Below are 113911 nucleotides of genomic sequence, written 5' to 3' on the forward strand. Positions count from 1 at the left end.
ACGATGCGCGCGGCACGTACATCCAGTTCGTCGATCAGGACGACTGGCTCTACGACGGCGCCCTCGAGGCGCTCTGCGACTACGCCGACGAGCATGCATCCGATGTCGTGGTCGGCAGGGAGGTCGGCATCGGCCGGCGGCTTCCGAGTCGCATCTTCCGCCGCGACATCCCCCGTGCGCGCCTCGGCGAGGATCCGCTGCTCGAGATGCTGACGCCGCACAAGATGTTCCGCACCTCGTTCCTGCGCGAGAAGCGCATCCGATTCCCCGACGGCAAGGTGCGCCTCGAAGACCATCTGTTCGTGATGAGGGCGTACTTCGAGGCGTCGACGATCTCGATCCTCGCCAGCCGCCCCTGCTACGCGTGGGTCAAGCACGCGGGCAGTGCCAGTTCGTCGCGGATCGAACCCGAGACGTACTTCCCGCATCTCGAGGCCGTGCTCGACCTGGTCGAGCGGTACACCGAACCGGGGCGACTGCGCGACCGGCTGCTGCGGCACTGGTTCCGCGGCAAGATCCTCAAGAGGGTGTCGGGCAAGAAGTACGCCGGGTACCCCGAGGAGTATCGCCAGCGACTGCTCGACGTCGTCATCCCGCTCGCGCGACGGCGCTTCGGACCCGGCGTCGACGGGGGCCTGGCCTTTCCGAACCGCATCCGGGCCGCACTGCTGCGAGCCGATCGACGCGCCGACCTGCTGACGTTCGCGCGGTTCGAGGCCGAGCTCACCTGCCGGGCGGTGGTGACGTCGGCACGGTGGTCGCGGGGCGGCGGACTGTATCTCACCGTCGATGTCTCGATCACCCGCGACGGGCAGGACGCACTCGAGTTCGAGCCGGGCACGGGCGTCATGACGTCACTGCCGATCGCGATGGACGGCATTCCGACCGGTCTTCTCGAAGCCAAGCGGGAGATGTCCAACGATCACGTCGAGTTGGTGTGGCGCGACAAGGCCGCGGCGATCGAGCGTCGCGTGGCGAACCTCCACCCACGCAGCCTCGACTCCCTCCGCATCGCGATCGACCCGCTGAAGGTGTTCCGGCCCGACGACGAGTCGCGCGGGGCGAAGCTCTTCGTGACCGTGCGACGGGCGGGGTGGACCTTCGACGTCCCTCTCCGAGCGGATGCTGCGACGCTCGCCGCCGCGGGACGCTCACCCCTGCTCGCCGGGCGCACGTGCACGCCGGTCGCGGGACGCGGCGGCGCCGTCGAGCTGCGCAGGCAGTACCCCGGCGGCCGGCTCAAGGACCTGGCCGGCCGCGCTGTGCGTCGGGTGCGGAGCGGCTCGCGCACGAAGTGACGAGGGTCAGCGCGGCAGCGTGAGCACCTCGGCCCCGGTCTCGGTGATGGCGATGGTGTGCTCGGTGTGGGCTGTGCGGCATCCGGTCGCACTGCGCAGCGTCCAGCCGTCGTCGTCGGTGACCAGCCGGTCGGTGTCGGCCATCACCCACGGTTCCAGTGCGAGCAGCAGGCCGGGGCGCAGTCTGTAGCCGCGGCCGGGGCGTCCGTCGTTCGCGACGTGCGGATCCTGGTGCATCGTCGAACCGATGCCATGGCCGCCGAACTCGAGATTGATCGGGTAGCCCGCGTCGCCGAGCACCGTGCCGATCGCGTGGGAGAGGTCGCCGATGCGCGCGCCGGGTCGGGCTGCGGCGATCGCGGCGGCCAGCGCACGCTCGGTCGCGTCGATCATGTCGAGGTCGGCGGATGCCGCACCGTCGCCGACCACGAAGCTGATGGCGGCATCCGCTGAGATCCCCCGGAGCGTGACGGCGAGGTCGAGAGTGAGAAGGTCGCCGTCGAGGAGGGCGTAGTCGTGCGGCATCCCGTGCAGCACCGCGTCGTTCACGGCAGTGCAGACGTAGTGGCCGAAGGGCCCCCGGCCGAAGGAGGGGGCGTAATCGACGTAGCAGGACTGCGCACCGGCATCCTCGATCATCTGCTTCGTCCAGCGGTCGAGGTCGAGCAGGTTCACCCCGACCGCGGCTCGCTCCTTGAGGGACTGGAGGATGCCGCCGACGAGGGCGCCCGCGTCTCGTGCACGAGCCAGTTCGTCGCGGTTCAGGATCTCGATCATGGGGTTCTCCACAGCTCGCCGTCAGTCATTCCAATAACTATCCCGGTAATACTATCCCGGGATTACAATGGGCTCATGATGGTTCGGATGCCCCTGACTCCCGCCGAGGTCGAGCGGGGCGAGCGCCTCGGCGCGCTGCTGCGGCGAGCGCGCGGTGAGCGATCGATGCTGAGCGTCGCCCTCGAGGCGGGAGTCTCGCCCGAGACCCTGCGCAAGATCGAGTCGGGTCGCGTGGCGACCCCCGCTTTCTCGACCATCGCCGCGATCGCCGGCGTGCTGCACCTCTCGCTGGATTCGGTGTGGTCCGAGATCGAGCCGGCGGTGCATGCGGTCGGTCGCACGCGGGTCGCGTCCTGAGATGGCGCATGCGCTGATCACGGGCAGCTCGCGCGGCATCGGCCGCGCAGTGGCGCAGGCCTTCGCCCGACGGGGCGACCGGGTCGTCGTGCACTACGGCCGCGATCGCGCGGCCGCGGAAGAGACCCTCGCCTCGCTCGAAGGCTCGAACCATGCGATCGTGGGCGGCGACCTCGGGGATCCGGCGAAGGCGCAGCGCGTGGTCGAGGAGGGCATCACAGCCCTGGGTTCACTCGACATCCTGGTGAACAATGCAGCCGTGGCCCCGAGCGCGGCGAACGAGCATCACGTCGACTCGACGACGTATGCCGAGTGGCAGCGCGCCTGGTCTGCCATGGCCTCGGTGAACCTGCTCGGCGCCTCGAACGTCACGATGCTCGTCGCTCAGCACATGATCGAGCGGGGCAGCGGCGGATCGATCGTCAACATCGGGTCACGCGGCGCGTTCCGCGGAGAGGCCGACCACCCCGCGTACGCCGCGACCAAGGCAGGACTGCAGGCGTTCGGGCAGTCGATGGCGCTGGCGCTCGCGCCCCACGGCATCTCGGTCACCTCCGTCGCTCCAGGCATGGTGGCGACAGACCGGCAGACGGCGAAGCTCGAGGGAGAGCAGGGCGACAGCATCCGCGGCCAGAGTCCGTTCGGCCGGGTGGGCACGCCCGAAGAGGTGGCGGATGCCGTCGCCTATCTCACCTCGCCCACCGCGGTGTGGGCATCGGGCACGGTGCTCGACCTGAACGGCGCGTCGCACTTCCGCTGAGGCGGTGGGCTCTCGCCTGGGCTGTTGCGGGTCACGAACGCAGCACGGAATCCAGCAGGCCGGGGAACAGCTCGTCGAGCTCTGCGCGGCGCAGCGTCAGCATCCGTCGCCGGCCGTTGGGCTCGTTGCGGATCACGCCCGCTTCGCGCAGCACCTTCATGAAATGCGACTTGGTGGACTTCGGCAGGTTCGGGTCGGTCGCGTGGCATTCCGCCATGTCGAGCGGGCCGTCGGCGAGCTGTCGCGCGATCGCCAGACGCTCGGGGTCGCTGAGGGCGAAGAGCACGTCGGTGAGCTGTATCTCGGATCGCTCGGGGTGCGGGAGTTCGCCTGGCATGGTTCGAGAATAGTTGAACAATCGCGGGATCGCGAGTACGCTCCGATAGTTCGATGAATCTCGAACCGATACCGCGGGAGCACTCATGACCACCACGTCACCGATCGACACGACCGCGACGGCACCTCGGATCCGTCGCCCGCGTTTCGGCTTCGCGCTGGCCGTCGTGACGCAGATCGCGATGATGATGGGCGCGAGTGCGCCGTCGCCGTTCTACCCCGTGCTCGCCGCAGAGATCGGATTCGACGCGATCGTCATCAGCGCCGTCTTCGCCGTCTACGCGGTCGCCCTGCTGCTCGCCCTGCTCACCGCAGGCTCGCTCTCCGACCATGTCGGGCGGCGACCGGTCGCGATCGGCGGTCTCCTGGTGCTCGCCGCGAGCATGGTGCTGTTCTGGCATGCCGATACGGTCGCCACGCTCATGCTCGCCCGCATCCTGCAGGGTGCGGCGAGTGGCGTGCTCATCGCCGCCCTCTCGGCCGCCGCACTCGACCTCGCCCCCGGCGGCCGTTCGAGGGCCGCCGCACTGTGGAACGCGCTCAGCCCCGGAATCGGCCTCGCCCTCGGCGCGCTCGTCTCGGGCATCGCACTGGACGTGACCGGACAGCCGCTGCTCGACGTGTTCGCACCCCTGACCGCCGTGTACATCGTGCTCGCGGGGCTCTTCTTCCTGGCACCCGAGACCGCTCCGCTGCGGCCGGGAGCACTCGCGTCGCTGAGCTTCCGGCTGTCGGTGCCGGCCGGCATCCGCTCGGACTTCTGGCGCGGAGCCCCCGCGATCATCGCCGGCTGGGCGACGGGTGGGCTCTTCCTCTCGCTCGGCGCGAACATCGTGCGCACCCAGCTCGGCGGTGAGGCGCACGTCTGGCAGGGACTCGCGGTCGCGATGCTGGCCGGCGTCGGCGCGGTCACCGCATTCCTCTTCCGCAACCGGCGCCCGCGCACCTCGGTGATCTTCGGCACGGCGGCCCTCGCCGTCGGCACCGCGCTGTCGCTCTGGGCGCTCGCGACCGGGTCGCTTCCGTTCTACCTCGCCGCGACCGCCGTGACCGGCATGGGATTCGGCACCGCCTTCTCGGGAGTCGTCGCCTCACTCGCACCCCGCATCCCCCCGACCGACCGCGCCGACACGTTCGCCGTGATCTACCTGCTCGCCTACCTCGCCTTCGGCGTGCCCGCAGTCATCGCAGGGATGCTGGTCGGAGTCTTCGGACTCGGCGCAGTGTGCGTCGGGTACGGCGTCGCGGTCATCGCGCTCGCGCTCATCGCACTGGTGCTGCGGGTGCGTCGGGCGGAGTAGCTGCTCTCTGTTGGGTGGAGGTCTCTCGCGCCGAAGGGGGTCTCTCGCTGCGGAGGAGATCTCTCGCGCCGAAGGAGGTCTCTCGCGCCGAAGGACAGATGCCGCCGACACCTCCTTCGGTAGACGCGATCTCCTTCCGAGCGCGCGCTGCCGCCAGCATCCCACCGACTGCGAAGGAGATCTCTCGCCTCGAAGGAGGGATGCCGCCGACACCTCCTTCGTTGTGCGCGTTCTCCTTCCGAGCGCGCTGCCCCGGCATCCCACCGACTGCGAAGGAGATCTCTCACTCCGAAGGAGATCTCTCGCCTCGAAGGAGGGATGTGGCCGATATCTCCTTCGTTATGCGCGATCTCCTTCCGAGCGCGCCCGGCCCCGGCATCCGGAGGAGATCTGCGCACCGGCGGAGATCTGCGTACCGGAGGAGCTCTGCGTACCGGAGGAGATCTGCGTACCGGAGGAGATCTGCGCACCGGAGGACGAACTCGCGCAGTTGATCCTCCCTTCCGTAGATCTCCTCCGCATCGAACGCGCCCCCGCACATCCACCTTGCCGAATCGAACGATTAACGATAGATTTCTACTGTTGTTCGATGAGAGGTGGAGTCATGGCGAAGTCGACGATCATCGTGCTGCGGGTCGTGATCGCGCTGGCGCTGGTCGGGTCCGTGGCCGTGCAGGCGCTCATCGTGCCGCTGCTGTGGCTCGACCTCGCCGACGAAGAGCTGTGGGGGCGGATCGCCTTCGTGTCGATCGTCGTCCTCGGGGTCGGCACTCTGCAGGTCTTCGGCATCTGCGTGTGGTTGCTGCTCACGAAGGTGCGTCGCGGATCGATCTTCTCGACCTCGTCGTTCCGCTACATCGACGTGATCATCGGTGCGATCCTCGTGGCCGCGGCTCTCCTGTGGATCCTCGCAGCGATACTCGCTCCGGGCTCGGCAGCTCCGGGTCTCGTCGCGCTCATCGGCGGAGCCGGCGTGGTGCTCGCCGGCGTCGCCCTGCTGGTCGTGGTGATGAAGGCGCTGCTGCGGCAGGCGATCGACCGCGATGTCGAGGCGCAGGCGCTGCGGTCCGAGCTCGACAACGAGGTCATCTGATGCCCGTCGTCGTCGACATCGACGTGATGATGGCGCGACGCAAGATGGGTGTCGGCGAGCTGGCCGAGCGCATCGGGATCACGCCGACGAACCTGGCCGTGCTGAAGAACGGGCGGGCGAAAGCCGTGCGGTTCTCGACCCTCGACGCACTGTGCGAAGTGCTGGAATGCCAGCCCGGCGACATCCTGCGCTGGGAGGCGTGAGGGGGACCTCTTTCGCCGCGGCGCCCACACACCCACACACCCACGCACCCACGCACCCACGCACCCACACACCCACGCACCCACGCACCGGAGGAGTTCTGCGCTTCGGAAGGCCTGATCCCGGGATTCCCTCCTTCGGAAGCGCATTTCTCCTTCGCAATGCGTGATGCGCGCGCTTCGAGACCTCGACACGGCAGCCATCGCACTCCTACGGTGCGGAGGAGAACAGCGCACCGGAGGATGACCTCGTCGATACGGCCCTCCGCATCGCAGATCTCCTCCGCATCGACGAGGTCAGCAAGAGAGGGACAGCACTGGATGCCGGGCGTCGAGCCGCCCGGAGGCCGACGCCTACCGCCGCGCGAGCAGGTCGCGCAGTCGCGCGGCCTCGCCCTCGGGCATCCCGTAGCCGTGCTCGGGCGCCGGGTATTGCCCGCCGCGCACCTCGTCGGCATAGGCCGCGACCCCCGCGATGGACACAGCGCGCACATCGGCGTAGCGCTTGACGAACTTGGCGGCCCCGCCGGTGTAGATGCCGAGCAGGTCGTGGAAGACGAGCACCTGGCCGTCGGCATCCGCTCCGGCTCCGATGCCGATCAGCGGAATGCGCAGCAGGGGCGCGAGAGCGGCGGTGACCTCGGACGGCACTGCTTCGATCACGAGCAGCGAGACTCCGGCATCCTGCAGTGCGAGGGCGTCATCGATCACGGCGAGCGCCGCCTCGGCGGTGCGTCCCTGGGCGCGGTATCCGCCGAGCGAGGTCGCAGTCTGCGGCGTGAGTCCGACATGGCCGACGACGGGGATGCCGGCATTCACGAGCGCTCGAGCACGGTCGACCGTGGTGCCGCCGCGCTCGATCTTGACCAGGTCGACGCCGGCCTCCTTGATGAAGCGCTGCGCGGTCGCGAGGGCGAGCTCATCCGACGCCTCGTACGAACCGAAGGGCAGGTCGCCGACGAGCAGTGGATTCGTGAGTCCGCGCCGCACGGCTTTCGTCAGCATCAGCATCTCGTCGATCGTGACGGGCACGGTGCTGTCGTAGCCGAGCACGGTCATCGCGGCCGAATCGCCGACGAGCACCAGGTCGACGCCGGCCTCCTCGACGATCTGCGCACTCGGGAAGTCGTACGCGGTGACCATGACGATCGGCTCGCCGGCATGCTTCTTGGCGTCGAGATCGCGCAGGGTCAGTCGCTTCGTCGGGGCGGCGTGGGCGCTCATGGCGTGAACCCTCTCAGCAGGTGGTTGTCGATCAATCGGGCGGCGCCGACACGGGCGGCGACGAGCAGCAGGGCGTCGCGGTCGATGCGGGTGACGGGCTGAAGCGTCTCGGCATCCCGGAGTTCCAGGTACTCGACGTCGATTCCCGCCTCGACGAGAACAGCCTGGGCAGCGGACAGGATGGCGCCGCCATCCCCGTCGCCCGAACGGTGCGCCGCATCCGCCGCGTCGAGCGCACGGTTCAGCGCGGTCGCCCGGGCGCGAGCATCCGCGTCGAGGTACACGTTGCGCGAGCTCATGGCGAGTCCGTCGGGTTCGCGGACGATGGGGCACGCCTCGATGCGCACATCGAGGTTCAGGTCACGCACGACCCGCCGGACGACGAGCACCTGCTGCGCGTCCTTCTGCCCGAAGTACGCGACGTCGGGCTGCACGATGCCGAACAGCTTCGTGACGACGGTCGCGACGCCGTCGAAGTGGTGGGGGCCGCGGCTCGCGCCGTCGAGCACCTCGGTGATGCCCGCCACGTGAATGTTCGTGGCGAAGCCGTCGGGGTAGATCTCGGCCGGCTCGGGGGCGAAGAGGATGTCGACGCCCTCCGCTTCAGCGAGCGCGGCGTCACGCGCTTCGTCGCGCGGGTAGGTGCTGAGGTCTTCGTTCGCGGCGAACTGGGTCGGATTGACGAAGAGCGAGACGACGACGAGGTCGTTCTGCGCCCTCGCCGCGCGCATGAGCGAGAGGTGCCCCTCGTGGAAGGCGCCCATGGTCGGGACGAGCCCGACAGTCCCGCCGTCACCGCGGGCGTCTCGAACCGCGGTGCGCACCTCGGCGATCGTACGGAGGATTCTCATGACCGGGGCTTTCTGTCGGCGACCGCTCGGGTGGCGGTGGCGAGTGCGTCGAAGAGGTCGGCGACGTCGGCGGATGCTGCGCGCTGCCGCGCGACGGTCCCCTCGTCGCCGCGAGCGATCGGACCGGTGAGGGCGGACGCCGCGCCGGATGCCACCCAGTTGTCGACCGTCTGCTGCACGAGCGGTGCGAGGTGGGCGCGATCCAGCCCGGAGGGAGCCGCGAGGCGCTCGGCGGCGTCGAGCACCGTGAGCACGAAGTTCGAGGCGAAGGATGCGGCCGCGTGATACTCCGCACGGTGGGCGTCGTCGACGCGGAAGGGTGTCGCGCCGAGCGCTGCGGCGAGCTGCTCGGCCACCGCGAGCGCCTCGGGTGTGCGGCCGTCGACCGCGACGCCGATTCCGCGGAAGACCTCGGGCGTCTCGGTGCCGGTGAAGGTCTGGAGCGGGTGGATGCTGAAGTCGACGTCGGCGAGCGGCGTCGCACCTGAGACGTGCGCGACGAGTCGAGCATGCGGTCGCGCGGCGAAGGCCACCGCCGCGATCGCCGAATCGGGAACGCAGAGCAGCGCGATATCGGCATCCGGCATCCGGTCGTCGCGACGAAGCGGGCCGCGGACGCCGAAGCCCGCTGCACGCAGGGCCCGGGCGAGAACGCCGCCGAGACGGCCGGCGCCGACGATGGCGATGGTCGTGTCAGGGGCGAGAGCAGGGGTGCTGTGCATGTCGATTCCCCGGCCGAGAAGGGCGGCGCGGATGGGATGAGTATCCGCCCGAGACCGGGTACGCGCAAAATCTCGGAGCATACTGACAATCCGAACGCGCCCATCCCTTGTCACTCTGCTGCGCAGAACACGCAGAACCCTGCTCGCAATGCCCTCTCGATCTCGCCACCCTCCCGCGACACCACCGATCGGGAGGGGATCCTCGATGCGGAGGGCCGATTCCCGGCATCCGCCCTCCGTACTGCAGAAATCCTCCGCATCGAGACCGAGGTCTTACGCTGGAACGTCTGCCCCATCCCCGGGCACCTTCTCTGGAGCATCCCCATGTCTGCACTCGCGGTCGACGATCGCGCCCGCTATCGGGCGAATCCCACTGTCCTCCAGGCGCTGAAGAGTCCGCGGATGCTGACGCGCGAGGTGCTCGCGGGCCTGGTCGTGGGTCTCGCGCTGATCCCCGAGGCGATCGCGTTCTCGGTGATCGCGGGCGTCGACCCGAAGGTGGGGCTGTTCTCGTCGTTCATCATGGCGGTGTCGATCGCGTTCCTCGGCGGGCGCCCCGCGATGGTGACCGCGGCGACCGGAGCCGTCGCGCTCGTGATCGCACCGGTCGCTCCGACCTACGGGATGGACTACTTCATCGCGACCGTGATCCTCGCGGGCATCTTCCAGGTGCTCCTCGGGGTGCTGGGCGTCGCGAAGCTGATGCGATTCATCCCACGCAGCGTCATGGTCGGGTTCGTGAACGCGCTCGCGATCTTCGTGTTCAGCTCGCAGTTCCCGCAGCTGATCGATGTGCCGTGGCTGGTGTATCCGCTGGTCGCACTGGGGATCGTCGTGATGATCGTGATGCCGAGGATCACCAGGGTCGTGCCCGCGCCACTCGTGTCGGTGGTCATCGTGACCGGTGTCGTGCTGGCGTTCGCGATCACCGTGCCGACGGTCGGCGATCAGGGCGAGCTACCGAAGAGCCTTCCCGAGCTGTTCATCCCGAACGTGCCGCTCACCTGGGAGACGTTCACGATCATCGCTCCGTTCGCCCTCGGGGTCGCGCTGGTCGGGCTCATGGAGTCACTGCTCACCGCCAAGCTCGTCGATGAGATCACCGACACCCACTCGAACAAGACGCGCGAGTCGTGGGCGCAGGGCGTGGCGAACATGCTCTCCGGAATCTTCGGAGGCATGGGCGGATGCGCGGTGATCGGCCAGACCATGATCGGCGTCAAGGCGTCCGGGGCGCGCACCCGCATCTCGACGTTCTGCGCCGGCATCTTCCTGTTCCTGCTGGTCGTCGTGTTCGGTGACTTCGTCGGCACGATCCCGATGGCCGCCCTCGTCGCCGTGATGATCATGGTCGCGATCGGCGCCTTCGACTGGCACAGCGTGAAGCCGTCGACCCTCAAGCGGATGCCGAAGAGCGAGACCTTCGTGATGGTGGCGACCGTCGTGCTCGTGCTCCTCACCCACAACCTCGCGGTCGGCGTCGTCGGCGGGGTGCTGGTCGCATCCGTGCTGTTCGTGCGGCGGGTGGCGCACTTCGTGTCGGTCGAGCGCTCGGTCGACCGCTCGGTCTCGGGCGACGTCGCGCGCTACGTCGTGAACGGCGAGCTGTTCTTCGCCTCGAGCAATGACCTGACCACCCTCTTCGAGTACCCCGACGACCCCGAGCATGTCGTGATCGACCTGTCGGGATCGCACATCTGGGATGCGTCGACCGTCGCCGCTCTGGATGCGATCGAGACGAAGTACGCAGCGCTCGGCAAGAGCGTCGAGATCGTCGGGATGAACGAGAGCAGTCAGCGGATGCGGGGACGGTTGACCGGCGGGTTCGAGTAGCGATCCACCCGGACGCGCCTCACCGCACGAGGGCGGGCCGCTTGCTGTCGAACTGCCAGTCGGGCACGAGGTACTGCATGCCGATCGCGTCGTCGCGGGCGCCGAGCCCGTGCTCGACATACAGCTCGTGGGCCTCGGCGAGCCGCACGCGGTCGATCGTCACACCGAGCCCCGGCCGGTCGGGCACGCGCACCGCGCCGTCGCGGATCTGCGGTGCATCGACCGTCAGCTGCTGACCGTCCTGCCAGATCCAGTGCGTGTCGAGTGCCGTGATCTCGCCGGGCGCGGCCGCACCGACCTGCGTGAACATCGCCAGCGAGATGTCGAAGTGGTTGTTCGAGTGCGAGCCCCATGTGAGGTCGAAGTCGTTGCACAGCTGCGCGACGCGCACCGACCCTGCCATCGTCCAGAAGTGCGGGTCAGCGAGCGGGATGTCGACGGCATCCGATCGGATCGCGTGCGCCATCTCGCGCCAGTCGGTCGCGATCATGTTCGTCGCGGTCCGCAGTCCGGTGCGCCGCCGGAACTCCGCCATCACCTCTCGACCCGAGAACCGGCCCTCGGCACCGCAGGGGTCCTCGGCGTAGGCGAGCACGTCGCGCAGTCGTCGACCGATGCGCACCGCATCCTCCAGCAGCCACCCGCCGTTCGGGTCGAGCGTGATGCGCGCCTCGGGGAAGCGCTCGGCGAGGGCGGTCACGACGTCGGCCTCGATCTCTCCGTCGAGCACGCCGCCCTTGAGCTTGAAGTCCGAGAATCCGTAGCGCTGCTGGGCGGCTTCGGCCAGGCGCACGACGCCCTCGGCCGTCATCGCCTCTTCGCGTCGCACGCTCTCCCAGCTGTCGCCGCTCTCGCGCAGATAGGGGAGGTCGGTCCTGTCGGCATCGCCGACGAAGAACAGATAGCCCAGCATCGGCACGCTGTCGCGCTGCTGACCGTCGCCGAGCAGTTCGGCGACCGGCACGCCGAGGTGCTGCGCATGGAGGTCGAGAAGCGCCGACTCGATGCCGGTGACGGCGTGCACGGTGGTGCGCAGGTCGAATGTCTGCAGCCCGCGGCCACCGGCGTCGCGATCGGCGAAGCGCGTAGCGATCGACCGCAGCAGCGAACGGTATCGGCCGACCGGCTGACCCGAGAGCATCTCGCCGGCCTCGGTGATGGTGCGGCGGATCGGCTCTCCGCCGGGAACCTCGCCGAGACCCTCGCGTCCGTCCGAATCCGTCACGATGACGATGTTGCGGGTGAAGAACGGCCCGTGCGCGCCCGAGAGGTTCAACAGCATCGAGTCGTGGCCGGCGACCGGAACGACCTCGACTCTGTCGACGGTGGGAACGGCGCTCATGCGGACGCCTCGCGCCGCCCGTCGATGAAGCGCGGGACGTGCCACGGGTTGGCGATGCGCAGCGCCTCGGGCAGCAGCTCGTCGGGGATGTTCTGATAGGCGACGGGCCGCAGGAAGCGCTCGATCGCGAGAGTCCCGACGCTCGTGGTGCGCGAGTCGCTCGTCGCCGGGAACGGTCCGCCGTGAACCATGGCGTGCCCGACCTCGACCCCGGTCGGCCAGCCGTTCGCGAGGATGCGTCCGACCTTGCGCTCGAGCACCGGCAGCAGCGCCGCCGCGAGCTCATTGTCGTCCGCGCTGAGCTGCAGCGTGGCCGTCAGCTGACCCTCCAGACGCGACGCCGCCTGCACCAGCTCGGCGACATCGCCGTACCGCACCACCAGCGATGCCGCACCGAAGATCTCCTCGTGCAGCACGTGGTTCTCCTCGAACGATCCGAGGTCGGCGGCGTGGATCACCGGCGCGGGAGCATGCGGACCCTCTCCGTCGGATCCCCTCGCGAGGATCTCGGCGTTGGCGTCCCTCGTCTCGACGCCCTCGCGCCATGCGGCGGCGATGCTCGGGGAGAGCATGGTCTGCCCTGTGGCCGCGCGCAGCGCCTCGGATACGGCCTGCAGGAAGGCGTCGCCCTGCTCGCCCCGCGGGACGAAGACGATTCCGGGCTGCGTGCACAGCTGCCCGCTGGATCCGGTCGCGCTCTGCACGTACCCCGCGGCGAGCGCTCCGACATCGCCGCGCAGAGCGCCGGGCAGGATGAACACGGGGTTCACCGAGCTCATCTCGGCGTAGACGGGGATCGGCACCGGCCGCGCCTGCGAGGCGCGCACGAGGGCGAGACCGCCTTCGCGGGAGCCGGTGAACCCGACGGCCTGGATCTCGGGGTCGGAGACGAGCGCCTGTCCGACGCTGCGGCCCGGGCCGAAGATGTGCGAGAACACTCCCGGGTGGAGTCCATGGGCGTCGATGGCACGCGCGATCGCCGCCGCCACGAGCTCGCTCGTGCCGGGGTGCGAGCTGTGCGCCTTGAACACGACCGGGCAGCCGGCTGCGAGGGCGGATGCGGTGTCGCCGCCGGCGGTGGAGAACGCGAAGGGGAAGTTCGACGCCCCGAACACCGCCACCGGCCCGAGAGGGATCTTGCGCTGGCGGATGTCGACGCGGGGCACCGGCGTGCGGTCGGGCTGCGCCGGATCGATGCGCACGCCTCGGTGCTCGCCGGCTCGGACGACCTCGGCGAACAGCCGCAGCTGCCCGGTGGTGCGCGCACGCTCGCCGAGAAGACGCGCCTGCGGCAACCCGGTCTCCTGCATCGCCCGTTCGATCAGCGTGTCGCCGATCGCCTCGATCTCCTCCGCGACCGTCTCGAGGAAGGCCGCGTGGGCCTCGGGCTCGAGGCGCGAGAACGTCACGAACGCCTCGGCGGCGGCCGCCGTCGCCTCGCGGAGCTGGTCGACGTCGATCTGCGAGTAGGGCGGGTCGAGCTGCTCGTCGGTGTCGGGCGCGATGGCGTGCAGTGCCGAGCCGGTGCCGGCGACGGAGCGTCCGGCGATCGAGGAATGCCCGGTGAGGACGGGAACGGTCATGTCACTCTCCTTGAGTCGAGGGTGGGGATGGTGAGGATCAGACGGGGACGGACTCGAGCAGCCCGGCGCGGTCGAGAAGCTGCAGGAGGTCGGCGTCATCCTGCTCCGACAGGTCGTGCAGCGGCGGGCGGACCGGTCCGACGCCGTGTCCGGTGAGACGCAGCCCAGCCTTGACGATCGAGACGCCGAAGCCGCGGCCCCGATCGCGGATCGCGATGTACGGCAGCACGAAGCGTCCCAGCTTCTCGGTCACCGCGACTCGGTCCTGGGCACGCACGTCCCGGTAGAACTCGAGGGCGAACTCGGGAACGAAGTTGAACATCGCGGACGAGTAGGTGCTCATGCCCATCTGCAGCAGCGGCAGCGCATACGTCTCCGCCGTCGGCAGCCCGCCCAGGTAGAACAGCCGCTCGCCGTTGCGGACGTAGACCGAGGCGAGGTGCTCGATGTCGGCCGTCGCATCCTTGAAGCCGATGACGTTCTCGTGTCGGTCGGCGAGGATCGCCATCGTCTCGGCCGAGTAGATCGCGTTGCCCCGGTTGTAGACGATGATCGCGAGACGGGTCGCTGCGGCGATCGCCGAGACATGCTCGACGAGACCGGGCTGGTCGCACTCGGTGAGATACGGGGGCAGCACGAGGATGCCCTCGGCACCGGCCTCCTCCGCTGCACGAGCGTTCGCGATCGCGTTGCGGGTCCAGCCTCCGGCCGACGCGAGCACCGGCACCTCGGGTCGGGACGCCTGCACGGCCGCGCGGACGACCGCGGCCGACTCTGCGGCATCGAGGCTGAAGCCCTCGCCGGTGCCGCCGGCGGCGAACAGACCGGCGACGCCGAATCCGGCCTGCCACTCGACGTGCTCGCGGTAGCGCTTCTCGTCGAACTCGAGCTCCGGCGTGAATGCCGTCGCGGGGAACGAGAGGAGACCTTCGCGAAGGTGGTCGGCCAGCTCGGTGGGCGTGAATCGTGCCACGGTGCACTCCTGGGGTGTCGCGCCGGTGTCCGGCTCGGATCTGAACAATCGTCACGCTATGCGGGAAACGATGCGCCTACAAACCAAATGGTGGATAGATCAATGCGCGGCCTGCATCAAAGCGCAGACATCTCCGGCACCGGCGTCGGGAGCGGCTCGCCTGCGAGGTACGCCCGCAGGTTCGCCAGCGTGAGGTCTCGCATGTCGCGCCGGGTCTCGTGCGTCCCGCTGCCGACGTGGGGCAGCAGCGTGACATCGTCGCGGATCAACCGCTCGGGCACGTGCGGCTCCTGCGCGAACACGTCGAGACCCGCCCCCGCGATCTCACCGGCCTCGAGAGCGGCGATCAGCGCGTCCTCGTCGACGACCGAGCCGCGGGCGATGTTGACCAGGAACCCGTCCGGTCCCAGCGCCCGGATGACCTCGGCATCCACGAGCCCCACGGTCGCCGCGCCGCCGGGAACCGCGATGACGAGCACGTCCGATCGGCGTGCGAGTTCGACGGCGGAGGCCACGTGCTCCCACGGCACTCCGTCGACCGGGCGGCGGGTCGTGTAGAGGATCGTCGTGTCGAAGGCTGCCGCGCGCCGGGCGATCGCCTGCCCGATGCGGCCGAGGCCGAGCACGCCGACCGTGCTGCCCGAGAACCGACGCGTCAGCGGGAAGCCGCCGGACTCCCAGCGGCCCTCGCGCAGGAACCTCTCGGATGCTCCGAACCGTCGGAACACGTCGAGCATGAGGCCGAGGGCCGTATCGGCGACGCAGTCGGTGAGCACATCGGGCGTGTGGGTGACCTGGATACCGCGTGCGACCGCCTGAGCCACATCGGTCGTGTCGTAGCCCACCCCGAAATTCGTCACGATCTCGAGGTTCGGGAGCGCAGCCATCAGAGCGGACGGGACACCGTTGCGACCGCTCGTGACGACGGCGCGCACCTTCGCGGCATCCGCGGGATCGAGGGTCGAGAGGTCGTCGGGAAGACGCACCACGGAGTACTCCTCCTGAAGCGTCCGCTCGAGAGAGTCGAGCAGTGGCCCCGCCTGGGCGACGGAGCCGGGGGCGACGGGCGAGGGGGCATCGATGATGTTCGTCATGGCGCGAGACTACGACCCGTCAACGATGCAGTTCCATAAGCGAAGTTGCATGGATTGATGCGTCCGCTGTATTCATCGGGCGAGAACGGCGGAATCCCGCGGATCGCCGCATGTCGCTCCACCGCTGCCGAGCGCCGAGCCCCGGTTCCGCCCGCCGATGCGTGCCGCGCATCGGTTGACGCTCGGGAAGCGGTCTGCGACATTCTGAACGAGCCGACGACCACTCTGGGCCTCGGCCGTCCCCTACCTGGAGGAACCGATGAAGCTTTCTTCCCCCCGACGCAGAGCGGCCCGCGCGTCCGCCGTCACCGCTGGAATCGCGTCGATCGCACTGCTCGCATCCTGCTCGGTCGCGAACTCGGAGTCGCAAGGCGGCGGCGAGGGTGGCACCGAAGACACCCTCCGCGTCGTGCTCACGCAGGAGCCGCCCACGCTCGAGGCATGCGACGCGAACCTCACCTCGACCGGTGTGGTCGTGCGCAGCACGGTGACCGAGCCGCTCGTCGAGCGCAACCCGTCGACCGGAGAGCTCGAGCCGCTGCTCGCCACCGAGTGGGAGCAGACCGGCGACACCGAGTGGACGTTCACCGTCCGCGATGACGTCACCTTCCAGGACGGCACCCCCTTCGACGCCGAAGCGGCCGCCTACTCGATCGACCGCGCCGTGAACGGCGACCTCGGCTGCAACGTCGAGGGCTACATCTTCGGTGACGACGACCTCGAGGTCGCCGCCACCGATGCCACCACCCTCACCGTGACCACCCCGAGCCCCGACCCGATCCTCCCGCTGAAGCTCTCGTTCATCGAGATCGTCTCCCCCGAGACCTCGAACACCGAGTTCGTACGCGAGCCCATCGGCACCGGCCCCTACGCGATCGGCGACTGGCAGGCCGGCACGAAGCTCACCCTCGACCGCAACGACGACTACTGGGGCGACGCTCCGCAGTTCGCCGAGGTCGAGTACCAGTGGCGGTCGGAGGGCACCGTCCGTGCCGCGATGATCACCAGCGGCGAGGCGGACATCGCCCTCGGCCTCAGCGCCGAGGACGGCATCGGCGACTTCGGCGTGAGCTACCCGAACAACGAGACGATCGCACTGCGCTTCTCCGGGCAGACGGCGCCGCTCGACGACATCCGCATCCGCCAGGCGATCAACTACGCGATCGACCGCGAGGGCATCGTCTCCTCCCTCTACCCCGACGGCGACGTGGTCGCCGCGCAGCTGATCCCCGAGGGCATCGTCGGCTTCAACTCCGACCTCGAGCCCTGGGAGTACGACCCCGAGAAGGCGAAGGCCCTCGTCGAGGAGGCTGCGGCGGACGGCGTCCCGACGGACACGAAGATCCTCATGCCGGTGCGCACCGCGCAGTTCCCGAAGGTCAGCGAGCTCGGCGAGGTCCTGCGCGAGCAGCTCGCCGCCGCCGGCCTCAACGTCGAGCTCCGCATGGTCGACACCACGCAGCACCTGCAGTACCAGCTGAGCCCGTTCGTCACGAACGAGGGCCCCATCTCGATGCTCATCCAGCACGGCAACCAGGCGGGTGACGCGCAGTTCACGGTCGAGCAGTACATGCTCACGGGCGGTGCGCAGGCCGAGTTCGGCGACCCGGGTCTGGACGAGCTCATCAACACGGCCCGCACCCTGACCGGCGATGAGCGTCAGGCGGCCTACGAGGACGTGTTCGCCTACGAGCGCGAGAACGTCGTGGCCCTCGCCCCGATCGCGCACCAGACGGTCATGCTCGGTCTCGCCGACCGCGTGACGTACGAGCCCAACTCGTCGACCGGCGACGAGCTGCGCATCAAGGAGGTCTCGCTCGCGGGCTGACCGCGAGCGAGAGTGAGAGGCGGGCGACCATGTGGACCTACCTGAGAAAACGGATCCTGCAGAGCGCGCTGCCGCTGATCGCCGTCGTACTGGGTGTCTTCGTGCTCGCCCGTCTCACCGGCGATCCGTCGCAGCTGTACCTTCCGCTGAACGCCACCGACCAGATGCGCGAGGACTTCGCCGCCCGCAACGGCTTCGACCAGCCGCTGTGGAAGCAGATGGGCGACTACTTCCTCGGTGTCCTGCAGCTGGACTTCGGTCAGTCGCTGCGCACCGGGGAACCCGCCGCCGAGATGGCGCTGCGCGCCTTCCCCGCCACCCTGCAGCTCGCCGCGGTGACGATGGTCCTCGCGATCGTCATCGCCATCGTGCTCGGCAGCTGGGCGTCGCTGAAGCCGAACGGCATCGCCGACCGCATCGTGAGCTTCTTCTCGATGACGGCGGCCAGCGTGCCCGACTTCTGGGTGGCGATCCTCGGCATCTGGATCTTCGCGATCACCCTCGGCTGGCTGCCGACCTCCGGAACCTCCGGCGCTCTCGTCTGGATCCTGCCGGTCGCGACGCTCATGCTGCGACCGGTCGGGGTGCTCGCCCAGGTGATCCGCGGGTCGATGGTGACCGTGCTCGGGCAGCCGTACATCCAGGTCGCCCGCAGTCGCGGCGCCGGCCAGATGCACATCGTCTCGAAGCACGCGCTGCGCAACGCCGCAGCACCCGCCCTGACCGTCGCCGGCGACCTGACCGTCGGCCTCATCAACGGCGCGGTCGTGGTGGAGTCGATCTTCGGCTGGCCGGGCATCGGCAAGCTCATGATCGACTCGATCCTGCAGCGCGACTTCGCGGTGCTGCAGGCCGCGGTGCTGATCACCGCTCTGGCGATCTTCGCCCTCAACATCATCATCGACCTCGGTTACGCGCTGCTGGATCCCCGCGTGCGGCCGACCTCGGGAGCCAAGGCCCGTCGCCGCGGTCCCGGGGCGCTCTCCGACACGAAGGCAGAGGTGCTGACGAATGTCTGACAACGCATCGACCGTCACCGTCCTCACCCAGAAGGCGCGCGGAGCCCGCTCGTCGGGTCGCGCCAACCTCTGGCAGCTGCTGCTGAAGGACAAGGTCGCCACCGCCGCCGCCATCGTGCTGTCGTTCATCGTGCTCACCGCGATCATCGGTCCGCCGCTGTTCGGCGAGATGGCCCAGCGACAGGACCTCGGCGCGCGCAACATGCCGCCGTTCAGCTTCCAGCTCGGCTGGGAGTACGTCCTCGGCAGCGACTCGCTGGGTCGCAGCCTGCTCGCCCGCATCATCACCGCGGCGGGGACCACGCTGGGTGTCGCGGCGGCCGCCGTGGTCGTCTCGGCGGTCGTCGGCTCGATCTGGGGCATGTGGGCCGGATTCCACCGCGGATGGCGCGAGTCGGTGTCGATGCGCATCGCCGACGTCATCATGAGCTTCCCCTCGCTGCTGCTCGCCGTCGTGATCCTGTACGTGTTCAACCCGAGTGCGGCCAACATCGTGCTCGTGCTCGCGATCACCCGCATCCCTCTGTACCTGCGCACGGCGCGAGCGGATGCCGCCGAGCTGCGCTCGAGGATGTTCGTCGACGCCGCGACGAACTTCGGAGCCACGAACAAGGCCATCGTGTTCCGGCACATCGTCCCGAACGTCCTGCCCACGCTGGTCACGCTGGCGACGCTGGAGTTCTGCTACGTGATGCTGGCCGAGTCGTCGCTGAGCTTCCTCGGCATCGGCATCCAGCCGCCCGATGTCAGCTGGGGCCTCATGGTCTCGCAGGGACGCCAGTATCTCGCCGAGGCGTGGTGGCAGTCGGTGCTCCCCGGTCTCGCGATCGTCATCACCACGGTGTGCGCGAACGTCCTGGCCGCGTGGCTGCGTCTCGCGACCGACCCGGGCCAGCGCTGGCGTCTGCAGAGCAAGAAGCGCCGTCGTGTGATCGGCTCGATCGCCCCGCGTCGCTGAGTCCGCGGTGACGCCGCTCGAGTTCGTGCTGCTGGGGGCCGTCATCCTCGTCGCCGGCTGCCTGCAGGGCTCGATCGGCTTCGGAATGGGGATGCTGGCCGCACCGTTCATCGCCCTGATCGACACGACGCTGCTGCCGGTGCTCGTGATCATGCTCGCCGTGGTCGTGACGCTGATCGTGGCGGTGATGGATCGCGCGGCGCTCGATCTGCGCGGGGCCGGCTGGGCGTTGGCGGGGCGTGTGCCCGGGACCGTCGTCGGCGCGGGTCTCGTCACCGTGATGTCGACGACCGTGCTCTCCTGGGCGGTCGCGGTCGTCGTTCTGCTGGGTGTCGTCGTCTCGCTGCGGGGCTGGCGCCCGAGAGTGACGAGGACGACGCAGGCGGTGGCCGGGGCGCTGTCTGGCGTCATGGGCACGACCACGTCGGTCGGAGGAGCGCCGATGGCGATCATCTGGCAGGGCTCCGACGGGCCGCGGCTGCGCGGCACGATGTCGGCGTTCTTCCTCGTCGGATCATCGCTGTCGCTGGTCGCCCTGTTCCTGTGGGGCGCAGTTCCCTCTCATGCGCTCGCCACAGCCGCCTGGATGGTGCCGTTCGCCGTGGGCGGGGTGGTGCTGTCGCGCTTCGTGAACCGGTTCCTCAACCGTCGGCGCACGCGCGCGATCGCCCTCGGGGCATCCGCTCTGGGCGCGGTGACGTTGATCGTCACCCGCCTCGTCGAGCTCGGCTGAGCGGATGCCGGAGCGACCCGCCCACGGCCAGCCGCCTCAGCGCACCTGACGCTCGAGTGGGAGGCCCGCGTCGAGCAGATCGATGTTGCGGGCGATGTCGGCGGCCCGCGCCGTGAAGACCTCGCGGGCGTGGCCCGAGTGGTGCGGGGTCAGCACGACCCGGTCGAGCCCGGCGAACCGCTGCACGACCGGCGGCGCCTCGGCACCCTGCGGAGCATCCCACCAGACGTCGATCGCCGCGCCCCCGATGCGTCCCTCGCTGAGGGCTGAGAACAGTGCGTCCTCGTCGATGAGCGCCCCGCGGGCGACGTTGATGACCAGAGCGTCGGCGTTCAGCTGCGCGAGCGCGTCGGCGTCGATCATCCCTCGCGTGCTCTCGGTGAGGGGCGCGGTGACGACGACGACATCGCTCTCCCGCAGCAGCGGATGCAGCTGATCCTCGCCGTACACCTGATCGAGCAGCTCGGTTCCGAGTCCGCCCGCGTCCGGATGCCGGCGCATCGCGACCACGCGCATGCCGAAGGCCTTCGCGAGGTGGGCGACGGAGCGGCCGATCTCGCCGTAGCCGACCAGTCCGAGGGTGCTGCCGGCGAGCGAGCGGTGGTACGGGGCGCCTGCCGTGGCGATCGTGCGCCACTCCCCTCGACGCATCTCGGCGTCGGCGTCGATCGCGCGACGGCGCAGCATGAGTGCGGTCATGAGCACGTGCTCGGCGATCGCGGCGCCGTGGTGACCGGTGTTGCACAGCGGCACATCGTCGGGCACGGCACCGGCTTCCACCCGGTCGACGCCCGCACCCGTCGCATGCACGAGTCGCACGTGATCGGCGCCGGCCATCTCGGCGACCGTGAGTCGCGAGCAGATCACCACGTCGGCGCCCTCGATCGCCGCTCGCGTCGAACCGGGCACGTCGAGGTCGGCGAACACCCACTCGTGCGGCCGCTCGGTGCGGCGCAGGTCGTCGGCGAACGCCGACATGATCGGATCGGTGACCGCGATGCGCAGCGGCGCGTTCACCAGCGGGGGCTTTCCAGCACGTACCCGGGGTCGACCCGCTGCATGTAGCCGGTGTCGTCGCGCTCGCGGATGCCGCCGTCGAGATACTGCCTGTGCAGCCGCGCCAGCGCCTCCGGGTCGAGCTCGACGCCGAGGCCCGGTGCGGTCGGCACCGCCAGCGATCCGTCCCTGAAGGTCAGGGCGCCGGGGGCGATGACGTCTTCGTCCTCGCGCTTCCACGGCCAGTGCGTGTCGCACGCGTAGCCGACTCCGGGGGTGGCACCGGCGAGGTGGGTCATCGCAGCGAGGCTGATGCCGAGGTGCGAGTTCGAGTGCATGGAGAGCCCCCACCCGAGCGTCTCGGCGAAGCCGGCGAGCAGCCGGGATCGTTCGAGACCTCCCCAGAAGTGGTGGTCGGAGAGCACGATGTCGATCGCGCCGAGGCGCACGGCATCCGCGATGTGCGAGAACGCGACGACGCACATGTTGGTGGCGAGCGGCAGGTCGGTGTGGCGGCGCACCTCGGCCATGCCCTCGAGACCCGGGGTGGGGTCTTCGAGGTACTCGAGCACGTCCTTCAGCGCATCGGCGACCCGCAGCGAGGTCTCGACGGTCCAGGCGCCGTTCGGATCGATGCGCAGGGGGTGGTCGGGGAACTCCTCTCGCAGCGCGAGGATCGCGGCGATCTCGTCGTCAGGCGCGAAGACACCGGCCTTGAGCTTGAGCGCTGTGAAGCCGTTGGCGTCGACGATGCGACGCGCCTGCCTGACGATGCCGTCCGGCGTCAGCGCCTCGCCCCATTCGTCGGATGCCTCACCCGGGTGGCCTGCCCACTTGTAGAAGAGGTAGCCGCTGAACGGCACGGCATCCCGCACCCGACCGCCCAGCAGCTCACTGGCGGGCATGCCGAGCAGCTTGCCCCGGATGTCGATGGCGGCCACGTCGAACGGTGAGAGCACGCGGTCGCCGGTGCTCGTGCCGGTGACCATGCCCGACATGCCGTGTCCGCCCTGCACGCCGTCGCCGGCCACACTGCGCTCGACCCGCGCTCGCAGGTCGTTCGTGGCGAACACGTCGCAGCCGAGCACGGCGTCGGCGGCGACCCGCAATCGCTGCAGGTGCGCGCTGTCGCCGTAGGTCTCGCCGAGTCCGACGACGCCCGATTCGGTGGTCACCTGCACGATGGCGCGCAGCGCGAGCGGCTCGTGCACGCCGACGGTGTTGAGCAGAGGCGGGTCGTGGAATGCGACCGGCGTGATGCGGACGGACCGCACCGCGTTCTCGGACAACCGCGTGGCAGCCGGGACAGACAGCAGGAGCTCTTCGGACATCACGCCTCCGTTGGTGAGACTCCGGGACTCCGCTTCGACGGATTCCGCGTCATCGAGTTTCTCCGACACTATGGTGGGGACAGATGCGCGGACAAACCAAAACTCGCACTGATTGATGTCGGGAGTGGATCGATGATCTCGCTGGTACAGCTCGAATGCTTCATCGCCGTCGCGGAGGAACTGCACTTCGGTGCGGCCGCGACCCGACTCAAGATGACGCAGCCGCCGCTCAGTCGGCAGATCCAGCAGCTCGAGCGCGAGCTGTCGACGAGGCTCTTCGATCGCACCAGCCGTCGCGTCGCGCTGACTCAGGCCGGGCGCGCGCTGCTGCCCAACGCGCGGCGCCTGATCGACCTCGCGGCGAAGGCGGTCTCGGATGTGCGCTCGGTCGGCGAGGGCGCCGCCGGAACCGTCACGATCGCCTACACCGCGATGGCCGGGCAGGCCGTCGTGCCCGATCTGCTGCGGCGCGCGTCGGCCGAGCTGCCCGGCGTCACCCTGCTGCTGCGCGAACTCGTCTCGCTCGATCAGGTGGAAGAGCTCGAGAAGGGCACGGTCGACATCGGCCTGATGCGACCACTGCTCGCCCGACCGCAGATCAGCAGCCGTGCGGTGTACCGCGAGCGGCTGGCGGTGGCGCTGCCCAGCGACTCGGCACTGGCGCAGCGCTCCGAGCCCGTGAAGCTCATCGACCTCAAGGACGAGTCGCTGCTCATGTACTCCCCGAGCGGCGCGCGCTACTTCCACGACCTGCTGCTGTCGATGTTCGTGGCGAGCGGGGTGCACCCGCACATCGTGCAGTACGCCGGGCAGGTGCCCGCCCTGCTGGCGATGGTCAGCGCCGGCATCGGGTTCACGCTCGTGCCGCAGTCGGCCGAGCGGATCTCTCCCGACACCGTGACGCTGCTGCCGATCAGCGAGGCCGATCCGTCGTCGCGGGTGAACAGCGTCGAGCTCGACATCGCGTGGAACTCCGAGTCGCACAATCCCCTCGTCGAGCGTCTGCTGAATCTGATCGACGACGTGGATCACGACGCCTGATCTATGCAGTGGGCGCATTGCCCAATGCCGATGTAGTGCTTGATCGGGATGAATCCTCACGCCTAGCGTGAACGAGAAGATGATCAGTGCTGATGACACGACCCGTGCTCGACGAGGAGGACGCATGCCGAAGGACATCGCCGCGACCGCCGATGAGTCCGCCCGACTCGGTGAGGCCGTGAACCCGACACCCGGCGGCCGACCCGCCGCGCGTGACGACATCCTGCGCGTCGAGGATCTGCGCGTCGCCTACCGGATCGGCGACCGCGAGGTCGATGCGGTGCGCGGGGTGAACCTCAGCGTGGGCCGCGGAGAAGTGGTCGCGATCGTCGGCGAATCCGGATCCGGCAAGAGCACGGTCGCGCAGTCGATCATGAACCTCCTCGCGCCGAACGCCGAGGTCACCGGCGGGCGCATCGAATTCGACGGCGAAGACCTGATCCCGCTGAGCGAACGACGCTGGCGCGGCATCCGAGGTCGGCTCATCGGCTTGGTCCCCCAGGACCCGGCGCTCTCTCTCAACCCGGTGCGACGCGTGGGCGTGCAGGTGGCGGAGCCGCTGCTCGTGCACGGACTCGCGACCAAGCACGACGCGCATGATCGTGCGGTCGAGCTGCTCGAGATGGCGGGGCTGACGTATCCGGCCGAGCGAGCGAAGCAGTATCCGCACCAGTTCTCGGGTGGCATGAAGCAGCGCGCGCTGATCGCGGGAGCGCTGGCCGCGCAGCCGAGCCTGATCATCGCCGACGAGCCGACGAGCGCCCTCGACGTCACCGTGCAGAAGCAGATCCTCGACCACCTCGCGAACCTCACGCAGGAGCTGGGCACCGCGATCCTGCTGATCACCCACGACCTGGGCATGGCGGCCGAGCGGGCCGACCGGGTCGTCGTCATGAAGCAGGGCGAGATCGTGGACTCCGGACCGGCGGCGCAGGTGATGACCGCGCCGACGCACGAGTACACCCGCAAGCTCATCGCCGCCGCACCGCGGCTGAGCGCACACGAGCGGCGGACGGCATCCACCCAGGCCCGCATCGAGTTCGGCGGCGAGCCGATCGTCCGCGTCTCCGAGCTCACCAAGGTCTTCCCGCTGCCCAAGGGCGAGGGCGAGCGCCGCTCGCTGACCGCCGTCGACGCCGTCTCTCTCGAGGTGCGCCGCGGCGAGACGCTCGCCGTCGTGGGCGAGTCGGGGTCGGGCAAGAGCACGCTCGCGCGACTCGTGCTGCGGCTGGAGGAGCCGACCTCGGGATCCATCTCGTTCGCCGGCGAAGACATCACCCACCTCAAGGGCGAGAAGCTGCGTCAGCTGCGGCGGCGGTTCCAGATGGTCTACCAGAGCCCGTTCGACTCCCTGAATCCGCGCATGACGATCGAGCAGCTCATCACCGAGCCGCTGCTGTCGTTCGGCGAGGGCGACCGACAGTCGCGGTCGAAGCGCGCCGTCGAGCTGTCGGAGCAGGTCGCTCTTCCCGACGGGATGCTGGGTCGGTTCCCCGACGAGCTGTCGGGCGGCCAGCGGCAGCGCGTGGCCATCGCCCGCGCTCTCGCGCTCGACCCGGAGTTCCTCGTGCTCGACGAGGCCGTCTCGGCGCTCGACGTGTCGGTGCAGGCGCAGATCCTGGCACTGCTCGACGAACTGCAGCGCGAGCGCGAACTGAGCTACCTCTTCATCACGCACGACCTCGGTGTCGTCGCCGAGACCGCCGACCGCGTCGCCGTGCTCAAGCACGGCAAGCTCGTGGAGTGCGGCGATGCCGCGCAGATCTTCACGGCTCCGCAAGAGGAGTACACGCGGATGCTGATCGAGGCAGTTCCGGCGTTCTCCGCCTGACGCTCGCCCTCGGTTCGACCGCGCGTGAGTGGCCACTTTCGCACCCCCACGGCCACTTCCGGTGCATTACTGACCCCCCACGGCACAGGCGTCAGGCGTCAGGCGTCAGGCGTCAGGCGAGGCACAGCGTCGACAGTTCACTTCCCACTCCCCGTGCGTTCACCTCGGACGCCTATCTTGAGTGCGGTCGCGCGAACGCGGCTAAGAATCAGACAGATCGTTGTACGTAAACCACAACATCGCGGTAAAGTCGGATCAGACATACCTCGATGACGAGAAAGGCGACCATGGTCGACATCCGAAAGAAGCGCTGGTCTCTCCTGGGAATCGCTGCGGTGGCGGCCGTGACCCTGACCGGCTGCGCAGGCGGCAGCACCGAGTCCGACGGTGGTTCGAGCGACGGCGGGTCGGATGCGACCCTCATCGTCTACACGAACTCGAACAGCGACGGCCGTGGTGAGTGGATCACCGAGAAAGCCGCGGATGCCGGCATCGACATCGAGATCGTGGGCCTCGGCGGCGCCGACCTCACCAACCGCATCATCGCTGAGAAGAACAACCCCGTCGGCGACGTGGTGTTCGGTCTGAACAACATGTTCTTCGAGCAGCTCAAGGCCGAAGAGGCGATCACCGCCTACGAGCCCCAGTGGAGCGGTGAGGTCCCGGCCGATGCGGGCGACCCCGCTGACGGAGCGTTCTGGCCGCTCGTCGAGCAGGCCATCGTCACGGTCTACGACGAGAACACCATCACCGACGCCCCCTCCGATGAGGAGGACCTCTGGACCGACGAGGAGTACGCGGGCCGCTACGAGGTCAACCCGGCGCTCGGCCAGGCCACCCCGCAGCTCGTGCTCGCCAGCATCCTGTCGCGTCACCTCGACGAGGACGGCGACCTCGGCGTCAGCGACGAGGGCTGGGACCTGGTGAAGTCGTACTACGCCAACGGATCGCCCGCGGTCGAGGGCACCGACCTCTACGCCCGCATCACGCGTGGCGAGATCGACTACGGCGTGCTCCCCTCGAGCGGCATCGCCGCGCGTGACGAGGAGTACGGCACGAAGACCGGCATGATCGTGCCCGACTACGGCGTGCCGTATGTCACCGAGCAGATCGCGCAGATCAACGGCACCGGCAATGAGGAGAAGGCCCAGGAGTTCATCGACTGGTTCGGCAGCGCCGAGGTGCAGGGCGAGTTCGCGGCCGAGTTCAACTCGATGCCCGTCAACGAGGGTGCGGTCGAGCAGGCCAACCCCGAGGTCGTCGAGCTCATGGGCACCCTCGACCGTCAGGACATCGACTTCGGCTTCGTGAGCGAGAACCTCGGTGCCTGGGTCGAGAAGGTCACGCTCGAGTACATCGGCTGATCTCGCACGACACCACCCCTCCTCTCGCACTAGCCGGAAAGACACCATGATCCGTTTCGAAGATGTCGAGGTCGCGTTCGGCGATCACCGCGCGGTCTCGCACCTCGATCTGGAGATCCAGGAGGGTGAGTTCTTCACCCTCCTGGGTCCGTCCGGATGCGGCAAGACCACCGCCCTCCGCACACTCGCCGGGTTCGTCGAGCCCACGGGCGGTCGCATCCACATCAACGGCCGCGACGTCACTCGCGTGCCGAGCGAGAAGCGCGGCGTGGGCATGGTGTTCCAGAACTACGCCCTCTTCCCCAGCATGAACGTGCGCGAGAACATCGCGTTCGGGCTGTCGCTCCAGAAGACGTCGAAGGCCGAGCAGCGCCGCCGCGTCGACGAGATCGCCGACCGCACGGGCCTCGCGCCGTCGCAGCTCGAGAAGAACGTGTCTGAGCTCTCGGGCGGGCAGCAGCAGCGTGTGGCCATCGCCCGCGCTCTCGCGCTGACCCCCAGCATCCTGCTGCTCGATGAGCCGCTGTCGAACCTCGACGCGAAGCTGCGCGTGCAGCTGCGTGAACAGCTGAAAGACCTGCAGCACGAGGTCGGCGTGACCACGGTCTACGTCACGCACGATCAGGAAGAAGCGCTCACGCTCAGCGACCGCATCGCCGTGCTCGACGCCGGAACCCTGCAGCAGGTGGGCACTCCCGAGGAGATCTACGACCGCAGCGCGACGCCGTTCGTCTGCCGCTTCATCGGCGAGAACAACCGTCTCAGCCCGGCGCAGATCACGAGCCTCGGCGCAGGGCTCGACGCCACGGCCGAGAGCTACGTGCGGCCCGAGAAGCTGCACCTCGCCGAGGCGGGCGACAGCTCGACGGCATCCGCGTCGCTCGCCGGCACCATCGTCGATCGCACGTACCACGGCAGCCACAGCGTCTACACGGTGACGGCAGAGGATGCTGCGCTGCGCGTCAGCGTTCCCGCCGCGGCGAGCGCGCGCCAGTGGAACCCCGGCGACGCAGTGCGGGTCGATGTGGACCCGCGCTGGATCCTGCAGTACCCGGCGGCGTGACATGTCGGATGCGCAGAAGCCCCAGAACCCCTCGAGCTCTCAAAACCACACACACCCCGCGGTCCCGCCCTCAGCGGCCGTGACCGGAGAAGCCGGCTCCTTGACGACCGAAGCTGTCGTCGAGGGTCAGACGGCGGGACCGCGGCTCAACAAGAGAGGGCGCCCCGGCAGCGTGAAGGCGATGCTGCGCTCGCCGCTCGCGTGGATCACGGGCATCATCGTGATCTGGTTCGCCGCCGCGTTCCTCGTACTTCCCAACGCCGCCCTGCTCGGGGTCACGTTCTTCCCCGACGGGCAGTTCAGCATCCGTGCCGTCGAGAAGCTGTTCGGCAGCGAGCGTGCGCTGAAGACCCTCGGCAACAGCTTCCTGCTCGCGGTCACGCTGTCGATCACGGTCAATGTGGTCGGTGTGTTCATCGTGCTGGTGACGAAGTACTTCCAGGTGCGCGGGGCGAAGATCCTCTGGCTCGGCTATGCCACGACCCTGATCTACGGCGGCATCGTGCTGGCCGCCGGTTACAACTTCATCTACGGCCGGTTCGGGTTCTTCACGAACATGATGGTCAACTGGTGGCCCGACATGGACCGCGACTGGTTCTCGGGATACTTCGCGGTCGTCTTCGTGATGACGTTCGCGACCACGACGAACCACATGCTCTTCCTCTCCTCCTCTCTCGGCAAGGTCGACTACGCGTCGATCGAGGCGGCGAAGCTCATGGGCGCCTCCACCTGGACGATCCTCCGCCGCATCGTGCTGCCGGTGATGAAGCCGATGCTGTTCGCCGTCACGGTCCTGACCTTCCTCATCGGGCTCGGGGCGCTGACGGCTCCGCTCGTGCTCGGCGGGCCCGACTTCCAGACGGTCGCGCCGCTGATCATCGACCTGTCGCGCAGCCCCATCACGCGCGACATCGCCGCGCTGCTGGCGATCGTGCTCGGCATCGCGACGATCATCCTGCTCGCGGTCATGAACCGTTTCGAGAAGTCGGGCGTGTACTTCTCGGTCGCGAAGGTGGCGACCCCGATCCAGAAGCAGAAGATCCGCAATCCGTTCGCGAACGTCGTCGTGCACGTCGTCGCCTACCTGCTGTGGGTGATCTACCTGATCCCGGTCGTGCTCATCGTGATCTTCTCGTTCGTCGATGCGCGCAGCATCCTCGCCGGGTCCATCACCCTCGACAGCTTCACGCTCGACAACTACGTCACCGTGTTCTCGAGCGCCGAGGCGATCCGTCCGTTCATCGTCAGCGTCGTCTACAGCGCTGTGGCGTCGCTGGTCGTGGTCGGCGGTCTGCTGTTCGTGGCGCGGATGCTGCAGAAGCACCGCAACCTGCTGACCACCGCGATCGAGTACGTGCTGCACATCCCGTGGATCCTGCCGATCGTGCTGATCGCGCTCGCCCTGGTGACCGCGTTCGACGAGCCGCGGGCGATCGTGGGTGGATTCGTGCTCACGGGCACGCCGATCCTGCTGCTCATCGCCTACATCTGCGTGAAGATCCCGTTCACGCTGCGCCTGCTCAAGGCCGGGTTCGCGTCGGTGCCCGATTCGCTCGAAGACGCCTCGCGCATTCTCGGGGCGAAGTCGCTGACGACGTTCCGCAAGGTGCTGGTGCCGCTGGTGCTGCCCACGGCCGCGGCGATCACGGCGCTGAACTTCAACAGCCTGCTCGACGACTACGACGCGGCGATCTTCCTCTACCACCCGCTGTTCAAGCCGCTCGGTGTGGCGATTCAAGAGAGCACGCGCGGCGAGAACAATCTCGACGCGATGCCGATCACGTTCGTCTACACAGTGCTGCTGATGATCATCATGGGTGTCACCATGTATCTCGTGTATGGACGAGGTTCGCGCGCCGGAGCGCCCCGCAAGGCCAAGAAGGCGCGCGCGTGAGTGGTGCATCGCCTTCGGATGCTCCGGGGCTGCGTGTCACGGTCAGTGATGTCGCGGCGGCCGCCGGGGTCTCCCGGGCCACCGCGACCAGGGCGCTGAAGGGCGAGGGGCGGTTCGCGCCCGAAACCCAGGAGCGGATCCTCGCCGAGGCCGAGCGCCTCGGATACGTGCGCAACACGATGGCCGCCGAGCTCGCCGCCGGCCGCACCGGAACCGTCGGACTGATGCTGCGCGATGCGAGCAACCCGGCCTACGGTCTGCTGTTCTCGCGGCTGCAGGATGAAGCACACAGGCGGGGGCTCGACCTCGTGACCGTGACGATCGGCGCCGACGTGCAGGGCGCCGAGCAGGTCAATGCGCTGCACCGGCTGCTCGGGATGCGCGTCGCCGGGTTGATCGTCGCGACCGGCGGCATCACGGCCGCGCAGCTCGAGCCGTTCGCCGACCAGGTGCCGATCGTGCGCGCGGGGCGGGTCGAGACGGCATCAGGGATTCATACCGCGCACTACGACGATCCCTCGCATGGGCGGATGTTGGCGTCGCATGTCTTGTCGTTGGGGCATCGACGGGTGGTGGTGCTCTCGGGTGCGGAGGATGTGTCCTTTGCTGAGCATCTGCGGGCGTCGGCGATGGAGTCGACGTTGGTCGCTGGTGGGGCGACGGTGACGCGGGTGTCTGCGGGGGCTGCGCCGACCGATGGAGTGGATGAGGCGCTGGATGCCGTGCGTGCCGGGGCCACGGCTGTGATGTGCGCGTCGGACTATCGGCAGCTCGCGGTCATGCGCGCTCTGCGTGCTGCGGGGTTGTCTGTGCCCGGCGACGTGAGCGTGACGGGGTGCGATGGCATCCTGCCTGGGGCCGACCTGCTGGGGCTGACGACGCTGCGGATTCCGGTCGAGGCCGTCGCGGCCGCGGCTGTAGAGACGATGCAGCGGTTGCTTTCGGGATCGGATGCTGAGTCGGATTCTTCGGAGACCGTGCGACAGCCGTTCGTCGGAACCCTCGTCCCCGGATCGACCGCCGCAGCTGTCTGACCTCTGTCCTGTACTTGTTCGTCGTCTCACTGGAAGAGAAATGATCCTCACCGAGCACTCTCGCCCATCGCACACCTTCGTGCACATCTCCGATACGCACCTTCCCGGTGAACGCGCGCCGCTGTATGGCAGCGGGGCGGATGCCGATGCGAACCTGGCTTCTGTTCTGTCAAGGTTGGTGGCTTCGGGGCTGAAGCCGGATGCGTTGCTGTTCACCGGGGATCTGGCCGATCGGGGGGACGCTTCGGCATATCGGCGGTTGCGGGAGTTGGTGGCGCCGGCCGTTGAGGCGTTGGGGTGTGAGGTCGTGTGGGCTATGGGCAACCACGACGAGCGCGGGGCGATGCGGGCGGAGTTGGGGCTTGCTGAGGAGACGCCGGTTTCCGGTGCCGCAGGTGCCGGTTCGGATGCCGTCGTCGAGGTGCGCTGGTTCGGTGGCATGCGGGTGATCGTGCTGGATTCGACGGTTCCTGGGCAGCACTGGGGACAGGTCGATGAGGTGCAGCTGAAGTGGTTGTCCGCGGAGCTGTCGACGTCTGCGCCAGAGGGTTCGCTGCTGCTGATCCATCACCCGCCACTGCCGACGGTGCTCGACCTGGCGGTCACGGTCGAGCTGCGAGGGCAGGCCGCGCTGGCTGAGGTGCTGGCGGGGTCGGATGTGCGGGGGATCCTGTCAGGGCACGTCCATCACCCGTCGTTCGGCACGTTCGCGGGCATTCCGGTGGCGGCCGCGTCGTCGAGTGCCTACGGACAGGATCTGGCTCAGCCCGTCGGGGCCACGCGTGGGCAGGACGCCGCGCAGGGGTACAACCTCGTGCACGTGTACGACCGGACGATCGTGCATTCCGTCGTGGGGCTCGAGGTGGGCGCCGATGTCGGCGAGCCGGTCGCCGCGGATGAGGCCGGCCGCAGAATCGCTCACCGCGGGATTGCTTGGCGCGAGTAGCCGCCCTCCCCACCCGGTCGTTGAGCGAGCCCGGCGAAGCCGAGCGAGACGAAACGCACACCCCCGCCCTCTCAACCTGGGTCCCTGAGCCTGTCGAAGGACCCCCACCCCGCCGCCCTCGTTCGTTGAGCGAGCCCGGCGAAGCCGAGCGAGACGAAACGCGCCAACCCCGCCCTGTTCGTTGAGCGAGGCCGACGAAGTCGCCCGAGACGAAACGCGTGTGCCTCCCCCGCTACGCTCAAACCCACTACTCCCCCGCCACCCGAGAAAGCCCCCGCATGCCTCTCACCCCCGCTCAACTCAACCGCGCCGTCGGCTCCGTCCTCGCATCCGCGGCGGGTGACGCACTCGGCTCCCAGTATGAGTTCGGCCTTGCGCTCGACGACTCCGTAACCCCGGAGTTCGGCATCGGCTACTTCGGTCACGGCGTCGGCGAGTGGACAGATGACACGAGCATGGCGATGCCGATCCTCGACGTGCTCGCACGCGGCGACCGCTTCGACGATGCAGCGTCCCGAGAGGAGATCGTCGGTCGCTGGATCGGCTGGGCGCAGACCTCGAAGGACGTCGGGGCGCAGACCAGCGCCGTGCTTTCCCGGATACCGTCAACTTTCACCGAAGCCGACGCCCTGGCCGCCTCCCAATCCGAGCACGACCGCGCAGGACGCAGCGGCGGCAACGGAGCACTCATGCGCACCGGACATCTCGCGCTCGGCTACCTCAGCCGCCTCGCCAGCGAACTCGCTGTAGCGGCTGAGGCGATCTCGAAGTTCACCCATTGGGAGCAGGACAGCGCCTCGGCCTGCATCCTGTGGTCGGCGGCGATCCGGCACGCGATCCTCAACGGCGAGCTCGACGTCCGCGGCCAGCTGTCGCTGCTGCCGACGGCGGATGCTGCACGATGGAGCGTTCTGATCGATGAGGCACTCACACCCGGCGCCCATCCGCGGGACTTCATGGCTCAGAACGGTTGGGTCGTTCGCGCGTTCCAGGGAGCGCTCGCAGCAGTGGCGGGAGCGACGTCACTCGCGGATGCCGTCGAGCGTGCCGTGCGAGGTGGCGCCGACACGGATACGGTCGCGGCGATCGCCGGGGCCTTGGGCGGAGCGGTGTGGGGTGCGGCTGCGCTGCCTGCGGATTGGGTGCACGTGCTTCACGGATGGCCAGGGTATGACGCGGCGGAGCTGCAGCGGTTGGTGCACGCGGCGGCGACGTGAGCCATCGCGGCAGTGAGGCCTTCAGCTAATCCGTCTGCGTGGCACCGCCCTCGAACCTGAACTCGACCTCGGTGTCGTCGTCGATGCTCTTGATGATCCCGCCGTAGAACGATCGAGCCTGATCCATCAAGAGCTCTCGGTTGCTCTCCAGGTGCGATGCCTCGAACTCGTCGTTCATGATGTTGTTCACCATTTCCGACTCTTCGATTCCGGGCGTGGTCCAGCTGAGGGGCCCATCCTTGTCGACCGCGACCTCGTACTCGAAGTCGTCGGATCCGATGAAGATGAACTCGGGGATCGTCACTCGGAAAGAGTTCTCGCCCGTTTCCTCGATGAGGACGTCCTTTCCGTCGATCCCGAGCTTGGCCTCGAGACTGTACCGCAGGAACTTCGCTCTGTCGGTTCCAGGAACGAAGATCCCGAAGAAGGTCTCGTTCTGCTTCTTCTCGGCGATGCCCTCGATCCCGAGGCCGACGAGCACGATCTGCTCCTCACGTGTGACTGCTTGCACCACCTGCGTGTTCCGCTCGTCACTCTCAGCGCTGAACATCGAGGGAATCGACCCGGCGAGAGTGACCCCGAGCACCCCGATCGCAGCACACAACGCAATCAACAGCAGCACTGGCCAAAGGAGCACTCTCGTCTTGAGGAAGCTCATTGTTTCTCTTTCGTCGATGCGGTCATGGTGTTCGATAAGTGGTCGGGGAAGCGATTCCCCTAAGTGAACGTGGTCTTCCTCCACGTTGGTCTCGCAGGGGTTGGCGCTGCGCGGTATTCCACGATCGGCGCGGTAGGCGCGGATCGCCCCTGTGGTCACGTAGGAGAGTCTCCGTCAGCGCCTGCCGCGTCGACGTCGGTATCGGAGGACTCGGATGCAGCGCCATCCCCAACGCGCTTCGACCCACGCTTGAACAGACCGGTCACAGCTCCCGCGGCGCCTCCCACAGCCTTCGCCGCCCCGCCGGCAGCGCCGCCCACAGCTTTCGCCGCTCCCCCGGCCGCATTGCCGACAACGTTCGCGGCTCCCTTCACCGCAGTGACGGCGCGGGCTTCGTCCGGGATACCATCACCATCGATGTCGACACTCCTGAAGACGTCGGTTGAGTCGACAATCCGACCCCAGACGTTCTCTCCGAAATCCCTCGCAGATTCTGAAGCCGCACGCATGGCGAGCACAGCCTTCGATGGATCCGGAATGCCGTCGCCATCGCTATCGGTCAGCTCGAGCCATTCCGGCCACTCCTCAGCCGGCGCAGAGAAACCAGCACGGCATGACTTCACAACGCCGCTACCGAAGTAAAAGCTGGTGGCGCCACCCGCCACCGCGCCGATCACAGGAATCGCCTTCGAGCTGATTTTGACTGCGCCCATGACTGTTCCTTGCGCAATCGCCTGTTTGGCGAGCACCATCGTCACCGGCACCAGCGCCGAATCGGGAAGCTGCTGCGCGAGCATGTCTCCCCATTTAGGAGTAGCACCGGCAAGCGTTCCACCAGCAATGGCGCGAGCACCGTTGACCGTGGCGCCCATCGGGAGTGCACTAAGCACGATCTCCGACACTCGGCTGCGCCGCTTCTCACCGAGCAGGGCACCGAGCACGATCACTTTCGCGCGGTCCGGGTCATCGATCGGTATGCCCCGCAGCTCAGCCATGCACAGCGCGAAGAGGGCTGTGGTCTCGTAGAAGAAGATCAGATCAGCGACACCGAGGCCGAGCGCGACGGGAATTCCAACGGCGGGAATCGAAGCCGAGGCACCCACCGCAGCGCTCGCGGCCGTCGTGGTGGCGACGTACTGCGACTCGATCGTCTTCATCACCTGAGCCGGAGTCGCAGCCGGGTTTTTCCGGCGTACTTCTTTGATGTACGCCGCGACCGCCGGTCTCTGCACTGCGATCGCCTTGAACACTCGGTCCTGAAAGTCATCGGGCAACGCCGATGCGGCGAGAACGCCACCTTGGTTTCCAGTGGTTACGACATCGCCGTTGTATGTCATCAAATCCCCCAGTGTTACCTCAGTCAATCGACAAGGAGAGTGGGCGAGATTTCTCCACTGCTCTAGACGGATGCTAGCGCCCAAGTGGCTTCGAGCGTGCGCCCCACGACACGGTCCCGACCCCACCCAGATGATCGTCTCATCCCGACAGCGGGTGGCGAGCGGCTAGCCCAGGCCTGAGACGACGCGAGCTAGGTCCCCCTAGGCGAGATCTGGGCAGAATCGCTCGCTCAAGTTTCGCCTACTCCGTTCGAATCCCAACTGAGCACGAAGAACCTGCCGGTAGATCAGGCCACGACTGATAGCGGGAACCAGTCACGGGATGACGATGACCTTACCCGCGACCCGGCCTTCAGCAGCCTCCGCATGCAGCGCTTGATCCGCGGCTCATAACGTCCACTCGAACCGAGCGCGCTCGAGCGAATCGGTCAGGTCGCGAGATGTTGCCTGTCCAGATCTCGGGGACTGCAACATCGTTGATCCCTCCTCGGATGGGGGATAGCCAGCAACAGAATCAACTGCTCCTGGCATCGGAGTGAGCGCAACCGGCTCCGCGTGGCACTGATCTAGTCAAGATCTCGATGTCTGACCCACCAACGATGATGGGGCCTCCACGGGGATGCGAGATCGCGACGTCAAAAAGGCGCACACGCGCTTCTTCCGCGTGATCGTCAAATCCCCAGTCGTGCGGCGCTGCGAATGCCCATCGCCGCCGAACTGAGGTAATTTTGAGGTCTCGGTATCAAGATGCCGAGCAGAGGGAGTGTTCGGGTGTCGACACAGATCAAAGAGCTTGAGATCGACGAGCAGGCAAGCGCTCTCGGTACGAGGACGTTCCGGATGGGCGAGTTGTTTTCAGGTCCCGGAGGCCTCGGGATCGGTGCGGCGCTCGCACAAAGCCCCGGGGGGCGCGTAGTCCATCAGTGGGCCACGGACTACGATGCAGATACTTGCCGCACTTATGCCACGAACATAGTCGGCATGGAGAACGCGCCGTCGGTAGTTCACGGGGACATCCGAACCCTCGATTACGGCGTGCTGGAGAGCCTTGGCGACATCGATGGTCTTTCCTTCGGGTTTCCCTGCAATGACTTCAGCCTCGTCGGGGAGCGAAAGGCCTTCGAAGGTGAGTTCGGGCCGCTCTACACGTATGGCGTCAAGGCGCTCAAGCGCTTCCAGCCGGACTGGTTCCTCGCAGAGAACGTAGGCGGTATCCGCGCTGACGGCGGCGCGGTTCTTCGGAAGATTTTCGAAGACATGATAGACGCGGGCTACCGCATTTATCCGCACTACTACAAATTCGAGCAGTACGGAGTGCCGCAGGCGCGCCACCGGATGATCGTGATCGGCATCCGAACCGATCTGGCTGTCGAATTTAAGGTACCGAGCCCAGCGCCGTACGCCGACGCTGACGTGACCGCTCGCACGGCGCTCTCGAATATTCCCGCCTGGGCAGCCAACCAGGAGATGACGCGTCAGTCCGAACGAGTGATCGAGCGTCTCGAGCACATCCCCGAGGGCCGCAATGCCTGGGTCCCGGACATGCCTGAACACCTGAAGATCAACACGCAGACGAAGCTGTCGTCGATCTACCGCCGACTCGACTCGAGAAAGCCGGCCTATACGGTGACCGGATCCGGCGGTGGTGGCACGCACATTTACCACTGGTCTGAGCCGCGCGCCCTGACTAACCGTGAGAGGGCACGTCTGCAGACGTTCCCGGACACGTTCGAGTTCAAGGGCAACAAGGAGTCGGTGCGCAAACAGGTTGGCATGGCAGTACCGCCGAAGGGAGCGCAGGTGATCTTCGAAGCTATTCTGAACAGCTTCGCCGGCATCGAATACGAGTCTGTCGAGCCGTCGCTCACCGAGTTCCTGCCTGAATCCGGGGCTCGGCGCTCCTGATCGCTAATGTTGCGGTATGGCGATGAAGCAGTACTGGATGTTTTCACGTCCGCAAAGAAAGCTATACCGGCTTCCGCTGACGGTTGCCGCCCTACACGAAGCGGCGGGCGAGGAGCAATGGCAGGGCGATCGCGATCGACACATCGCGTTCGAAGAGCTCCTCGAGCGTGAGGGAATCAAGCGCGTCGGAGCACGGCGAGACGGCGGCGGATCGGGCGGGCGCACTCACGCTGCGCTGGTTCGAAGCCTCGGCTTCGCTTTTGACAGCTCCGAAACCGGAAAGCTCGAGCTGACGCTCGCCGGCCTCGCCCTCGCAGAGGGCGAGCGGCCCGTCGACATCCTGAAGCATCAAGTGCTTCGGTTTCAGTACCCATCACCGTACTCGCTGTCGCGCGGGGTCCAGATCGATCCCAGGTTTAAGGTGCGACCGTTCGTCCTCCTACTCCGTCTCTTGTTGCATCCTTCGCTTGACCGCTTCCTAACGCAGGATGAGGTGGGCCTTATCGTTCTGTTTTCAGGCACGGGCGACTCCCCTGCCGACGCCGATCGCGTCGCCAAACAGATCATCGACTATCGCGCATCGGGCATGGACGAGGCCGCCTTGTTCGCCAATCACGGCAAGCCCGGCGATACCGTCAAGCTTGTACGGGATCGATTCACCAGTATCGCCAACACCGCGTTCAACTGGCTCGAACTCACCGGCGTCATCGAGAGAGGAAAGCAGACCGTCTCGCTGGCAGACAGCACTGTCGTGGAGGCCCAGAGACTACTCGACCAGTACGGCGAGCTTGCACCGATCCCGAACCCGGATAATGTGGATCGGTTTCAGCGCGCGTACGGAATCCCGCCCGGCAAGAGGAAGGATACCCGCGCGCTCTCGGCCGCGCCGACGGTAACCAGGGCGGAGTTCGTCAGGCGGCGGGTTAACACGATACTCACAGGGTGGTCGTCGAGGGAGCTGCTCATAGACGGCGCGACCCCAGAGCTCGTCGATCGACTTGCGGAGGCGACGCAGCTCGACCGGACGGAAGTGGCTATCGCAGCAGCCGCCGTGCTTGGCTCGGACCGCACGCTGGACTCGTACCTCAACCACTACCAGTCGCTCGTGTATATCAACACACCCAGCGCCGCACGCGAGTTCGAACAGGCGACCGCGGAGATCATTCGACGGGTATTCCAGCTCGACGCCAAGTGCGTCGGTCAGACCGGACGCCACCCGGATGTGGTCGTCACGAAGCCAACCGCGTGGCGTGGGATCATCGACACGAAGGCATACGGCGGCGAGTACAGTCTCCCCTCAAGTCACGAACGCGCCATGCGGGAATATGTAGAGACCTACATCGCAATGGGCGGTGAGGCTCTCCGCTTCTGGGCATTCATCGCCGGAGCAGTATCACGCGGAGCGGGGACGAAGGCGAGAACGCTCTCAGAGCAGATCGGTATGCCCGGAGTCGTGGTCGGCATGCTCGCATGGCTTCAGATCATCCGTCTCGGTCAGGCCAAGAAGGTCGACGACGAGCAGTTAGTGGAGTTGTTCAGCGGCCCAGGGGAGCTCACGCTAGCAAGTCTGCCTACGCTCTGAGGAGCGGTTGGTTACGCCACATGACCTTGAGGCGTAGCCTTTTCGCATGACCGGTTCATGGGCGACGGACGAGCACGCGCGTGCGACCATGGTAGCCAACCGTTCCAAGGACACGAGTCCGGAGCTCGCGGTCCGTTCTCTGCTCCATGCGCAGGGCCTCCGCTACCGGACCCATCACCGCCCCGAGCCGACACTGCGACGCACCGCCGACATCCTCTTTACTCGCCGCCGGGTCGCCGTCTTTATCGACGGGTGTTTCTGGCACGCATGCCCGGAGCACTTCATCGCCCCGCGGTCGAACCCGGACTATTGGGGGCCGAAGATCGCCAGCAACCAACGACGCGATCGCGAGACGGATTCGACGCTCGCCAGTCTGGGCTGGGCCGTATTGCGGTTCTGGGAGCACGAGAGGCCTGCGGATGTCGCAGGAATAATCGAGCGAGTCGTCTATTCGCAGCCGAACCGCTGACCGCGCAACGCCGCCATCGCACACTGCGCCGGTAAAGGCTGACAGTCGAGGGGAAGGTTCAGGCGGGAACGGTCTTCCGTACGACACCGCACGTGGACCCCGGGATCGCGTGCGCTACCGCAGGAGCGACCAACGCGCACAACCATGGGCATTCGCAGCGCGCGAACAGCGTCGAGGACGGAGGTGACGGACGCCTGGGCTAACGTCAGGTCTCCTCGCGTCAGCGATCCGAGGCGCAGGCGTGGGTCATAGAGCTCGCAGTCCACCGATCCCGCCCGGTTGTTTGCCATGCTCTCAAGCCGCGTGCGCGCTTCGACTGCCTAAGTGAGTACTCTCGCAAGCTGATCGGCTCACCCTGGCCATCGTGCTCGCCGGCAGCGGACCGCGTTGGGGAGATGCGAACGTGCGTCTCACACTCGATGCGCCCTTCGCTGCGGCCAGACCGCCGCATCCGACCTTGGGTGGCAGTATTGACGACGACTGGTCCGTCCGATCCCATCTCCCACGTAGATATTGCATATGTAGCCGATCCATGCGTACTATGTAATCAACATCAACCGAATGTTTGGAGTTCGTATGAGAGATCGAAGGGAGCGGTTCGTTTCGCTCGCGGAGGCCCGCACGGACAAGGCGCTCACCGCGATACGCCTTATCGGCAACCTGTCTAACCGCTCAAACTACGAGTTCACCGACGCCGAGGTCAGCAAGATCGTCAAGGCACTGGAGTCCGAGGTTCGCGCAGTGAAGGCGAGGTTTTCGGACGCCTCGTCGGGACGCGAGCGGTCCTTCCGGCTGACGGACTCAGCACAATAACAGATCAGGAATGGGCAAACGTGACAAATGAAGTGGGCTGGAAGTTTCCGTCACTTAACGACGGGACCAGAGAAGGATTCAACGTCTCGGCGATCGACATGTTCAAGAGCGAGCGCCTGCAAGCTCTCGTGCGTGAAATGATCCAGAATTCGCTGGATGCCCGCAGTAGCGCAAGTGAGCCGGTAGTTGTGCGCTTTACGCTCGACACAACCGCCGACCTCGAGGAGACCGGCTTTAGCGAGCTGGCTCTCTACTTCAGCGCGGCGCACAAGCTGGAGCGGACAGCCGCTGGCAAGAGCTTTTACCGAAGAGCTATCGATCAGGTGGCTGACGGAAACATCACTCTCCTGGGCGTCCACGACTACAACACTATGGGCCTCACAGGACCGACCTACGATCCTCCTGAGGACCCGCAATCCGGACCGTGGCTTGCACTCGTGAAGGGCGCAGGCATGACATATAAGGAAAGCAACTCCGCCCTCGGGTCGTTCGGGCATGGCTCGAGAGCGCCGTTCGCGATGTCCGAGCTCCGAACGTTGTTCTATCTGACCCGAATCGACAATGACGGTTCGCGCGAGACGAGATTCCAGGGCAAGAGCATTCTTCAGTCCGTTCCCCTGACGGAAGTAACCGGAGAGCAGCAGTGGTGTGTGGCCACCGGATACTTCGGGCTTCGCGAAAAGTGTCTTCCGTTGGTGGACTCTCAGATCCCGTCCTGGGCAATCGACGGAAGGCCCGAGAACGACGCCAATGCGCTGAGCGTCGGCACATCGATCTACATCCCCGAACCCTATGGGGTCGAGGAAGAGGAGCTCCTCTGGGCGGAGGTGAAGCTCGCGGTGATTGCCAACTTCTACTACGCAGTTCTTACGAACAAGCTCGTTGTGCACCTCGGTCAGCATGAGCAAATCGATGCTGACAGCATCGCGCAGGCATTCGACGATGTTGTCGATACGGACCTGATCAACACCCTTAGGCCGACCGACAAGGTTGTCGAGCGGCTCGAGTCCGCGAGGACGGTGCGTCATCACGACCTCGCGGGCGCACTTGAACTCGACGATTTCGGGACTATCTCCTGGTACCTCCGCCTTGATGGGGTGGTCGGTCGACGTGTAGGCGTGGCGCGCGGCAACGGCATGCTCATCACCCGCGCCGCCGAGAAATTGCAGCGATTTCCCGGTCTCAAGCCGTTCGACCTGTTCGTCTGCGTTGCTGGTGACCAAGGCTCGGAGCTGTTGCGCAAACTCGAGAATCCCGAGCACACGGAGTTTGCATTCGATCGAATCAGCGACATGTCGGAGCGCAAGTCTGCTGAGACGGCGTACTACAAGTTTCAGTCGAGAGTTCGCGATCTCTTGCGTGAGTATGCATCCGTGGAGATCGACGAGGAAGTATCGGTCGACGATCTGGACGACTGGTTCCGCGCTGACTTCGGCGCCGGCACTGATAGTGACAGCGGCGAGCCTAACCGTGCCCTCCGAATCGCTTTCAAGAAAACCCGGTCCCACCGCGAGAACAAGCAGACGGAGCGTACGGGCGAGACCACGACTTCCGGACGAGGATCGAGCGGGGGCGATGGGAAGCACAAGACCAAGGGCGGCCAGATTCCCGGCGAAGGTTCGGGTTCCGCGAAGGGTGCGCTTCGTACCGGGCTCCCTGTCCGCAACCTCCGGGTGGTTCGGACAGAGCCTGGGTCGGGCGTTGCCGACGTCTCGTTCACCCCGGTTGATGGATCTCGAAGAACGCTTGTCCTCCTTCGATCTGGCGACTCGGAGACGGAACGACTGGAGTTCCGCACCGAGGCGGAGGCGGCATCAGAGGCCCCCTGGCGCACCTCTCTTGAGTTCGCCGAGCTGAGTGCGACTGCGCGAAAGAGGCTCCGCCTCGTCTTCCATTCTGATGATCTCGACTACGCAATCGAAGGGCGGCTGGAGCCGTGAGTTACCGAGCAAAGGCATACCCCTATCCCGTGCTGTCATCGTTCAGCGACGACTTCGGAAGCGACGCAAAATTTCACGCGGACATCGAGGCCCGCCTGATCGGCGACACGTCACAGCAACTCGTCATCGACTACAACATCGTGCAGTCTGTGGCATGGATGGATGAGTGTTTCTTAGACGGGACCGCTCATCTTGTGATGGACGTTCAGTGCAGGTCCACTCTCTATAGGGAGTACCTTGAGCTCGATGGCTGGACCGGTCAGCTTGTCTTTGAGAATGGACAGTTGTATGGAAGCACCACCGTCACGCCGCTCATCATTGCCAGCGCGTCGAGCGCTACTTACCGCCCCGACGGGATAGATGACGAGTTCGGAGCATCGGTGTTCAACGTCCAAAAGGGTGACATTCTCGGGATTGGCGACTCCGTCACGATTGATCTCGAGTTCTCTAGGACTCTGGAGCGGGATCTGGTGACGATCCAGTACTCGAGCGAGGATTCCGATGTGGATATCTATCGCTTCCAGTACGACAGCCCCCGAATAATCATCATCGCCGGCGAAAGCCTTCGCGACGTGATCGGTCACATGCGTGCGGACCGCTCTACTCGGCCGTATCTGTTCATGAGTATCTACAAGGACTGCATTGCGGGCGCGCTCAACTATCTCGCGCACGAAGAGGACGGCGAAAACACGGAACTTGCCTGGGGTCGCGCGTTGCTGAGTCGACTCGACGACCTCGGCCGTGTACTTGACCCCGAGGATGCCGAGTACCAGGAAATATCGGCGCAGCTTCTCGTGAGCGCCAAGGGCTTCAAGAAGATCGAGGTCTCAGATGTCTGAACTGCAGAAAGTTCTTATTCTCACGTCCGACTCTGTCGACACGTTGAGGGTGATGGCCGCGGGCGCAAACGCTTCCGAGATTTGGAACAACGACCTTGATGCACTTGTCAAAACTCATAGTTTGCGGTTCATCGAGTCGGAATACGAAGTCGATCCCACACAGGGGCTCCAACTTTCCGACGGCGACTTCCGACGTCGGGATCTCGACGCAACAAACGCTCGACAGATCCTGCGCGTGCTTCCCAATCTCACCGCGGCGGACGCCGTTGACGAACGTCTGTGGGTGACGCTTGCGTTGGGACACTTTCGCGGGTACATGAGAGATCGGTGGCCGGCCGACGATGACGCGTTGGGCAACCATGTCCGCAATCATGTGTTCGCCAGCACAGACCGGCGCCGAGAGCGTGACCATGCCATCGCTCGCCTCTGGTGGAGCGGTTCGTACGTCCGTCGCTTTGTCGATGCAAGCCAGGTGAACCCCGCTCTACAGGCATTCTTCTCAAACAGCGATCTGTCCGTACAGATTCTTGGACGCCCCAGCCTCGCGACGATCCCGGCGCTCGCCCGAGCCATTCTCGCAGTTGTGACCAAGTACTTTGTTGATCAGGAGGTTCCGTACGATCGGACCGGTGTTCGATCCTTCCTCGAGGCACTCGACTATCTTGCGGGTCGCCGAGCACTCGGTACAGTGCCCGCGAACGTGCTTCTCGAGGTGGTGGAAGAACGCTTTCGCGAGCATGTGGAACTGCCAGCGTTTCTCGAGTCGACCGCAGTGTCGTGACTGTCCGACTCGCCACACCCCCTTGATTAGCCCCTCCGCTCTCGCCGGTCAACAACTCTTCATGAAGGGCCGAGTTTCGCATGCGCCGATGACTCCTCACCGCTCGTGGAAACGGGCCCCGGTGGCGATGGTGCTACGGACTAGGTCGAGGCGCGGCAAGGCCGAGCCCCGTTGCTCGTCTTCGAATCGAACGTGAGGGCCCGATGGTCAACTGGTTATATGACGAGGTAGTTCTAGCTGCCGATCTTGTCGCGAGCAATGACTGGAAAGGTCTTCGGACCCGAGACCCTGGGGTCCTTGACCTGTCCTTCACTCTCAGACGATTTGCCACAATCCTGCACCCCGGGGTCTCTCTATCAACCAGTTCACGCAGTCAAAACAGCGTCCACCGGAAGACTTACGACATCGCGACTGCGGATGAGTTCTACGCGGGCAAGCGGACGCGGCACAGCAAGCTCGATGCTTTGGTCGTTCGTCAGTTCCGCGACGATCCCGACGCCATGCATTCAAAAGCCGTCGCGATCAAATCTGTTCTTTGGTCGGTGCATCTTCCAAAGTTGTTACCCCCGAAGCCGATCGATGACTTCGACGAAGAATCTGTGCGAGAAGGAGGAATCCTCGAGCGGATCGTGCGGGCCCGGGAGCGCAGTCGGGTCATCCGGAACCGCAAAATCGCAGCTGTCGCTGCCACCGGCAGACCGATCGAATGCGAAGCGTGTGGATTCGATTTCGCCGCCACTTACGGTGAACGCGGGGCGGGATACATTGAGGTGCACCATATACTTCCCTTGCACATTTCGGGCGAGACTGAGACTTCGCTCGAGGACCTTTCGCTACTTTGCTCAAATTGTCATCGTATGTGCCATAGGGGAGGATGGATGACTCCGAAAGCAGTGGCGGCGCTCGTCGCAACCACCGAACGAGCGACGCTTGGATCGGCACGCTCCAACTGGGGGCTGTGACAGCGAGCGACATCTCGGGCTCCTTCGTTGTCGCAACGTGGCCAGGCATAGGTCAAAAATACCGGTCTGGGGATAGTTCGACCTGCTCCGCGACGAGTGCTGCGAGTGGCCCAGCGACTGCCGGCGAAAGACGACTTCATCTGTTCGCGCTCGTCTCCCGAACGCGGGTACGGAGCGGCATGCCCGGTGCAGGTCGCTAAAATCTCATAATCCGGAGGTGTTTGATTTCGGGACATCGTGGAAGGATGTCTTGAGACCCCGAAACACACCGCTTTGGATTGTCCGAGCCTGGATCGTGGCAATGGGCGAGCACCTGATCGCTAACGGTCATCAGCGCGGGCGGCAGCGACGGGTGCTTCTCTGCGTTCATGTCCAACCGCGCCTACAGCCGGGCCACGGCTACGGCTACGGCTACGGCCGCAAAGACCAGATGAAGGGCCATCCCGGTTGTCGTTCATTCACGACGGGCGGAGCAATCGAGATGTGCTCTTTGCGGGGTTCGCACCCCGACCCTCTCTTCTTTCACACGGCAATAGGAGAAGGCGATCCGCACTCCGACGTCGAAGCCGTTCATCTTGCCGAGAGGCTCGGGATCTCTGATGCCGTGACCCTCGACGAGCCAATCCGCCCTACGCTTCCCGGGTGGACGATCTTCAGAAACAGCTCGCGCTGCGTCAGCTCCGCGACGAGTTACTCAGCACGCCAAGCTGCGATGCGTGCCTACATCCGATGGAGCCTGCTGAACCAGACGGTGTACCCGTCTGGAAGTGCACAAAGTGCGGATCTGAGCGGGAGTTGGTCTGAGGCGTGTCACAATGCGCGCGATCACGGCGGCGGCATCGTCGTCCTCAAACCGCGCTTGGCTTCGTGCTCGGCGTTGCAACCACGAGGCCCCGCGCAGCCGCCTAGTCAACGTGGCTCCTCCACCACTAGGACCGCTTTCCCCCACAGGGTCGATGGCCACCCCCAACGGAGCAAGTTCACACCCTGGCAGGAAATGCATCTGGGCGTACACTGAGCATAAGTAGACGCACCGTTGCGAAATCTAAGCCTCAAGGAGCTCCACCATGGCCCTCACCGCACACTCCACCATCGGCAACTGGCTGAACGACCCGACCGGCGGACCACTCATCCGCGCACTCTTCGAGCAGACGGGTGCCGATCCCGAGCTCCTCACCCCCGTGCTCGGACTCCCGCTGCAGCAGCTCGTCGCGATGAGTCAGGGCGCACTCCCGCAGTCGGTCGTCGACGACCTCGTCCGCGCAGCCAACGGCGGCGAGATCCCCGAAGCGACAGAAGAGAGCGGCTGGACAGAGAAGCCCACCACCGGACGCTTCACGGGCAAGACCGTGATCGTCACGGGCGCAGCATCCGGAATCGGCAAGGCCACGGCATCCCGCATCGCCCGCGAAGGCGGACGCGTCATCGCCTCTGACATCGCCGCCGACAAGCTCGACGCCCTGAAGGCGGAACTCCCGGATGCCGACATCACCGCCGTCGCGGGCGACCTCACCAAGCAAGACGCGATCGACGCCGTCATCGCCGCCGCGGGCGACCGCATCGACGCCCTCGCGAACGTCGCCGGCATCAACGACGACTTCTCCCCCGCAGGCGAGACGACGGATGCCGTCTGGGACCGCGTCATCGCCATCAACCTCACCGCCCCGTTCAAGCTCATGCGCGCGGTGCTGCCGCTCATGGAGAAGGCCGGCCGCGGCTCGATCCTCAACGTCTCGAGCGAAGCGGGTCTGCGCGGCAACTCCTCGGGCAACGCCTACACGGCCAGCAAGCACGGCATCATCGGCGTCACGAAGTCCGCGGCGTTCATGTACGGGCCGAAGGGCATCCGCGTGAACTCCGTCGCACCGGGCGGCGTCGCCACCGGCATCCCGATGCCCCCGAACATGTCGGAATACGGCTCCGGTCGCCTGGCTCCGTTCCAGCAGGCGATCCCGACGGTCGCGACCGCCGAGCACCTCGCCGCATCGATCACGTTCCTGCTGTCGGACGACGCCGTGAACATCAACGGTGCGGTGCTGGCATCCGACGGTGGGTGGTCGGTGCAGTAGCTGAGCAGGAGCGCTGTCGGTTCTCTCCGCTACGGTGATCGAAGAACGGCGCGTTCCGTTCCCAGGGGAGAGGGCGACACGACTGTGGCGACAAAGAACAGGCTCGAACAGCACATTGCGGTCTTCGGAGAGAGTGGCAGCGGCAAGACCGTTCTGATCTCCTCGTTCTTTGGCCCGACCCAGGAGGACGGATACGGCGAGCGCAATCTGTTCGACGTCGTCGCGGATGACACAGGGCAGGGGGCGAAACTCTTCCAGAACTATCTGGGAATGAGGAACTCTGCACGAGTGCCGGAGCCGAACAAGTTCAAATCGATCTCGTACTCCTTCTCGATGAAGCGCGCCAAAGGCCTCTCATCCAATCCGAAGAAGAGGCCACCCGTGGATGAGGTGCGGCTCGTCTGGCACGACTATCCGGGCGAGTGGTTCACGCAACGAGTCGAGGGCGAAGAGGCCACCCGCCGCGTGGACGGCTTTCGCGCGTTGCTCGGCTCAGACGTGGCCGTCCTTCTGGTCGATGCGCAGCTCCTCCTCGACAACGACGGGCAGGAGGAGGCTTATCTGAAATCACTGTTCCGCAACTACCGCGCAGGACTGGAGAGCCTTCGAGACGACATCCTCGACGACGGCAAACCGCTCGTGGTCTTCCCCCGAATCTGGATCGTCGCTCTGTCGAAGTCGGACCTCATGCCCGACACCGACGTACAGCAGTTCAAAGAGCTGATCATCGAGAAGAGCGCGGGCGACCTCGACCAGCTGCGAAAGATCATCGAAGGCCTGGTCGCGGCACCCGAAGCCCTCGCTGTCGGTGAGGATTTCCTTCTGCTCTCCTCCGCGAAGTTCCGCCCCGGTGAGATCGAGGTCAGCCAGAGAGTGGGTGTTGACCTGCTCCTGCCGATCGCCGCCGTGCTTCCCTTCGAGAGGCACGCCAACTGGGCGCGGACCATGCAGCTACCTCCGAAGGTCGCGGAGCACCTCCTGAATAACGCCGGGCGAATCGCCACAGCGCTGGCTCTCATCGCGCCCTTCATGAGGAAGGTCAAACTTCCCGGACCGATCGCCGCGCTGGCCGCCGGCCTCGGTGCGCTGGTCTCAAAGGAAGCCATCGACAAGGTTCTCGATGCCGGGCGCGCGAAGCTCGAGGAAGCCAAGGCGGAGGCGCTCGCTCGCCACAACTACTTGACGGCTGTACTGACTCGCTTCCGGATCGACCTGGAGGACGCTGAGCACGCGAAGGTGCTACTGCGGAGCCGTAAGTGACATTCATCTGGGTCGCACGAGGACGGTCGTGGGGCTTTCGACTCCTCCGCACCGGCGGGACCTTGAATCCGCTCGCCGTGTATGAGTCTGTCTTCGACTCTTTGGATCTTGAAGCCGATTCCTACCGAATGGTGGGAGCGCGCGGCGCTTTGCGACTTCGCGATCCAGAGCAGCGACTCGATCGCTCCGGCCGCCCGATCACGCATGACTTCGTGCTGCTCGGAGTCACCGCGACCTCGGTCGGTTCCGTGGAGGATGGCCTCCGCACAGTCTGGCCCGAGGTGCGCGACGAATACTCGCGGATATGGGCTCTCCCCGACCCGCCGATCTCTGAGGCGTGACTTCCCCGTCGGTGACAGCCCGATCCATGCCCAGCCGTCCCGAGATTGTCTGCATCTGCGGCTCCATGCGGTTCGCCGAGGACATGGGAGCGGTGAGCCGAAGTCTGACGCTCGGTGGCGTCATCGTCCTCATGCCCGCCGAGATCGATGCCCCGATCACCGCCGAGCAGAAGACCGCGCTCGGCGAGCTGCACCTGCGCAGGACCGACCTGGCCGATCGAGTGGTTGTCGTGAACCACGGCGAACACTTCGGAGAATCGACGCTCCGGGAGATCGCCTACGCAGAAGCCGCGGGCAAGCCCGTGACCTTCGTCGGCCCTGCCTACGGCCAGGCATAGCCCTCACATCTCCCCCACCTACCCTGGCTCTATGAAGAAGCTCCCAGCGCTCGCGTCGCTCGCCGTCGGCATTCTGTTGCTCTCCGGATGCTCGCAGGCGTCGACCCTCGCGGCCTGCGGCCAGGTCGCAGCTCAGGCCGCGCAGGTGACCGGTGTAATCGGCAGCGTGAGCTCGCCGACGCCCGAGGCCGCGCAGGCAGCGCTCGACGAAGTGCGAAACGTCGCCGAGAACATCCGCGGTGTTGACGGCCCTGAGGAGTTCATCGCACTCCGCGACTCGTGGACGACGAGCATCGACGCGTTCGCCGCCGAGGGCGAGAAGGCCATCGCCGGCGACATCACCGGCCTGGACGCCGCGACGACGGAGATGCGCGCCGCGACCGACGCGATGCTCGCCTACTGCACCCCGTAACCGGAGCCCGTCACTCTTCCTGCTGAACGCTCATCGCGATTTCGAAGCTGTCGCCGATCACGCGGCCCCCATCGAACACCGGGTCTTCATCGAGCGTCTCGAGCACGCGAGCGTCCCGAGTGGCGGCAGCCGTTCCGCGGTCACGAACCTCGCGCGACGGCCATGTCATCACGGTCACCACGACAGACTCTTCGGCGCTCGTGCCCGCGAGCTCGGCGATGCTCTTGAGCTCACCCGATTCGTACGACGTCCCGTCAGCGTGGAACTCAGCTTGGTCGGCGGACTCGCTCGACTGCCAGTAGTCCACGACGCTGATCGCACCGTGATCGCGGTAGACCTTGGCCATCCGCTTCGAGAAGTCCAGATATGCGGCCTTGCGTTCCGTCGGCACCGGAACAACCGTGATGTCAGCGATGACCATTGCCTGCTCCAGTCCTCAGCGGTGAGCGTCCGTCGCAAGGGTATCCGCCGTCGGTCTCACCCGACCAGACATGCCTATCGAGCGATCCCCCTCAGCAACCGCGTCACCGTCTCCTCGACCCGCTCCGCACTCAAGGGCCGCCCGATCAGCGCGGCGTACGACGCCATGGCGATGAGCTGGTCGGCGATCGCGTCGGCATCCACGTCGGGGCGGATCTCTCCCGCCGACTGTCCGCGCGCGATCCGCTCGGCGACCCACGAGCGGATCGGTGCCGCGAGGCGTTCATTGAGCGCCAGCCCCAGTTCGTGGTCGGTGGCCGTCACCGCGATCAGCGCGCGGGCGAGTGCCACACCCTCGGGCTTCGCGAGCCCGGCGGACATCGCCGAGAACCAGGCATGCAGGTCGGCCCGGATGTCATCGCTCATCGCGACGGCGGGGTCGGCTCCTGGGAGGTCTCCCTCGAGCAGCGCCTCACCGAGGATCGCCGCCTTCGACGGCCACCACCGGTAGATCGTCTGCTTCGAGACTGCCGCCGTCTCAGCGAGTCCCTCGATCGTCACCGCTTCGTAGGTGCCGGCGATGACGGCTGCGCGCATCGCCTCGAGCACGGACTGGCGTGCGGCTTCACTTCGGGGACGGGGCATTAGTTCAGGCTACTGGTCGCCACGTTCCACCTCGGGGCTCCGCGCATCGCTCGACGACCGGAGACCGGTGACTTCGCGGCGTGCTTCCGCCAAGCTGGAATCATGCGCATCGTGGTGAGCGGGGCAGGTCTCGGCGGACTCGTGCTCGCCCAGGCCCTGCGCGGCCACGCCGAGGTCATCGTGCTCGACCGCGACGCGAATCCGGCCGACACCGGCGGTTACCGCATCGCGCTCACTCCCGAGGCGGTCGCTGTGATCGAGCGACACGTTGCGAGGCGGCTGGTCGACCGCATCCGCTCTGTCTCCGACGGACCCGAGACGTTCTCGCAGTTCACGATCGCCGACCCGCGCCTGCGACCGATCGTCGTGGCGCCCGAGCCGCCGGGACAAGACCGGATGCTGTGCCAGCGCCGCGCGCTGCGTCAGATCCTCAGCGAAGATCTCGGCGAGCGCCTGCGATTCTCCTCGACCGTGACATCAGCCGAAGCCCACGACGGCGGGGCGAGCGTCACTCTCGCGGACGGTTCGCGCATCGAGGCCGACCTGGTCGTCGCGGCGGATGGCGCCCGCTCGGCGACTCTGCGCTCGATCACCCCCGACACGAGTTCGGACACCGGCCTGGTCGGCATCGCCGGGTCGACACCGCTGACCCGACACACCCGGTTCCCGCGCTACCTGCTGCACGGACCCGCCCTCGCCGTCGACCGTCATGGCGTCGGCATGTTCCTCTCGCTGACATCGCGCGGGTTGCGCGACATCCCACCCGAACTTACGGATGCCGTCGGCCCGCCGTCACTTGTGTGGGGCCTGATCGCCCGGCGCGACAGCATCGGTGCGGCGCAGACGGCATCCTCAGCCGAACTCGTCGCGACGGCATCCGCCCTCGTGGACCGCTGGACTCCGTGGATGTCGGGAGTCATCGGCGACTCCGATCCCGACCGCACTGCCGCGTTCTCGTTCCGCGCCGCCGACCCGAAGGCGCCGCGCTTTCCGTGGACTCCCGGCCGCATCACCGCGATCGGTGATGCAGTGCACGCGATGCCTCCCACCGGCGGACGCGCCGGGTCGACCGCCATCCGCTCGGCCGGCGCACTCGCCGAAGCCCTCATCGCCGAATCCGACATCGACTCCGCTGTGGCGTGCTATCAGGCCCGGGTCGACGAGTGGGCCGTGCCCGCGATCGAGGAGTCGCTCGGTCCGGTGCGGGCGATCCGGGCTCTCGGCAACCCACTGGCTCAGCTCGCCGCCGGCCCGCTACTGGGGGTCGCCGGATGGATCGGTGCCGGCAGATATCGCCGCAGTCAAGCGGCGGGCACTGGACGATAGCGGTTCGCGACCGCTCCCGACGCGAACTCGCGGCGGTCGATGAGCTCGAGACGGGTGCGCTCGCTCAGTCCGTCGAGGAGTCTCGGCCCATGCCCCGCGATGACCGGATGCACGACGAACGTGTACTCGTCGATCAGCCCCAGCTCGGTCAATGCCAGCGGCAGCGTCACGCCGCCGACCGACAGCCCCTCGCCTGGCTGCTGCCTGAGCTGCTGAATCGCCTGGGCCAGGTCGCCCCGGATGAGCTCGGCGTTCCAGTCGACCGCTTCGAGCGTGCTCGACACGACGTACTTCGGCACGCGGTCGATGGCCTCGGCGAACGGGACCTCCCACTCGCTCATCCAGTCGGGCCAGACTCCCGACGTCGGATGCCGCCACGCGCCCTCCATCATCTCGTAGGTGGTTCGGCCGTAGATGACGGCATCCGCTCGTTCCATCTCGGCGGTCCAGAAGCGCATCAGCTCCTCGTCGGGAGCGACGCCAGCCTCGTGATGCACGCACCCGTCGAGCGTGACGTTGATCGAGTAGCGCAATGGTCTCATCTCGCCGATCTCCTTCGATGCGGGCGGTGGGTGGTACGGGGTGGGACTTAGAGTACTGTCGGGCCGCAGTCGGGCGACACCTCGCCGCGGCTGAGGCGGCCACCGCGAATATGGTGAATGCATGCCCTCCAGCCAGCCTCGCGTCATCTCCATTCGGGGCGGTCGCGTACGCCCCAGTGGGTCGTGGCTGTACGTCTGGCTCGACTCCACCACGGGAGACATCGTTCACGTAGGTGGCACGGGGTTCGATCCGGAATTGCGGGCGCATCTGCATCTGACGGGCGACGACCCGCAGCTCGGACGAGTGCGTGCCACAGTGCCTCGATCCAGCGAGCGCGACTTCGACGTCCTCGCCTTCGAGCTGAGTGAACGAATCGACCGGCCACGTGCGAAGGAAGCCCTCACCCTCCGCCTCCTGGACTCCTTCAACGAGGTCGAACACCGAGAGCAGCCGTCGAGCGAGACGAGCGAAGTCATCGATTCGATCGCTCAAGAGGTGAAGAAGTATGTGGACAGCTTGCCAGGGAGCACGGACGGCTGATTGCTCGTCGCCGCGATCTCCACTGCGTCAGTGATCCGATTCAAGCCCCTGTTCAGCACGTTTCAGTCGCCCTAACCTGACCGGCATGTTGAAGATCGTGTCGATCGTGATCCGCGTGAACGACCTCCCGGCGCAGTCCCGCTTCTGGCAGGCAGCCCTCGACTACGTCGAGCGAGACCCGGCATCCGATGACTGGGTCGTGCTCAAGCCGCGCGATGCCGACGCTCCCTGCATCGCCCTCGACGCGCACCACTCCGAGCGGGTGCTGCCGCCGCGCATCCACCTCGACATCTATGCCGAGGATCAGGATGCCGAGGTGCACCGCCTCACCGAGCTCGGCGCTCGCGAGGTGCACTGGGACAACCTGCCAGACGATGCGGACTACGTGATCATGGAGGACCCCGAGGGCAACCGGTTCTGCGTCGTGGACCGGCCGGACTGGGTGGGCTGGGAGCGCCCGACGGCGTGACGGAACGCCTGAAGTCAGCCCGTAGCCACTACTTCGACGCCACCCGACATACGTCCCATGACTTGCCGGTTCTCTCCGTAGGTCGCGAGGGTGACCCAGCCTCGTGACGAGTAGAGCCGCGCCCCCGGGTCATCCGCGTGAGCCGACGTCGACAGCAGCGCCCGCTCGTGCGGCAGATCGGCCAGAAGCGCATCGTGCAATCGCCGCCCGACTCCGCGGCGGCGTGCATGGGGCATCACCGCGAGCTCGACGAACTCGAAGTGACCTCCGATCCATTCGTCGATGCTCGGGCCGATCTCGCGCGCGATGAAGTCAGTCCAATACTGTCCGCGCTCGCCGGTGTATCCCCACGCGAACCCCTGCAACCTGTCGTCCTCTCGGGCGACGACCAGACGGAAGCCAGGGCGAGACCGATGCCGATCCCAGACGGACACTCGCCAGTCATCGGCATCCTCCACCGGGCCGAAGACCTCAGCCCAGGCCTCGAGGATCTCGCCGTCGAGCCCTGCCGCGTCCGACCCCGAGAGGGTCGTGACAGAGACCATTCGTCAGCGCCCGGAGTAGCGCTGCGCCGGTCGTCCCTCTTCCGCCAATGCCTGACGATGCGACGTCAAGGCCGACCGCACGGCCGTGTAGATCACGAGCCACAGGATCAGGATGCCGATCAGGAACCCGGCGACGTAGAAGAGGACGATGGTGAGGAAAGGATCCATGGCGTCAGGATAGCCACCGGGGTGCGCGGCACCTCGAGCCCCGGCAGCTAGGCGCCGACCTCGAGCGACCTGTAGAAGTAGAACGCCCGCTCTCCGGAATCGGGGTCGACGCCACTGAATCCGTGCCGTTCGTAGTAGCGCATCGCCGCGGCATCCGATTCATCGACGTTGATCTCGATCGCCGCGACGCCGAGTTCCCGGCAGATCTCGACCATGTGCCGGAGGACCGCGCCGCCGACACCACCACCGCGGTGCGCGGGCTCGACGTACATCTCATCGAGCAACGCGACCGGCCCCTCCGACCACACATTCGGACGCAGGGTCACGAGCGCGAGACCGACCGCCGGATCACCGCCGAGCACCGCGAAAGTGGAGGTTCCGCCCAGCAGCGTGCGCAACCGCTCGGCGATCACCTCGGCCCCCGGCGTCTCGGTGTCGAACTCCGTGTTGAAGGCGTGCAGGAGTTCGGCGAGACGGGCGGCGTCGTGCGGGGTGGCTTGACGTGTGGCGGCGGTCATCGGATGCCTTTCTGGGGTCGAGGGCTTCGTCTCTGGCGGATGCGGCGGTTCCTCCGGTTCACAACTCCGGAAGAGCGAGTGGGCCGACGCATCGGTTCCCCGGGATTCCGGGGTCGAGCCGGCGGACGCACCCGCTTCTTCCGGAGTTGTGAACGTCAACCTCCGTGGGCCCCGCTCGACGATCCGCGAGAACGCGGTCAGGCGCTGTCGGAATCCGCCTTGCGCGATCCGGCCTCGAGCACGTCTCCCGCGGGCAGCTCCTGGTGCCCGCCGAACTGCAGACGCATCGCCGACAGCACCTGGTTGGCGAACTTGTCTTCGTCGCGTGAGGCGAAGCGCTCGAACAGCGACGCCGCGAGCACCGGCACGGGCACGCCGACATCGACGGCGGCCTTGACCGTCCAGCGTCCTTCGCCCGAGTCGGAGACCCGGCCGGCCAGACCGTCGAGCTGCGGGTTGTCGGCGAGCGCGGCAGCGGTCAGGTCGAGCAGCCACGACGAGATCACCGACCCGCGGCGCCAGAGCTCTGCGACCTTCGACGTGTCGATGGGGAACTGGTAGAACTCCGGCTCTTCCAGCGGAGCGATCTCCGCCGAGTGCTCGGCCTCGCGCACCCCGGCATCCGCGTTGTGCAGCAGGTTGAGGCCCTCGGCGATCGACGCCATGATGCCGTACTCGATGCCGTTGTGCACCATCTTCACGAAGTGCCCCGCACCCGACGGTCCGCAGTGCAGGTAGCCCTGCTCCTCGGGGGTGAGGTCTCCGGTGCGGCCCGGCGTGCGCTCGATCTCGCCGACACCCGGAGCGATCGTGCGCAGCACCGGCTCGATGCGCTGCACGGCCTCGTCGGGTCCGCCGACCATCAGGCAGTATCCGCGGTCGAGTCCGAACACCCCACCGCTCGTGCCGACATCGACATAGTGGATGCCGCGCTCGCGGAAAGCCTTCGCCCGACGGACGTCGTCGCGGTAGTTCGAGTTGCCGCCGTCGATCAGGATGTCGCCCTCGTCGAGCACCTCCGCCGCCTGATCGGCCACCATGCCCGTGAGCGAGGCGGGCACCATCATCCACACGGCGCGCGGCGCCTCGAGCTTCGACGCCAGGTCGGCCATGCTGTCGGCACCGGTGGCTCCCTCGGCGACCAGCGCCTGCACGGCATCCGTGTTGACGTCATAGACCACGCATTCGTGCCCCGCCCGCATGAGGCGGCGCACGATGTTGGCGCCCATCCGGCCGAGTCCGATCATCGCCAGCTGCATGAGAATCCTTTCGTCTCAGCCCCGGTGAGCCGAGTCGGGGCAATCCTGGCACGGGTACTGATGACGCTCAATGGTGTTGCGGGGTGGCGTGGGGTCGTGCGGGGGGGGTGCGCGGGGTGGTGCGGGCGGTCGTGCGGGGTCAGTTGTGCACCCGAAACGGCGATTTCGGATGCCGAAGTGACCCCGCACGCGGCACGACTCCAGGCGGGGTCAGTTGTGCACCCGAAACGGCGATTTCGGATGCCGAAACGACCCCGCTCCCGGCTCGACTCCATGCGGGGTCAGTTGCGCACCCGAAACGGCGATTTCGGATGCCGAAGTGACCCCGCACGCGGCACGACTCCATGCGGGGTCAGTTGTGCACCCGAAACAGCGGTTTCGGATGCCGAAGTGACCCCGCTCGCGGCTCGACTCCGTACGTGGTCAGTTGTGCACCCGAAACGGTGCCCGCTCCCGGCATCCGGAGCTCCGCGCGAGCCCGGTGTCGCCGACGGGTGGAAGGATTGAGACATGACTTCCCCCGCGTTCGACCAGATCACGCAAGACGACCTGCGCGCTGCGGGCAGCGTCAAATGGACGGCCTTCCCCGACACGATCGGCGCGTTCGTCGCCGAGATGGACTTCGGCCTCGCCCCCGCGATCACCAGCGCGGTGAAGGATGCCCTCGACCTCGGCGTGACCGGGTACCTGCCCGAGAAGCTCGCGAAGGACCTCTCGGCGGCCACGGCGCGCTGGTACTCCGACTCGTACGGGTGGGAGATCCCCGCCGAGCGCGTGCACCACGTGCCCGATGTGATCGCCGCGTTCGAGCTGGCGATCGAGCACTTCACCAGTCCGGGTTCGGCCGTGATCGTGCCGACCCCCGCGTACATGCCGTTCCTGCTGGTGCCGCCGATGCACGACCGTCGGGTCATCGAGGTGCCGAGCATCGAGGTCGACGGACGCTGGGTCATGGACCTGGATGCCGTCGCCCAGGCCTTCCGCGACGGCGGCGAGATGCTGGTGCTCTGCAACCCGCACAATCCGCTCGGCACCGTCGCGACCCGCGACGATCTGCTCGCCATCGCGTCGGTCGTGACGGATGCCGGCGGACGCGTGTTCGCCGACGAGATCCACGCGCCCGTCGTCTACACCCCGGCCCGGCACATCCCCTACGCCTCGGTGTCGGATGCCGCCGCAGCCCACACCCTCACCGCGACCTCCGCCTCGAAGGCGTGGAACCTCGCGGGCCTCAAGTGCGCGCAGGTCATCCTCTCGAACGACGCCGACGCCGAACTCTGGGAGAGCCTGGGATTCTGGGCCGGACACGGCACATCGACGCTCGGCGTCATCGCGAACATCGCCGCCTACACCGGCGGCCGCGAATGGCTCGACGACGTGGTCGACTACCTCGACGGCAACCGCCGGACGCTGGCGCAGCTCGTCGACGAGAAGCTCCCCGGCGTGCGGATGGTCGTGCCGGAGGGCAGCTACATCGCCCTGCTCGACTTCCGCGAGACCGGGCTGACGGGCGATCTCGGCGAGTGGTTCCGCGAGCACGCCGGAGTCGCGATGACGGATGGCGCCGCATGCGGTGTGGCCGCGATCGGGTACACGCGCTTCGTCTTCGCGATGCCCCGTCCGGTGCTGGTCGAGGCGGTCGAACGGATCGCCTCGGCGCTGCGCGACCGGGGCTGAGCCGCATTCGGCCCGCTGGCCCCGGCGCATGCGGGGTCAATTCCGCATCGGAACTCAGCGTTTCCGGTGCGTATTTGACCACGCATCCGACGAGAGATGCGGAACCGACCACGCATCCGCCCTCTCGGTGCGACGAACGACGCATTACCGAGCGCGAACGGCATCCCCCATCGCCGCGAAGGCCTCGCGCAGGACCGGCCGAGGTGTCGCGAACACGATCCGCACGAAGTTCTCGTATCCCCGTCCGAGCAGCGCGCCCTCGGTCAGCACGACGCCGGCGTTCTCGCGGAAGTACGCGGCCGGCGGGCCGGGGATCTCGAGCGCCGTCGTGTCGATCCATCCGATGTAGGTCGCCTCGGGCTCGCGATACACCGCGCCGGGCAGGTGCTCCGCGATGAGGTCGCCGACAAGGCGGCGCGACTCCGAGAGATACCCGAGCACGCCGTCGAGCCACGGCTTGCCCTCCCGATATGCCGCCGTCGACGCCACGACACCGAGCGTCGCGGCACCGTGCTGCACCGAGAACCCGAAGCGGCGGTACAGCTCCTGGTCGGCGTCGTTCGAGGTGATCAGTTGCGCGGTCTTGAGGCCGGGGATGTTCCACGCCTTCGACGCGCTGGTGCCGGTGACGGTGTGGGCGGCGGTCGCCTCAGACACCGACGCATAGGGGATGAACGGTCTCCCGTCGAAGCGCAGCGGCGCGTGGATCTCGTCCGCGAACACCCGCCCGCCGTGGCGTTCGACGATCTCGGCGAGCGCCTCGAGCTCGGAGCGGTCCACCACGGTGCCGGTCGGGTTGTGCGGGTTGCAGAGCACGAGCGTGCGGGCACCGGCGGCGAATGCCTCGTCGATGCGCTGCAGGTCGTGGTGCCAGCGTCCGTCGACGTCGATACCGGGGATCTCGATCACCGGATGCCCGACGGTCGGCAGATATGTCAGGAACGGCATATATGCCGGAGTCGGCACGATCACGGGCGATCCGGCGGGAGCGTACTCCTCGACCGCAACCCTCAAGGCCGCCATCACGTCGGAGACCGGATGCACGCGTTCCGGATCGACGGCCCATCCGTATTCGCTGCGCATCCATTCGGACGTCGCGTCGCCGAGTCGGGCGGCGAGCGGCGGCGACAGGTATCCGAGGTTCTCCTCGTCGATCGCTCGATGCATGGCGTCGGCGATCACCGGCGCGACGCCGAAGTCCATCTCCGCCACCCACGCGCCGATGTGGCCGGGGTGCAGGCTCCACTTGCGGCTTTCGGGCCGGTCGAGGTCGAGCCTCGTGCGGGAGTCGAACGGATGCGGGTCAGCGGGCGCGCGGTGGTCGGTCATGGCAGACGTCCCTCAGCCCACGAGCCGACATCGAACGGCACCGGCGCGGCGGGTCTGGATCTCGGACACGCGTACTCCTTCTCAGCGGGAGCTTCCACCCTAAGGAAGCGGCGGATCGGTCGCGAGTCGCATGACGGCGGGTGACGATGAGGCTGCAGGGCGAGCCGACCCCGGAACCCGACTCAGGCGTTGATGAAAGCCACAGCCGCTCGCACCAGTGCCGCGTTGTCGGGTGCCGTCCGTCCATCGGGCAGCTGCAGGGTGTCTTCGAGGCCGATGCGCGACTCGAGGCCCAGCTCGACCGCCAGGGTGAAGGCCGGCCAGGCGGACCGCTGCTCGCCGTGCAGCAGGATCGGAATGTCCGGGTCGTCGAGGCGCACGTGCGCGATCAGCCCCTCCGCGTGCCGCCGCACGACATCCGCCGCCTCGTCCGGCAGCTCGACCAGCACCCGCAGCGTGTCGTCGTGAACGGGCGAGCGCTGCCAGGCATCGAGTCCGGTGGCATCCCAGATGCCCGCCTCCACGCGGATGCCGCGGCTCACGAGCAGCGCCGCGACCTCGTCAGCACCGGCTTCGTGCCAGTTCACCGAAGCGAAGTCGGGCACGACGCTCCATTCGCGGATCGCCGCGAGGCGCTCCCCGACATCGGGCTCGATCCATGCACCGGTCGTCACCCCGATCTGCACACCAGGGCACGCCGAGCGCAGTGCTCTCACCCACCGGTCGACATCGGCGGCACGCAGGCTGTCGTCGCCCGCGGCATCCTTCGGGTGCACGTGGATCTCGCGGGCACCCGCCGCGACGGCACGCGCGGCGTCGGCGCCGGCGAGGGTCGTGTCGGCGGTGAGGGCAGGATGCTGCGCTGCGGGTCGCGCACCGTTGAGGCACGCCTGCAACAGCATCCGCCCGTGTCTGGCGTTGCCGGTCACAGGCCCTCAGTTCATGAGATCGCGCGGGTGCCAGTCGTAGAGGTTGCCCGTGCCCGACGGCCCCTCTTCGACACGCACGGTGTGCTTGACCTGACGTGCCGTCGCGGCACCCCGACCGACTCGAACCGCCTCGGCCTCGGTCTCGAAGCTGGACCCCAGAGTGCGGGATTCGCCCTCGATGCGGTTGAACCAGATCCCGTCTCGCTGGAACGTCTCGATGTCACCTGCGGCCATGCCACATCCTTTCGATCTGACTCTTTTCTACCCGAGGCCGCCGACGCTCGAGGAGGGCCTTGACAGCCTCCGCGCACGCGCTCGCCCTGCGCGAGAGCACGCGAATCATCGACCGCATCCACTTCTTCGTCCATACGTCAACCCCGATGACGCACTCCCGTCAGCCGTGGTTATGTCGAACGATGCATGACCCGGGTGCATCTGCAAGGAGCAAGTGATGACGCTGGAAGTGATGTCGCCGACGGCGGCACTGCTCGACGGACGGTACGTACTGCACGACCGCGTCGGACGAGGCGGCATGGCGACCGTGTACCGCGCCGAGGACACCCACCTCGGACGCATCGTCGCGATCAAGATGATCCACGAGAGCGACGGTCCGGTCGCCTCGATCGAGCGCGCGCATACCGAGAAGGCGCTGCTCGCCTCGCTGAGCCACCCGTCGCTCGTGACGCTGTACGACGCGCAGCTCGTGCCCGGTCGACCGCAGTACCTGGTGATGGAGTTCGTCGACGGGCCCACCCTCGGCGCGCGTATGGCCGAAAGCCCGATGACGCCGCGCGACGTGGCCCGCATCGTCCGCGATCTCGCCGAGGGACTCACCGCCGTGCACGCGGCTGGCATCGTGCATCGCGACATCAAACCGTCGAACGTGCTGCTCGCGCACGCCCGGTCCGGCCGCCCGGTCGCGGCGAAACTTGCGGACTTCGGCATCGCCTGCTCCATCGAGGACACCCGCCTCACCACGCCGGGGATCGTACTCGGCACACTCACCTATATGGCGCCGGAGCAGCTGCGCGACGCCGACCCCGGAACCCCGGTCGACATCTTCTCGCTCGGACTCGTCGCTCTCGAGGCGCTCAGCGGATACCCCGGCTACCCCTCCCTCGCTTCCGGACGCGCGGCGGCGGTCGCTCGCCTGCTCAACCCGCCGACCATCTCCGACACGGTTCCCGACGAGTGGCGCGACCTCCTCACCCGCATGACACGCCTCGAGCCGGAGGAACGCCCGACCGCCGTCGAGGTGGCGCGCGCCGCCCGGGCTCTGCTGCGCGACTACGCCGCGAACAGCAACGGCACCGCCGTCGCCGCGGCGGCTGCGGCCATCGTCGCATCGGCCGGCACGGAGCCGGCGGTCGACGCGACACCGGGGGTGACGGGCACGGAATCGGATGCCGTCGCCGCCGCGCCAGACGCGGGCGCGGGAATTCAGCCGCGTCCCGCATCCGCCGCCTCATCCGCGAGCGTCGACGCGGAGTCGTCGGCCCTCGACGCTGGTTCCGCGCCGACCGGAGCGACCGCTGTGATCCCTGCGACCGAGGTCACGGATCCCGCACCCCGCTTGCGGACCCGCGACCGCACCCGCCCCGGCACCCGCACCCGCACCCGCACCCGCGTGATCGCCGGCGCCGCCGGGCTTCTTGCCGCCGGTGCGATCGTCACCGGCATCGCGGCGTTCAGTGCGCCACCGGCATCCGAGCTGGGACGCACCGCCTCAGGCGTCGTCGCCCGCACGGCATCGACCCCGGTGGAGACTTCGCCCATCGACACCCCCGCAGCGCCCGTCGAGGTGGTCACAGAGCCCGTGGACCCGGGGAGCAACGGGAACTCCGGGAACTCGGGCAACTCTGGGAACTCAGGCAACTCCGGGAATAACGGGAACTCCGGGAACTCCGGCAAGGGCGACAAGGGCAAGCCGGACAAGGGCTAGGACCGTCCCGTCCGTAACTCCGGAAGAACGTGGCCGATCGCGCCGAGACCCCCGGTCTCGGCCCGATCGAGCGCACATCTTCCTGAGTCCTGAACGGCGCCCGCCTCAGCCCGCGTAGGCGGCGCGCACGTCGAGCACCCAGGTGACGCCGAATCGGTCGGTCAGCATGCCGAATCCGGGTGACCACGCCGATGCAGCCAACGGCTCGACGATCGAGGCGCCGTCTGCGAGGGCGTCCCAGTACCCGGTGAGCTCGTCGAGCGAATCGGCGCGCAGCGACTGGAAGAACGTGCGGTCGGTGACGGTCGTCCCGTTCTCCCTCGAGGTGGTTCCCGCGGTGGCGTCAGCGTCGTCCGCGCCGGGGATGTCGTATGCCATCAGCCGGAAGCCGTCGGCGTTCTCGACCTGGCCGAACACGATCTTGTCGGCGCCGGGAACTCCCGCCGGCATGCCGAAATCCGCGTAGGTCGCCCGCGTGACCTCGCCGCCGAAGACGGACTGGTAGAAGTCGAGCGCCTGGCGCGCGGTGCCGCGGAAGTTCAGGTGGGTGGTGGTCGCGATGGACATGGGATCTCCTCGGATCTGTGTGGGCGGCGGATGCCGGTGTGACCAACACTCACAGCAGAAGAGGTCAGTTTCGGTCCTCTACTCAGAGCACAATGGAGTCATGACCGGCAGCTCCTCTCGCATGCTCGCCCTGCTGTCCCTGCTGCAGACGGCTCGCGATTGGCCGGGGCAGGTGCTCGCCGACCGCCTCGACGTCACACCCCGCACGGTGCGACGAGACGTCGACCGACTGCGCGAGCTCGGCTACCGCATCAGCGCGATCAAGGGCCCCGACGGCGGATACCGCCTCGCCGCCGGTTCCGAGCTGCCGCCGCTGCTCTTCGACGACGAGCAGGCCGTCGCGATCGCCGTCGCGCTGCAGAACGTGCCGGCCACAGGGATCGACATCGACGAGGGCGCGGCTCGTGCGCTGGCCACCGTGCGCCAGGTGATGCCGTCGCGCCTGCGGCACCGGGTCGACGGCATCCGCTTCGCCGGGGTCGAGAACGAGACGCGCGTGGATCCGGCGGTGCTCGAAGCCGTCAGCGGTGCGGTGCGAGACCACCACGTGCTGCGCTTCGATTACGGAGAGAACCATGACCGCCCGGCGCGGCGCACCGAGCCACACGCAGTTGTCGCCCGGGAGGGCCGCTGGTACCTGCTCGCGTGGGACCTCGAGGCCGATGACTGGCGCACCTTCCGACTCGACCGGATGACACCGCGCATCCCGACCGGCCCCGCTTTCACGCCACGCGAGCTGCCCGCCGCCGACGCCCAGACCTACCTCGCAGCTCGGGCGAAGGGATCGGATGCCGCAGACCGCTGGCCGTGCATCGGAGAGCTCGTGCTCGATCTGCCCGCCCGCGAGGTCGCGCACTGGATCGGCCTCGACGGCACCGTCGAGCCGATCGACGACAGCTCGTGCCGCGTGACCGTCGGATCGTGGTCGTGGGTCGGCATCCTCGCGTCGATCGCCCGCTTCGACGCGCCGTTCCGCGTCGTCGCACCGCCCGCGCTGGCGAACGCCGCGACCGCCCTCTCGCGACGCCTGTCCGGCGCGGGCGAGGCCCGCTGACCCGGTCAGGCCTGACCGTATCCGAGACCCCGCGCCCCGACTTGCCGAGTGCTCACAGATCGATCTGCGTGCGCCTCGCCGCCCCCGCCCCGCGGTGCGCGGTCACCTCGATCTCGGCCTTGTACTCGCCCGCGAGCGGGCTGCGCGTCATGGTGAGTGCCGGGTCGATGCCGCGGAACTCCTCGCCGAGCACTTCGATCGTCTCGTCCTGATCAGACGCATCCGGAACGAAGACCTGGATCCGGACGACATCGGAGAGCGATGAATCCACGGCGGCGAGCGCCCGCGCGACGGTGGCGATCGCGAGACGCAGCTGCTCTGCCGCCGTGTCCGGCAGGGTCCTGGTCTCGTAATCGATGCCGGCGGTGTTCGAGACGAAGATCCAGTCGCCGATCGCGACGGCCCGCGAATAGCTTGCGAGGGTCTCGAACTTGCTGCCGCTCTTCACGCTGGTGATAATCAACGGTTCCGTCTTTCGTGTCAGTGGCCCTGGAGGACCGGATAGTCGTCTGCGAGGACAAGATCGTCGGCGCGCGCCTGAGCACGGCGCCGGTGGTGACCGAGCGTGAACAGGGGGTGCTGCAGCGCGCTCGACCCGCTCTCGGCGAGTTGCGCCAACACTCGCCCGTAGGCGGGCGAGAACTTGAAGCCGTTGCCGGAGAACCCGGCTCCGATGATGGTCCGGCCCGACTCGGAGACGTCGAGGATCGGAACATGATCGGCCGTCGCCGACTCCGGGTGGATGGACGACCGGACCACCTCGGGCAGGATGCCGGGGAACATCCGGGTGGCGATCGCCGTGCATCTCCGCAGTTGCTCACGCGACAGATCGCGGGGATCTGTGTCGGGGTCCTCGATCGTGTCGATGCGGGTCGTGGGGGCGATCTTGACCGAGTAGCCGTCGAGTGTGGGGACGCCGAAGGCATGGTCGCCGTCCAGGTCCCGCATCCAGCATGGGAAGCGGTCCGGGGTGAACTGGCTGATGTCCTCCGGCATGAACCACGTGAGCGGTATGGCGATGGCGCTCACCAGATCGCGCACCTCCGGCACGATCCTCGTCGTCCACGCACCGGTCGTCACGATCACCTTCTGCGCGTGAACGATCCCCTCGGATGTCGAGATCACGACACCGCTCTCGTGCTCATCGATGCCGAGCACCGGAGTGTTGTACAGGATCTCCGCCCCGCGCCTGATCGCGGCCCGCTGCGCGGTCGCCACCGCCAGCTCCGAGCGCAAGCCGCCGCCCAGCAGGTCCATGATCCCGATGTCGCCGTCCTCGACGGTGAACTGCGGATACTCCCGGCGGAGCTCTGCGGCATCGAGGAACCGGTGCGGCAGATCGCCCTCCACGATCGACCGCTGCGTGGACTCGAGGAATGGATGACCCTCCGGCGCGATCGCGAGGACGCCGGTCTTCAGCAGCAGCTGGCGGCCGGTTTCACGCTCCAGCTCGGTCCACAGCGCCCTGGCCTCGAGAGCAGCGGCCGTGTAGAGCGCGCCCTCCTTGTTCGCCGCACGGAACAGACGCGACTCGCCGGCGAATGCCGCGTGGCCGTGCGCCGGTCCGTACTGCTCGATGCCCAGCACGGACATCCCCGTCGATCTCGCGAGGTGCCACAGCGCCATCGATCCCATGGAGCCTGCACCCACCACCGCGATGTCGACGGTCCGGATCACCTCTGCCGCACTCATGCGAGAGCCGGCTCGGTCCACAGGTTCAGCTTCTGGCCGATGCCGCGCTCAAGGGCGTTGCGATACACCTTCGTCCCCCACGCGACGTCCTCCACCGGCATCCCGCCGACCGACATGATGACGATCTCGTCGTCGCTCTGCCGACCGGGCCGCTTTCCGGAGACGACATCGCCGATGTCGACGAGCTCGTCACGTGAGAGCTCCCCGGCCTTCACGAGATCCATCCACTTCTGCCCGACCATCGGAATGTACTCGAAGGACGGCTTCGGGAACTCCTCGTACCAGGTCTCGTACAACCCGTACGCATCGACGACCTTCGTGATGTCGCTGCCCAGCAGCGAGTCGTCGGTGTTGCACAGGGACGGCATCGCGAAGAACGCCCCCGGCGTGATCCACTCCCGCTGGATCGTGGGGTAGCTCTCCGAGCCGCCGGCACCGGTGCCCGTGGTGCAGAAGCTCACCAGGTCGCTGCCCCGGACGACGTCTTCGATCGAGTCGACGACCTCGATCGTGGTGATCGTCGGGAACTCCTCGCGCACCCACTCCTGGAAGCGCGCGAGGCTCTCCGCCCCTCGCCCCTTGATCTTCAGCGTGTCGATCAGCGGGCACGCATCCATGAAGGCCAGGAGCACCGTACGTGCCATGACGCCGGGCCCGGCGATCCCCGCGACGCGCGAGTCCTTGCGGGCGAAGTGCCGCGCACCGACCCCCGGCACGGCGCCGGTCCGGTACGCCGACAGCAGGTTCGCCGACATGAACGCGAGTGGCGCCCCGGTGTCGGTGTCGTTGAGCGTGAACATGAGGATCGACCGCGGCAGACCCTTCTCGCGGTTGGCGATGTTGGATCCGTACCACTTGACGCCAGTCGTCTGGAAGTCTCCGCCGAGGTACGCCGGCATCGCCATGAACCGTCGATCCTCAGTGGGCACCGGCATGTTCGGGAACGGCGACGCCTCAGGGAACGTCATCATCGCGCCGTGCGAGTCGTTGCTCTCACCGGTCATGCGGTAGTCGCCGGCGGCGAACAGTGCGAACATCTCCTCCATGGTGTCGACGCACTGGTGCATATCGGTCACTCCGGCCGCGATCATGTCGGCTTCGGAGAGGTAGAGGAAATCCACGTGGGGCAGGGGCATGACGGTCCTTCTCGTCGAGGGGGTGGGGGCGAGTGTGTCGGTCGCGCTCATGGTGCGCCTCAGCCGGCGATGGCGTCGGTGAGCTTGACGTATGCCGCGGGCCTGCGGGCTCTGATCCACGCGGCCTGGGCGTACCCGATGAGGGGGAAGACGATCACCAGCCCGAGCAGACTCCAGCTGACCGCGCCGAACACGGGCGCGCCTGTGGCATCCGCATCGCCGACCATGATCGGGAAGTAGACGACGATCATGACCACGGAGAGCACCAGGCCGATGAAACCGAGCACGGGGGCGATCACGGTGTTCCAGATCCTCCGGTCCTTGCGTGTCCTCGCGAAGTAGACGATGACCGCGATCGAGGTGACCGCCATCAGGAGGGCGATCGCCACGGTCGCGACCCCGGCGAACCAGGTGAACACCTGCAGCACCGGGTCGAGCTGCAGAACGGCGAACAGCGCGACGAGGACGATCGCGGTGATGCTCTGCACGAGCGAGGACACGTGCGGAGACATGTGCCGGGGGTGCACGGCGCCCACCCGGTCGGGCAGCACGCCGGCGCCTGACATGGAGTACTGGTAACGGGCGACGACATTGTGGAACGACAGCACGCAGGCGAACATCGCGGTGATGAGGAGGATGTTCGTGATGATCTCGCCGGTGGCTCCGAGGTACGCCGACATCGTGCGGAGGATGAGCGTTCCCGGGTCGGCCGCGGCCTCCTCCAGGATGTTCGAGGGGCCCCACGCCATGACGAGGCCCCATGAGGCGAGCGTGTAGAACACGCCGACGCCGATCACGGCCATATAGGTGGCGCGGGGGATCGTGCGGTCGGGATCGCGCGCCTCGCTGCGGAAGACGGCGGTCGCCTCGAACCCGATGAAGGCGGCGATCGCCATCATGAGGCCGACGCCGGGGGAACCGCTCGCGACGTTCTTCGGCTCGAACGGAGCCAGGCTCAGACCTTCAGGGCCGCCGGAGATCACGACCGCCGCTACGAGAAGGAGGACGATTCCGACCTCGGCGCAGAGCAGGACGCCGAGCACTTTGCTGGACAGATCGATGTGGCGATAGCCGAGGAACCCGACGAGCGCGACGACGGCGATCGAGTACAGCCACCACGGGAGCGTGATGCCGAACCCCTCGAAAGTGAAGCTCAGCACGTAGCCCATGTACCCGTACACGGACACCTGGATCGTCGTATACGTGAGCATCGCGATCCAGGCGGACGCGAGACCGGTCGAGCGTCCGAGGCCATATCCGACGTAGGTGAAGAACGCCCCGGGGTTGGGGACGTGCTTGGCCATCGCGGAGACGCCGACGGCGAAGAGCACGAGAACGACGGCGCTGATCGCATACAGCGCCGGGAAGCCCGCCCCGTTGCCGAGCAGGATGCCGAGTGGGGCGGACCCGCCGATGACAGTCAGGGGCGAGGCGGCGGCGACGACCATGAAGACGATCGCGGTAGCACCGAGCGATCCCGACAGGACCTTCTTCGGGGAGGTCTCGGTGGCGCTGGGTTGAATCTGGACCATGTGCAAACCCTTCTGAGAGAAGCGGAGTGGAGCGGTTCCCCCACCCTGCCGCGGCGGGATTTCCCACCCGTCTCGCCGGAGTGACGTCTGCGTTCGCCGCGAACGGGACGCCGGAACTCCGGCCGTCTCATTCGGGTGACATCTGCGTGAAACATCGCAGACGCGCTCCGGCAACAGGCCGCTCGTAGCCTCCTCCCATCACGAGACAGGCGGAGGCCCCATGTCTGCACTGGAAGAGGCGATCGAGCGCCCGCAGACCGTGCGCTCGTTCGCCGCCCGCTCGCCGTTGCACGGACTGGACAGACACACCGTGGGTTTCGCCGACATCCTCGCGCAATCGGTCGCGGCCGTCGCCCCAGCCGCCGCCTCGGCGATGGCGGTGCTGCTGGTGGCGGACCTGGCGGGCGGCGCCACCGTGCTCGTGATGGCCCTCGCCATGATCATCACGTTCCTGGTCGCTCGGACGATCAACCAGTTCACTCGTCGGTTCGCCGCCAGCGGCTCCCTGTACACTTACGCGGCGCGCGGACTCGGCGCGGCGGGCGGACTCGCGACCGGTGCAGCGATCCTCGTCGGGTATGCCTTCATCTCGATCTTCGCTCTTCTGGGCGGCGCCCATTATGCGACCATGCTCGTGACCCGACTGTGGCCTCAGCTCGCCGCGACGCCGATCGCCCTGGGCGCTCTCGTCGTCGAAGCAGCGGTGCTCGCGATCGTCCTCGTGCGCGGCATCCGCCTCTCATCCCGGGTCGCGCTCGTCGTCGAACTCATCTCCGTCGCGCTGATCCTGTCGCTGATGATCGTGCTCCTCGTGCACATCGGGCCGCTCCAACCGGCGGCGATCTTCTCGGCCGACGGCATCTCCGTGGCCGGCGTCGCCGGCGGTGCCGTTCTCGCGATCACCGCGTTCGTGGGGTTCGAGAGCTCCGCGACGCTCGGCGTCGAGGCCCGCTCGCCGCTGAAGAACATCCCTCGCGCCATCGTGTGGAGCGTCGGCGTCGCCGGAGTGTTCTACCTCATCGCCGCCTACACGCAGATCGCAGGAGCCGCCGCGATCGGGGGGACGGCATCGGTCGCGCTCCTCGACGATCTCGCGTCGCGTTTCGGCCTCTCCGCATGGGCCGCCGTGGCGGACGTCGGCATCGCCACCTCGGGTCTGGCCTGCGCGATCGCCTCGACGACCGCCCTCACCCGTATCGTGTTCGCGCTCGCCCGCGACGGTGTCCTCCCCGCCCGACTCGGCCGCACGCACGGGCGCCACCGCACCCCGATCGGCGCGGTCGTCGTCGCGGTCCCGCCGATCGTCCTCGCACCGCTCGTGATCGTCGCGGCCGGCGTGTCACCGTGGGACGCGATGAAGCCCGTCCTGCTGATCTCGGCAGCGGGCTACATCGTCGCCTACGTGCTGGTCTGCATCGCCGCTCCCCTGTTCCTGCGCCGTATCGGGGAGGTCACCGTCGGTTCCATCATCGCCGCCGTCAGCGCGGCGGCGGCGCTTGCGGCATGCCTGACGGTCTATCTCGTCGCGGAGGCGGCCGCGGGAAACCCCGGGGTCTGGTTCGCCCTCGGCTTCGCCCTGATCGCCGCGGTACTGATCCGGTGGCGGCGGCGCTCGCCTCTCGGCGAGGTCGGGCGCTACGACGAGCCGGTCGCCGCCCACGTTCTCGGCGGCGTGGCCCGCACCGGCGGCGGCAGCGCACACGGGGGCGAACCGGGGGACGCCGACGGATGACGGCTGGCGACGCGGTATCGATCACGGCCCGACAGCCCGCCGCCATCCACAGCGCGCTGTCGATGCTGGAGGCCGTCGCTGCGATGGGTGCCGGCGTCACAGCGCGGCAGCTGGCCGACCGGCTCGGGATGCCGCGTGCGACCACCTATCGCCTGCTCAACCTGCTGGTGCAGGACGAGTACCTCGTCCGGACGCCGGATCTCACCGGATTCGCCCTGGGCACGAAGGTGGCGCTGCTGGCCGGCAGCATCGGCGTCGAACGCATCCCGCGCGCCGCACGGGACGTGCTCGAGCGCACCAGGGCGAGCGCGAGGGGCGGCATCCACCTCGTGCTCTATCGTGACGACCGGGTCGTCGTCGCCGATGAGGACCCCGACTTCCCCCTCTCGAATCGGCAGGGCCTGCAGCAGGAGCCCACCCGCTACGCCCTCGGCCTGCTGCCCCTGGTCGTGCGCGGGGAGACCGCCGCCGGTGACCTGGTCTCCGAACTCCGCTCGCAGGGGGTGATCCGCGCCCGCGACGGTCAGCGTGGCTGCCTCGTCGCGCCGATCACCGATGCCTCCGGCACGCTCGCCGGAGCACTCTCCTACTCGGGCCCGCGCCGGCAGATCGACAGCTCCGACTCGATCGCGCTCTCCCTCATCGCGGCCGCACGGGAGCTCGGGCCGCTCCTGACGTAGACCCCGCTGTCCGCCCGGGCCGATGGCCACGGCATCCCCCGGTAGACTGGCCATGCCCCGCCGGCCCCTCATCTAGGAGTGCGCGTGACCACCGCCCCTGCACCTGCCCACAAGCACGTCCCCGACTCCGTCGAGAACGCCACCGCGACTCCGGAGAAGGAGCAGCCGTACGCAGCGCTTGGCCTCAAGGACGACGAGTACGCCCGCATCAAGGAGATCCTGGGCCGCCGCCCGACCTCCGGCGAGCTGGCGATGTACTCGGTCATGTGGTCGGAGCACTGCTCGTACAAGTCGTCGAAGAACTACCTGCGCCGCTTCGGCCAGAAGGTCTCCGACGAGATGAAGGAACGCCTCATGGTGGGCATGGGCCAGAACGCGGGCGTCATCGACGTCGGCGAGGGCTGGGCCGTCACCTTCAAGGCCGAGAGCCACAACCACCCCAGCTTCATCGAGCCGTTCCAGGGCGCCGCGACCGGCGTCGGCGGCATCGTCCGCGACATCATCTCGATGGGCGCACGTCCGGTCGCGGTCATGGACGCCCTCCGCTTCGGCGCGATCGACCACCCCGACACCGCTCGCGTCGTGCACGGCGTGACCAGCGGCATCAGCTTCTACGGCAACTGCCTGGGTCTGCCGAACATCGGGGGCGAGACGGTCTTCGACTCCGTCTACCAGGCCAACCCGCTCGTCAACGCGCTCGCGGTCGGCGTGCTCCGCCACGAGGACCTCAAGCTCGCCAATGCGACCGGCGTCGGCAACAAGGTCGTGCTGTTCGGCGCCCGCACGGGTGGCGACGGCATCGGCGGTGCCAGCATCCTGGCATCCGACTCGTTCGACAGCACCGGACCCACCAAGCGCCCCGCGGTGCAGGTGGGCGACCCGTTCGCCGAGAAGGTGCTCATCGAGTGCTGCCTCGAGCTCTACCGCGACGAGCTGGTCGAGGCGATCCAGGACCTCGGTGCTGCCGGCATCTCGTGCGCGACCAGCGAGCTCGCGGCCAACGGCAACAGCGGCATGAAGGTCTCGCTCGACAACGTGCTGCTGCGCGACCCGTCGCTCACGGCCGAGGAGATCCTCATGTCGGAGTCGCAGGAGCGCATGATGGCGATCGTCGCTCCCGAGAAGCTCGACGCGTTCCTCGCCGTCGTTCAGAAGTGGGATGTCGAGACGTCGGTCCTCGGTGAGGTCACCGGCGACGGCCGCCTCATCATCGACTGGCAGGGCGAGCGCATCGTCGACGTCGACCCCTCGACCGTCGCGGTCGACGGCCCGGTCTACGACCGCCCGGTCGCGTACCCCACGTGGATCGACGCACTGCAGGCGGATGCCGCTGAGAACCTTCCGCGGTCGAACGACCCCGAGGTGCTTCGCGAGCAGTTCCTCGACCTGGTCGCCTCGCCGAACCTCGCCGATACCCGCTGGATCACCAACCAGTACGACTACTACGTGCTCGGCAACACGGCCCTGTCGTTCCCCGATGACGCCGGCATGATCCGCGTCGACGAGGAGTCGGGACTCGGCTTCGCGATCTCGACCGACGCCAACGGACGCTACTGCCAGCTCGACCCGTACGCCGGTGCGCAGCTCGCACTCGCCGAGGCGTACCGCAACGTCGCCGTCACGGGTGCCGTTCCCACCGCGATCACCGACTGCCTGAACTTCGGTTCTCCCGAGAACCCCGAGGTCATGTGGCAGTTCGGGCAGACCGTCGACGGTCTCGCCGACGGATGCTACGAACTCGGCACCCCGGTCACCGGCGGCAACGTCTCGTTCTACAACCAGACCGGCGACGTGCCGATCCACCCGACCCCGCTCGTCGGCGTGCTCGGCATCATCGACGACGTCTCGCGCCGCATCCCCTCGGGATGGCAGGACGAGGGTCAGAACATCTACCTGCTCGGCACGACCTCGACCGAGCTCTCGGGTTCGGCGTGGGCCGAGACCGTGCACCAGCACCTCGGCGGACTGCCCCCGAAGGTCGACCTCGCGGGCGAGAAGCGCCTCGCGGGTCTGCTCGGAGCCGCCCGTGACGAGTGGCTGATCTCGTCGGCGCACGACGTGTCGGAAGGCGGCCTCGCGCAGGCCCTCGCCGAGGGCGTCTCGCGCTTCGGCGTCGGCGCACGCGTCTGGCTGAACGAGATCATCGAGCGCGACGGTGTGGACGCGGCATCCGCCCTCTTCTCGGAGTCGACGGGCCGCGTCATCGTCACCGTTCCGCGGGAAGACGACGTCAAGTTCCGCGGACTCTGCGAAGGCCGCGACTACCCGGTGATGCGCATCGGCGTGACCGACTCCGAGGGCGACAAGCTCGAGGTGCAGGACGTCTTCACTGTGCCGATCGCCGAGATCCGCGAGCGTTCGCAGGCCACCCTGCCCGCCGCCTTCGGCCCCACGGTCACCGAGCCGGTCAGCGCATGAGCGGCGACGGTCTGAGCGAGGACTACGGCGATCTCGGCGAGAAGCGCAATCGCCGCATGCGCATCGTCGCCTGGACCGTCATCATCGCCCTCATCCTGGGTGGCGGCGGCGCGACAGTCATCACGCTGATCCTGGGCTGAATCGGGTTCTTCTCGGGTCTCTTTCCGACGCTGGTTCAGGGTGCCCGGCGGCACTCCGGCGACCCCGGCGCCTATCGCGGCGTGTCGGCGACCGGGTCCGAACCTGCGCCCGGCCGGCCTCGCGGCATCCACTTCTGCACCGGCATCCGTCATCCGGGTTTCTTCACAGTCCCCGGAACTCGGCCTCGCAATGTAGGCGCCCCCGCGAAGGATCCGAGGCATCACAGATCCATTGGGGGATGCCATGACCGAAGCCAAGCTCGACCTGATCGCCAAACTGCTCGCCAAGGCCGAGAGCACGACGCCCGAAGAGGCCGAGGCTCTGACCGAGCACGCCGAGCGCCTGATCGTGAAGTACGGGATCGAGCAGGCGCAGATCGACGAAAGACGGGGACTCCTGGGGCAGGCGCGCGAGCAGATCGTCACCGAGAGGATGCTGTTCCGCGGCGTCTACGCGAAGGACCTTCGTGAGATCGGCGTCGGCGTGGCCTACGGGCTGGGCGCGGTGCGCCCGATCCTGGCGGAGTACCCGCCGATCGCCGGCCTGCTTCTGGTCGGGCACTCGTCGGATGTGACGCAGGTGCAGACGCTGACCGCCAGTCTGCAGGTGCAGGCCACGGTCGCGATGCGCGCGTGGTGGATCGCGCATCGCGATCTGTATGCCGGCCATCGCGAAGGGGTGAGACGTCGAGCGCGCAGCGGCTTCCTCCGGGGGTTCGCCGCGGGCGCCATGAACCGGATCGAGCAGAGTCGCCGCGCTGCGGTCGAAGAGAGCGGCTCGGGGACCGAGCTCGTTCTCACCTCGCGCCGGAGCCGAGTGGACGAGGCGGTCGACGAGATGGCGACGACACACGCCCGGCGACGCCGCGGCGCGGATCCCGGCTCCTTCGCGCACGGCCACCGTTCGGGCCTGGAGGCCCAGACCGGCGGCGGCAGAGCGGTCTCGCCGCGATGACCACGCACGCGCCCGCTGCTGCTATCGCGAGAAGAGGAAGCGCGTCAGCCGAACGATCGCGTCGGTGTCGTGCTCGTCTCGAACGAGGGACTCGACGATGATCGCCCCGAGGATCGCCCGTCCCAGCTGCTCGACCGGTGCGTCCGGGGCGAGCTGCCCGTCGCGGATGCCGCCGCGGATGCGCTCGGCGAGGTACTTCTCGACGCCGAGGCTCTCACCGAGGTGCGCGCCGACTCCGGCGTCCTCGGTGGCAGCCGCCACGAGCGAGCGGAGAAGTGCCCCTCCCTCCGGCGCTTCGAGGATGGACAGCACGCTGCGCAGCCAGGTCTCGACATCGTCGGCGATGTCTCCCGTGTCGGGAACCACGAAGTCGACGGGGATCAGGCGGCCCTCGGCGAGGCATTCGCCGATGAGGGCTCCGCGCGACGGCCACCACCGATAGATGGTCTGCTTGCCGACGCCGGCCTCTTTCGCGATTCCCTCGATCGTGAGACGGTCGTACCCCTGGTTATGGAAGAGGCGAGCGGTGGCGTCGAGGATCGCTTCACGGGCAGCCGTGCTGCGCACGGGTCCGCTCCGATGCTCGTTCACCACACGTTCAGGATAACCACAGAACACTAGACGAGACGCCCCGTATGATCTATTCGTCTGAAGGAGATCGTTTTGGCTTCACTGCTGTTCCGCCTGGGTTCGTTCGCTGCACGCAAGGCGTGGACGGTGATCGTCTCGTGGATCATCATCCTCGGCCTGGGTGTCGGCGCGTTCCTCACGCTCGGCGGCACGCTGAGCAACAGCTTCGACATCCCCGGCACCGCCTCGGGCGCTGTGACCGACCAGCTCGCCGAGAAGCTGCCCGACACCGCCGGCGGCACGGGCACGGTGGTCTATCAGACGACCGACGGCTCGGCTTTCACGGAGCAGCAGAAGCAGGAGATCTCCGCGCTCGCGAAGAGCGCCGAAGACCTCGACGGCGTGGCATCCGTGATCGACCCGTTCGACGCGCAGCAGCAGCAGGCCGTGCAGGCGCAGGATCTCGCCGACGGCAAGGACCAGATCGAGGGTGGCCGGGCGCAGCTCGACGCCGGTCGGACGCAGCTCGACGAGGGTCGCACGCAGCTCGAGGCCGGTCTCGACCAGCTGACCACGGCTCGGTCGCAGGCAGAAGCGGGCGGCGCTCCGGCCCAGCAGCTCGCAGCACTGGATGCGCAGATCGAAGCTCTGAACGCGCAGGCAGCCCAGCTCGATGCGCAGCAGAAGACCATCGACGACTCGCGCGCCGAACTCGATGCGAACGCCGAGAAGGTCGACCTCGGTTCCACGCTCCTCGACCTCACGAACGGCATCGGCGTCGTCTCGGAGGATGGCTCGACGGCCATCGTCAACGTCTCGTTCGAAGACCCCCGTCTCGAACTCTCCGAAGAGGTCAAGCAGGGCACGATCGAGCACTTCGAGTCCTCGCCGATCGAGGGCGTCGAGGTCGACTTCGGCACCGACATCGCGCAGGGCGTGCCCGAGATCTTCGGCGTCGGCGAAGCGATCGGACTCGCATTCGCCGCCGTCGTGCTGATCGTCATGCTCGGCACACTTATCGGTGCAGCGCTGCCGATCGTGACGGCCGTCGTCGGCGTGGGCGTCGGCGTGACCGCATCTCTCGCCTTCTCGGGCGTCGTCGACATGGCATCCGTCACCCCCGTGCTCGGCGTCATGCTCGGTCTCGCCGTCGGCATCGACTACTCGCTCTTCATCGTGAACCGGCACCGCAAGCAGCTGCTCAATGGTGTTCCGGTTCGCGAATCCATCGGCCTCGCCACCGGCACATCGGGAACGGCCGTGGTGTTCGCCGGCACCACGGTGATCGTCGCGCTGCTGGCCCTCAACGTCACCGGCGTTCCGTTCCTCGGACTCATGGGCACGGTCGGCGCGGTCTGCGTCGGCGTCGCCGTGCTCGTCGCCATCACGCTCGCCCCCGCGATCCTCGGCCTCGTCGGAACACGACTGCTCAGCGGCAAGGCTCGCTCCACGATCGGCCAGCCGCACGCCGCGGGCAAGCCCGTGAAGCGGATGTCCACGCTCCGCGCGATCGTCACCGTGCTCGTCAGCGTGATCGCACTGCTGATCGTCGCGATCCCGTCGATGTCGATGCGCCTCGGACTGCCCGACGGCGCGAGCGAACCGTCGGATTCGACCAGCTACCGCGCCTTCCACATCGTCGACGAGCAGTTCGGCGAAGGGGCGAACGGTCCGCTGCTCGTCACAGCCACCCTCGACGACGCGGTGAGCGACGACGACCTGCTCGCCACGCAGGTCGAGATCGCCCAGAAGATCGCCGACCAGGACGACGTCGTGGGTGTCGCCCCGATCGCGAACTCCGACGACAACACCCTGCTCGCGTTCCAGGTGCTCCCCGCCGAAGGCCCGAACAGCGCATCGACCGAGAAGCTCGTGCAGGACATCCGCGCCCTGCCGCAGCTCGACGGCGGCATCACCCTCGGCGTCGCCGGGCAGGCCGCGACCAACATCGACATCTCCGAGGCACTGGCCGCCGTCCTGCCGCTGTACCTCGTGGTCGTGGTCGGGCTCTCGCTGCTCATCATGATCGTCGTGTTCCGCTCGCTGCTCGTGCCGATCATCGCCACCGGTGGCTTCGTGCTCTCGCTGTTCGCGACCTACGGCCTGATCGTCGCCGTGTTCCAGTGGGGCTGGGGCGCAGACCTCATCGGCCTGGACAGCCCGGGGCCCATCCTCAGCTTCCTGCCCGTGATCCTCGTCGGCATCCTGTTCGGGTTGGCGATGGACTACCAGCTCTTCCTCGCCTCGGGGATGCGCGAGGCGTACGTGCACGGAGCCTCGGCACGGGATGCCGTCGCCCAGGGCTTCCGGGCCGGACGTTCGGTCGTCGTCGCCGCGGCACTCATCATGGTGTCGGTCTTCGGCGGGTTCATCTTCTCGGAGTCGACCATCATCCGCTCGATCGGCTTCGGCCTGGCGTTCGGTGTGCTGCTCGACGCCTTCGTCGTCCGGATGCTGCTCATGCCGGCGCTCATGCACCTGCTCGGCCGGTCGGCCTGGTGGCTGCCGCGGTGGCTCGACCGCATCCTTCCGAACGTCGACATGGAGGGTGCTGCGCTCGAGCGCGAGCACCCGGGAGTCAGGACCGACACGGTGCAGGTCGTGGCGAGCTCGGAGACGCCTGAGGCGCGCTGACGTCGCGGCGGTGGCTGTGCCGCGCGGACTGCCGCTCGGCGTCCCTGCGAAGGAGATCTCGCACAACGAAGGAGCCCATCCGAGGAATGCTCCTTCGATGGGTGAGATCTCCTTCCGTGCGTGAGATCTCCTGAGGACGATTCAGCCGCCATTCGTGACGCAGCCCGCCGTCTGCATCACCTCACCCGGATACCTGGGTCCCCGGGACGCGTGAGTCAGGCCACCATCCCGCGCCAGATCGTCTCGACCGCAGCCCGCAGGCGAGCGGCCACCGCAGGGTCGTCCATCCGGTCGCCGCGCACGACGATCTGGTAGTACGCGGTGCCGGCTATCGCATCGAAGCACGCCTCGACGTCGAGGTCGGCCCGCAGCTCGCCACGGGAGATTCCCGCGCGCAACGCGTTCAGGAGCGGCACTCGTCGCCGCGACACGTGCGACTGCCAGTACGCCTTCTGCAGTGCGCGATCCGCCATGACGAGTCGGATGCGCTGCCGGAATCGTTCCTCCGCATAGCCGGATGCCGCGACAGACAGCGCCACCCCGGTGTCACCGAGACCGAACCCGTCGAACAGCGCCTCGCGCAGGTCGACATGGTCCGGGTATTCGGGCGGAATGGTGCGTCCGACGTCGAGCGCCGCCGCGATCAGCGTCGTGAGCGACGGCCACCGCCGATACAGGGCAGCGCGACTGACTCCGCTCCGCGCGACGACGCGGCTGACGGTGACGTCCTCGCCCGCATCGATGATCTCGAGCGTCGCGGCGACGATCTGCCCGTCCATGTCCTCATCGCGCGGACGGCCGGGGCGGCGGCGGACCGCAGCCCCGGCATCCGTCGCGCCCGCGCGGTTCGCGCCCGCAGACGTCGAGCCCGCAGTTCCGACGGCGACCGGAGCGGCACCGACAGCGTCACCCGGGCTCGCGACGCGAGCCTCCAGCTCCACGGTCGTCACGCGGCGAGCGCCCGCTCACGGAGCCGCGCAACAGTCGCATCCGACAGTCCCGCCGCTCGCAGCGGAGCGAGTGCATCGCCGTGCTGCGTGCGGAGGGTGTCGAGCAGGGTGCGCATCGACACCTCCATCGAACCCTCCAACAGCGACGACGTCGCACCGGCGGCATCCGCGTCGAAGCCGAGCGCCTTCCACATCGCGCCCATCACGGGTGCGGTGCGCTGCATGATCGCGACCATGTTGCCGCCGGTGAGGGCGTAGTCGGCGACGATGTCATCATCAGCCGCGCCGAGGGCGAGCAGCAGCATCGCCGCCACGACTCCGGTGCGGTCGCGCCCGGCCGCGCAGTGGAACGCCGCGGTTCCCGGCGTGTAGGCGATCACGTTCAGCGCGGTGACGAGCTGGGGTGCGGCGACCTCGACCATGCGCAGGTACATCCGGCCCATGGCGTCGTGGCTGAGCTCGGGAGCGTCGCGGTTCATCGACTCCCCGACATCCGCGATCAGCGGCAGGTGGTGGTACGCGACCGGGTAGTCGGCGAGCGGACCCCGCCCCGTGACCGAGACCTCGAGCGGCGAGCGCAGGTCGATGATCGCGGTGAGCCCTGCGGCTACGAGCTGCGACGCGATCTCGGTCGTGACGTAGGCGAGGTCATCCGTGCGGATCGCGAGACCCTCCCGCAGTACTCCCCCCTCGATCGGGATGCCGCCGAGGTCGCGCAGGTTCACGGGGGCGCTGAGCACCAGGTCGATGTCGGCGATGGTCATGTGATTCTCCTTCGGATGAGGGCGCTGCCCTGGTCGATCGCCGTGACCAGCACGATGATGCAGATGATGATGGCGCTGAGGTGGCCGTAGTCGTACATGCGCATGGCGGTGGTCAGCTCGAGGCCGATGCCACCGGCGCCGACGAGGCCGAGGATGGTCGCGCCGCGCACGTTGCCCTCGAACAGCAGCAGCGTGTAGGACGTGAGCAGCGGTGCGCTCTGCGGCAGGATGCCGTACTGGATGACCTGACGCTTCGAGGCACCGACCGCCTCCATGGCGACGACAGGTCCGCGGTCGACCTGCTCCATGGCCTCGGCGAAGATCTTGCCGATCGACCCGATCGACCCGAGGGTCATGGCCAGGATGCCGGCGAACGGACCGAGTCCGACAGCCGAGACGAACATGAGCGCGAACACCAGGTCGGGCACCGAGCGGATGATGTTCATGACCCAGCGCGTCGGGTAGTAGACCCACTTCGGCGCGATATTCGACGATGCCCCGAAGGCGACGAGCAGCGACAGCACGGCTCCGAGCACGGTGCCGACCACCGCCATCTGGAAGGTCTCGAGCAGCAGCGCGAGGATCGTGCCGATCTTCGAGAAGTCCGGCGGGAGCAGGCGCGACAGGAACTCGCCCATGTTGACCGCGCCGTCGCCCAGCTTGATGAAGTTGAACTCGGCGCCGTTGAACGACCAGATCAGCAGCAGGGCGGCGATCGGCAGCCCGAGCAGGAACCTCGCGCGCGGCACCCGGAACGCCCGCTCGAGCCGCGAGCGCTCGGCAGGGTCGAGGGTCGGCCTCGAGATCGAGCGGTCGGTCGTGCCGGCGGCGGGGCCGGCTGAGCCTGCCGACCCTGCCGTGGAGCGGGGGTCAGTGGTGAGCGTCATCGTCGTGCTCCTCGTCGTCGTAGAGCGGCGCAAGGGCCGCGGCATCCAGCTGCGAAGTGGCGCCGGCGACCAGCATCCGTCCGTGCCGCAGGCCGATGATGCGGTCGCTGTGCGCGAGGGCCAGCGGCAGCACGTGCAGGCTGACGAGCACGGGGATGCCGTCTTCGGTGGCGATCTCGCGCAGCAGACCGAGCACGGAGTCGGCGAGCTTCGGGTCGAGCGACGCGACCGGTTCGTCGGCGAGGATCACCTTCGGCTGCTGCATGAGAGCGCGGGCGATCGCGACGCGCTGCTGCTGTCCGCCCGACAGCGAGCGAGCAGGCTCGTTGGCCTTGTGCGCGATGCCGACGCGATCGAGCAGCTCGAGTGCGCGGCGACGGTGCGCGCTCGAGAAGCCGCCGACCAGATTGATGGAGCCCGCGCCGTGCAGGGCTCCGGCCAGCACGTTCGTCATGACGCTCAGGCGCGGGATGAGGTTGAACTGCTGGAACACCTGGCCGACATCCGACCGCAGGGTGCGCAGCTCGCCGCGCGCGAGATTGGTGACGTCGTAGCCGGCGACCCGCGCCGACCCTGCCGAGATCGGCGCGAAGCCCGTGAGACTGCGCATCAGGGTGGACTTGCCCGACCCCGAGGCGCCCAGCAGCGCGACCATCTCGCCCGGGAACAGGTCGAGATCGACGCCGTCGAGCACGGTGGTGGTGTCATACGCGACGCTGAGGTCGCGCACCGTGACGAGCGGCAGGGCCTGGCGCAGCTCGGCGGTCGGGGTGCGGAGCTCTTCCGCCGTCGGCGATCCCAGACCATCGGATGCCGTCTCGGCGCGTCGGGCGGCGACATGCCGATCGGCGGACGCACCGCGCGCGTTCTCCAGTGAAGCGACGACGGGTGCGGGACTCGTCACTTGAGGTCCTTGAGTTCGACACCGGCGACCGCGGCGATCTCGGCGAACGAGGCGAACGACGAGCCGTCGGGGTCGACGGTCTGCTCGGCGGCGGCGAAGGCGCCGTACGCTCCGAGGCGCTCGGCGTTCTCGGGCGAGAAGACTTCGGCGATGCCCTCCTGGATGACCTTGCGGGTCTCGGCGTCGAGCGACTGACGTCCGAGCACAGCACCCTGGATGTCCATCGCCGGGCTCTCACCCACCGCACGCCACTCCCCGTCGGCGAACGGGAACATCGGCGCGCCGAGCTCGGTCAGCATGACGGCGGTGCAGGCGGCATCCACCTGTCCCTGCTCGAGCGCGGCAAAGCTGCCTTCGTGTCCGCCGGCGAAGATCGCCTCGTAGTCGGTGCCCTGCTCGAGGCCCGCCTCATGCAGCATGTACACCGGCATGAAGTAGCCCGAGCTCGACGCCTGGTCGGCGAAGGCGACGGTCTTGCCCTCGAGGTCCTCGACGGTCTGGATCGGCGAGTCGTTCAGCACCACACAGGTCGAGACGGGCTTGCCGTCGCCCTGGAAGGCGACGAGCGCGTCGACCTCGCCCGTGTTCACGGCGAGCGCCGAGGGGAAGCCGCTCATGATGCCGATGTCGACGTGGTCGGCGCGGATCGCCTCGACGACGCTGAGGTAGTCGGGCACATCGGTGATCTCGACGTCGCGACCGGTGGCGTCTTCGAGCAGCTCGGCGAAGACCTCGACGGGGTTCTCGGCTGTGGGGTCGTCGCCGACCGGGATCGTCGCGATCGTGAGAGGAGCGTTCGGGTCGGCGGGGGCCGCTTCGGCGGACGGGCTCTGGCAGCCGGTCAGGGCGAGGGCGGCGACGCCGAGGAGGCCGACGGCGGGCAGGGTGAGGCGGCGCATGATGACCTTTCGGGAGGAGGCGTTCCCGAATTCCGAGAACATGGGTATTCCAACTCGCGAAGGTGACAGGCAATTACGAGACCGCCGTACTCGAAACGGAACGCTGAGTGAACGGCTGGTGTCGGAGGTGCCGCCTAGAGTGTGCGGATGACGTCGGATGCCCGCTCACGCCTCGAGATGCTGCGCGCCGAGGCGACGGCGCGGGTCGCATCGACGGCGGCGACCCTCGCCGAGCTGATGCACGATCGCGAAGGCTCGAACGACGACGACGAGCACGACCCCGAGGGCGTCACACTCTCGTCCGAGTGGTCACGGCTGACCGGGCTCGCCGACGCGGCGGCATCCGAACTCCAGCAGGTCGACGACGCGATCGCACGACTGGATGCCGGCGCCTACGGCGTCTGCGCGCACTGCGGCAGGCCGATTCCCGAGGCGCGTCTCGAGGTGCGCCCGTTCGCCACGCACTGCGTCGCCTGCGCGGAGAAGCTCGGCCTCTGATCGGCGCCCCGCAGAACTGGACGCCGCAGACCCTTAACCGCCGACGACCTCGGCGATCGCCCGACCGAGCTCGACCGTCGTGGCGGTGCCTCCGAGGTCGGGGGTGAAGGGCGCAGCATCCGCTCCCCTGCTGAGCACGTCTTCGATCGCGCCGAGCACGGCGGCCCCGGCATCCGGATACCCGAGGTGCTCGAGCATCATCGCACCGCACCAGATCTGGCCGATCGGGTTCGCGATTCCCCGCCCGGCGATGTCGGGCGCCGAGCCGTGCACGGGCTCGAAGAGGCTGGGGAACAGCCCCTCCGGGTTGATGTTGGCGCTCGGTGCGATGCCGATCGTGCCGGTGCATGCCGGTCCGAGGTCCGAGAGGATGTCGCCGAACAGGTTGCTCGCCACCACGACGTCGAACCAGTCGGGATGCAGCACGAAGTTCGCGGTGAGGATGTCGATGTGGAACTGGTCACGCCGCACATCGGGGTAGTCCGCGGCGACCGCGGCGACCCGTTCGTCCCAGTAGGGCATCGAGATCGAGATGCCGTTGCTCTTCGTCGCGGACGTGAGATGGCCGCCGCGCTTCTGCGCCAGGTCGAACGCATACCGCAGCACCCGGTCGACACCCGTGCGAGTCATCACCGTCTCCTGCAGCACGAACTCCCGCTCGGTGCCCTCGAACATGCGCCCGCCGATAGACGAGTACTCGCCCTCGGTGTTCTCGCGCACCACGTAGAAGTCGATGTCACCGGGCTCGCGGCCGGCGAGCGGAGAGACGACGCCGGGCATGAGACGGCACGGTCGCAGGTTCACGTACTGGTCGAACGCACGCCGGAACTGGATGAGGCTGCCCCAGAGGCTCACGTGATCGGGCACGACATCGGGCCAGCCGACGGCGCCGAAGTAGATCGCGTCGAACCCGCTGAGCGTCTCGAACCAGTCCTCCGGCAGCATCCGCCCGTGCTTCTGCCAGTAGGCGGCGCTAGCGAAGTCGAACTCCTCGAACTCGAGCGCGATGTCGAAGCGGGATGCCGCGGCACGCAGCACCCGCAGCCCCTCGGGCATCACCTCGGTGCCGATGCCGTCGCCGGCGATCACGGCGATGCGGTGCGTGGTGGTCATGGGATTCCTTCCGGGTACGGACAGAGGGGACGGAGGAGCGAACCTCAGAGCACGTCCCGCTCGGCGGGGTGGTGGCAGGCCACGCCGTGGGTGTCGCCGTGGTCGACGAGCAGGGGCACGACCTCGGCGCAGACTTCGGTGGCCTTCCAGCAGCGGGTGCGGAAGCGGCATCCGGACGGCGGCGAGACCGGACTCGGCACGTCACCCGTCAGCACGATGCGCTCCCGCGCCCGCTCGGCTCGGGGGTCGGGCACGGGGATCGCCGACAGCAGCGCCTGGGTGTACGGATGCAGCGGCCGCTCGTAGAGCTCATCGACCGGTCCCTCTTCGACGAGCTTGCCGAGGTACATGACCCCGACGCGGTCGCTCAGGTGTCGCACCACCGACAGGTCGTGCGCGATGAAGAGGTAGGTGAGACCGAGGTCGCGCTGCAGATCGTCGAGCAGGTTGAGCACTCCGGCCTGCACGCTCACATCGAGGGCGCTGACCGGCTCGTCGAGCACGATGACCTCGGGCTCCACCGCGAGAGCGCGCGCGATGCCGAGCCGCTGGCGCTGACCGCCCGAGAACTCATGCGGAAAGCGATCGGCGTGGGCCGGGTTGAGCCCCACCTGCGCCAGCAGCTCCTCGACCCGCTGCTCGTGCCGTCCACGGTGCAGCCCGTGGATCACGAGTGGTTCGGTGATCGTGGCGCGCACGGACTTGCGCGGGTTGAGCGATGCGTAGGGGTCCTGGAACACGAACTGCACCCGACGCCGCAGCGCCCGCAGCCGCCCGCCCTCGAGGCCGGTGATGTCGTCGCCGCCGAGCCGGATCGTGCCGCCGTCACTCGACTGCAATCGGGCGACGCTGCGCCCGAGCGACGACTTGCCGCACCCGGATTCGCCCACGAGGCCGAACGTCTGGCCGGCATCGATCGAGAGGCTCACATCCGACACGGCCTGCACGACGTCGCGCGTGCGCCCGAACAGCCCTCCGCCGACCTTGTACTCCTTCACGAGCCCCTCGACGGTCAGACCGGTGCCTCCTCGAACGACCTCGCTCACGACGCGATCACTCATGACACGACCTCCTTCTGCCATTCGTCGACCCGCACGCATGCGGCCGTATGCCCGGCGCCCACCTCGATCGGCGGTGGCACCACGGCATCGCAGAGCCCCTCGACCGCATGGGCGCAGCGCGGTGCGAAGCGGCATCCGCCGGGCCAGGCTGTCGCCACCGGCGGTTGCCCGGCGATCTGATAGAGCCGCTCGTCCCGAGACGAGCGGCGGTCGAGCCGAGGCAGCGAGGCGAGCAGCCCCGCCGTGTACGGATGCGCGGTCTCGTAGAACAGCGGGTCGACGTCGGCCGTCTCGACCAGCCCGCCCGCGTACATCACCAGCACCCGATCGGCGGTGCCGGCGACGACGCCGAGGTCGTGGGTGATGAGCAGCACGGTCGTGCCCGTGCGCCGCTGCACCTCGCGCAGCACCTCGAGCACCTGCGCCTGCACCGTGACGTCGAGGGCGGTGGTCGGCTCGTCGGCGATCAGCAGGTCGGGCTCGTTCGCGATGCTCATCGCGATCATCACACGCTGCCGCATGCCGCCCGAGAACTCGTGCGGAAAACGGTCGACCCGAAGTTCGGGCGAGGGGATGCCGACGACATCGAGCAGCTCGACGGCCCGCGCCCTTCGCTCGGCCGCCGTCGACTCGGGCCGATGCACCCGCACCGCCTCGATCAGCTGCTCGCCCACCCGCATGACCGGATTCAGCGCGGTCAGAGCATCCTGGAACACGATCGCGATGTCCTTGCCGCGGATCTCACGCAGCTCGGCGTCCGAGAGTCCGACGAGCTCACGCCCGCGGAGCTTGATCGATCCGGTGACGACGGCCTTCTTCGGCAGCAGCCCCATGATGGCCATCGCCGTCATCGATTTGCCCGATCCGGACTCGCCGACGATGCCGACCGTCTCTCCGGTGCGTAGAACGAACGAAACGCCTTCGACGGCTCGAGCGAGGCCGGCATCCGTCGGGAAACTGATCGCGACGTCGTCGACCTCGAGGAGGATCTCTGCGGTGCTCATAGATTCTTCCCCTGCGGGTCGAGGGCGTCACGGAGTCCGTCGCCGATGAAGTTGACGCACAGCACCGTGACGAGGATGAACAGGCCGGGGAAGTACAGCAGGTACACCTGGGGTGTGCCCACATATCCCGCGGCCTGACTGAGCATCGAGCCCCAGCTGGTCTGGGGCGGCTGCACACCGAACCCGAGGAAGCTCAGGGTCGACTCGGCGATGATCGACGACGCGACGGCGAGGCTCATCGCCACGACGATCACGCCCGCGAGGTTCGGCAGGAGGTGCGAGACGACGATGCGGAATCCGGATGCTCCGATGCCGCGCGCCGCGTCGATGAAGTCCTTCTCCCGCAGCGACAGCACCTGGGCGCGCACGACGCGGGCGATGTACGTCCACCCGAGTGCCGTGAGCGCCAGGACGATCGTCGTCGGCGAGGGCCCGAGCCCCTGCAGGATCACCGCGAGCAGCGCGATGGCGGGGACGATGAGGAACAGGTCGGTGATGCGCATGATGAGCTCGCCGACCCAGCCGCCGACGTACCCGGCGATCGCCCCGAGGGCGGTGCCCACGATCGTCGCCAGGAGAGCGACGGCGAGGCCGATCGCGAGCGAGATCTGCCCCGCGAAGAGGATCTCGCTGAGGTAGTCGCGGCCCAGCTCATCGGTGCCGAGCCAGTGCTCGCCCGACGGGGGTGTCGGGCCGAGCAGCAGATCCTGCTGCCCTTGCGGGTACGGGGCGAGCCAGCCGGCGCCGAAGCACGCGATCAGCAGGATGGCCAGCACGATGAGACTCGTCACCGCGAGTCGGTGATGCAGGAACCCTCTGAGCAGCTGGCGGGTGGGCGCCTTCTGCGGATCCTGCTCGGCGAGGATCTCCTCGCGTCCGGCGATGCCTGCACCGCTCATGACAGCCTCACTCTCGGGTCGAGCACCGCATAGGCGATGTCGGCGATCAGGTTGCAGACGACGACCGCGACGGCGACCACGACCATCCAGGGCAGCAGCACGTAGACGTCGCCGGCGACGAGCGACTGCAGGAACAGCCGCCCCATGCCCGGGATCGCGAAGATCTGCTCGGTGACGACGAGACCTCCGATGAGGATCGCGGCGTCGAGGGCGACGACGGTGACGAACGGCGCCATCGAGTTCCGCACCGCGTGCCGCCAGATCACCTGACGACGCGGCACCCCTTTGGCTCTGGCCGTGCGCACGTAGTCACTCGACAGGGCGTCGAGCATCGCCGCCCGCCCGAACCGGCTCCACGATGCGACGAGCGCGATCATGAGGGCGGCGACGGGCAGGATCAGGTGCCGGATGTAATCGATCACACCGGTCTCGCCCGGCGAGTGCAGCCCGATGAAGAAGAGCGGCGGCTCGCTGAGCCCGAACGCCTCCTTGGGCCATACCGCGAACGTCTGGATGAGGATGAGTCCGAACCAGAACGCCGGCATCGCGATGCCGATGTACGAGGCGCCGGTGAGCAGGTTGTCACCGAGCGAGTACTGACGGACGGCCGAGTAGACGCTGATGCCGCCGGCGATCAGCACCGCGATGATCAGCCCCCAGAAGGCGAGCTGCACTGTCGGCCACAGCGCATCGCCGATCAGCGGCAGGACCGGGGTTCCCGTGCGGGTGCTGAGGCCCCAGTCTCCGACGATCAGCGACCGCAGCCACAGGAGATACTGCTCGGGGATCGACCGATCGAGACCGAGTCTCTCCACCTCGCGGGCGATCACGGCCGGGTCATGCGCCTGGCGCAGCTTGGCGAGCGGATCGAACGTCGAGCGCACCGCCCAGAACAGGATGAACGAGGCGACGATGATCACCGGGATCGAGTACAGCACCCGTCGTGCGATGAAGGTGATCACGTCGCCTCGTTCCTGTCCTGCTCTGCCTGTCCGAGCCGGCTCAGCCGGCCAGGCCCCACTCGGCCAGGTTCCAGAACGGGCCCTCGACCGGGTTGATCTGCAGCGGGCCGCCGACCGTGTCGCTCCACAGGAGCACGTTGGGCACGGCGTCCAGCGGCAGTGACGGCACGTTCTCGGCGATCAGCGCGTCGGCCTCGTGGGAGGCGGCGATGCGCGCATCCGGGTCGACCTCGCTGTCGACCTGCGCGAGCAGGTCGTTGAGGCCCGGGATGTCGGTGCGGTAGAAGTTGATGCCGGAGAAGCCGTTCGCCTCGCTCGGGATGTTGACCGATGAGAACGTCGAGCTGAGAGTGGGATCTGGGAACGTGTCGACCAGAGCCCAGATACCGGCCTGGAAGTCGCCCTGCGGGGCGATCGTGCCGAACAGGTCCGCGGGCGTCACCTGGTCGATGGTCATCTCGAATCCGGCATCCGCGAGCTGCGACTGCAGCACCTGCACGGTGAGGTCGCGGCGCTTGTTGCCGGCGAGGGTCTTGATCGCGAACGTCGCCGTCTCACCGTCCTTCGCCCAGACGCCGTCGGAGTCCTTCGCCCAGCCGTCGCCCTCCATCAGCTCGTCGACCTTGTCGAGGTCGAGTGAGTACTGCGAGAAGTCGTCGGCCGCGAACGGTGCGACCATCGGCGAGTTGAAGCTCTGCTGGGCCTCGTCGATGCCGAGGCTGCCGAACAGGCGCTTCACGATGGCATCGCGGTCGATCGAGTAGGCGAGTGCCTGGCGCACGGCGACCGAGTCGAAGGGAGCGGCCGAGTTGTTGAGCCAGATCGCCTCGAGGTTGCCGCTGCGGGCATCGACCTGCGACTGGATGCCGGGCAGCCCTGCATCGATCTGGTTCAGCGCATCGAGCTGCGGCGAGGGGTAGAGCGCACTGACCTGGCCGCTCTTGAGCGCCTGGAACGCGGCGGTCGTGTCGGGGAGGAAGAGGAAGGTCACCTTGTCGAGGTGCGGCTTCTCACCCCAGTAGTTCTCGTTCGGGACGAGCGTCACAGAGGTGCCGCGAGTCCATTCGTCGATCTTCCACGGACCCCCGCTGAAGTCGTAGCCGTCGGCCATGAGCGCGTTGCGGTCCTGGCCCTCGAGCAGGTGCGCGGGCATGATGCCGTAGACGCTGAAGAGGGTGCGCCATCCGGCGTAGGGCGAGCTGAGGGTGACGACCGCGGTGGACGGGTCGGTCGCGTCGACCGAGGCGATGCGGTCGTAGCCGGTCTTGTCGAAGATGTCGTCGCCGTCGCGGATCTGCAGCGCCGTGTACTCGAAGTCGGCCGAGGTGATCGGCTCCCCGTCCGACCAGACCGCGTCGGGGTTGATCGAGTAGGTGATCGTCTGGGTGCCGTCGTCCGCGACCTCGACCTCGGGCTCGGCGGTCACCAGGTCAGACGGCACCGGCACCCATTCGTCGTCGACCTGCCGCGTCTGGAAGACACCGGGCAGCGTCGGGATCTGCATGATGTACGTGCCCCAGATCGACCCGCCGCAGGTGGCGATCCAGTCGGCGCAGTCGGGCTCCTGCTCGGCGCCGATCACGATCTCGCCGCCGTCGACGACCGCGACCTCACTGGGCTCCGGCGTGGTGCCCGACGACGAGCAGGCGGTGAGCGAGCCGATGAGCGCGGCGACGGCGAGAGCGGCGACGAAGCCGCGACGGGAGGCGGGTGCAACAGAGCGAAGGGGCGATTTCGACATGGTCGGATCTCCTGTGATCGGGCTACTGAGGGACACTTCGGGCGTGCTGTCGTGCTGTGGTGGTCTGACTCTAGGACTGCCCAGAACAGATAGCAAGCCTTTTAGTCAATGTTCGTGACTAGAGGTGAGATCAGTGATCCCAGCGCTCTCCCGAGAGCGTCCGCAGAGCGAGCTGGTGCATGCGCCGCTGGTCGACCGCGGCCGCTTCGAGACCGGTCGGCTCGTGCCCGCCCTCGAAGATGTCGAGCACGACGTCGCCGCCCTGCGCGCCCAGTTCGTCGACGTAGCGCTGCACCCCGATGATGGGCGTTCGGGTGTCGATGGATCCCTGGTTGATCCAGACGGATGCCGTCACGTCATCGAGGTAGGAGATCGCCGAGAAGCGCTCGACCATCTCGGGCGGCACCCATGAGCTCCACACCGATCGCACCGCCGGATTCATCGCCGCGATCGCGGCCGTCCAGTCGGCGACGGCGACGTGCGCGAGCCCGCCGGCGAAGAGGTCGGGCAGGCGACCGACGCTCAGGAGCGTCATGTGACCGCCGTACGAGGCGCCGGTGATGAAGGTCGAGACCGGGTCGGCGAGCCCCTGCTCGCGCAGCCATGCGATCGCCGCCGCGACATCCTCGATCTCGCGGTCGCCTCCGGCTCCCCAGAATCCCTCGCGGAACGCCCGACCGAAGGTGACGGAACCGCGGTAGTTGAGCGAGGCGTACGCGAAGCCGGCATCGAGCCACGCCTGCGCAGACGGGTTGTACGAATCGATCGTCACGAGCATCGGTCCGCCGTGGATCTCGAGCACCGTGCCGCGCGGCTCGGCACCCTCGGGTCGCGCCCACCAGAGCTGCACGCGGGTGCCGTCTGCGCTCTCGACCATCGCCGAGGCGAGCGGATGCCCCGCCGGAGCGGGCGCGGGTTCGATCAGAGGCGCGGTGCCGCCGTCGGCGGAGACCTCGTCGATGTGCAGTGGCACGTCCCATGACGACCGGACGGCCCGGATCGCGCCGTCGGGTGCGTAGTACGACGCCCACTGGAACGGATGCAGGTCGGCGACGTCGGGGTCGGCGAAGCTGCCTCCCTCGAGGACCGTCCTCGCCAGCCCGTCGCTCTCATGGATCTCGATCAGGCGATGAATGCCGTTCTCGACGTGCACCGCGAGGATCCTGCCGGTCGGCGAGTGCCAGTCGACCGGGATGACCTCGCCCGCGAGTTCAGGGAGGTCGAAGTCCTGGCGCTCGCCCGTGCGGACGTTCCAGATCGCCGGTCGCGAGAAGCCGCTGCGCTCGGTGTTCAGCAGCAGTCGGTCATCACCCGCGTCCGCGGCGAAGCGCACTCCGCGCACGGGGCCCGCCGGGAGGTCGTCGAGCGTCGCCACCGTCTCGCCGGTCGCGCCGTCGACGACCGTGAGCATCGGGCGCCGGACGCCGGGGTTGTGCGCCGTCGTATCGACCGAGACGAGCGATCCGTCCGACGAGATCTGCCCGTACCAGGCCTCGATCGGGTTCGAGTAGACGACCCGTGGTTCGCCCCAGGGTGCTGCGGGGATCACGAGCACGTGGAATCCGTCTTCGTCGACCACCGTCACGACGAGGTGCGAGCCGTCGTACGACGACTCGAGCCCTCTGACCACGTAGGGCGCACGGCCGGGCGTGAGGACGACGCGCTCGGAGCCGTCGACGGCGAAGGCGACGAGACCGCCGACCTCAGACCCCCCGTCGTCGTCGAGGTCGATCACCCACTGGCCGTCGGCGGTGAGGATCGCTCCGACGCTCACGGGGAAGGGCAGCAGGTCGCCGGGTGCCGACGGCGCCCGCCAGACACGGCCGCGCGCACCGTCGGGGTGGTTCTCGACGAGCAGCGCCAGGTCTGTGTCGCCGGGCACCGGCCGCGCCGTGAGGAGGTAGGGCACGGCGAATCGTGCGTCGAGCACCTCATCGGACGGAACTGCGGGGACCTCGAGCATCCTGACTCCTTCTGACCACGTTGCCAATGGCGTTGACTATAACAGTGGCTATCGGGCACCGCCAGGGTTGTCGCATTGTCGATGCCACTGACAGACTGGCTGACAGCGGTGCGGTACCGTGATGTCTGCGCGGTCGACAGGGCCGCGGACTGCGAACGGAGTTCTCGATGGCGACGACACGGAAGGCCGCTGATTCAGCGAAGGCGAAGGCCCCAGCGAAGACAGCCGCCCGGCCGCGGCGAGCGCGGGACTCGCTGAGCCGGGAGATCATCGTCGCCGCCGCGGATCGCGTGGTCGAGCGCGAAGGCCTCGACCGACTCACCTTCCAGTCGATCGGCGAGGAGCTCGGCGCGCACCCGACGTCGATCTATCGGCACTTCCGCGACAAGGACGAACTGCTCCTCGCCTTGATCGACACCCTGCGTGCCCGCTCGTACAGCGGAGGCATGGTGGCGACCGACGACTGGCTCGCCGACCTCCGCACCCAGGCGCACCTGATCCACGACCACTACATGCGCTATCCCGAGTTCGCTCTGCAGATGGCGCTGCGCCGCCCGACCGACTTCGCGTCGATGGAGTTCTCGATCGGCGCTCTGCGCCGCGGCGGCTACGACCGCGAGCAGTCCGCCCTCTACGCGCGGGCGCTCGGCCAGCTCATCCGCTCGGCATCCAGCATCCAGGCCGCCCTCACCGCACTGCCGGCCGACGTGCAGGATGCCGATGAACTGACCTGGCAGATGGACTACCGCCGGCTCGACCCCGCCGAGTACCCCGAGATCGTCTGGGCCGGCGACGCTCTGCCCGGCATCCGGGATCCTCGCGCCTGGGAGACCGCGCTCGACCTGCTGCTCGAGAGCATCGAGCGGCACGCACCAGGAGCCTGACTCAGCGCCGTTCTCGCGGCGGTCCCGCGGTGCAAGGAGTGGGTTCGCGCGTGGCGAATCGTGGGCTCGCGCGATGCGAAGGAGATCTCACGCAACGAAGGAGCTCCTTGCTCTGATCTGACCTTCAGATCGGGAGATCTCCTTCTGAACGCGCGGGTGACCGGTGCGGATGCGGAAGCCACCGCCCGGGAGGGGGACTCGCCCTCCGGAGGAGCATCCGGGCGGAACCCTCCTCCCGAAGCGCAGTCCTCCTCCCGAAGCGGCGACGTGACCCAGAACGGATGCTGCGTCAGCCCTCGCGCGCACCGACCAGGTCGTCGAGCATGCCGGCCAGCAGGTCGACCCGTTCGAGCATCGACGAGATCGACACCCATTCGTGGTCGGCGTGCGCCCCGCCGCCCCGGGGACCGAGTCCGTCGAGGGTGCGAGCGCCGACGGCCGCGGTGAAGTTGCCGTCCGACGCACCCCCGGCCGAGACCGCCTCGACCTCGGGGTGACCGAGGGCATCCGCGACGCGGCGAGCGCAGGCGAGCAGTTCCGCCGACACGCTCTCCTCCATCGGCGGACGATTGATGCCGCCGAACACCTCGACGCCGACGTCCTCGGTGTGGGCGCCGAGCGACTGCATCCGCTCGTCGACGCGTTCGAGCTCATCGAGGGTCCACGCGCGCACATCGACGCGCAGTTCGGCGTGCTCGGGGATCACGTTCGTGACGGTTCCCGCCTGCGCGACGGTCGGACTCACGGTGGTTCCCCGCTCGTCGTCGGCCAACAGCGGCAGCGCGAGCACCTGGTGGGCGAGCTCGACGAGGGCGCTGCGGCCCTTCCACGGTTCGAGTCCGGCGTGCGCCGCGCGTCCGGTGATCGCCAGCCGGTAGATGCTGCCGCCCCGGCGAGCGATCTTCAGCGCGCCGTCGAGGCTGGGCTCGAGCACCAGCACCGTGCCGGCCCGCGCGGCCTCGCGTTCGATCAGCGCACGCGAGGTGGTCGAGCCGACCTCCTCGTCGCTCGTGAGCAGCACGGCGATCTCGCCGCGGCGTGCGACCTTCTCGAGCGCCGCCGCCATGATCACGATCCCCGCCTTCATGTCGAAGACGCCGGGCCCCGTGGCGCGGTCGCCGTCGAGGCGGAACGGACGCTCGTCGATCGTGCCCGCCGGGAACACCGTGTCGAGGTGTCCGATCAGCAGCACCGAGGGCGTCTCGCCACCGGGCCACAGTAGATGCGGGATGCCGTCGACCGTCTCGATCACTCCCGTCTCGCCCAGCACCGGGTCGAGCCACGAGCGCACGAGGTCCTGAGCGGCGGCGAGGCCGTCGGCATCCCCCGTCGGAGTCTCGATCATCACGAGCTCGGCGAGACGCTCGGCCTCGCGGTCGCGGGAGGTCACGAGGCCATCTCCACGCCGGCGAGGAAGCGTCGAAGCGCCGCCGTGGTGGCAGTCGGCGCTTCTTCGGCGAGGTAGTGGTCGGCCTCGATCGACTCTCCCCTGACCTGCTCGGCATAGTGCGACCACGTCTCGACCACGTCGAAGTTGCGGCCGACATAGCTGTGCGCCCCCCAGAGCGCGAGCACCGGGCACGTGATGCGTCGCCCGTCCGCCCGATCGGCACGGTCGTGGTCGAGGTCGACCGTGGCGGCGGCGCGATAGTCGGCTCCGCTCGCGAAGACGGTGTCGAGGTCGAAGCAGCGCAGGTACTCGTCGAACGCCTCGGGCAGCGCATCGCCGTCATGCCGCCGGCCGGTGAAGCGGCTGCGCAGCCAGGTCTCGCGCTCCGCGCCGATCAGGACCTCGGGCAGACCGTCCGAGCGGGCGAGGAAGAACCAGTGGAAGTATGCCGTCGCCATCTCTCGGTCGACGTTCTCGAACATGTGCAGCGTGGGGACGATGTCGAGCACGGCCAAGGAGGTGACGGCATGCGGATGATCGAGGGCCAGTCGGTGTCCGACGCGCGCTCCCCTGTCGTGCCCGATCACGACGAACTGCTCGTGACCGAGCTCGCGCATGAGGATGAGCTGGTCGTGGGCCATGTCACGCTTGGCGTACGAGGCACCGCGCGGCTTGGCCGAGTCCCCATAGCCGCGCAGGTCAGCCGCGACGACCGTGTGATCGTCGGCGAGCGCGCCGGCGACGGCATCCCACATCGCCTTCGTCTCGGGGTACCCGTGCAGCAGCAGGACGGCCGGGCCGGTGCCGCGGATGTCGGCGGCGATCCGGATGCCGTCGCAGTCCACCGCGACGGATGTCGGCGTGCGGGAATGGGTCATCTTCGTCCAACTCTCGGAACTCACTGCGCAAGTCAATTGCATTGACTATAGCAATGACCAAGAGTTTGGGAAGAGATGTTCACCGCCGATCCCCACACCGCCACACAGCCCGAGAAGTAGGCTGAGGGCATCATGGACGAGTTCATCCAGGGCTTCTGGAACTTCGCGGGGCACTACTGGTGGCTCGTCTTCCCCATCATGGGCATGGCCGGCGGCGCCGCGAAGGCGTGGGAGCGCAACTCGAAGCGTCGCCACGAACGTCGCATCGAGACCCTGCGACTGAAGGCCGAGATCAAGACGGCTCAGCTCGAAGCCCGCACCGGAAGGGCGAGGCAGGCGGGACCGGCGTTCGTCGACACTCGTGCTTCCGTCGCACCGAACACCCTGCTCGAGCGGCTCTTCTCCGAGCACGACGAGATCACCGCGCGGTGGCTCGACTACGAGCTCGACGTCGCGAAGCTCATCGCCTTCCCCGCCATGAGCGACGGACGCCAGCCTCTTGTCGCGGCGTTCCTGCGGGCCAAGAGGACGGCGGATGCGCTGCGCCCGCTCTCCGCTGACGCAGCCGTGACAGAGCAGCAGGTGTCGGAGTACCTCGACGCCGTCGGCGCGTACGCCGTCGCATTCGAGATCGCCGAGAAGGATGCCCGGCGGCTGCGCGACTCGACCTTCACCGAACCTGAGCGCAAGCGCCTCGACCGCGCGCAGCAGCTGCTCAAGGTCGCCGTCGACGAGTCGGCCACCCAGGCCGAGCGCAACGTCGCCTACCGACGCGTGCGCGACGAGCTCGAGGGCCTGATCCTGCTCAGCGACGAGGCCGTGCAGGTGCTCGAGAAGCAGGTCGCGCGCGAGCTCCCCGCACATCCGTCGACCCCGGCCGCGAGCGCGAGCACCGCCGCATCGACGACGCCGGCGCCCGCTGCGGCCGCCTCCGATCCGGAGCCCGAGAAGGTCCGGCTGCCGTCGCCGACGACAGCTCCCGACTCCCCGGCCCGGACTGACGCGTCTGCACCCCTGCGCGCGAACACGAACGACGATGGCGAGAATCCCCGATGATCACGAGAATCGAAGAGCTCGACTGGCAGGAGACCCCCATCGGCGAGCTGACGCTGCGTCGCCGCACCGAACCCGCTGTCGGCCAGGAGATCTACGAGGTCAAGCTCGGTGACGAATACCTGATGTCGAGCCTGTTCACGGTGGCGGAGGAGGAGCTCTCGAATCTCGGCCTGGCCGCTGTCGCCGGCGACGACCTCTCTGTGCTGGTCGGCGGCCTGGGGCTCGGATACACGGCGGTCACGGCGCTGCGTGACGACCGTGTGGCGTCGCTCACCGTGGTCGACCGGCTCGGCGCGGTGATCGGATGGCACCGACGGAAGCTGCTGCCCGTGTCGGCGGAACTCGTCGACGACCCGCGCACGAGCCTGGTCGAGGACGACTTCTTCGCCGTGGTCCGCGCAGCGCCCCCGGAGGGTCACCGCGGCTACTCTGCGATCCTGCTCGATGTCGACCACTCGCCGCGCCACCAGCTCGACCCCACGCACGCCGACCTCTATACCGCGGCCGGCCTGCGCGCCCTCGACCGGCACCTCGCCTCCGGTGGCGTCTTCGCACTGTGGTCGGATGATCCGCCCGACGATGCGTTCATGGACGAGATGCGTGCCGTGTTCGACGACGCCGTCGCCCACGTGGTCGACTTCGCGAACGCGGTCACCGGGGGGACGTCGTCCAACACCGTGTACGTCGGGCGCAGCCGCGGCGCGGCGGAGCCGACGTCGTGACCCCGAAGACGGTGGTCCTCACCGGCGCATCCGACGGGATCGGTGCGGCATCGGCACGCCAGCTCGCGGCATCCGGCCACCGACTCATCCTCGTCGGACGATCTATCGAGAAGACACGCGCTGTCGCCGCGGACACCGGGGCCGAGTGGTTCACCGCCGACTTCGCGCGACTCGACGACGTGCGCGAACTCGCGACGAAGATCGCGGATGCTGTGGGCGACGGCGGCATCGACGTGCTCGCGAACAACGCCGGCGGCATCTTCGGCGATCAGACCCCGACGGTCGACGGCTTCGAGAAGACGCTGCAGGTCAATCACCTGGCGCCGTTCCTGCTGACGAACCTGCTGCTGCCGCAGCTGCGCACCGGTCGCGCGGCGATCATCAACACCTCGAGCGTCGCGCACCGGCTGTTCGCCAAGCTCGACATCGACGACCTCGACAACCGTAAGGACTTCAGCGCGAACCGCGCCTACGGCGATGCGAAGCTCGCGAACGTGCTGTTCACGAAGAGCCTGCACACGAAGTTCCACGGCGAGGGACTCAGCTCGGTCGCCTTCCACCCCGGCACCGTGCAGACCAACTTCGCCTCGGACTCGAACACGCTCATGCGGTTCGTCTACCGAACCCCGCTCAAGCGACTGCTGCTCATCAGCAGCGAGAAGGGCGGCAGCACGCTCAGCTGGTTCGTCGAAGGCACCCCGGATGACACCTGGATCTCGGGCGAGTATTACGACGAGCGCGTTCTGACCCGGCGGGTGAACCCGATGATCGAGGATGCCGCACTGGCCGAGGCCCTGTGGCAGAAGAGCGCCGAACTCGTCGGGATCGACGCCACCTGACCGCATACTGATCGCCGGCCGTTCGCCCCGCTGTGTTGCGACCGGAACCACGAGCGGACCCAGCCAGACTGGTGGATCGACCCCCAGCAGGCAGGAGTATGCTGGCACACCGGGTCACATGACCCCTTCAGAGCGCGAGAGGCGGTGATGGCGATGTCCGGTGATAGTTGCGACGCCGCCTTCGTTGCGTCGCGTCTGACGGCATCCGTGCGTTGAGCTCCGGCTCCGCACCTGCACGTCCTGCTCCGCAGCCGTCGGCGGCGTCTTCCGCCCCCTGACGAATACTGCGCACGCCCCCTCTGACCCGGCGTGCGCCTGCGAGAACGGAGCCAGCCATGGCCCTCATCGACAACGGCGTGTACGTCCACGGACGTCGCGTGGAGACCCCGAAGAACCTCGACGAGACCTACCGGTCGCTCGATGCCCACGGCGGCATCGCCTGGATCGGCCTCTACCGACCGAGCCCTCAGGAGGTCGCCTCGGTCGCGCGCGAGTTCGACCTGCATCCGCTCGCCGTCGAGGATGCCCTCTCGGGTCACCAGCGGTCGAAGGTCGAGCGCTACGGTGACACGCTCTTCGCCGTGCTGCGCCCCGCCCGCTATCGCGACGAGCAGGAGTCGATCGAGTTCGGCGAGCTGCACCTGTTCGTCGGCCCCGACTTCGTGGTGACCATCCGGCACGCCGAGTCGCCCGACCTCGTGGGCGTGCGTCGTCGCATGGAGGCGCACCCCGACCTTCTCGCGATGGGCCCCGAGGCCGTGTTCTACGCGATCCTCGACGAGGTCGTCGACGGCTATGAGCCCATCGTCACGGGCCTGCTGAACGACATCGACGAGATCGAGGACCAGCTCTTCGGCGACAGCGACGACGACGCCCTCTCGCGGCGCATCTACGAGCTCTCGCGCGAGGTCATCAACTTCCAGCGCGCGGTGCACCCCCTCGCCGGGATGCTGGAATGGTTGCGCCGCGGATCCGAGAAGTACCGCATCGATGAAGAGCTGCAGCGCTCACTCCGCGACGTGCTCGACCACGTCATCCGCGTGAATGAGCGGGTCGACTCGTTCCGCGCGCTCCTCGAGAACGCCCTCACTGTGCAGTCGGCTCTCGTCGCACGCCGGCAGTCGGATGCGAGCCTCGCCCAGAACGACGAGATCAAGAAGATCTCGTCGTGGGCGGCGATCATCTTCGCGCCCACCCTCGTCGGCACGGTCTACGGCATGAACTTCGACGTCATGCCCGAGCTGCACTGGGCGCACGGCTATCCGATGGCGATCGGCGCGATGGCCGCCTTCGCGGTCGCCCTCTACGGGGTGTTCAAGTACAAGAAGTGGCTGTGACCCGCGGCGGGCTCAGCGGTCGTCGCCGCTGAGCCTGTCGAGCAGCTCGTCGAGATCGTCGAACTCCAGGACCTCGACGTCAGCGGCATCCCGGTCGCGCACCTCGATGTTCGCGACTTCGAGGTCGTCGTCGAGCTGCACCAGGATCCGTGAGTCCGGGAACTGCTTGGGCGCATCGAAGGCGATCAGCACGGCATCGGCGAACACCACCACCGAGGTGGCTTCGAGATCGTCGCGCAGGTCGACCTGCTCGATCACCGGCTCGTCGTCGACGGCCTCGTCGATGTCGTCGGCGACCTCGTCGATCACCGCCCGCCACCGGGTCTCGGACACCGACAGGATGCGGGTGATCGCCGCGATCAGCGCGTCGTCGTCGAGGGTCTCCTCGTCGTCCTCCAGCTCGGGGTCGACGTTGACGGTGACGACCGCGCCGGCGGCATCGATGGTGGCCCGCCCGTAGACGAGACCGTTCTCGGCGACCGGATCATCGAGCAGTCCGCTGTCGACGATGCGGGCGAGGAGAGTGTCGAGCAGTGGGGAGGACATGGCACCAGTCTTCCACTCTCGCCGCCGCTAGGCTCTAGGGCGTGCCGAATGCTGACTCCGCTGCCTCCGCCGCATCCGACCTCCGCCGCATCGCGGCCTCCCTCGCGGGAGCCGAGCCGCTGAACTGGGTCATCACCGGAGACTCCATCACGCACGGCCTGCTGCACACGCAGGGCGGGCGCAGCTACTCCGAACATCTGCACGAGCTGATCCGCGGCGAGCTCGGGCGTGTGCGCGACATCGTGATCAACACCGCGATCAGCGGCAACCGGATCATCGACATCCTCGACGACTGGGACCGCCGCGTCGCGTCATGGCGACCCGATCTCGTGACGCTGATGATCGGCACGAACGATGCCTCCGACGGCGGGCCCCGTGTCGTCATCGGAGCCGACGACTACGCCAGCTCACTGCGCGAGTTCGTCGCGCGGGTCAGGGCGCTGGGGGCCATCCCCGTGCTGCAGACCCCGCCGACCATCGACACGGCGAACGCGCCCGAACGCGCCCGGATCGCGGAGTTCGCGGATGCCGTGCGCACCGTCGCGGCATCCGAGGACGTGATCCTCGTCGACCAGCACGCGCGCTTCACCGAGCTGGGCAACGGCGGAGTTCCGTGGGGGCTGATGGGCGACCCGTTCCATCCGAACGCCGCCGGTCACGCCGCGCTGGCTCTCGAACTCGCGAACGCCCTCGACATCTGCCCGCAGCCCGACGCCGATCGCACCCTGCCGCTGCTCGAGGCGCAGGTCGCGATGGCGCGCCTGAACGGCTGAACGGCTGATCGCGGCGGTCGCCCCGCCCGGGTGAGATCACCCCCCGCAGCGCCCCGAACCCCAATACGCTGAGCGCATTCGCAGACGACAGCGGGGGTGGCGACGTGTCTCATGTGGTGGCGACGGGCGCAGGCAAGGCCATGATGGAGCGGCGGAACGATCCGACGCACGACTACATCCTCGGGCTCACCCGCAAGGAGAGACCTCGAGTGCTGTTCGTCGGCACGGCGACGGGCGATGACGCGGCATACATCGTGAGCTTCTACGCGACGTACGACTCGGACCGCTGCGCACCGCATCATCTGCCCCTCTTCCACCGATCGGTCGACGACCTCGCCGGTTTCGTGAAGGGGTTCGACGTCATCCATGTCGGCGGCGGCAACACCGCGAACATGCTCGACGTCTGGAAACGCCAGGGCCTCGACGAGATCATGCGCGAGATGTGGGAGGACCCGAACTCGAACGTCGTGTTCACCGGAGGCAGCGCCGGCGGCATCTGCTGGTTCGAGGGCGGCACGACCGACAGCTACGGTCCGACCCTGCAGGTGCTGCCCGAGGGGCTCGGATTCCTGCACGGCAGCTTCTGTCCGCACTACGACGCCGAGGATCAGCGGCGACCGCTCTTCCACGCGTCGCTGCTCAGCGGTGAGCTCGCGACCGGATACGCGGTCGGCAACCTGCAGTCGCTGCACTTCGAGAACTCCGACTTCGTCACGGCGATCAGCCCGGTCGAGAACCCGCTCGCGCTGCGCGTCGAGGCGATCGGCGGCAGGATCGTCGAGACCGAGCTCGCGACCGAGATCCTCACGGCATCCGCCCCGATCACGAAGGGGCCGTCGACGTGAACGACAACGTGTGGATCCTGATCGCCCAGCTGATCGTCGTCATCCTCGCGATCTACATGGGCACCCGCACCAGCGGGATCGGCCTGGGCGTGTGGGGACTCGTCGGCGTCGCCGTGCTCATCTTCGTGTTCGGAGAGGCTCCCGGCAACGCCCCGGTGGATGCCGTCTTCATCGTGATCACGGTGATCACGGCCGCATCCACCATGCAGGCGGCCGGCGGCATCGACTGGATGGTGTCTATCGCCGCCAAGGTGATCAGACGCAAGCCGAAGTCCGTGGTCTTCCTCGCCCCGGCGATGTCGTTCCTCTTCACGGTCGGCGCCGGCACGGGCAACATCTTCTACCCGCTGCTGCCGGTGATCTACGACGTGTCGTACCAGCAGAAGATCCGCCCCGAACGAGCGCTCTCCGTCTCGGCGGTCGCGTCGCAGGTCGGCATCCTCTGCTCCCCCGTCTCGGCGGCGACCGCGTCGATGGTGGTGCTCCTCGCGCCCCAGGGAGTCGATCTCGGCGGACTGCTGCTGATCATGTGGCCCGCGTCGATCGCCGGGCTCTTCGTCGCCGCGCTCGTCATGATGCGCCACGGCAAGGACCTCGAAGACGACCCCGAGTTCCAGCGGCGCCTCGAGAGCCACCAGATCCAGCCGCCCACGGTCGACGCGCACGACAGCAGGCTTCCGCGCACCGCAGTGCTGTCTGCCACGCTCTTCCTGATCGGCGTCGGCGTCATCGTGCTCTTCGGGCTCTTCGAGGGGCTGCGTCCCGTGATCGGCACCGACGACGCCGGCGACCCGGTGCGTCTGAGCGTGACCGTGATCATCGAGGTCGTGATGGGTGTCATCGCCGCTCTCATCTTCGTGTTCTGCAAGGTCAAGGCCGCGGATGTGCCGAAGCAGCCGACGTTCCCCGCCGGCATCGTCGGCGCGATCGCCCTGTTCGGCATCGCGTGGCTCGCCAACACCTTCGTCGCCGCCAACCAGACGCTGATCGTCGACGGCCTCGGCTCGGTGGTGTCGGGATCGTCGGCGTTCCTCGGAGCGCTGCTGTTCGCCCTCGCGCTGTTCGCTGTCGCGATGCTGACCACGAGCCAATCGAGCGCGACCAACGCGATCGTCCCGATCGGCATCACCATCGGGCTGCCCGCACCGCTGCTCGTCGGGCTGTGGCCGTCGACCATGGGCATCTACACGCTGCCGGCCAACGGCAGTCAGGTCGCCACCGTCGCATTCGACCAGACCGGCACGACGAAGATGGGCAGGTTCGTCTTCGACCACTCGTTCCAGCTGCCCAACCTCGTCTACATCGGCGTCGCGATCGTCGTCGGCGTGACCCTGTCGTTCCTGTTCTCGTGACGTGAGCGCGCGCTGACATGCCGGACGTGCTCGACCGCTCGGCCCTGCGCCAGTTCCTTCTGGGAGTGGCGCAGGGCATGAACGCCTCGGCCGAGTCGGTCGACCGCATCCGCGACACGATGACAGAGGTCGTCGAGGCCTATGGCGGCGACGACACCGACTTCGTCGTGCTGCCGACCATCATCCTGGTGGAGACCGGCGACGACGAGGAGTCGCGAGTCGCGATCCGGTCGGCGACCAACGCCTCGTTCCGCTTCGACCAGATCGCGGCACTGTACGAGCTGATCGCGCAGGCGCGCACCGCCTCGGTGTCGCCGCTCGACGGCATCCGTCGCCTGAACGAGATCGGGGCGATGCGTCCACGGCTGGGCTGGGTCACCCGCACGTTCGGGCATGCCGTGCTGACGACCGGCTTGGCGCTGCTGCTCGCCCCCACCTGGCAGGGCGCGATCGTCGCCTTCGTGCTGGGTGCGGGCATCGGGCTGCTCAAGCTCGTGCGCTCGCCCACCCTGCAGCTCGTGATGCCGATCGCCGCGGCGTTCGTGTGCGCCGCCGCGGTGTTCCTGCTCGCCGAGGTCATCGAGATCGGCGATCCGATCCGGCTGCTCATCGCCCCGTTGGTCACCTTCCTGCCCGGAGGCGTGCTGACGACCGCGACCGTCGAGCTCGCGGCGGGGCAGATGATCTCGGGCGCCTCGCGTCTGATCTACGGCTTCGTGCAGCTCGCCCTGCTGGCATTCGGCATCCTGGCGGCAGGCACCGTCGTGGGTGTCGAATCGCGCTCCTACGAGCCGCTCGAAGCGGCATCCTTCCTACCGTGGTGGGTCGCGCTGATCGGCATCCTGGTGTTCGCGCTCGGCAATTATCTGCACTTCTCGGCCCCCACCTCGACGTTCGGGTGGGTGCTGCTGGCGCTCGTCGTGGCGTACATCGGACAGTGGGTCGGCACCGCGCTGCTCGGCGCGACCCTGGGCGGATTCGTCGGGGCCGTGGCGATGGCACTCGTGGTGTTCTGGATCGCCTCGCTGCGCCGCGGCGTCCCGGCGCAGATCACGTTCCTTCCCGCGTTCTGGCTGCTCGTCCCGGGCGCTGCGGGACTCGTCGGACTCACCGAGGCCGTCGCCACCGACAGCGGCCTCGCCGACTTCATGGCGGCGCTGCTGTCGATCATGTCGATCGCGCTCGGAGTGCTCATCGGCACCGCGCTGTATCGGGTGGTGCACCACGGGGCCGAGGAGATCGTGCAGTTCGCCGTCGCTCCGCCCACGGTGGTGTCCGAGGCGCCGCGGCGGTTCCTCGACCGGCTGCTGCCCTGGCGGCGCGCTCGCGACTGAGCCGCGCTCGCGACTGAGCCGCGCTCGCGACTGAGCCCGGCCGCGGATCGCTCAGCCACCCGGGCGGCAGCAGCCCGCGCAGCACGAAGCGCGACCGTCAACGCGGCCACCGGGCGGCTTCCGAGAAAGTTCAGTATTCGGTGTTGCTAAGTACCGGTACTCAGTGTTACTTTGTACCGGTACCCATCAACACTGAGTACCGAACCAACGAAAGGAGGCTCTCATGGGCAAGCAGATGACCGAGATGCTCAAGGGCACACTCGAGGGCATCGTCCTGGCACTCCTCGCCGAGCAGCCGGCTTACGGCTACGAGATCACCAGCCGCGTGCGCGACCACGGATTCACCGACATCGCCGAGGGCACGATCTACGCACTGCTGGTGCGCGTCGAGCAGAAGAAGCTCGTCGACGTCGAGAAGGTGCCGAGCGAGAAGGGACCGCCCCGCAAGGTGTACTCCCTGAACGCCGCAGGCACGCAGGAGCTCGAGGAGTTCTGGAAGACGTGGAGCTTCCTCTCCGAGCACATCGAACAGCTGAACACGAACAGCACGAACAGCACGAACACGAACAACAAGGAGAACTGACATGGCCGCCAAGTGGATCGAAGCGCTCACCGGATCGCTCGAGCAGAAGAAGCAGTACCGCGATGCGAAGAAGCGCATCGACGCCCTCCCCGAGCCGTATCGCACGGTCGCCAACGCCCAGCACCGCTACACGATGTACTACGGGGGCATCACCGACGGCGACATCCTCGTGCAGATCTTCCTCGACCTCGCCGATCTGTGGGAGCGCGCCGCCATAGACGGCACCCCGATCGACGACATCGTCGGCGACGACCCCGTCTCGTTCGCCGAGACCTACGCCGAGGCGTACGGCGGAACCCACTGGATCGACAAGGAGCGCGCCCGCCTCGTCACGGCGGTCGACGACGCGAAGAAGAAGGAGTCACGATCATGAATGCACCAGCGATCGCCGTTCGCGGCATCGAGAAGTCCTACAAGGACCTCCACGTGCTGCGAGGCGTCGACTTCGAGGTCGAGAAAGGGACGATCTTCGCCCTCCTCGGCTCGAACGGCGCCGGCAAGACGACGATGGTCCGCATCCTCTCGACGCTGCTGAAGTCGGATGCCGGCGCAGCCACCGTGCAGGGGATCGACGTGGCCGCCGACCCCCTCGGCGTCCGTCAGCGCATCAGTCTCACCGGTCAGTTCGCCGCAGTGGACGAGATCCTCACCGGACGCGAGAACCTCGTGCTCGTCGCCCAGCTGCGCCACCTGCCCGACCCCGGAACGGTGGCCGACGAACTGCTCGCGACGTTCCGGCTGACGGATGCCGGGGGCCGCAAGGTCGGCACCTACTCCGGCGGTATGCGCCGCCGACTCGACATCGCGATGAGCCTCGTCGGGAATCCCGAGGTGATCTACCTCGACGAGCCGACCACCGGTCTCGACCCCGAGGCCCGCATCGAGGTGTGGGACGTGGTGAAGAAGCTCGCGAACACCGGCACCACCGTGCTGCTCACCACGCAGTACCTCGATGAGGCCGAGCAGCTGGCCGACCGCATCGCGATCCTGCACGAGGGTCGGATCATCGCCAACGGCACCCTCGCCGACCTCAAGCGGCTGCTGCCCGCGGCGAAGGTCGAGTACGTCGAGAAGCAGCCCACCCTCGAGGAGATCTTCCTCACTCTCATCGGACCGAAGTCGGGTTCGACCACCGGAAAGGAGAACGCAGCATGAGCACGCACTTCGCCGCCGATACGGCGACACTCACCGGCCGCTCGATGCGGCACATCTTCCGCAGCCCCGACACGATCATCACGACGGCGGTCACCCCGATCGCCCTGATGCTGCTGTTCGTCTACGTCTTCGGCGGGGCTCTGCAGACGAGCACCGGAGTCGACAACTACGTGAACTATCTGCTTCCGGGCATCCTGCTGATCGCGATCGCGTCCGGCATCGCCTATACGGCGTTCCGGCTCTTCACCGACATGCAGAGCGGCATCTTCGAGCGCTTCCACTCCATGCCGATCGCCCGATCGAGCGTGCTGTGGGCGCACGTGCTCACATCACTCACCGCGAACGCCATCACCCTCGCGATCATCTTCGCGGTCGGGTTCGTGATGGGATTCCGCACCGGGGCGAGTGTCTGGGCCTGGCTCGCCGTCATCGGCATCCTGATGCTGTTCACCCTGGCGCTCACGTGGCTCGCGATCATCGCGGGGCTCAACGCCAAGACGGTCGACGGGGCGAGCGCGTTCTCGTATCCGCTGATCTTCCTGCCGTTCATCAGCTCGGCCTTCGTGCCGACCGACACGATGCCGGGTCCGGTGCAGTGGTTCGCCGAGAACCAGCCGGTCACCTCGATCGTCGACACCATCCAGGCGCTGTTCGCCGAGCAGCCGGTCGGCACCGACATCTGGGTCGCTCTCGCCTGGTGCGTCGGCATCCTGGTCGTCGCCTACGTGTTCGCGATCATCTCGTACCGCAAGAAGGTCAGTTGAACGTCTGCAGTGAGACGGAACGCTCCGTCCGGGCCCCGCGCCCGGCCGGGGCGTTTCGCCGCGCTCGGCGTCGGCTGATCGGCTTCGCCTCCTGACTCCGCACTGCCGTTCCCCGAACACGGGCGGGCGACGTCAGCGCCGCGGCCGATCATCGACCTTGACCAGCGTGCGTCCGCGGAGGGTGAACACCGCGCCGTCCTCATCGACGTTGAGATGGGGTCCGCTGTACCAGCCGCCGTTGATGCCCGGCATGACCGTCGTCACCTCGAAGGTGCGAGGGTCGATGCGGAACAGGTTCGTGTCCGAGACGCCGTAGACCACGCCGCGGGCCGCCTTCATCGCCGCGAATCCGGGCACGAGGGCCGCGAGGTCTCCGGTGTGGACGATCGCCCGCCGCGGTCGATCGATCACCACCAGTGCACCCTTGATCGAGAGCGCGAAAAGGTACCGCCCGTGAGCGGCGAGCGCGGCGATGCCGTGAGGCGCGCCCGTCTCAATCCGCCAGAGCTCACGGTGCGCCAGCGGGTCCCACGCGACGATCGTCCCGCGTGGCCCCGTCTTCTGCGCGTTGTCGCCGCCGAGGTACGCGACACCGTCGACCGCGACGACCGCGCGCACCAGCTGCATGTCGTCGATCGGATTGATCGCATGCGTGCTCGCGCCCGTCCGGGGGTCGAACGTCCATAGCGAGCCACCGCCCTCGGTATCCGCCTGGGCGGCGACGAGGAGCAGCCGATTACGGTCGTCCCAGTGGGTGTCGAGGGGGCGATTCTGGGCTGACGGGAACGCCGCGACACGGTGGATCGACTCCCCGGTCCGCGGGTCGTAGGCCCAGATCCCCTGGGCGTTGTACTGCCCCGTGTAGAGCACGCCGCCGATGACCTCGGCATCCTTCGCCTCTCCCGGCGCGCGCAGATTCACCGCGCCGCCTCGGCGCAGATCGTGCCTCGCGATGCCCCCGTTGCCTCCCACGTAGGCGAACCCGGCACCGACGGCGATTCCCATGCAGGTCTGCGCGCTCACCGGGGCGCCCGCCTCGCCCAGGTCGTACTCGGCGCGCACAGCGCCGTCGAGCTCGAGAGCGGCGACGAAACCGTAGCCCGAGACGACGACGAGCCCATCGTCGTGCACGTCGAGTCCCCAGATCTCGCCCAGGTCGACGGGCACCGGAAGCTGATGCACCGCATCCTCGCCCGGCGTCCACCGCAGCACCCCCGCGTCGTTCGCGCAGTAGACGTCGCCGCCCGCAACGGCGAAGTTCTTCGCCGTCGTCCCGATCGCCGTCACCGCGCGGTACGAGGTGTGATCGGCGAGGGAGATCTCCGCGATCTTCGTGGGCTCCACCGAGCCCGCCGTCGACGCCAGCAGCCGGTCCCCGGCGATCGTGAGCTCGCGGATGCTGGGGTCGTTCACCATCTCCGTCGGCGTGATGTCCGTGAAGGTCGCCGCCCTGCGGTCGAAGGCGTAGAGCGCTGCCCTGCTCGTTCCGGAACCTCCCCCGAGCGTGCTTCCGGCCCCGAAGAACACCGTCTGATCGGTCGCCGCGACGGCGCGCGCGAGCGTTGCCTTGGCGTCGGGAACGCCGAGGTTCGTGATCGATCCCGTCGACGGGTCGTACTGCCACAGCGCCGGAGCACCTGTGCCACCGCCGCCGACTGCGAACAGGGTGCCGTCCGGCGCGACGGCGAGGTCGCGCACGTCGCGGTCGCCGATACGGCCGATCGCCACAGCGGGAGCGGCGAGATCGGTCAGATCCCAGCGATAGAGGTTGTTCGCGCTGGGGGCTTTCTGCAGGATGCCGGCATAGAGCAGCTTTCGCGCCGGATCCACCGTCAGCGCCTGAATACTGTGCCCGGTCGCGAGCGTCGTCGAGTGAGTCACGGCGGCGGAGGCGACGTCGAAGGCCAGGATCCCCGTCGGCTCGAGGTTGCGGGATCCGATGTAGCAGATGCCGTCGAGCAGCACCCCGCTCATCAGGGAGTACTGCATGATGCCCGGCCCGATCTCGGTGATCGTGGTGCCTGCGCGCCCCGTCGGGAAGAGAGTCGGGGAGGCCTGCGCAGACTGCGCGGAGCCGACGCCTGCGGCCGCGGCGAGCAGCCCTCCGGCCCCGGCGAGCAGGACTGTGCGGCGGGTCAGCTTCAGGGGTTCGGACATGGGGACTCCTTGCGTTCGTCGTCGAATGTCGGGGAGGAGGCGCGCGCGGTCAGGCGGTGATGGCCAGCAGTTCGGGTTCGACCTCATACGCGAGCGGTTCATCGCGAGTGATCCGTCCGAGCTCGTCGAGCATCGCCCGCGACAGGCGCTCGAGCTCCACTCCGTACGACCCGGCGATGTGCGGCGTGAGCAGTGCATGGTCGGACGAGTACAGCGGGTGGTCGGATTCGAGGATCCACGGCACCGTGACGTCGAGTATCGCGAACAGCTCGCCGGCGAGCACGCGTCTCGTCAGAGCCTGCTGGTCGACGATCTCTCCGCGAGCCGTATTCACCAGGGTCGCCCCGCGCGGCATGGAGGCGATGCCCGCGGCATCCACCAGATCGAACGTCGACGGCAGCGACGGCGCGTGCACCGAGACCACTCGGCTGGTACGCAGCAGCTCGTCGAGCGACACCGACGTGACGCCCAGGGCCGCGGCGTCGTCCTCCGTCAGATACGGGTCGTAGACGACGACCTCGAACGAATATGCACGCAGCATGTCGATGACCATCCGACCGATCTTCGACGCGCCGATGATGCCGACGCGCTGACCGAAGTTACCCAGTCCGGGGAATGCGGCCTCGATGTCGAACTCGTCCTGCACCCGGCCATAACGGCGAGCGATCGGCAGCACCTGCTTGCCCGCGAGCACGATCATCGCGACGGCGTACTCGGCCACCGGCACCGCGTTCGCCGCGGCGGCGGAGCTCACGCGCACACCGCGCTCGAGAACGACGGGATCGAGATACGGCTTGACCGTGCCCGCCGCGTGCAGCACGGCCTCGAGGCGAGGGGCCTGGTCGAGCACCGAGGCGTCGATGCGCGGCGCTCCCCACCCGGTCACCAGGACTTCGGCCCGCGCCAGCACGGCGCGGGCCGGGTGGGAGGTGAACTCGGTGAGGACACCGGCGACATCGGCGATGGTCTCGTAGTCGCGCATGACCCTCTCGGGGAACACCCGCTCGCGCACCGACGCCGTCATCGCGAAGGCGATCACGGGGCGCCGAGCGCTCACTTGACGCTCCCAGCCGAGAGGCCGGATCGCCAGAACCGCTGCAGCATCACGAACGCGATGATCAGGGGGAGCACGGAGACGAACGAGCCGGCGATGACGAGCGTCGAGAACTCGGGGTTCTGCTGCACCTGGCTCTGCCACAGCGCGATGCCCACGCTCGACGGGAAGAGATCGCGGTTCTGCAGCATGATCAGGGGGAGCATGAAGTTGTTCCAGATGGCCACGAACTGGAACAGCGCGATCGTGACGAAGCCCGGCACCAGCATCGGCATCCCGACCTGGAGGAAGCTGCGGATGGGCCCCGCCCCGTCGACCCTCGCCGCCTCAAGAGTCTCGGCGGGCAGATAGCCCGAGGAGAACACGCGGGCGAGGTAGACGCTGAAGGGGTTGCACAGTGTCGGGATCAGCACAGCCCAGATCGTGTTGGTCAGGCCGATCGATGCGGCAAGCAGATACAGCGGGATCACCGTGGCGGTGTTCGGGATGAGAACGCCCACGAGCACCGACGCGTACAGCCCGCGCTTGCCGCGGAACTCGAACTTGTCGAACGCGTACCCGGCCATCAGTGAGACGAACCCGCCGACGACGGCTCCGATCCCCGCATACAGGATGCTGTTTCCCAGCCACCGCACGAAGATGCCGTCATCCTGGGCGAGCAGTCGCTGCAGGTTCACGACGAGATCGCTGCCGAAGGCGAAGGCGTTGCCCGAATAGAGCTCCCCCGCATCCTTCGTCGCCGCGAACACCAGCCAGAGCAGCGGCAGCACCATGTAGGCGGAGCCGAGCACCAGCAGTCCGTTGACGCCGACCTTCGCGGCGGTGCGACGTCCGCTATGCCGCGGGCGTGTGCCTGTCGGACTCGTCGAGCGAGGAGAGTGCGATGTCGGTCGATCGATCACGGCGGTCATCGCGTCGGCTCCTTCGAGGTGAATCGGGTGACGACCCACGACAGCAGACCGGCGAGCAGGGCGAGGATGATCGAGGCTGCAGCCGCCTGCGGCAGGTTGTTGCGGTTGAACGCCGCGTCGTAGGCCCACATGTTCGGCACCCAGGTGCTGGTGACCGCGGTCGTGGCGGACGAGAGGATCTTCGGCTCGGTGAACAGCTGCAGCGAGCCGATCACCGTGAACAGCAGCGCGACCCCGAGCGCGGGCCAGACCAGAGGCGTCTTGATCGAGAGCGCGGTGCGGATCTCCCCGGCACCGTCGACCTTGGCCGCCTCGAGGATCTCACGGGGCACCGCCTGAAGCGCGGTGAACAGGATGATGACGTTGTAGCCCGCCCACTCCCACACGGCGATGTTGACCATCGACGGAAGCACGAGCTGCACCGACAGGAAGTCGATGCCGATGCCGCCGGACTCGAGCGCCTTGACGATCGGGCTGACGCCGGGCGTGTAGAGGTACGCCCAGATGAGTGCGGCGATCACACCGGGAACGGCGTGCGGCAGGAAGAGCAGCAGCTGGAACGCCCGTTTGGCGTAGGCGACTGCCGAGTCGAGCAGCAGCGCCAGTACGAGAGCGACAGCCAGCAACGTCGGCACGTACAGCAGGCAGTAGATCGCGAGCCGACCGAAACCGTCCGTGAACGTCGAGTCGCTCAGCACCTCGACGTAGTTGCCGAGCCCGACGAACTCGACCGTCGCGCCTCCGAAGCCGAGTCCGCTGCGCTTCTCGGCGAAGAGGCTCATGCCGATCGCATAGATCACCGGGGCGATCATCGTCAGCGCGAAGAGGAGGAAGAAGGGGATCAGGAAGACGGATGCGGTGCGTCCGCCCGTTCCGGGTATCGTCTTCCGCGCGGTGCGCCGTGCGGTGCGTTCCGCGGTGCGCCTCGTGGCGGATGCCTGAGTCGTCATGGTCTGTGTCCTTCGATCCGTATCGTCGGGCGGGCGTGCGTGGACGCCCGCCCGACGATGCACCGGCTATTCCGTGATGTCGAGGCCGAGCTTCTCGAGCCCGTCGACCGTGGACTTCTGCGTCGAGGTGAGCGCGTCAGACAGCGTCGGCGACGCCGTGACCGAGTCCTTCAGCGCCGTGGCGGTGAGGTCGTACTTCGGCCCCCACGCCCACTCGCCGAGGTTCGCCGATGCCTCATCGAAGACCTCGTAGATGTCGTTGCCGTAGTAGTCCGTCGGTGCGACGGATGCCGCGACATCGTTGAGTCCGGGGTAGGCGAGGTAGGCGGTGCCCACGGCACCACGCGCCTCGATCGCATCCGGCGAGGTGACGAGCCACTCGAGGAACACGGCCGCAGCCGCTGCGTTGTCGGAGTTCTCAGGGATCGCGAAGCTCGTTCCGCCGCTCAACGCACCGCTGGGCTCGCCGTCCCACAAGGGAGGGGCCGCGGCGATCCACTTGCCCTCCTGACCGGAGGCTTCGGTGCGTGTCTTCAGTGCCGAGGCGCTCCACGATCCGCCCACCCACGCGTTGACCACGCCGCTGTTCAGATCGGCTGTCCACTCATCGCTGAAGCCGAGCTGCTTCTTCACCAGTCCCTCATCGATCAGGCGCTGCCAGTAGTCGGCGACCTCCTGCGACTCGTCGTCGTCGATGGCGACCTTCCAGCTGTCGTCCTCGACGGAGAACCACTCGGCGCCCGCCTGCCACGACATCGGCGCCAGCTGAGGCTCGTTGGTGAAGAAGCTCGTGAGGTAGGCGTCGGGGTTCACGGCCTTCACCGCGCGTGCCGCGTCCTCGAACTCGTCCCACGTGGTCGGCACGTCGACGCCGGCGGCCTCGAGCACGTCCTGGCGGTACCAGATCACCATGGGGGGTGCGTCGTAGGGAAGTGCGTAGGCGGCGTCGCCGAACGAGACGAGGTTGCGCACCTGCTCGTCGTACTCGCCGAGCACGTCGCCCGAGACGAGGCCGTCGACCGGCGCGAGCTGTTCAGCCGCGACGAAACCGGGCAGCCGGTCGTACTCGATGCCCACGACGTCGGGACCGCTGCCCGATTCGATGGCGGCGGAGAGCTTGGTGTAGCCACCGTTCGCCCCGTTCGGGATCTCCTCGAAGTTGACGGTGATGTCGTCCTGGCTCGCGTTGAACGCGGCGGCCACGTCGGACATGCCGCTGAGAAACGACCAGAACGTGACCTCGCCCGTCGGGGTCTCGGTGGCCACGGGTTCTGCGGCGGGGCCTCCGGCCGCGCATCCTGCGACGAGAGCGGAGGTGGCGGCGAGAGCCACCACAGAGAGGGAAGTTCGATGCAGGGACATCGCGGGTTCTCCTTTGAATCGTTGACCGTGCGAGTTCGATCATTCGCCACGCCGAACGATTCACCAACCGAAGTGGGCGGTTTCTAACAGAACCTAACAATCAAACGGGGCGCACGGTCGATTCCCTGATGACCAGGGCGGGCAGCAGCGCCATCCGCACCGGTGTATGCGCGGCCCCCGCGGGCTGCTTGAGCCGATCCACGCACAACCTCAACGCGGCGTGGCCGAGCTCGTGCTTCGGTGGCGCGACCGCCGTGAGCGGAACCGTCGCGAAGGCCGCGACCTCATCGTCGTAGGCGACCACGGCGAAATCCTCGGGCACCCGCAGGCCCTTCTCGATCACCAGATCGAGAAAGGCCATCGCGTCGGCATCGCCGAGCAGGATCGCTGCGGAGACCCCATCGGACAGACAGTCGTCAAGCAGATCGCCGAGCTCGGCGATGTTGGCATTGTCGCCGACCTGCGGGTGCGACAGATCGCGGCGGAGGGCGCGTGTGGAGTGCTGATCGAGCGATCCCATCGCCCTCCGGAACCCCGCGTCCAACCCGGCGACCGTCGCAGACGGCCTGGCGGCGAGCGCGATCCGGAGGTGCCCCTGCTGCACGAGGTGGCGCACCGCGACCTCCGCGCCGTGGGCATGATCCGTGCGGACCCACTCGAGTCGTCCGGCGAGAGGATCCTCGACGGAACGCTCGACCATCACCACGGGAAGGTCGGTCTCAGCCAGCATCCGCTGCAGTCGCGAGTCGGGGGTGAGGGTGTCCTGCGGGGTGATCATCAGGGCATCCACTCCGCTCGCGATCAGACGCTCGGCCTGGCGGAACTCCTCCTCCTCGGAGTAGTTCGTCGCGCCGACGACCAGGCGGCAGTTCGACTCATGCGCCGCCTGACTCGCTCCCCTGATCACCTCGGGGAAGTAGTACTGCGTCGTCGGCACGATCATCCCGATCGTCGCGACGGGTCTCGGTCGCGAGTCGCCGCGCTCACTGTCGCGGGACTGCTGCCGCGCCACGGCGAGAGAGAGCGCGCCACCGTGGACGCGCACCAGCAGCCCACGATCCTCGAGTGCGACGAGATCACGCCACACGGTCATGGTCGTCACCCCCAGCCGCACGGCGAGCGCGGCGGTCGACAGCGAGCCGCGCATCTCGAGCTCGCGGAGGATCGCATCGTGACGCGCGGCGGCGGGCATCAGACCTCCGATGGGCATGCTCGAATCCAACAGAATCCAACATAACCCGCGTGGATCGCTCGTAGCGTGCGAAGGAGATCTCGCGCTCCGACGGAGGGGATCACCGCATCCGCCCTTCGCTACGTGTGATCCCCTTCGCTGCGGGTGCCGGGCGCCGGATGCCGGATGCTGTGCGCCGCGGCCTACCGCAGCCCGAGGGGACCGAGCACGACGGACTGGCGCGTGCGCACCCACACCCCGGCGCCGTCGCGCCGTTCGGCCCGCGTCGCGAAGCGGTAGCGGTATGACACGGCGCGCACCCACCGCGGCGGCACACCGTCGAACGGGTCCGACCGCAGCAGAGCGAGCGTCGGAGCATCGGCCTCGAGCAGTCGCAGCAGGAAGACCGTGAACCAGTCGTCGAGCGAACGGCCGAGCGGCAGGAACCACATCAGCCAGTCGAGGCGCAGGTGGTACGGCGCGAACTGTCCCGGGATGCGTCGCACGTCGCCCGGCTTTCCCTTGAACTCGTACTCGCGCCACAGCAGACCGTCGTCGTCGACCGATCCCTCGACGACGATCTCGACCCGCTGCTTCGTGACCGTGCCGAACGCTCCGTAGGCGTTGCCGATCTGCCACCGGTTGAAGCTCGCGTTCATCAGCTGCCGCCGAGCGAACAGGTTGCGCAGGGCGGGCCCGCTCAGCGCCACGACGAGCACGCCCACGGCCGCCGTGAGCACGAACCAGTACAGCGGGATGCCGGGCCACAGCGTGTCGTCCATCGCATCGTCGCGCGGCGCCGCGCCGACCCCCGGCAGTCCGATCGCCGAGAAGGCGATCACGATCGTCACCCAGTTCAGCCAGGCGAAGTTGCCTGTCGCGACGAGCCACACCTGCGTCGCGATCATGATCGCCGCGGCCACCGCCCCGACGATCTGGGGCACGGGCCCGGGAATCCAGACCGACAGCAGCGGAGCGAACACGAAGAAGGGCACGACGAGCTGCGCGACGTGGTTGCCGACGACCTCGGCGCGATGGAACCACCGGGGCAGCAGATGGGCCTGCCTGCTGAGCGGCCCCGGCATGGGCTGCGTCTCGTGGTGGTACATCAGCGCCGTGAGATCACGCCACTCCCGCCCGCCGCGGATCTTGATCATGCCGGCACCGAACTCGACGCGGAACAGCAGCCACCAGAACAGCACGATCACGACGGTCGGCGGTGGCTGATCGTTCGAACCGAGGAAGGCGGCCAGGAACCCCGCCTCGAGCAGCAGCATCTCCCAGCCGAACGAATAGAAGGTCTGACCGATGCTGACCACCGACATGTATCCCAGCCACAGCGCGAGGAAGCACAGCATCGGCACCCACGGCGGACCCCACTGCGGGATGCCGACGACCAGCGCCGCGGACACGACGATCCCTGCCCCGCACAGCAGTCCGAGCCTGCGGTCGGAGTACCGGACGCGGAGGAAGAGGGTCGGATGCAGCATCCGCCGCCGTGACTCCTTCTGCCCGATCCAGTCGAGCAGCGCCGGTGCCGGCAGCAGCCCGTGCTCGCCGAGCAGCGGTCGGAACTGGTTCAGGGTCGAGATGAACGCGACGAGATAGAGCGCCGCGACGCCCCGTTGCAGGACCTCGCGGGCGAACCCGAAGTCGACCGCCGCGAACCCGTCCACGGCCACAGGCTAACCCCGGGTGCGACAGGTCGAAGAGGGGGTTGCGCGTGCCGGGTGGCGCCGTGTCGGGGGTCGCCGTGTCGGGAGACGACCGGCGATCGGGAGGAGAACGGCGATCGGGAGGAGGATCCACCGGGGACCCCCTCCCGAGTGCAGATCTCCTCCCGATCGCAGACGACTCGACCCGGGTCAGCTGACGGCGTCGAGCACTTCCTCGCGACGCCCACGCCGTGCCCGACGGATCTCCAGCGCGACCACACCCGCGATCGCGAGCGCGATCAGCAGACCTCCGGTGAGCGTGAAGCCGTGCGTCCCCGTTCCGCCCGCGGCCGGCAGCTCGAACACCGGGACGTCCCGCACCGACACCGTGCTGCCGGCGAGGGTGACCTGCGGACTCGACTG

General features: G+C 67.7%; 109 protein-coding genes (2 of these 109 only partly in view). 57 read left to right on the plus strand and 52 right to left on the minus strand.

All coding sequences use genetic code 11. The features are described 5' to 3' along the window. Positions 1-1298, plus strand: partial view of a glycosyltransferase family 2 protein gene (locus BEP68_RS01560; RefSeq protein WP_187249008.1) — the 3' portion only. It extends 232 nt beyond the left edge of the window; only the last 1298 of its 1530 coding nucleotides appear in the window; its start codon lies off the left edge, out of view; the stop codon is at positions 1296-1298. A gap of 6 nt (positions 1299-1304) precedes the next feature. On the opposite strand, the gene map is transcribed toward BEP68_RS01560, so the two are convergent. Next, complete coding sequence (map, locus tag BEP68_RS01565) at positions 1305-2075, minus strand: type I methionyl aminopeptidase (protein ID WP_187249009.1); 771 nt, start codon at positions 2073-2075, stop codon at positions 1305-1307. 78 nt (positions 2076-2153) lie between these two features. Here map and BEP68_RS01570 point away from each other — a divergent pair, with 78 nt between their 5' ends. Both BEP68_RS01570 and BEP68_RS01575 read left to right on the plus strand, forming a co-directional pair. Continuing rightward, the gene (locus tag BEP68_RS01570; RefSeq protein WP_072592179.1) at positions 2154-2432 is read left to right on the plus strand and encodes a helix-turn-helix domain-containing protein; all 279 of its coding nucleotides are present in this window, start codon (positions 2154-2156) and stop codon (positions 2430-2432) included. A gap of 1 nt (position 2433) precedes the next feature. Next, entirely contained in the window at positions 2434-3192 is a 759-nt protein-coding gene (locus tag BEP68_RS01575) for an SDR family NAD(P)-dependent oxidoreductase (RefSeq protein ID WP_187249010.1), read from the plus strand. A gap of 31 nt (positions 3193-3223) precedes the next feature. On the opposite strand, the gene BEP68_RS01580 is transcribed toward BEP68_RS01575, so the two are convergent. Then, on the minus strand, positions 3224-3529 hold the full coding sequence (locus tag BEP68_RS01580; RefSeq protein WP_187249011.1) for an ArsR/SmtB family transcription factor: 306 nt from the start codon (positions 3527-3529) through the stop codon (positions 3224-3226). An 85-nt stretch (positions 3530-3614) separates the two neighbouring features. Here BEP68_RS01580 and BEP68_RS01585 point away from each other — a divergent pair, with 85 nt between their 5' ends. From BEP68_RS01585 to BEP68_RS01595, 3 genes are all read left to right on the plus strand, one after another. After that, on the plus strand, positions 3615-4829 hold the full coding sequence (locus tag BEP68_RS01585; protein WP_187249012.1) for an MFS transporter: 1215 nt from the start codon (positions 3615-3617) through the stop codon (positions 4827-4829). Positions 4830-5433: 604 nt separating this feature from the next. After that, on the plus strand, positions 5434-5922 hold the full coding sequence (locus tag BEP68_RS01590) for a DUF2975 domain-containing protein (protein ID WP_053098445.1): 489 nt from the start codon (positions 5434-5436) through the stop codon (positions 5920-5922). Then, positions 5922-6125, plus strand: a complete 204-nt coding sequence (locus tag BEP68_RS01595; RefSeq protein WP_042540715.1) for a helix-turn-helix domain-containing protein — start codon at positions 5922-5924, stop codon at positions 6123-6125. Before BEP68_RS01590 ends, BEP68_RS01595 begins: the two co-directional genes overlap by 1 nt. 351 nt (positions 6126-6476) lie before the next feature. Here the strand turns inward: BEP68_RS01595 and panB are convergent, their stop codons facing one another. Genes panB through BEP68_RS01610 form a run of 3 tightly spaced genes read right to left on the minus strand, consistent with a single transcriptional unit; the run spans position 6477 to position 8919 of the window. Further along, a complete protein-coding gene (gene panB / locus BEP68_RS01600) occupies positions 6477-7346 on the minus strand; it encodes a 3-methyl-2-oxobutanoate hydroxymethyltransferase (RefSeq protein WP_187249013.1) in 870 nt (289 codons plus the stop codon). Continuing rightward, on the minus strand, positions 7343-8197 hold the full coding sequence (panC, locus tag BEP68_RS01605) for a pantoate--beta-alanine ligase (protein ID WP_187249014.1): 855 nt from the start codon (positions 8195-8197) through the stop codon (positions 7343-7345). The genes panB and panC overlap by 4 nt, the downstream gene beginning before the upstream one ends. Then, positions 8194-8919: a DUF2520 domain-containing protein gene (locus BEP68_RS01610; protein WP_187249015.1), complete on the minus strand. Its 726-nt coding sequence runs from the start codon at positions 8917-8919 to the stop codon at positions 8194-8196. The genes panC and BEP68_RS01610 overlap by 4 nt, the downstream gene beginning before the upstream one ends. A gap of 324 nt (positions 8920-9243) precedes the next feature. Here BEP68_RS01610 and BEP68_RS01615 point away from each other — a divergent pair, with 324 nt between their 5' ends. Beyond that, positions 9244-10752, plus strand: a complete 1509-nt coding sequence (locus BEP68_RS01615) for a SulP family inorganic anion transporter (protein ID WP_187249016.1) — start codon at positions 9244-9246, stop codon at positions 10750-10752. Between the two features lie 19 nt (positions 10753-10771). Here the strand turns inward: BEP68_RS01615 and BEP68_RS01620 are convergent, their stop codons facing one another. From BEP68_RS01620 to BEP68_RS01635, 4 genes are all read right to left on the minus strand, one after another. Further along, on the minus strand, positions 10772-12094 hold the full coding sequence (locus BEP68_RS01620; protein WP_187249017.1) for an enolase C-terminal domain-like protein: 1323 nt from the start codon (positions 12092-12094) through the stop codon (positions 10772-10774). Continuing rightward, entirely contained in the window at positions 12091-13677 is a 1587-nt protein-coding gene (locus BEP68_RS01625) for an aldehyde dehydrogenase (NADP(+)) (RefSeq protein ID WP_187249018.1), read from the minus strand. The genes BEP68_RS01620 and BEP68_RS01625 overlap by 4 nt, the downstream gene beginning before the upstream one ends. 37 nt (positions 13678-13714) lie before the next feature. Next, positions 13715-14650: a 5-dehydro-4-deoxyglucarate dehydratase gene (locus tag BEP68_RS01630; RefSeq protein WP_053098437.1), complete on the minus strand. Its 936-nt coding sequence runs from the start codon at positions 14648-14650 to the stop codon at positions 13715-13717. A 116-nt stretch (positions 14651-14766) separates the two neighbouring features. Continuing rightward, entirely contained in the window at positions 14767-15744 is a 978-nt protein-coding gene (locus tag BEP68_RS01635; RefSeq protein WP_187249019.1) for a 2-hydroxyacid dehydrogenase, read from the minus strand. Between the two features lie 259 nt (positions 15745-16003). On the opposite strand from BEP68_RS01635, the gene BEP68_RS01640 reads away from it, so the two are divergent. From BEP68_RS01640 to BEP68_RS01655, 4 genes are read left to right on the plus strand one after another with little or no spacing between them, the layout of a single operon-like run. After that, the gene (locus BEP68_RS01640; protein WP_053098435.1) at positions 16004-17572 is read left to right on the plus strand and encodes an ABC transporter substrate-binding protein; all 1569 of its coding nucleotides are present in this window, start codon (positions 16004-16006) and stop codon (positions 17570-17572) included. A 29-nt stretch (positions 17573-17601) separates the two neighbouring features. Next, complete coding sequence (locus BEP68_RS01645) at positions 17602-18591, plus strand: ABC transporter permease (protein ID WP_056510877.1); 990 nt, start codon at positions 17602-17604, stop codon at positions 18589-18591. Beyond that, positions 18584-19549 (plus strand): ABC transporter permease, encoded by a 966-nt coding sequence (locus BEP68_RS01650; protein WP_053098433.1) that lies wholly within the window; start codon positions 18584-18586, stop codon positions 19547-19549. Before BEP68_RS01645 ends, BEP68_RS01650 begins: the two co-directional genes overlap by 8 nt. A 7-nt stretch (positions 19550-19556) precedes the next feature. Beyond that, a complete protein-coding gene (locus tag BEP68_RS01655) occupies positions 19557-20282 on the plus strand; it encodes a sulfite exporter TauE/SafE family protein (protein WP_187249020.1) in 726 nt (241 codons plus the stop codon). 36 nt (positions 20283-20318) lie between these two features. Here BEP68_RS01655 and BEP68_RS01660 read toward each other — a convergent pair whose 3' ends face one another. Beyond that, positions 20319-21299: a 2-hydroxyacid dehydrogenase gene (locus BEP68_RS01660; protein WP_315985247.1), complete on the minus strand. Its 981-nt coding sequence runs from the start codon at positions 21297-21299 to the stop codon at positions 20319-20321. Continuing rightward, a complete protein-coding gene (locus BEP68_RS01665) occupies positions 21296-22609 on the minus strand; it encodes a glucarate dehydratase family protein (protein WP_187249021.1) in 1314 nt (437 codons plus the stop codon). Before BEP68_RS01665 ends, BEP68_RS01660 begins: the two co-directional genes overlap by 4 nt. Before the next feature lie 132 nt (positions 22610-22741). Between BEP68_RS01665 and BEP68_RS01670 the strand changes: the two genes are divergently transcribed. From BEP68_RS01670 to BEP68_RS01705, 8 genes are all read left to right on the plus strand, one after another. After that, entirely contained in the window at positions 22742-23650 is a 909-nt protein-coding gene (locus tag BEP68_RS01670) for a LysR family transcriptional regulator (protein ID WP_187249022.1), read from the plus strand. Between the two features lie 124 nt (positions 23651-23774). After that, on the plus strand, positions 23775-25481 hold the full coding sequence (locus BEP68_RS01675) for a dipeptide ABC transporter ATP-binding protein (protein WP_187249023.1): 1707 nt from the start codon (positions 23775-23777) through the stop codon (positions 25479-25481). 287 nt (positions 25482-25768) lie between these two features. Continuing rightward, positions 25769-26845, plus strand: coding sequence for an extracellular solute-binding protein (locus BEP68_RS01680; protein ID WP_187249024.1), 1077 nt, complete (start codon positions 25769-25771; stop codon positions 26843-26845). Between the two features lie 46 nt (positions 26846-26891). Beyond that, positions 26892-27908 carry an ABC transporter ATP-binding protein gene (locus BEP68_RS01685; protein ID WP_187249025.1) on the plus strand — a complete coding sequence of 339 codons (1017 nt, stop codon included), beginning with the start codon at positions 26892-26894 and terminating at the stop codon, positions 27906-27908. Between the two features lie 100 nt (positions 27909-28008). Then, entirely contained in the window at positions 28009-29802 is a 1794-nt protein-coding gene (locus BEP68_RS01690) for an iron ABC transporter permease (RefSeq protein WP_315985248.1), read from the plus strand. Beyond that, entirely contained in the window at positions 29799-30836 is a 1038-nt protein-coding gene (locus BEP68_RS01695; RefSeq protein ID WP_187249026.1) for a LacI family DNA-binding transcriptional regulator, read from the plus strand. The genes BEP68_RS01690 and BEP68_RS01695 overlap by 4 nt, the downstream gene beginning before the upstream one ends. Before the next feature lie 40 nt (positions 30837-30876). Then, positions 30877-31782 (plus strand): metallophosphoesterase, encoded by a 906-nt coding sequence (locus BEP68_RS01700; RefSeq protein WP_187249027.1) that lies wholly within the window; start codon positions 30877-30879, stop codon positions 31780-31782. Positions 31783-32060: 278 nt separating this feature from the next. Then, on the plus strand, positions 32061-32999 hold the full coding sequence (locus BEP68_RS01705) for an ADP-ribosylglycohydrolase family protein (RefSeq protein ID WP_187249028.1): 939 nt from the start codon (positions 32061-32063) through the stop codon (positions 32997-32999). 25 nt (positions 33000-33024) lie between these two features. Here BEP68_RS01705 and BEP68_RS01710 read toward each other — a convergent pair whose 3' ends face one another. Continuing rightward, positions 33025-33657 (minus strand): hypothetical protein, encoded by a 633-nt coding sequence (locus BEP68_RS01710; protein ID WP_187249029.1) that lies wholly within the window; start codon positions 33655-33657, stop codon positions 33025-33027. A gap of 155 nt (positions 33658-33812) precedes the next feature. Beyond that, on the minus strand, positions 33813-34994 hold the full coding sequence (locus BEP68_RS01715; RefSeq protein WP_187249030.1) for a hypothetical protein: 1182 nt from the start codon (positions 34992-34994) through the stop codon (positions 33813-33815). 771 nt (positions 34995-35765) lie between these two features. Here BEP68_RS01715 and BEP68_RS01720 point away from each other — a divergent pair. The 12 genes from BEP68_RS01720 to BEP68_RS01775 all read left to right on the plus strand — a co-directional run bounded on the left by BEP68_RS01720 (position 35766) and on the right by BEP68_RS01775 (position 48705). Then, positions 35766-36899 (plus strand): DNA (cytosine-5-)-methyltransferase, encoded by a 1134-nt coding sequence (locus BEP68_RS01720; RefSeq protein WP_315985249.1) that lies wholly within the window; start codon positions 35766-35768, stop codon positions 36897-36899. Between the two features lie 16 nt (positions 36900-36915). After that, complete coding sequence (locus BEP68_RS01725; protein WP_187249032.1) at positions 36916-38481, plus strand: restriction endonuclease FokI C-terminal domain-containing protein; 1566 nt, start codon at positions 36916-36918, stop codon at positions 38479-38481. A gap of 46 nt (positions 38482-38527) precedes the next feature. Next, positions 38528-38950, plus strand: coding sequence for a very short patch repair endonuclease (locus tag BEP68_RS01730; protein ID WP_187249033.1), 423 nt, complete (start codon positions 38528-38530; stop codon positions 38948-38950). Positions 38951-39783: 833 nt separating this feature from the next. Further along, a complete protein-coding gene (locus tag BEP68_RS01735; protein WP_187249034.1) occupies positions 39784-41703 on the plus strand; it encodes a hypothetical protein in 1920 nt (639 codons plus the stop codon). Positions 41704-41732: 29 nt separating this feature from the next. Then, positions 41733-42542 (plus strand): hypothetical protein, encoded by an 810-nt coding sequence (locus BEP68_RS01740; protein WP_187249035.1) that lies wholly within the window; start codon positions 41733-41735, stop codon positions 42540-42542. Further along, positions 42535-43323 (plus strand): DUF6339 family protein, encoded by a 789-nt coding sequence (locus BEP68_RS01745; RefSeq protein ID WP_187249036.1) that lies wholly within the window; start codon positions 42535-42537, stop codon positions 43321-43323. The genes BEP68_RS01740 and BEP68_RS01745 overlap by 8 nt, the downstream gene beginning before the upstream one ends. A 203-nt stretch (positions 43324-43526) precedes the next feature. Then, on the plus strand, positions 43527-44285 hold the full coding sequence (locus tag BEP68_RS01750; RefSeq protein WP_187249037.1) for an HNH endonuclease: 759 nt from the start codon (positions 43527-43529) through the stop codon (positions 44283-44285). Positions 44286-45352: 1067 nt separating this feature from the next. Next, positions 45353-46354, plus strand: coding sequence for an SDR family NAD(P)-dependent oxidoreductase (locus BEP68_RS01755; RefSeq protein WP_187249038.1), 1002 nt, complete (start codon positions 45353-45355; stop codon positions 46352-46354). Positions 46355-46438: 84 nt separating this feature from the next. Beyond that, on the plus strand, positions 46439-47614 hold the full coding sequence (locus tag BEP68_RS01760) for an ATP/GTP-binding protein (protein WP_187249039.1): 1176 nt from the start codon (positions 46439-46441) through the stop codon (positions 47612-47614). Further along, positions 47611-47955, plus strand: a complete 345-nt coding sequence (locus BEP68_RS01765) for a hypothetical protein (RefSeq protein ID WP_187249040.1) — start codon at positions 47611-47613, stop codon at positions 47953-47955. The genes BEP68_RS01760 and BEP68_RS01765 overlap by 4 nt, the downstream gene beginning before the upstream one ends. Positions 47956-47981: 26 nt before the next feature. Continuing rightward, on the plus strand, positions 47982-48293 hold the full coding sequence (locus BEP68_RS01770) for a hypothetical protein (protein WP_187249041.1): 312 nt from the start codon (positions 47982-47984) through the stop codon (positions 48291-48293). A gap of 31 nt (positions 48294-48324) precedes the next feature. Further along, entirely contained in the window at positions 48325-48705 is a 381-nt protein-coding gene (locus BEP68_RS01775) for a hypothetical protein (protein ID WP_187249042.1), read from the plus strand. A gap of 10 nt (positions 48706-48715) precedes the next feature. On the opposite strand, the gene BEP68_RS01780 is transcribed toward BEP68_RS01775, so the two are convergent. Together BEP68_RS01780 and BEP68_RS01785 are read right to left on the minus strand one after the other, a co-directional pair. Then, positions 48716-49126 carry a DUF1428 domain-containing protein gene (locus tag BEP68_RS01780; RefSeq protein ID WP_187249043.1) on the minus strand — a complete coding sequence of 137 codons (411 nt, stop codon included), beginning with the start codon at positions 49124-49126 and terminating at the stop codon, positions 48716-48718. Between the two features lie 74 nt (positions 49127-49200). Next, on the minus strand, positions 49201-49770 hold the full coding sequence (locus BEP68_RS01785; protein ID WP_261987664.1) for a TetR/AcrR family transcriptional regulator: 570 nt from the start codon (positions 49768-49770) through the stop codon (positions 49201-49203). A gap of 102 nt (positions 49771-49872) precedes the next feature. On the opposite strand from BEP68_RS01785, the gene BEP68_RS01790 reads away from it, so the two are divergent. Beyond that, positions 49873-51096: an FAD-dependent oxidoreductase gene (locus BEP68_RS01790; protein ID WP_187249044.1), complete on the plus strand. Its 1224-nt coding sequence runs from the start codon at positions 49873-49875 to the stop codon at positions 51094-51096. Here the strand turns inward: BEP68_RS01790 and BEP68_RS01795 are convergent. Beyond that, the gene (locus tag BEP68_RS01795; RefSeq protein ID WP_187249045.1) at positions 51072-51638 is read right to left on the minus strand and encodes a dihydrofolate reductase family protein; all 567 of its coding nucleotides are present in this window, start codon (positions 51636-51638) and stop codon (positions 51072-51074) included. The genes BEP68_RS01790 and BEP68_RS01795 overlap by 25 nt on opposite strands. A gap of 121 nt (positions 51639-51759) precedes the next feature. Here BEP68_RS01795 and BEP68_RS01800 point away from each other — a divergent pair, with 121 nt between their 5' ends. Next, positions 51760-52179: a hypothetical protein gene (locus BEP68_RS01800; RefSeq protein ID WP_187249046.1), complete on the plus strand. Its 420-nt coding sequence runs from the start codon at positions 51760-51762 to the stop codon at positions 52177-52179. A gap of 85 nt (positions 52180-52264) precedes the next feature. Continuing rightward, the gene (locus BEP68_RS01805; RefSeq protein WP_187249047.1) at positions 52265-52648 is read left to right on the plus strand and encodes a VOC family protein; all 384 of its coding nucleotides are present in this window, start codon (positions 52265-52267) and stop codon (positions 52646-52648) included. A 14-nt stretch (positions 52649-52662) separates the two neighbouring features. Here BEP68_RS01805 and BEP68_RS01810 read toward each other — a convergent pair whose 3' ends face one another. From BEP68_RS01810 to gnd, 4 genes are all read right to left on the minus strand, one after another. Then, positions 52663-53193, minus strand: a complete 531-nt coding sequence (locus tag BEP68_RS01810; RefSeq protein WP_187249048.1) for a GNAT family N-acetyltransferase — start codon at positions 53191-53193, stop codon at positions 52663-52665. A gap of 3 nt (positions 53194-53196) precedes the next feature. Next, complete coding sequence (locus BEP68_RS01815; RefSeq protein WP_157534255.1) at positions 53197-53361, minus strand: hypothetical protein; 165 nt, start codon at positions 53359-53361, stop codon at positions 53197-53199. Between the two features lie 47 nt (positions 53362-53408). Beyond that, the gene (locus tag BEP68_RS01820; protein ID WP_187249049.1) at positions 53409-53879 is read right to left on the minus strand and encodes a GNAT family N-acetyltransferase; all 471 of its coding nucleotides are present in this window, start codon (positions 53877-53879) and stop codon (positions 53409-53411) included. 197 nt (positions 53880-54076) lie between these two features. Next, on the minus strand, positions 54077-55138 hold the full coding sequence (gene gnd / locus BEP68_RS01825; RefSeq protein WP_056276027.1) for a phosphogluconate dehydrogenase (NAD(+)-dependent, decarboxylating): 1062 nt from the start codon (positions 55136-55138) through the stop codon (positions 54077-54079). 510 nt (positions 55139-55648) lie between these two features. Here gnd and BEP68_RS01830 point away from each other — a divergent pair. After that, the gene (locus BEP68_RS01830; RefSeq protein ID WP_187249050.1) at positions 55649-56815 is read left to right on the plus strand and encodes a MalY/PatB family protein; all 1167 of its coding nucleotides are present in this window, start codon (positions 55649-55651) and stop codon (positions 56813-56815) included. A 144-nt stretch (positions 56816-56959) separates the two neighbouring features. Here the strand turns inward: BEP68_RS01830 and BEP68_RS01835 are convergent, their stop codons facing one another. The 3 genes from BEP68_RS01835 to BEP68_RS01845 form a co-directional block, all read right to left on the minus strand. Further along, positions 56960-58144 carry a MalY/PatB family protein gene (locus tag BEP68_RS01835; RefSeq protein WP_187249051.1) on the minus strand — a complete coding sequence of 395 codons (1185 nt, stop codon included), beginning with the start codon at positions 58142-58144 and terminating at the stop codon, positions 56960-56962. Between the two features lie 182 nt (positions 58145-58326). Continuing rightward, positions 58327-59046, minus strand: coding sequence for a 3-keto-5-aminohexanoate cleavage protein (locus BEP68_RS01840; RefSeq protein WP_187249052.1), 720 nt, complete (start codon positions 59044-59046; stop codon positions 58327-58329). A gap of 33 nt (positions 59047-59079) precedes the next feature. Further along, the gene (locus BEP68_RS01845; RefSeq protein WP_053098394.1) at positions 59080-59307 is read right to left on the minus strand and encodes a DUF2188 domain-containing protein; all 228 of its coding nucleotides are present in this window, start codon (positions 59305-59307) and stop codon (positions 59080-59082) included. A 217-nt stretch (positions 59308-59524) separates the two neighbouring features. Between BEP68_RS01845 and BEP68_RS01850 the strand changes: the two genes are divergently transcribed. Then, positions 59525-61015, plus strand: a complete 1491-nt coding sequence (locus BEP68_RS01850) for a serine/threonine-protein kinase (protein ID WP_187249053.1) — start codon at positions 59525-59527, stop codon at positions 61013-61015. Between the two features lie 105 nt (positions 61016-61120). Here BEP68_RS01850 and BEP68_RS01855 read toward each other — a convergent pair whose 3' ends face one another. Continuing rightward, positions 61121-61582 carry a VOC family protein gene (locus BEP68_RS01855; protein WP_056276011.1) on the minus strand — a complete coding sequence of 154 codons (462 nt, stop codon included), beginning with the start codon at positions 61580-61582 and terminating at the stop codon, positions 61121-61123. Between the two features lie 100 nt (positions 61583-61682). Here BEP68_RS01855 and BEP68_RS01860 point away from each other — a divergent pair, with 100 nt between their 5' ends. Beyond that, on the plus strand, positions 61683-62636 hold the full coding sequence (locus BEP68_RS01860; RefSeq protein ID WP_187249054.1) for a helix-turn-helix transcriptional regulator: 954 nt from the start codon (positions 61683-61685) through the stop codon (positions 62634-62636). Positions 62637-62688: 52 nt separating this feature from the next. Here BEP68_RS01860 and BEP68_RS01865 read toward each other — a convergent pair whose 3' ends face one another. Genes BEP68_RS01865 through BEP68_RS01880 form a run of 4 tightly spaced genes read right to left on the minus strand, consistent with a single transcriptional unit; the run spans position 62689 to position 66996 of the window. Further along, positions 62689-63099, minus strand: coding sequence for a RidA family protein (locus BEP68_RS01865; protein WP_056276005.1), 411 nt, complete (start codon positions 63097-63099; stop codon positions 62689-62691). A 17-nt stretch (positions 63100-63116) separates the two neighbouring features. Further along, positions 63117-64328, minus strand: a complete 1212-nt coding sequence (gene solA / locus BEP68_RS01870; RefSeq protein ID WP_222839067.1) for an N-methyl-L-tryptophan oxidase — start codon at positions 64326-64328, stop codon at positions 63117-63119. Next, on the minus strand, positions 64325-65515 hold the full coding sequence (locus tag BEP68_RS01875; protein ID WP_261987665.1) for a tyramine oxidase subunit B: 1191 nt from the start codon (positions 65513-65515) through the stop codon (positions 64325-64327). The genes solA and BEP68_RS01875 overlap by 4 nt, the downstream gene beginning before the upstream one ends. A gap of 8 nt (positions 65516-65523) precedes the next feature. Beyond that, entirely contained in the window at positions 65524-66996 is a 1473-nt protein-coding gene (locus tag BEP68_RS01880) for an APC family permease (RefSeq protein WP_053098388.1), read from the minus strand. Positions 66997-67216: 220 nt separating this feature from the next. On the opposite strand from BEP68_RS01880, the gene BEP68_RS01885 reads away from it, so the two are divergent. The 5 genes from BEP68_RS01885 to BEP68_RS01905 all read left to right on the plus strand — a co-directional run bounded on the left by BEP68_RS01885 (position 67217) and on the right by BEP68_RS01905 (position 72921). Beyond that, positions 67217-68728, plus strand: coding sequence for an APC family permease (locus tag BEP68_RS01885; protein WP_187249055.1), 1512 nt, complete (start codon positions 67217-67219; stop codon positions 68726-68728). Next, positions 68725-69408, plus strand: coding sequence for a helix-turn-helix domain-containing protein (locus tag BEP68_RS01890; protein WP_187249056.1), 684 nt, complete (start codon positions 68725-68727; stop codon positions 69406-69408). The genes BEP68_RS01885 and BEP68_RS01890 overlap by 4 nt, the downstream gene beginning before the upstream one ends. Before the next feature lie 84 nt (positions 69409-69492). Continuing rightward, positions 69493-71826, plus strand: coding sequence for a phosphoribosylformylglycinamidine synthase subunit PurL (gene purL, locus BEP68_RS01895; RefSeq protein ID WP_053098386.1), 2334 nt, complete (start codon positions 69493-69495; stop codon positions 71824-71826). After that, positions 71823-71966, plus strand: a complete 144-nt coding sequence (locus BEP68_RS01900) for a hypothetical protein (protein WP_171821968.1) — start codon at positions 71823-71825, stop codon at positions 71964-71966. Before purL ends, BEP68_RS01900 begins: the two co-directional genes overlap by 4 nt. A 244-nt stretch (positions 71967-72210) precedes the next feature. Further along, entirely contained in the window at positions 72211-72921 is a 711-nt protein-coding gene (locus BEP68_RS01905; protein ID WP_187249057.1) for a DUF2786 domain-containing protein, read from the plus strand. A gap of 21 nt (positions 72922-72942) precedes the next feature. On the opposite strand, the gene BEP68_RS18335 is transcribed toward BEP68_RS01905, so the two are convergent. Continuing rightward, the gene (locus BEP68_RS18335; protein ID WP_187249058.1) at positions 72943-73515 is read right to left on the minus strand and encodes a TetR/AcrR family transcriptional regulator; all 573 of its coding nucleotides are present in this window, start codon (positions 73513-73515) and stop codon (positions 72943-72945) included. A 69-nt stretch (positions 73516-73584) separates the two neighbouring features. On the opposite strand from BEP68_RS18335, the gene BEP68_RS01915 reads away from it, so the two are divergent. Next, positions 73585-76125 (plus strand): MMPL family transporter, encoded by a 2541-nt coding sequence (locus tag BEP68_RS01915; protein ID WP_187249059.1) that lies wholly within the window; start codon positions 73585-73587, stop codon positions 76123-76125. 215 nt (positions 76126-76340) lie between these two features. Here the strand turns inward: BEP68_RS01915 and BEP68_RS01920 are convergent, their stop codons facing one another. From BEP68_RS01920 to phnD, 5 genes are read right to left on the minus strand one after another with little or no spacing between them, the layout of a single operon-like run. Further along, positions 76341-77075, minus strand: coding sequence for a TetR/AcrR family transcriptional regulator (locus BEP68_RS01920; protein ID WP_315985250.1), 735 nt, complete (start codon positions 77073-77075; stop codon positions 76341-76343). After that, positions 77072-77839 (minus strand): tyrosine-protein phosphatase, encoded by a 768-nt coding sequence (locus BEP68_RS01925; protein ID WP_187249060.1) that lies wholly within the window; start codon positions 77837-77839, stop codon positions 77072-77074. Before BEP68_RS01925 ends, BEP68_RS01920 begins: the two co-directional genes overlap by 4 nt. Beyond that, a complete protein-coding gene (gene phnE, locus BEP68_RS01930; RefSeq protein ID WP_187249061.1) occupies positions 77836-78726 on the minus strand; it encodes a phosphonate ABC transporter, permease protein PhnE in 891 nt (296 codons plus the stop codon). Before phnE ends, BEP68_RS01925 begins: the two co-directional genes overlap by 4 nt. Continuing rightward, complete coding sequence (locus BEP68_RS01935) at positions 78710-79630, minus strand: phosphonate ABC transporter ATP-binding protein (RefSeq protein ID WP_315985251.1); 921 nt, start codon at positions 79628-79630, stop codon at positions 78710-78712. Before BEP68_RS01935 ends, phnE begins: the two co-directional genes overlap by 17 nt. Next, positions 79627-80571 (minus strand): phosphate/phosphite/phosphonate ABC transporter substrate-binding protein, encoded by a 945-nt coding sequence (gene phnD, locus BEP68_RS01940; RefSeq protein ID WP_232224512.1) that lies wholly within the window; start codon positions 80569-80571, stop codon positions 79627-79629. The genes BEP68_RS01935 and phnD overlap by 4 nt, the downstream gene beginning before the upstream one ends. A 105-nt stretch (positions 80572-80676) precedes the next feature. Here phnD and BEP68_RS01945 point away from each other — a divergent pair, with 105 nt between their 5' ends. After that, positions 80677-81027, plus strand: a complete 351-nt coding sequence (locus BEP68_RS01945; protein WP_187249062.1) for a TraR/DksA family transcriptional regulator — start codon at positions 80677-80679, stop codon at positions 81025-81027. A gap of 33 nt (positions 81028-81060) precedes the next feature. Here the strand turns inward: BEP68_RS01945 and BEP68_RS01950 are convergent, their stop codons facing one another. The 7 genes from BEP68_RS01950 to BEP68_RS01980 form a co-directional block, all read right to left on the minus strand. After that, positions 81061-82140 (minus strand): tartrate dehydrogenase, encoded by a 1080-nt coding sequence (locus BEP68_RS01950; RefSeq protein WP_187249063.1) that lies wholly within the window; start codon positions 82138-82140, stop codon positions 81061-81063. 44 nt (positions 82141-82184) lie between these two features. Further along, positions 82185-83201, minus strand: coding sequence for an ABC transporter ATP-binding protein (locus BEP68_RS01955; protein WP_187249064.1), 1017 nt, complete (start codon positions 83199-83201; stop codon positions 82185-82187). Then, a complete protein-coding gene (locus BEP68_RS01960; protein WP_187249065.1) occupies positions 83198-84205 on the minus strand; it encodes an ABC transporter ATP-binding protein in 1008 nt (335 codons plus the stop codon). Before BEP68_RS01960 ends, BEP68_RS01955 begins: the two co-directional genes overlap by 4 nt. Then, entirely contained in the window at positions 84202-85104 is a 903-nt protein-coding gene (locus BEP68_RS01965) for an ABC transporter permease (RefSeq protein ID WP_187249066.1), read from the minus strand. The genes BEP68_RS01960 and BEP68_RS01965 overlap by 4 nt, the downstream gene beginning before the upstream one ends. After that, on the minus strand, positions 85101-86066 hold the full coding sequence (locus BEP68_RS01970) for an ABC transporter permease (protein WP_187249067.1): 966 nt from the start codon (positions 86064-86066) through the stop codon (positions 85101-85103). Before BEP68_RS01970 ends, BEP68_RS01965 begins: the two co-directional genes overlap by 4 nt. A 40-nt stretch (positions 86067-86106) precedes the next feature. Then, complete coding sequence (locus tag BEP68_RS01975) at positions 86107-87807, minus strand: ABC transporter substrate-binding protein (RefSeq protein ID WP_187249068.1); 1701 nt, start codon at positions 87805-87807, stop codon at positions 86107-86109. Positions 87808-87937: 130 nt separating this feature from the next. Then, on the minus strand, positions 87938-89770 hold the full coding sequence (locus BEP68_RS01980; protein ID WP_187249069.1) for a prolyl oligopeptidase family serine peptidase: 1833 nt from the start codon (positions 89768-89770) through the stop codon (positions 87938-87940). A 167-nt stretch (positions 89771-89937) separates the two neighbouring features. Between BEP68_RS01980 and BEP68_RS01985 the strand changes: the two genes are divergently transcribed. Then, a complete protein-coding gene (locus tag BEP68_RS01985) occupies positions 89938-90654 on the plus strand; it encodes a TetR/AcrR family transcriptional regulator (protein WP_187249070.1) in 717 nt (238 codons plus the stop codon). A 289-nt stretch (positions 90655-90943) separates the two neighbouring features. Here the strand turns inward: BEP68_RS01985 and BEP68_RS01990 are convergent, their stop codons facing one another. Both BEP68_RS01990 and BEP68_RS01995 read right to left on the minus strand, forming a co-directional pair. Further along, a complete protein-coding gene (locus BEP68_RS01990) occupies positions 90944-92044 on the minus strand; it encodes a M20 family metallopeptidase (RefSeq protein ID WP_222839068.1) in 1101 nt (366 codons plus the stop codon). After that, complete coding sequence (locus BEP68_RS01995; protein WP_187249071.1) at positions 92041-92922, minus strand: alpha/beta fold hydrolase; 882 nt, start codon at positions 92920-92922, stop codon at positions 92041-92043. The genes BEP68_RS01990 and BEP68_RS01995 overlap by 4 nt, the downstream gene beginning before the upstream one ends. A 132-nt stretch (positions 92923-93054) precedes the next feature. On the opposite strand from BEP68_RS01995, the gene BEP68_RS02000 reads away from it, so the two are divergent. The 4 genes from BEP68_RS02000 (at position 93055) to BEP68_RS02015 (ending at position 96876) form a co-directional block, all read left to right on the plus strand. Next, on the plus strand, positions 93055-93978 hold the full coding sequence (locus tag BEP68_RS02000; protein WP_261987666.1) for a hypothetical protein: 924 nt from the start codon (positions 93055-93057) through the stop codon (positions 93976-93978). Next, complete coding sequence (locus tag BEP68_RS02005) at positions 93975-94700, plus strand: spermidine synthase (protein WP_187249072.1); 726 nt, start codon at positions 93975-93977, stop codon at positions 94698-94700. Before BEP68_RS02000 ends, BEP68_RS02005 begins: the two co-directional genes overlap by 4 nt. Continuing rightward, a complete protein-coding gene (locus tag BEP68_RS02010; protein ID WP_187249073.1) occupies positions 94697-95539 on the plus strand; it encodes an SDR family NAD(P)-dependent oxidoreductase in 843 nt (280 codons plus the stop codon). Before BEP68_RS02005 ends, BEP68_RS02010 begins: the two co-directional genes overlap by 4 nt. A gap of 335 nt (positions 95540-95874) precedes the next feature. Then, on the plus strand, positions 95875-96876 hold the full coding sequence (locus tag BEP68_RS02015) for a magnesium and cobalt transport protein CorA (protein ID WP_187249074.1): 1002 nt from the start codon (positions 95875-95877) through the stop codon (positions 96874-96876). 12 nt (positions 96877-96888) lie between these two features. Here BEP68_RS02015 and BEP68_RS02020 read toward each other — a convergent pair whose 3' ends face one another. Further along, complete coding sequence (locus BEP68_RS02020; protein WP_053098376.1) at positions 96889-97422, minus strand: hypothetical protein; 534 nt, start codon at positions 97420-97422, stop codon at positions 96889-96891. A 41-nt stretch (positions 97423-97463) separates the two neighbouring features. On the opposite strand from BEP68_RS02020, the gene BEP68_RS02025 reads away from it, so the two are divergent. The 8 genes from BEP68_RS02025 to BEP68_RS02060 all read left to right on the plus strand — a co-directional run bounded on the left by BEP68_RS02025 (position 97464) and on the right by BEP68_RS02060 (position 104228). After that, positions 97464-98195 carry an SGNH/GDSL hydrolase family protein gene (locus BEP68_RS02025; protein WP_187249075.1) on the plus strand — a complete coding sequence of 244 codons (732 nt, stop codon included), beginning with the start codon at positions 97464-97466 and terminating at the stop codon, positions 98193-98195. Between the two features lie 104 nt (positions 98196-98299). Then, the gene (locus tag BEP68_RS02030) at positions 98300-99040 is read left to right on the plus strand and encodes a peptidase E (protein ID WP_187249076.1); all 741 of its coding nucleotides are present in this window, start codon (positions 98300-98302) and stop codon (positions 99038-99040) included. Continuing rightward, positions 99037-100392, plus strand: a complete 1356-nt coding sequence (locus BEP68_RS02035) for an anaerobic C4-dicarboxylate transporter family protein (protein ID WP_072590470.1) — start codon at positions 99037-99039, stop codon at positions 100390-100392. Before BEP68_RS02030 ends, BEP68_RS02035 begins: the two co-directional genes overlap by 4 nt. 17 nt (positions 100393-100409) lie before the next feature. Further along, a complete protein-coding gene (locus BEP68_RS02040; RefSeq protein ID WP_072590469.1) occupies positions 100410-101726 on the plus strand; it encodes a threonine/serine exporter ThrE family protein in 1317 nt (438 codons plus the stop codon). A gap of 223 nt (positions 101727-101949) precedes the next feature. Further along, positions 101950-102309: a PadR family transcriptional regulator gene (locus tag BEP68_RS02045; protein WP_053098373.1), complete on the plus strand. Its 360-nt coding sequence runs from the start codon at positions 101950-101952 to the stop codon at positions 102307-102309. 1 nt (position 102310) lies between these two features. Then, on the plus strand, positions 102311-102682 hold the full coding sequence (locus BEP68_RS02050) for a DUF1048 domain-containing protein (RefSeq protein WP_053098372.1): 372 nt from the start codon (positions 102311-102313) through the stop codon (positions 102680-102682). Continuing rightward, a complete protein-coding gene (locus tag BEP68_RS02055) occupies positions 102679-103464 on the plus strand; it encodes an ABC transporter ATP-binding protein (RefSeq protein WP_056275960.1) in 786 nt (261 codons plus the stop codon). Before BEP68_RS02050 ends, BEP68_RS02055 begins: the two co-directional genes overlap by 4 nt. Then, positions 103461-104228, plus strand: coding sequence for an ABC transporter permease (locus BEP68_RS02060; RefSeq protein WP_053098370.1), 768 nt, complete (start codon positions 103461-103463; stop codon positions 104226-104228). Before BEP68_RS02055 ends, BEP68_RS02060 begins: the two co-directional genes overlap by 4 nt. A 132-nt stretch (positions 104229-104360) precedes the next feature. Here BEP68_RS02060 and BEP68_RS02065 read toward each other — a convergent pair whose 3' ends face one another. The 8 genes from BEP68_RS02065 to BEP68_RS02100 all read right to left on the minus strand — a co-directional run. Next, the gene (locus BEP68_RS02065) at positions 104361-106385 is read right to left on the minus strand and encodes a PQQ-binding-like beta-propeller repeat protein (protein ID WP_187249077.1); all 2025 of its coding nucleotides are present in this window, start codon (positions 106383-106385) and stop codon (positions 104361-104363) included. Positions 106386-106434: 49 nt separating this feature from the next. Then, entirely contained in the window at positions 106435-107442 is a 1008-nt protein-coding gene (locus BEP68_RS02070; RefSeq protein ID WP_315985252.1) for a hydroxyacid dehydrogenase, read from the minus strand. Next, positions 107439-108350: a carbohydrate ABC transporter permease gene (locus BEP68_RS02075; protein ID WP_187249078.1), complete on the minus strand. Its 912-nt coding sequence runs from the start codon at positions 108348-108350 to the stop codon at positions 107439-107441. The genes BEP68_RS02070 and BEP68_RS02075 overlap by 4 nt, the downstream gene beginning before the upstream one ends. After that, positions 108347-109300: a carbohydrate ABC transporter permease gene (locus BEP68_RS02080; RefSeq protein ID WP_187249079.1), complete on the minus strand. Its 954-nt coding sequence runs from the start codon at positions 109298-109300 to the stop codon at positions 108347-108349. Before BEP68_RS02080 ends, BEP68_RS02075 begins: the two co-directional genes overlap by 4 nt. 66 nt (positions 109301-109366) lie before the next feature. After that, entirely contained in the window at positions 109367-110662 is a 1296-nt protein-coding gene (locus tag BEP68_RS02085) for an ABC transporter substrate-binding protein (protein WP_187249080.1), read from the minus strand. Between the two features lie 100 nt (positions 110663-110762). Continuing rightward, a complete protein-coding gene (locus tag BEP68_RS02090) occupies positions 110763-111872 on the minus strand; it encodes a substrate-binding domain-containing protein (protein ID WP_187249081.1) in 1110 nt (369 codons plus the stop codon). A 164-nt stretch (positions 111873-112036) separates the two neighbouring features. After that, entirely contained in the window at positions 112037-113509 is a 1473-nt protein-coding gene (locus tag BEP68_RS02095; RefSeq protein WP_187249082.1) for a lipase maturation factor family protein, read from the minus strand. A 189-nt stretch (positions 113510-113698) separates the two neighbouring features. Beyond that, positions 113699-113911, minus strand: partial view of a GEVED domain-containing protein gene (locus tag BEP68_RS02100; protein ID WP_187249083.1) — the final stretch only. 2088 nt of this gene lie beyond the right edge of the window; 213 of the gene's 2301 nt are visible here — the last part of the coding sequence; the start codon falls outside the window, past its right edge — the gene reads right to left on this strand; it ends in the stop codon at positions 113699-113701.

Origin of the sequence: Microbacterium sp. 4-7, assembly GCF_014332665.1 — a bacterium.
In the GTDB taxonomy this organism is placed as follows: domain Bacteria; phylum Actinomycetota; class Actinomycetes; order Actinomycetales; family Microbacteriaceae; genus Microbacterium.

What these genes read in the sequence shown, in the direction of transcription:
- map (WP_187249009.1), bottom strand. Translation starts at nt 2,075, where the DNA reads ATGATCGAGATCCTGAACCGCGACGAACTGGCTCGTGCACGAGACGCG.
- BEP68_RS01570 (WP_072592179.1), top strand. Translation starts at nt 2,154, where the DNA reads ATGGTTCGGATGCCCCTGACTCCCGCCGAGGTCGAGCGGGGCGAGCGC.
- BEP68_RS01575 (WP_187249010.1), top strand. Translation starts at nt 2,434, where the DNA reads ATGGCGCATGCGCTGATCACGGGCAGCTCGCGCGGCATCGGCCGCGCA.
- BEP68_RS01580 (WP_187249011.1), bottom strand. Translation starts at nt 3,529, where the DNA reads ATGCCAGGCGAACTCCCGCACCCCGAGCGATCCGAGATACAGCTCACC.
- BEP68_RS01585 (WP_187249012.1), top strand. Translation starts at nt 3,615, where the DNA reads ATGACCACCACGTCACCGATCGACACGACCGCGACGGCACCTCGGATC.
- BEP68_RS01590 (WP_053098445.1), top strand. Translation starts at nt 5,434, where the DNA reads ATGGCGAAGTCGACGATCATCGTGCTGCGGGTCGTGATCGCGCTGGCG.
- BEP68_RS01595 (WP_042540715.1), top strand. Translation starts at nt 5,922, where the DNA reads ATGCCCGTCGTCGTCGACATCGACGTGATGATGGCGCGACGCAAGATG.
- panB (WP_187249013.1), bottom strand. Translation starts at nt 7,346, where the DNA reads ATGAGCGCCCACGCCGCCCCGACGAAGCGACTGACCCTGCGCGATCTC.
- panC (WP_187249014.1), bottom strand. Translation starts at nt 8,197, where the DNA reads ATGAGAATCCTCCGTACGATCGCCGAGGTGCGCACCGCGGTTCGAGAC.
- BEP68_RS01610 (WP_187249015.1), bottom strand. Translation starts at nt 8,919, where the DNA reads ATGCACAGCACCCCTGCTCTCGCCCCTGACACGACCATCGCCATCGTC.
- BEP68_RS01615 (WP_187249016.1), top strand. Translation starts at nt 9,244, where the DNA reads ATGTCTGCACTCGCGGTCGACGATCGCGCCCGCTATCGGGCGAATCCC.
- BEP68_RS01620 (WP_187249017.1), bottom strand. Translation starts at nt 12,094, where the DNA reads ATGAGCGCCGTTCCCACCGTCGACAGAGTCGAGGTCGTTCCGGTCGCC.
- BEP68_RS01625 (WP_187249018.1), bottom strand. Translation starts at nt 13,677, where the DNA reads ATGACCGTTCCCGTCCTCACCGGGCATTCCTCGATCGCCGGACGCTCC.
- BEP68_RS01635 (WP_187249019.1), bottom strand. Translation starts at nt 15,744, where the DNA reads ATGACGAACATCATCGATGCCCCCTCGCCCGTCGCCCCCGGCTCCGTC.
- BEP68_RS01640 (WP_053098435.1), top strand. Translation starts at nt 16,004, where the DNA reads ATGAAGCTTTCTTCCCCCCGACGCAGAGCGGCCCGCGCGTCCGCCGTC.
- BEP68_RS01645 (WP_056510877.1), top strand. Translation starts at nt 17,602, where the DNA reads ATGTGGACCTACCTGAGAAAACGGATCCTGCAGAGCGCGCTGCCGCTG.
- BEP68_RS01650 (WP_053098433.1), top strand. Translation starts at nt 18,584, where the DNA reads ATGTCTGACAACGCATCGACCGTCACCGTCCTCACCCAGAAGGCGCGC.
- BEP68_RS01665 (WP_187249021.1), bottom strand. Translation starts at nt 22,609, where the DNA reads ATGTCCGAAGAGCTCCTGCTGTCTGTCCCGGCTGCCACGCGGTTGTCC.
- BEP68_RS01670 (WP_187249022.1), top strand. Translation starts at nt 22,742, where the DNA reads ATGATCTCGCTGGTACAGCTCGAATGCTTCATCGCCGTCGCGGAGGAA.
- BEP68_RS01675 (WP_187249023.1), top strand. Translation starts at nt 23,775, where the DNA reads ATGCCGAAGGACATCGCCGCGACCGCCGATGAGTCCGCCCGACTCGGT.
- BEP68_RS01680 (WP_187249024.1), top strand. Translation starts at nt 25,769, where the DNA reads ATGGTCGACATCCGAAAGAAGCGCTGGTCTCTCCTGGGAATCGCTGCG.
- BEP68_RS01685 (WP_187249025.1), top strand. Translation starts at nt 26,892, where the DNA reads ATGATCCGTTTCGAAGATGTCGAGGTCGCGTTCGGCGATCACCGCGCG.
- BEP68_RS01700 (WP_187249027.1), top strand. Translation starts at nt 30,877, where the DNA reads ATGATCCTCACCGAGCACTCTCGCCCATCGCACACCTTCGTGCACATC.
- BEP68_RS01705 (WP_187249028.1), top strand. Translation starts at nt 32,061, where the DNA reads ATGCCTCTCACCCCCGCTCAACTCAACCGCGCCGTCGGCTCCGTCCTC.
- BEP68_RS01710 (WP_187249029.1), bottom strand. Translation starts at nt 33,657, where the DNA reads ATGAGCTTCCTCAAGACGAGAGTGCTCCTTTGGCCAGTGCTGCTGTTG.
- BEP68_RS01715 (WP_187249030.1), bottom strand. Translation starts at nt 34,994, where the DNA reads ATGACATACAACGGCGATGTCGTAACCACTGGAAACCAAGGTGGCGTT.
- BEP68_RS01725 (WP_187249032.1), top strand. Translation starts at nt 36,916, where the DNA reads ATGGCGATGAAGCAGTACTGGATGTTTTCACGTCCGCAAAGAAAGCTA.
- BEP68_RS01730 (WP_187249033.1), top strand. Translation starts at nt 38,528, where the DNA reads ATGACCGGTTCATGGGCGACGGACGAGCACGCGCGTGCGACCATGGTA.
- BEP68_RS01745 (WP_187249036.1), top strand. Translation starts at nt 42,535, where the DNA reads ATGTCTGAACTGCAGAAAGTTCTTATTCTCACGTCCGACTCTGTCGAC.
- BEP68_RS01750 (WP_187249037.1), top strand. Translation starts at nt 43,527, where the DNA reads ATGGTCAACTGGTTATATGACGAGGTAGTTCTAGCTGCCGATCTTGTC.
- BEP68_RS01755 (WP_187249038.1), top strand. Translation starts at nt 45,353, where the DNA reads ATGGCCCTCACCGCACACTCCACCATCGGCAACTGGCTGAACGACCCG.
- BEP68_RS01770 (WP_187249041.1), top strand. Translation starts at nt 47,982, where the DNA reads ATGCCCAGCCGTCCCGAGATTGTCTGCATCTGCGGCTCCATGCGGTTC.
- BEP68_RS01775 (WP_187249042.1), top strand. Translation starts at nt 48,325, where the DNA reads ATGAAGAAGCTCCCAGCGCTCGCGTCGCTCGCCGTCGGCATTCTGTTG.
- BEP68_RS01780 (WP_187249043.1), bottom strand. Translation starts at nt 49,126, where the DNA reads ATGGTCATCGCTGACATCACGGTTGTTCCGGTGCCGACGGAACGCAAG.
- BEP68_RS01785 (WP_261987664.1), bottom strand. Translation starts at nt 49,770, where the DNA reads ATGCCCCGTCCCCGAAGTGAAGCCGCACGCCAGTCCGTGCTCGAGGCG.
- BEP68_RS01790 (WP_187249044.1), top strand. Translation starts at nt 49,873, where the DNA reads ATGCGCATCGTGGTGAGCGGGGCAGGTCTCGGCGGACTCGTGCTCGCC.
- BEP68_RS01795 (WP_187249045.1), bottom strand. Translation starts at nt 51,638, where the DNA reads ATGAGACCATTGCGCTACTCGATCAACGTCACGCTCGACGGGTGCGTG.
- BEP68_RS01800 (WP_187249046.1), top strand. Translation starts at nt 51,760, where the DNA reads ATGCCCTCCAGCCAGCCTCGCGTCATCTCCATTCGGGGCGGTCGCGTA.
- BEP68_RS01805 (WP_187249047.1), top strand. Translation starts at nt 52,265, where the DNA reads ATGTTGAAGATCGTGTCGATCGTGATCCGCGTGAACGACCTCCCGGCG.
- BEP68_RS01810 (WP_187249048.1), bottom strand. Translation starts at nt 53,193, where the DNA reads ATGGTCTCTGTCACGACCCTCTCGGGGTCGGACGCGGCAGGGCTCGAC.
- BEP68_RS01815 (WP_157534255.1), bottom strand. Translation starts at nt 53,361, where the DNA reads ATGGATCCTTTCCTCACCATCGTCCTCTTCTACGTCGCCGGGTTCCTG.
- BEP68_RS01820 (WP_187249049.1), bottom strand. Translation starts at nt 53,879, where the DNA reads ATGACCGCCGCCACACGTCAAGCCACCCCGCACGACGCCGCCCGTCTC.
- gnd (WP_056276027.1), bottom strand. Translation starts at nt 55,138, where the DNA reads ATGCAGCTGGCGATGATCGGACTCGGCCGGATGGGCGCCAACATCGTG.
- BEP68_RS01830 (WP_187249050.1), top strand. Translation starts at nt 55,649, where the DNA reads ATGACTTCCCCCGCGTTCGACCAGATCACGCAAGACGACCTGCGCGCT.
- BEP68_RS01835 (WP_187249051.1), bottom strand. Translation starts at nt 58,144, where the DNA reads ATGACCGACCACCGCGCGCCCGCTGACCCGCATCCGTTCGACTCCCGC.
- BEP68_RS01840 (WP_187249052.1), bottom strand. Translation starts at nt 59,046, where the DNA reads ATGCTGTTGCAGGCGTGCCTCAACGGTGCGCGACCCGCAGCGCAGCAT.
- BEP68_RS01845 (WP_053098394.1), bottom strand. Translation starts at nt 59,307, where the DNA reads ATGGCCGCAGGTGACATCGAGACGTTCCAGCGAGACGGGATCTGGTTC.
- BEP68_RS01850 (WP_187249053.1), top strand. Translation starts at nt 59,525, where the DNA reads ATGACGCTGGAAGTGATGTCGCCGACGGCGGCACTGCTCGACGGACGG.
- BEP68_RS01855 (WP_056276011.1), bottom strand. Translation starts at nt 61,582, where the DNA reads ATGTCCATCGCGACCACCACCCACCTGAACTTCCGCGGCACCGCGCGC.
- BEP68_RS01860 (WP_187249054.1), top strand. Translation starts at nt 61,683, where the DNA reads ATGACCGGCAGCTCCTCTCGCATGCTCGCCCTGCTGTCCCTGCTGCAG.
- solA (WP_222839067.1), bottom strand. Translation starts at nt 64,328, where the DNA reads ATGAGTGCGGCAGAGGTGATCCGGACCGTCGACATCGCGGTGGTGGGT.
- BEP68_RS01875 (WP_261987665.1), bottom strand. Translation starts at nt 65,515, where the DNA reads ATGAGCGCGACCGACACACTCGCCCCCACCCCCTCGACGAGAAGGACC.
- BEP68_RS01880 (WP_053098388.1), bottom strand. Translation starts at nt 66,996, where the DNA reads ATGGTCCAGATTCAACCCAGCGCCACCGAGACCTCCCCGAAGAAGGTC.
- BEP68_RS01885 (WP_187249055.1), top strand. Translation starts at nt 67,217, where the DNA reads ATGTCTGCACTGGAAGAGGCGATCGAGCGCCCGCAGACCGTGCGCTCG.
- BEP68_RS01890 (WP_187249056.1), top strand. Translation starts at nt 68,725, where the DNA reads ATGACGGCTGGCGACGCGGTATCGATCACGGCCCGACAGCCCGCCGCC.
- BEP68_RS01900 (WP_171821968.1), top strand. Translation starts at nt 71,823, where the DNA reads ATGAGCGGCGACGGTCTGAGCGAGGACTACGGCGATCTCGGCGAGAAG.
- BEP68_RS01905 (WP_187249057.1), top strand. Translation starts at nt 72,211, where the DNA reads ATGACCGAAGCCAAGCTCGACCTGATCGCCAAACTGCTCGCCAAGGCC.
- BEP68_RS01925 (WP_187249060.1), bottom strand. Translation starts at nt 77,839, where the DNA reads ATGACCATCGCCGACATCGACCTGGTGCTCAGCGCCCCCGTGAACCTG.
- phnE (WP_187249061.1), bottom strand. Translation starts at nt 78,726, where the DNA reads ATGACGCTCACCACTGACCCCCGCTCCACGGCAGGGTCGGCAGGCTCA.
- phnD (WP_232224512.1), bottom strand. Translation starts at nt 80,571, where the DNA reads ATGTTCTCGGAATTCGGGAACGCCTCCTCCCGAAAGGTCATCATGCGC.
- BEP68_RS01945 (WP_187249062.1), top strand. Translation starts at nt 80,677, where the DNA reads ATGACGTCGGATGCCCGCTCACGCCTCGAGATGCTGCGCGCCGAGGCG.
- BEP68_RS01950 (WP_187249063.1), bottom strand. Translation starts at nt 82,140, where the DNA reads ATGACCACCACGCACCGCATCGCCGTGATCGCCGGCGACGGCATCGGC.
- BEP68_RS01955 (WP_187249064.1), bottom strand. Translation starts at nt 83,201, where the DNA reads ATGAGTGATCGCGTCGTGAGCGAGGTCGTTCGAGGAGGCACCGGTCTG.
- BEP68_RS01960 (WP_187249065.1), bottom strand. Translation starts at nt 84,205, where the DNA reads ATGAGCACCGCAGAGATCCTCCTCGAGGTCGACGACGTCGCGATCAGT.
- BEP68_RS01965 (WP_187249066.1), bottom strand. Translation starts at nt 85,104, where the DNA reads ATGAGCGGTGCAGGCATCGCCGGACGCGAGGAGATCCTCGCCGAGCAG.
- BEP68_RS01975 (WP_187249068.1), bottom strand. Translation starts at nt 87,807, where the DNA reads ATGTCGAAATCGCCCCTTCGCTCTGTTGCACCCGCCTCCCGTCGCGGC.
- BEP68_RS01980 (WP_187249069.1), bottom strand. Translation starts at nt 89,770, where the DNA reads ATGCTCGAGGTCCCCGCAGTTCCGTCCGATGAGGTGCTCGACGCACGA.
- BEP68_RS01985 (WP_187249070.1), top strand. Translation starts at nt 89,938, where the DNA reads ATGGCGACGACACGGAAGGCCGCTGATTCAGCGAAGGCGAAGGCCCCA.
- BEP68_RS01995 (WP_187249071.1), bottom strand. Translation starts at nt 92,922, where the DNA reads ATGACCCATTCCCGCACGCCGACATCCGTCGCGGTGGACTGCGACGGC.
- BEP68_RS02000 (WP_261987666.1), top strand. Translation starts at nt 93,055, where the DNA reads ATGGACGAGTTCATCCAGGGCTTCTGGAACTTCGCGGGGCACTACTGG.
- BEP68_RS02005 (WP_187249072.1), top strand. Translation starts at nt 93,975, where the DNA reads ATGATCACGAGAATCGAAGAGCTCGACTGGCAGGAGACCCCCATCGGC.
- BEP68_RS02015 (WP_187249074.1), top strand. Translation starts at nt 95,875, where the DNA reads ATGGCCCTCATCGACAACGGCGTGTACGTCCACGGACGTCGCGTGGAG.
- BEP68_RS02020 (WP_053098376.1), bottom strand. Translation starts at nt 97,422, where the DNA reads ATGTCCTCCCCACTGCTCGACACTCTCCTCGCCCGCATCGTCGACAGC.
- BEP68_RS02040 (WP_072590469.1), top strand. Translation starts at nt 100,410, where the DNA reads ATGCCGGACGTGCTCGACCGCTCGGCCCTGCGCCAGTTCCTTCTGGGA.
- BEP68_RS02045 (WP_053098373.1), top strand. Translation starts at nt 101,950, where the DNA reads ATGGGCAAGCAGATGACCGAGATGCTCAAGGGCACACTCGAGGGCATC.
- BEP68_RS02050 (WP_053098372.1), top strand. Translation starts at nt 102,311, where the DNA reads ATGGCCGCCAAGTGGATCGAAGCGCTCACCGGATCGCTCGAGCAGAAG.
- BEP68_RS02055 (WP_056275960.1), top strand. Translation starts at nt 102,679, where the DNA reads ATGAATGCACCAGCGATCGCCGTTCGCGGCATCGAGAAGTCCTACAAG.
- BEP68_RS02060 (WP_053098370.1), top strand. Translation starts at nt 103,461, where the DNA reads ATGAGCACGCACTTCGCCGCCGATACGGCGACACTCACCGGCCGCTCG.
- BEP68_RS02065 (WP_187249077.1), bottom strand. Translation starts at nt 106,385, where the DNA reads ATGTCCGAACCCCTGAAGCTGACCCGCCGCACAGTCCTGCTCGCCGGG.
- BEP68_RS02075 (WP_187249078.1), bottom strand. Translation starts at nt 108,350, where the DNA reads ATGACCGCCGTGATCGATCGACCGACATCGCACTCTCCTCGCTCGACG.
- BEP68_RS02080 (WP_187249079.1), bottom strand. Translation starts at nt 109,300, where the DNA reads ATGACGACTCAGGCATCCGCCACGAGGCGCACCGCGGAACGCACCGCA.
- BEP68_RS02085 (WP_187249080.1), bottom strand. Translation starts at nt 110,662, where the DNA reads ATGTCCCTGCATCGAACTTCCCTCTCTGTGGTGGCTCTCGCCGCCACC.
- BEP68_RS02090 (WP_187249081.1), bottom strand. Translation starts at nt 111,872, where the DNA reads ATGCCCATCGGAGGTCTGATGCCCGCCGCCGCGCGTCACGATGCGATC.